This is a genomic window from Streptomyces termitum (assembly GCF_014650175.1).
In the GTDB taxonomy this organism is placed as follows: domain Bacteria; phylum Actinomycetota; class Actinomycetes; order Streptomycetales; family Streptomycetaceae; genus Streptomyces; species Streptomyces termitum.
This window is the reverse complement of sequence record NZ_BMUL01000009.1, coordinates 170390-282528: the sequence shown is the minus strand read 5'-3', so window position 1 is coordinate 282528 and position 112139 is coordinate 170390. Positions and strand designations below refer to the sequence as shown.

General features: G+C 76.2%; 100 protein-coding genes and 1 riboswitch (2 of these 101 running past the window's edge). Of the genes, 56 read left to right on the top strand and 44 right to left on the bottom strand.

Annotation, left to right across the window (positions count from 1 at the left end; all coding sequences use genetic code 11):
- Positions 1–912, bottom strand: the 5' portion of a protein-coding gene (locus IE219_RS19280) for a hypothetical protein (protein WP_189979048.1). The gene continues 228 nt to the left of window position 1, outside the view; the window shows 912 of its 1140 coding nt (coding positions 1–912); its start codon is at positions 910–912; the stop codon falls past the left edge of the window.
- A 232-nt stretch (positions 913–1144) separates the two neighbouring features.
- On the opposite strand from IE219_RS19280, the gene IE219_RS19275 reads away from it, so the two are divergent.
- The 6 genes from IE219_RS19275 (at position 1145) to IE219_RS19250 (ending at position 13802) form a co-directional block, all read left to right on the top strand.
- On the top strand, positions 1145–2005 hold the full coding sequence (locus IE219_RS19275; RefSeq protein ID WP_189979047.1) for a DUF4132 domain-containing protein: 861 nt from the start codon (positions 1145–1147) through the stop codon (positions 2003–2005).
- A complete protein-coding gene (locus IE219_RS19270) occupies positions 2002–6912 on the top strand; it encodes a DNA-binding protein (RefSeq protein ID WP_189979046.1) in 4911 nt (1636 codons plus the stop codon). Before IE219_RS19275 ends, IE219_RS19270 begins: the two co-directional genes overlap by 4 nt.
- Positions 6913–7006: 94 nt before the next feature.
- Positions 7007–8161 (top strand): ATP-binding protein, encoded by a 1155-nt coding sequence (locus IE219_RS19265; protein WP_189979045.1) that lies wholly within the window; start codon positions 7007–7009, stop codon positions 8159–8161.
- The gene (locus tag IE219_RS19260) at positions 8158–11769 is read left to right on the top strand and encodes a vWA domain-containing protein (RefSeq protein ID WP_189979044.1); all 3612 of its coding nucleotides are present in this window, start codon (positions 8158–8160) and stop codon (positions 11767–11769) included. Before IE219_RS19265 ends, IE219_RS19260 begins: the two co-directional genes overlap by 4 nt.
- Positions 11766–13550: an SWIM zinc finger family protein gene (locus IE219_RS19255; protein WP_189979043.1), complete on the top strand. Its 1785-nt coding sequence runs from the start codon at positions 11766–11768 to the stop codon at positions 13548–13550. Before IE219_RS19260 ends, IE219_RS19255 begins: the two co-directional genes overlap by 4 nt.
- 15 nt (positions 13551–13565) lie before the next feature.
- Entirely contained in the window at positions 13566–13802 is a 237-nt protein-coding gene (locus IE219_RS19250) for a hypothetical protein (RefSeq protein ID WP_189979042.1), read from the top strand.
- A 22-nt stretch (positions 13803–13824) separates the two neighbouring features.
- Here IE219_RS19250 and IE219_RS19245 read toward each other — a convergent pair whose 3' ends face one another.
- Positions 13825–15216: an MFS transporter gene (locus IE219_RS19245; RefSeq protein WP_189979040.1), complete on the bottom strand. Its 1392-nt coding sequence runs from the start codon at positions 15214–15216 to the stop codon at positions 13825–13827.
- Positions 15217–15323: 107 nt separating this feature from the next.
- Between IE219_RS19245 and IE219_RS19240 the strand changes: the two genes are divergently transcribed.
- Complete coding sequence (locus IE219_RS19240) at positions 15324–16058, top strand: ArsR/SmtB family transcription factor (RefSeq protein WP_189979038.1); 735 nt, start codon at positions 15324–15326, stop codon at positions 16056–16058.
- On the opposite strand, the gene IE219_RS19235 is transcribed toward IE219_RS19240, so the two are convergent.
- The 3 genes from IE219_RS19235 to IE219_RS19225 are packed head-to-tail and all read right to left on the bottom strand — an operon-like array spanning position 16036 to position 18594.
- On the bottom strand, positions 16036–17247 hold the full coding sequence (locus tag IE219_RS19235) for a MerR family transcriptional regulator (protein ID WP_189979036.1): 1212 nt from the start codon (positions 17245–17247) through the stop codon (positions 16036–16038). The genes IE219_RS19240 and IE219_RS19235 overlap by 23 nt on opposite strands.
- Positions 17248–17300: 53 nt before the next feature.
- Positions 17301–17957, bottom strand: coding sequence for a HEAT repeat domain-containing protein (locus IE219_RS19230; RefSeq protein ID WP_189979034.1), 657 nt, complete (start codon positions 17955–17957; stop codon positions 17301–17303).
- A 49-nt stretch (positions 17958–18006) separates the two neighbouring features.
- On the bottom strand, positions 18007–18594 hold the full coding sequence (locus IE219_RS19225) for a TetR/AcrR family transcriptional regulator (RefSeq protein WP_189979032.1): 588 nt from the start codon (positions 18592–18594) through the stop codon (positions 18007–18009).
- 101 nt (positions 18595–18695) lie between these two features.
- On the opposite strand from IE219_RS19225, the gene IE219_RS19220 reads away from it, so the two are divergent.
- The 5 genes from IE219_RS19220 (at position 18696) to IE219_RS19200 (ending at position 25189) form a co-directional block, all read left to right on the top strand.
- Positions 18696–19541 carry an SDR family oxidoreductase gene (locus tag IE219_RS19220; RefSeq protein WP_189979029.1) on the top strand — a complete coding sequence of 282 codons (846 nt, stop codon included), beginning with the start codon at positions 18696–18698 and terminating at the stop codon, positions 19539–19541.
- A gap of 538 nt (positions 19542–20079) precedes the next feature.
- A complete protein-coding gene (gene lanL / locus IE219_RS19215; protein ID WP_189979027.1) occupies positions 20080–22755 on the top strand; it encodes a class IV lanthionine synthetase LanL in 2676 nt (891 codons plus the stop codon).
- A gap of 46 nt (positions 22756–22801) precedes the next feature.
- On the top strand, positions 22802–22957 hold the full coding sequence (locus tag IE219_RS19210; protein WP_189979025.1) for a VenA family class IV lanthipeptide: 156 nt from the start codon (positions 22802–22804) through the stop codon (positions 22955–22957).
- Positions 22958–23249: 292 nt separating this feature from the next.
- Positions 23250–24308 (top strand): ATP-binding cassette domain-containing protein, encoded by a 1059-nt coding sequence (locus IE219_RS19205; RefSeq protein WP_189979023.1) that lies wholly within the window; start codon positions 23250–23252, stop codon positions 24306–24308.
- Positions 24305–25189, top strand: coding sequence for an ABC transporter permease (locus IE219_RS19200; RefSeq protein ID WP_189979014.1), 885 nt, complete (start codon positions 24305–24307; stop codon positions 25187–25189). The genes IE219_RS19205 and IE219_RS19200 overlap by 4 nt, the downstream gene beginning before the upstream one ends.
- A 27-nt stretch (positions 25190–25216) precedes the next feature.
- Here the strand turns inward: IE219_RS19200 and IE219_RS19195 are convergent, their stop codons facing one another.
- Positions 25217–25861 carry a TetR/AcrR family transcriptional regulator gene (locus tag IE219_RS19195; protein ID WP_189979012.1) on the bottom strand — a complete coding sequence of 215 codons (645 nt, stop codon included), beginning with the start codon at positions 25859–25861 and terminating at the stop codon, positions 25217–25219.
- Positions 25862–26007: 146 nt separating this feature from the next.
- Here IE219_RS19195 and IE219_RS19190 point away from each other — a divergent pair, with 146 nt between their 5' ends.
- The 3 genes from IE219_RS19190 to IE219_RS19180 are packed head-to-tail and all read left to right on the top strand — an operon-like array spanning position 26008 to position 30109.
- Complete coding sequence (locus tag IE219_RS19190) at positions 26008–27393, top strand: flavin-containing monooxygenase (protein ID WP_229849863.1); 1386 nt, start codon at positions 26008–26010, stop codon at positions 27391–27393.
- Positions 27390–28235, top strand: coding sequence for an SDR family NAD(P)-dependent oxidoreductase (locus IE219_RS19185; protein ID WP_189979008.1), 846 nt, complete (start codon positions 27390–27392; stop codon positions 28233–28235). Before IE219_RS19190 ends, IE219_RS19185 begins: the two co-directional genes overlap by 4 nt.
- Positions 28232–30109 (top strand): MFS transporter, encoded by a 1878-nt coding sequence (locus IE219_RS19180; protein WP_229849862.1) that lies wholly within the window; start codon positions 28232–28234, stop codon positions 30107–30109. Before IE219_RS19185 ends, IE219_RS19180 begins: the two co-directional genes overlap by 4 nt.
- A gap of 70 nt (positions 30110–30179) precedes the next feature.
- On the opposite strand, the gene IE219_RS19175 is transcribed toward IE219_RS19180, so the two are convergent.
- Positions 30180–30908 carry a TioE family transcriptional regulator gene (locus tag IE219_RS19175; protein WP_189979006.1) on the bottom strand — a complete coding sequence of 243 codons (729 nt, stop codon included), beginning with the start codon at positions 30906–30908 and terminating at the stop codon, positions 30180–30182.
- Between the two features lie 58 nt (positions 30909–30966).
- On the opposite strand from IE219_RS19175, the gene IE219_RS19170 reads away from it, so the two are divergent.
- Complete coding sequence (locus IE219_RS19170; RefSeq protein WP_189979004.1) at positions 30967–32184, top strand: erythromycin esterase family protein; 1218 nt, start codon at positions 30967–30969, stop codon at positions 32182–32184.
- 13 nt (positions 32185–32197) lie between these two features.
- On the opposite strand, the gene IE219_RS19165 is transcribed toward IE219_RS19170, so the two are convergent.
- On the bottom strand, positions 32198–33658 hold the full coding sequence (locus tag IE219_RS19165; RefSeq protein WP_189979002.1) for a chlorohydrolase family protein: 1461 nt from the start codon (positions 33656–33658) through the stop codon (positions 32198–32200).
- A gap of 58 nt (positions 33659–33716) precedes the next feature.
- Complete coding sequence (locus tag IE219_RS19160; protein WP_189978994.1) at positions 33717–34442, bottom strand: aspartate/glutamate racemase family protein; 726 nt, start codon at positions 34440–34442, stop codon at positions 33717–33719.
- A gap of 313 nt (positions 34443–34755) precedes the next feature.
- Here IE219_RS19160 and IE219_RS19155 point away from each other — a divergent pair, with 313 nt between their 5' ends.
- From IE219_RS19155 to IE219_RS19145, 3 genes are all read left to right on the top strand, one after another.
- The gene (locus IE219_RS19155; protein ID WP_189978992.1) at positions 34756–35298 is read left to right on the top strand and encodes a GlcG/HbpS family heme-binding protein; all 543 of its coding nucleotides are present in this window, start codon (positions 34756–34758) and stop codon (positions 35296–35298) included.
- 176 nt (positions 35299–35474) lie between these two features.
- Positions 35475–36077, top strand: a complete 603-nt coding sequence (locus IE219_RS19150) for an ankyrin repeat domain-containing protein (protein ID WP_189978990.1) — start codon at positions 35475–35477, stop codon at positions 36075–36077.
- Positions 36078–36334: 257 nt separating this feature from the next.
- Positions 36335–36910: an ankyrin repeat domain-containing protein gene (locus tag IE219_RS19145; RefSeq protein ID WP_229849872.1), complete on the top strand. Its 576-nt coding sequence runs from the start codon at positions 36335–36337 to the stop codon at positions 36908–36910.
- A gap of 34 nt (positions 36911–36944) precedes the next feature.
- On the opposite strand, the gene thpR is transcribed toward IE219_RS19145, so the two are convergent.
- Together thpR and IE219_RS19135 are read right to left on the bottom strand one after the other, a co-directional pair.
- The gene (gene thpR, locus IE219_RS19140) at positions 36945–37538 is read right to left on the bottom strand and encodes an RNA 2',3'-cyclic phosphodiesterase (protein WP_189978986.1); all 594 of its coding nucleotides are present in this window, start codon (positions 37536–37538) and stop codon (positions 36945–36947) included.
- Positions 37539–37647: 109 nt separating this feature from the next.
- Positions 37648–38703, bottom strand: coding sequence for a hypothetical protein (locus IE219_RS19135; RefSeq protein ID WP_189978984.1), 1056 nt, complete (start codon positions 38701–38703; stop codon positions 37648–37650).
- Positions 38704–39007: 304 nt separating this feature from the next.
- Here IE219_RS19135 and IE219_RS19130 point away from each other — a divergent pair, with 304 nt between their 5' ends.
- From IE219_RS19130 to IE219_RS19080, 11 genes are all read left to right on the top strand, one after another.
- A complete protein-coding gene (locus IE219_RS19130; protein ID WP_308434030.1) occupies positions 39008–40009 on the top strand; it encodes an endonuclease/exonuclease/phosphatase family protein in 1002 nt (333 codons plus the stop codon).
- Positions 40010–40593: 584 nt separating this feature from the next.
- The gene (locus IE219_RS19125) at positions 40594–42405 is read left to right on the top strand and encodes an AfsR/SARP family transcriptional regulator (RefSeq protein ID WP_189978980.1); all 1812 of its coding nucleotides are present in this window, start codon (positions 40594–40596) and stop codon (positions 42403–42405) included.
- A gap of 140 nt (positions 42406–42545) precedes the next feature.
- Positions 42546–44777 (top strand): TOMM precursor leader peptide-binding protein, encoded by a 2232-nt coding sequence (locus IE219_RS19120; RefSeq protein ID WP_189978978.1) that lies wholly within the window; start codon positions 42546–42548, stop codon positions 44775–44777.
- Positions 44767–46683 (top strand): TOMM precursor leader peptide-binding protein, encoded by a 1917-nt coding sequence (locus IE219_RS19115; protein ID WP_189978976.1) that lies wholly within the window; start codon positions 44767–44769, stop codon positions 46681–46683. Before IE219_RS19120 ends, IE219_RS19115 begins: the two co-directional genes overlap by 11 nt.
- Positions 46684–46728: 45 nt before the next feature.
- Positions 46729–48327, top strand: coding sequence for a nitroreductase family protein (locus IE219_RS19110; RefSeq protein ID WP_189978974.1), 1599 nt, complete (start codon positions 46729–46731; stop codon positions 48325–48327).
- Between the two features lie 9 nt (positions 48328–48336).
- Positions 48337–51108 (top strand): lantibiotic dehydratase, encoded by a 2772-nt coding sequence (locus tag IE219_RS19105; protein ID WP_189978972.1) that lies wholly within the window; start codon positions 48337–48339, stop codon positions 51106–51108.
- Positions 51096–52286, top strand: coding sequence for a lantibiotic dehydratase C-terminal domain-containing protein (locus IE219_RS19100; RefSeq protein ID WP_189978964.1), 1191 nt, complete (start codon positions 51096–51098; stop codon positions 52284–52286). The genes IE219_RS19105 and IE219_RS19100 overlap by 13 nt, the downstream gene beginning before the upstream one ends.
- Positions 52283–53398, top strand: a complete 1116-nt coding sequence (locus tag IE219_RS19095; RefSeq protein WP_189978962.1) for a metalloprotease — start codon at positions 52283–52285, stop codon at positions 53396–53398. Before IE219_RS19100 ends, IE219_RS19095 begins: the two co-directional genes overlap by 4 nt.
- Positions 53399–53449: 51 nt before the next feature.
- Entirely contained in the window at positions 53450–54439 is a 990-nt protein-coding gene (locus IE219_RS19090; protein ID WP_189978960.1) for an ABC transporter ATP-binding protein, read from the top strand.
- Positions 54440–54441: 2 nt separating this feature from the next.
- Positions 54442–55197, top strand: a complete 756-nt coding sequence (locus tag IE219_RS19085) for an ABC transporter permease (RefSeq protein WP_189978957.1) — start codon at positions 54442–54444, stop codon at positions 55195–55197.
- Between the two features lie 29 nt (positions 55198–55226).
- Positions 55227–57143 (top strand): TOMM precursor leader peptide-binding protein, encoded by a 1917-nt coding sequence (locus tag IE219_RS19080; protein ID WP_189979155.1) that lies wholly within the window; start codon positions 55227–55229, stop codon positions 57141–57143.
- 102 nt (positions 57144–57245) lie between these two features.
- Here the strand turns inward: IE219_RS19080 and IE219_RS19075 are convergent, their stop codons facing one another.
- Positions 57246–57416 carry a thiazolylpeptide-type bacteriocin gene (locus IE219_RS19075; protein WP_030757923.1) on the bottom strand — a complete coding sequence of 57 codons (171 nt, stop codon included), beginning with the start codon at positions 57414–57416 and terminating at the stop codon, positions 57246–57248.
- A 203-nt stretch (positions 57417–57619) separates the two neighbouring features.
- Between IE219_RS19075 and IE219_RS19070 the strand changes: the two genes are divergently transcribed.
- Both IE219_RS19070 and argG read left to right on the top strand, forming a co-directional pair.
- Entirely contained in the window at positions 57620–58831 is a 1212-nt protein-coding gene (locus IE219_RS19070) for an amidohydrolase (RefSeq protein ID WP_229849860.1), read from the top strand.
- Positions 58832–58956: 125 nt separating this feature from the next.
- Positions 58957–60405 carry an argininosuccinate synthase gene (gene argG / locus IE219_RS19065; RefSeq protein WP_189978953.1) on the top strand — a complete coding sequence of 483 codons (1449 nt, stop codon included), beginning with the start codon at positions 58957–58959 and terminating at the stop codon, positions 60403–60405.
- A 110-nt stretch (positions 60406–60515) separates the two neighbouring features.
- Here argG and IE219_RS19060 read toward each other — a convergent pair whose 3' ends face one another.
- The 4 genes from IE219_RS19060 to IE219_RS19045 all read right to left on the bottom strand — a co-directional run bounded on the left by IE219_RS19060 (position 60516) and on the right by IE219_RS19045 (position 64120).
- Positions 60516–60695 (bottom strand): DUF7691 family protein, encoded by a 180-nt coding sequence (locus IE219_RS19060; protein ID WP_189978951.1) that lies wholly within the window; start codon positions 60693–60695, stop codon positions 60516–60518.
- Positions 60696–60763: 68 nt separating this feature from the next.
- Entirely contained in the window at positions 60764–61762 is a 999-nt protein-coding gene (gene gap / locus IE219_RS19055; protein WP_189978949.1) for a type I glyceraldehyde-3-phosphate dehydrogenase, read from the bottom strand.
- Between the two features lie 114 nt (positions 61763–61876).
- Positions 61877–62833, bottom strand: a complete 957-nt coding sequence (locus tag IE219_RS19050; protein WP_189978942.1) for a GlxA family transcriptional regulator — start codon at positions 62831–62833, stop codon at positions 61877–61879.
- 186 nt (positions 62834–63019) lie between these two features.
- Positions 63020–64120, bottom strand: coding sequence for a C45 family autoproteolytic acyltransferase/hydrolase (locus IE219_RS19045; RefSeq protein ID WP_189978940.1), 1101 nt, complete (start codon positions 64118–64120; stop codon positions 63020–63022).
- 340 nt (positions 64121–64460) lie between these two features.
- Here IE219_RS19045 and IE219_RS19040 point away from each other — a divergent pair, with 340 nt between their 5' ends.
- Positions 64461–64760 (top strand): DUF6342 family protein, encoded by a 300-nt coding sequence (locus IE219_RS19040; protein ID WP_189978938.1) that lies wholly within the window; start codon positions 64461–64463, stop codon positions 64758–64760.
- A 123-nt stretch (positions 64761–64883) separates the two neighbouring features.
- Here IE219_RS19040 and IE219_RS19035 read toward each other — a convergent pair whose 3' ends face one another.
- A complete protein-coding gene (locus tag IE219_RS19035) occupies positions 64884–65300 on the bottom strand; it encodes a Fur family transcriptional regulator (RefSeq protein WP_189978936.1) in 417 nt (138 codons plus the stop codon).
- A gap of 260 nt (positions 65301–65560) precedes the next feature.
- Here IE219_RS19035 and katG point away from each other — a divergent pair, with 260 nt between their 5' ends.
- A complete protein-coding gene (gene katG, locus IE219_RS19030; RefSeq protein ID WP_189978934.1) occupies positions 65561–67783 on the top strand; it encodes a catalase/peroxidase HPI in 2223 nt (740 codons plus the stop codon).
- A gap of 162 nt (positions 67784–67945) precedes the next feature.
- Here katG and IE219_RS19025 read toward each other — a convergent pair whose 3' ends face one another.
- The 3 genes from IE219_RS19025 to IE219_RS19015 all read right to left on the bottom strand — a co-directional run bounded on the left by IE219_RS19025 (position 67946) and on the right by IE219_RS19015 (position 70672).
- Complete coding sequence (locus IE219_RS19025; RefSeq protein ID WP_189978932.1) at positions 67946–68779, bottom strand: SDR family NAD(P)-dependent oxidoreductase; 834 nt, start codon at positions 68777–68779, stop codon at positions 67946–67948.
- A 79-nt stretch (positions 68780–68858) separates the two neighbouring features.
- Positions 68859–69695, bottom strand: a complete 837-nt coding sequence (locus tag IE219_RS19020) for a class II fructose-bisphosphate aldolase (protein WP_189978930.1) — start codon at positions 69693–69695, stop codon at positions 68859–68861.
- 56 nt (positions 69696–69751) lie between these two features.
- Positions 69752–70672 (bottom strand): SIS domain-containing protein, encoded by a 921-nt coding sequence (locus IE219_RS19015; protein ID WP_189978928.1) that lies wholly within the window; start codon positions 70670–70672, stop codon positions 69752–69754.
- A 148-nt stretch (positions 70673–70820) separates the two neighbouring features.
- Here IE219_RS19015 and IE219_RS19010 point away from each other — a divergent pair, with 148 nt between their 5' ends.
- Both IE219_RS19010 and IE219_RS19005 read left to right on the top strand, forming a co-directional pair.
- On the top strand, positions 70821–71627 hold the full coding sequence (locus tag IE219_RS19010; RefSeq protein ID WP_189978925.1) for a DeoR/GlpR family DNA-binding transcription regulator: 807 nt from the start codon (positions 70821–70823) through the stop codon (positions 71625–71627).
- 153 nt (positions 71628–71780) lie between these two features.
- Entirely contained in the window at positions 71781–73817 is a 2037-nt protein-coding gene (locus IE219_RS19005) for a phosphocholine-specific phospholipase C (RefSeq protein WP_189978923.1), read from the top strand.
- Positions 73818–73850: 33 nt separating this feature from the next.
- Here the strand turns inward: IE219_RS19005 and IE219_RS19000 are convergent, their stop codons facing one another.
- Together IE219_RS19000 and IE219_RS18995 are read right to left on the bottom strand one after the other, a co-directional pair.
- Positions 73851–74684 carry an SDR family oxidoreductase gene (locus tag IE219_RS19000; RefSeq protein ID WP_189978920.1) on the bottom strand — a complete coding sequence of 278 codons (834 nt, stop codon included), beginning with the start codon at positions 74682–74684 and terminating at the stop codon, positions 73851–73853.
- Positions 74685–74773: 89 nt separating this feature from the next.
- Positions 74774–75373, bottom strand: a complete 600-nt coding sequence (locus IE219_RS18995) for a DUF6197 family protein (RefSeq protein ID WP_189978918.1) — start codon at positions 75371–75373, stop codon at positions 74774–74776.
- Positions 75374–75731: 358 nt separating this feature from the next.
- A riboswitch (cyclic di-AMP (ydaO/yuaA leader) is annotated at positions 75732–75889 on the top strand.
- Between the two features lie 4 nt (positions 75890–75893).
- Here IE219_RS18995 and IE219_RS18990 point away from each other — a divergent pair.
- Positions 75894–76820, top strand: coding sequence for a LysM peptidoglycan-binding domain-containing protein (locus IE219_RS18990; RefSeq protein WP_189978916.1), 927 nt, complete (start codon positions 75894–75896; stop codon positions 76818–76820).
- A 7-nt stretch (positions 76821–76827) separates the two neighbouring features.
- On the opposite strand, the gene IE219_RS18985 is transcribed toward IE219_RS18990, so the two are convergent.
- The 3 genes from IE219_RS18985 to IE219_RS18975 all read right to left on the bottom strand — a co-directional run bounded on the left by IE219_RS18985 (position 76828) and on the right by IE219_RS18975 (position 80093).
- A complete protein-coding gene (locus IE219_RS18985) occupies positions 76828–78129 on the bottom strand; it encodes a phosphoribosyltransferase family protein (protein ID WP_189978914.1) in 1302 nt (433 codons plus the stop codon).
- Between the two features lie 123 nt (positions 78130–78252).
- Positions 78253–79182 (bottom strand): universal stress protein, encoded by a 930-nt coding sequence (locus IE219_RS18980; RefSeq protein WP_189978912.1) that lies wholly within the window; start codon positions 79180–79182, stop codon positions 78253–78255.
- 146 nt (positions 79183–79328) lie between these two features.
- Complete coding sequence (locus IE219_RS18975) at positions 79329–80093, bottom strand: alpha/beta fold hydrolase (RefSeq protein WP_189978910.1); 765 nt, start codon at positions 80091–80093, stop codon at positions 79329–79331.
- Positions 80094–80197: 104 nt separating this feature from the next.
- Between IE219_RS18975 and IE219_RS18970 the strand changes: the two genes are divergently transcribed.
- Together IE219_RS18970 and IE219_RS18965 are read left to right on the top strand one after the other, a co-directional pair.
- Complete coding sequence (locus tag IE219_RS18970; RefSeq protein ID WP_189978908.1) at positions 80198–82726, top strand: SpoIIE family protein phosphatase; 2529 nt, start codon at positions 80198–80200, stop codon at positions 82724–82726.
- A 122-nt stretch (positions 82727–82848) separates the two neighbouring features.
- On the top strand, positions 82849–83115 hold the full coding sequence (locus IE219_RS18965; RefSeq protein ID WP_189978906.1) for a type B 50S ribosomal protein L31: 267 nt from the start codon (positions 82849–82851) through the stop codon (positions 83113–83115).
- Between the two features lie 106 nt (positions 83116–83221).
- Here IE219_RS18965 and IE219_RS18960 read toward each other — a convergent pair whose 3' ends face one another.
- From IE219_RS18960 to IE219_RS18940, 5 genes are all read right to left on the bottom strand, one after another.
- A complete protein-coding gene (locus IE219_RS18960; protein ID WP_189978904.1) occupies positions 83222–83719 on the bottom strand; it encodes a peptidylprolyl isomerase in 498 nt (165 codons plus the stop codon).
- 124 nt (positions 83720–83843) lie between these two features.
- A complete protein-coding gene (locus tag IE219_RS18955; protein ID WP_229849859.1) occupies positions 83844–84062 on the bottom strand; it encodes a hypothetical protein in 219 nt (72 codons plus the stop codon).
- 82 nt (positions 84063–84144) lie between these two features.
- Positions 84145–84651 (bottom strand): NUDIX domain-containing protein, encoded by a 507-nt coding sequence (locus IE219_RS18950; RefSeq protein WP_189978902.1) that lies wholly within the window; start codon positions 84649–84651, stop codon positions 84145–84147.
- Between the two features lie 83 nt (positions 84652–84734).
- Positions 84735–85601 carry a YhjD/YihY/BrkB family envelope integrity protein gene (locus IE219_RS18945; protein ID WP_189978900.1) on the bottom strand — a complete coding sequence of 289 codons (867 nt, stop codon included), beginning with the start codon at positions 85599–85601 and terminating at the stop codon, positions 84735–84737.
- 80 nt (positions 85602–85681) lie between these two features.
- Positions 85682–86047: a luciferase domain-containing protein gene (locus IE219_RS18940; protein ID WP_229849858.1), complete on the bottom strand. Its 366-nt coding sequence runs from the start codon at positions 86045–86047 to the stop codon at positions 85682–85684.
- A gap of 188 nt (positions 86048–86235) precedes the next feature.
- Between IE219_RS18940 and IE219_RS18935 the strand changes: the two genes are divergently transcribed.
- Together IE219_RS18935 and IE219_RS18930 are read left to right on the top strand one after the other, a co-directional pair.
- Positions 86236–86448, top strand: a complete 213-nt coding sequence (locus IE219_RS18935) for a helix-hairpin-helix domain-containing protein (RefSeq protein WP_189978898.1) — start codon at positions 86236–86238, stop codon at positions 86446–86448.
- 66 nt (positions 86449–86514) lie between these two features.
- A complete protein-coding gene (locus IE219_RS18930; protein WP_189978896.1) occupies positions 86515–87102 on the top strand; it encodes a nucleosidase in 588 nt (195 codons plus the stop codon).
- A 26-nt stretch (positions 87103–87128) separates the two neighbouring features.
- Here IE219_RS18930 and IE219_RS32455 read toward each other — a convergent pair whose 3' ends face one another.
- Positions 87129–87440 (bottom strand): hypothetical protein, encoded by a 312-nt coding sequence (locus IE219_RS32455; RefSeq protein WP_308434029.1) that lies wholly within the window; start codon positions 87438–87440, stop codon positions 87129–87131.
- A 59-nt stretch (positions 87441–87499) separates the two neighbouring features.
- Here IE219_RS32455 and IE219_RS32450 point away from each other — a divergent pair, with 59 nt between their 5' ends.
- From IE219_RS32450 to IE219_RS18910, 4 genes are all read left to right on the top strand, one after another.
- Positions 87500–87778 (top strand): hypothetical protein, encoded by a 279-nt coding sequence (locus tag IE219_RS32450; RefSeq protein ID WP_308434028.1) that lies wholly within the window; start codon positions 87500–87502, stop codon positions 87776–87778.
- Between the two features lie 1008 nt (positions 87779–88786).
- Entirely contained in the window at positions 88787–89371 is a 585-nt protein-coding gene (locus tag IE219_RS18920; protein ID WP_189978894.1) for a TMEM165/GDT1 family protein, read from the top strand.
- A gap of 184 nt (positions 89372–89555) precedes the next feature.
- Entirely contained in the window at positions 89556–90881 is a 1326-nt protein-coding gene (locus IE219_RS18915) for a M20 metallopeptidase family protein (RefSeq protein WP_189978892.1), read from the top strand.
- Positions 90882–90937: 56 nt separating this feature from the next.
- Positions 90938–91258 carry a cupin domain-containing protein gene (locus IE219_RS18910; protein WP_189978890.1) on the top strand — a complete coding sequence of 107 codons (321 nt, stop codon included), beginning with the start codon at positions 90938–90940 and terminating at the stop codon, positions 91256–91258.
- Positions 91259–91353: 95 nt separating this feature from the next.
- Here IE219_RS18910 and IE219_RS18905 read toward each other — a convergent pair whose 3' ends face one another.
- Positions 91354–91899: a tetratricopeptide repeat protein gene (locus IE219_RS18905; RefSeq protein WP_189978888.1), complete on the bottom strand. Its 546-nt coding sequence runs from the start codon at positions 91897–91899 to the stop codon at positions 91354–91356.
- A 202-nt stretch (positions 91900–92101) separates the two neighbouring features.
- Here IE219_RS18905 and IE219_RS18900 point away from each other — a divergent pair, with 202 nt between their 5' ends.
- Together IE219_RS18900 and IE219_RS18895 are read left to right on the top strand one after the other, a co-directional pair.
- Complete coding sequence (locus IE219_RS18900; RefSeq protein ID WP_229849857.1) at positions 92102–93769, top strand: extracellular catalytic domain type 2 short-chain-length polyhydroxyalkanoate depolymerase; 1668 nt, start codon at positions 92102–92104, stop codon at positions 93767–93769.
- A 47-nt stretch (positions 93770–93816) separates the two neighbouring features.
- On the top strand, positions 93817–95274 hold the full coding sequence (locus tag IE219_RS18895; protein WP_189978886.1) for a threonine/serine exporter family protein: 1458 nt from the start codon (positions 93817–93819) through the stop codon (positions 95272–95274).
- 18 nt (positions 95275–95292) lie between these two features.
- On the opposite strand, the gene IE219_RS18890 is transcribed toward IE219_RS18895, so the two are convergent.
- Complete coding sequence (locus tag IE219_RS18890) at positions 95293–95814, bottom strand: SRPBCC family protein (protein WP_229849856.1); 522 nt, start codon at positions 95812–95814, stop codon at positions 95293–95295.
- Positions 95815–95909: 95 nt separating this feature from the next.
- Here IE219_RS18890 and IE219_RS18885 point away from each other — a divergent pair, with 95 nt between their 5' ends.
- Positions 95910–96509 carry a PadR family transcriptional regulator gene (locus IE219_RS18885; RefSeq protein WP_189978884.1) on the top strand — a complete coding sequence of 200 codons (600 nt, stop codon included), beginning with the start codon at positions 95910–95912 and terminating at the stop codon, positions 96507–96509.
- A gap of 98 nt (positions 96510–96607) precedes the next feature.
- Entirely contained in the window at positions 96608–97066 is a 459-nt protein-coding gene (locus tag IE219_RS18880; RefSeq protein WP_189978882.1) for a peroxiredoxin, read from the top strand.
- Between the two features lie 197 nt (positions 97067–97263).
- Here the strand turns inward: IE219_RS18880 and IE219_RS18875 are convergent, their stop codons facing one another.
- Together IE219_RS18875 and IE219_RS18870 are read right to left on the bottom strand one after the other, a co-directional pair.
- The gene (locus IE219_RS18875) at positions 97264–97638 is read right to left on the bottom strand and encodes an SHOCT domain-containing protein (RefSeq protein WP_189978880.1); all 375 of its coding nucleotides are present in this window, start codon (positions 97636–97638) and stop codon (positions 97264–97266) included.
- Positions 97639–97642: 4 nt separating this feature from the next.
- Entirely contained in the window at positions 97643–98080 is a 438-nt protein-coding gene (locus IE219_RS18870) for a DUF6325 family protein (RefSeq protein WP_189978878.1), read from the bottom strand.
- A 163-nt stretch (positions 98081–98243) separates the two neighbouring features.
- Here IE219_RS18870 and IE219_RS18865 point away from each other — a divergent pair, with 163 nt between their 5' ends.
- The 4 genes from IE219_RS18865 to IE219_RS18850 all read left to right on the top strand — a co-directional run bounded on the left by IE219_RS18865 (position 98244) and on the right by IE219_RS18850 (position 101371).
- Positions 98244–98642, top strand: coding sequence for an SHOCT domain-containing protein (locus IE219_RS18865; protein ID WP_189978876.1), 399 nt, complete (start codon positions 98244–98246; stop codon positions 98640–98642).
- A gap of 99 nt (positions 98643–98741) precedes the next feature.
- The gene (locus tag IE219_RS18860) at positions 98742–99185 is read left to right on the top strand and encodes an RrF2 family transcriptional regulator (RefSeq protein ID WP_189978874.1); all 444 of its coding nucleotides are present in this window, start codon (positions 98742–98744) and stop codon (positions 99183–99185) included.
- An 80-nt stretch (positions 99186–99265) separates the two neighbouring features.
- Positions 99266–100453: a globin domain-containing protein gene (locus IE219_RS18855; RefSeq protein ID WP_189978872.1), complete on the top strand. Its 1188-nt coding sequence runs from the start codon at positions 99266–99268 to the stop codon at positions 100451–100453.
- Between the two features lie 153 nt (positions 100454–100606).
- Entirely contained in the window at positions 100607–101371 is a 765-nt protein-coding gene (locus IE219_RS18850; protein WP_189978870.1) for an acetate and sugar kinases/Hsc70/actin family protein, read from the top strand.
- Positions 101372–102082: 711 nt separating this feature from the next.
- On the opposite strand, the gene IE219_RS18845 is transcribed toward IE219_RS18850, so the two are convergent.
- From IE219_RS18845 to IE219_RS18830, 4 genes are all read right to left on the bottom strand, one after another.
- Positions 102083–102871: a polysaccharide deacetylase family protein gene (locus tag IE219_RS18845; RefSeq protein ID WP_189978868.1), complete on the bottom strand. Its 789-nt coding sequence runs from the start codon at positions 102869–102871 to the stop codon at positions 102083–102085.
- Between the two features lie 205 nt (positions 102872–103076).
- On the bottom strand, positions 103077–103454 hold the full coding sequence (locus tag IE219_RS18840; RefSeq protein ID WP_189978866.1) for a hypothetical protein: 378 nt from the start codon (positions 103452–103454) through the stop codon (positions 103077–103079).
- A gap of 143 nt (positions 103455–103597) precedes the next feature.
- Positions 103598–104686, bottom strand: coding sequence for a DUF6397 family protein (locus tag IE219_RS18835; RefSeq protein ID WP_189978864.1), 1089 nt, complete (start codon positions 104684–104686; stop codon positions 103598–103600).
- A 166-nt stretch (positions 104687–104852) separates the two neighbouring features.
- On the bottom strand, positions 104853–105257 hold the full coding sequence (locus tag IE219_RS18830) for a roadblock/LC7 domain-containing protein (RefSeq protein WP_189978862.1): 405 nt from the start codon (positions 105255–105257) through the stop codon (positions 104853–104855).
- A gap of 158 nt (positions 105258–105415) precedes the next feature.
- On the opposite strand from IE219_RS18830, the gene IE219_RS18825 reads away from it, so the two are divergent.
- Positions 105416–105841 (top strand): PPOX class F420-dependent oxidoreductase, encoded by a 426-nt coding sequence (locus tag IE219_RS18825; RefSeq protein WP_189978860.1) that lies wholly within the window; start codon positions 105416–105418, stop codon positions 105839–105841.
- Between the two features lie 50 nt (positions 105842–105891).
- On the opposite strand, the gene IE219_RS18820 is transcribed toward IE219_RS18825, so the two are convergent.
- From IE219_RS18820 to IE219_RS18800, 5 genes are all read right to left on the bottom strand, one after another.
- Entirely contained in the window at positions 105892–106503 is a 612-nt protein-coding gene (locus IE219_RS18820) for a GTP-binding protein (RefSeq protein ID WP_189978858.1), read from the bottom strand.
- The gene (locus tag IE219_RS18815) at positions 106484–106906 is read right to left on the bottom strand and encodes a DUF742 domain-containing protein (protein WP_189978856.1); all 423 of its coding nucleotides are present in this window, start codon (positions 106904–106906) and stop codon (positions 106484–106486) included. Before IE219_RS18815 ends, IE219_RS18820 begins: the two co-directional genes overlap by 20 nt.
- Positions 106907–106918: 12 nt before the next feature.
- Positions 106919–107368, bottom strand: coding sequence for a roadblock/LC7 domain-containing protein (locus IE219_RS18810; protein WP_189978854.1), 450 nt, complete (start codon positions 107366–107368; stop codon positions 106919–106921).
- Positions 107365–110118, bottom strand: a complete 2754-nt coding sequence (locus IE219_RS18805) for a sensor histidine kinase (protein ID WP_189978853.1) — start codon at positions 110116–110118, stop codon at positions 107365–107367. Before IE219_RS18805 ends, IE219_RS18810 begins: the two co-directional genes overlap by 4 nt.
- 119 nt (positions 110119–110237) lie before the next feature.
- A complete protein-coding gene (locus IE219_RS18800) occupies positions 110238–111074 on the bottom strand; it encodes an MHYT domain-containing protein (RefSeq protein WP_189978850.1) in 837 nt (278 codons plus the stop codon).
- A gap of 151 nt (positions 111075–111225) precedes the next feature.
- Between IE219_RS18800 and IE219_RS18795 the strand changes: the two genes are divergently transcribed.
- Positions 111226–111846 carry a class I SAM-dependent methyltransferase gene (locus IE219_RS18795; protein ID WP_189978849.1) on the top strand — a complete coding sequence of 207 codons (621 nt, stop codon included), beginning with the start codon at positions 111226–111228 and terminating at the stop codon, positions 111844–111846.
- 187 nt (positions 111847–112033) lie between these two features.
- Positions 112034–112139, top strand: partial view of a hypothetical protein gene (locus IE219_RS18790; protein WP_229849855.1) — the beginning only. It continues 182 nt past the right edge of the window; only the first 106 of its 288 coding nucleotides appear in the window; its start codon is at positions 112034–112036; the stop codon falls past the right edge of the window.

Below are 112139 nucleotides of genomic sequence, written 5' to 3'. Positions count from 1 at the left end.
GAACGCGTCGCCCTTCGCGCTCCCGGCCAGCTCCGCGAGGTCGATGGAGACCTCGGACAGCGCGCCGTTCCTGAGCGTGAAGTCGGCCGCGACCTTGCCGTCGGGCGCGTCCTTCAGGTCGCTGCCGTCCGGCAGCGGCATGCCGCCCGAGAACTTCTCCGCCAGCGGGCGGATCCCGTCGAAGAGGCCGGTGACCAGCGTGCGGAAGGGGGCCGTGGCGATGACGTGCTCGGTGCCGCCCCCGCCGCCGGTGGTGGTGAACGCGACCTCGCGGGCGACGACGTCCCGCAGCGTCCCCAGGAGTTCCTTCCGCGTCTTCGGGTCGAGCGACGGCGCGGCCGACGGACCGGCGCCGGGCCCCTCGCCCGCGGCCCGCCCGGCCTCCTCCATCTTCCGGGTGTCGAACGTGATCCACTCGCCGTCCAGCGCCTTGCGGAAGCCCTCCGCCTCCGGCGGGAGTTCGTCGGCGGGCGGCATCGGCATGCCCATCGCCCCGCTCAGCGCCTTCGCGTCGGAGCGGACGTAGGTGCGGTCGCCGACGACCCGGTACTCCACGAGCGCGCCGTCCGGCGTGCCCACCTTCACCGCCATGCCGACGAGGTCCTTCTCCTCCGACTCGGCGATCGGCTTCCGGGACTCCACCGTGAAGTCGACGGTCAGGCCGCCGAGGAGCTCCGCCGCCTCGTCGGGCATCTCCTCGCCGGGCTCCGGGTCCGACGCGGCGTCCAGCCGCTTGAGGGTCTCGGCGTCGGCGTCCAGGTCGAGCACGAAGGACAGCTTCTTCTCCCGGCCCAGCTGCTCGAACGCGCGCTCCAGCTTCTGCCCCGCGGACAGCTGCTCGGCGGTGCCGCAGGCCGCCGAACCCACCAGGACGGCGCCGACGACGGCGGTGGCGGTGAGGGTCTTGCGCATGACGGTGATGACGTCTCCTCGGAAAGAACTCGGAAAGAACCGGAATTCCCTGACTGCTCGCCCCGTCGGACTCCCGGTGCCCCCGGAGGGTTGTACGGCCGCTGTTCCCTTTCCTCTCACCGCCGTTGTCAGTGACCGCGCCTAGTCTCTTCCCCATACCGCGGTCCAGGGGCGACGGGCCCCTTCTGCAGGGCTGCGCGGACACATACGGAACGGCGGAGGGGCGCGGCAGATGACGTGGCTGGATGCGGGTGAGGGGTACGAGATCACCCTCGGCGAGGGCGGGCGCGTGGTGGCGCGGCGCGCCGGCGGGCGGGAGCTGAAGACCGTACCGAAGGCGCTGCGGGACCACCCCGAGGTGGACCGGCTGAAGCAGCTCTCCGAGTGGCTGGACCGGCACGCGGACGCGTGCGTGGCCCAGGTCGACGCCTGGATGGTGTCCTCGCTGCCGGTGCCGGTCGAACTGATCGTCCGGGTCTGGCCGGACGAGGCGTGGCGGGCCGCGCTGCGGGACGTGGCCGTCGTCGGCGACGACCCCGACGAGGTGGGCTTCCTGCGGGACGTGTCGGCGGACGGCGGTCTCAAGGTGGTGGACCTCGACGGCGAGACCGTACGGCTCGCGCCGCGCACCGTGACCCTGCCGCACCCGGTGCTCCTCCCCGACCTGGAGGACGTACGGGAGTTCGCGGCCGAGCTCGGCCTCACCCAGCGCGTGGAGCAGATCCACCGCGCCACCTGGCTCCGCCCGGAGAAGCCGCACGCCGAGACGGCGACCGAGGTGCGGGAGTACGCGGGCGGGAAGTACGCCTCCCGGTTCGGGCTCGCGGCCCGCGCCACCGCCCTGGGCTACCGGGTCTCCGGCGGCTACGCCACGCTCCGGATCCGCGACGGCGGGCGCACCACCGAGGCGTCGGTGTGGATCGGGGAGCCGTACTGGGACGGCGAGTCTGAGACCGGCGCGCTCCAGTGGCACGACGAGGACGGCCGCGCGGTGCGGCTGAACGAGCTGGGACCGGTCGCCTGGTCCGAGGGCATGCGCATGGCCGCCGCGCTGTACGCCGGCCGCACGATCGAAGAGGGTGGGGAAGCATGACCGGTACGGACGTCACCGACGAGAAGGCGCTGCTCGCGGCCGGGGCGGTGCTCCCCGTCGGCACGACGGGGGCCGGGCCCGAGGCGGTCGGGCTGACCGCGCGGACCTACCGCCACCCGGTCTTCGGCGAGGACCGCGTGGTCGTCCGGCTGGCGCCGGGCGAACTCGGCCCCGCCGAGGACCTCGCGGCCGGCTTCCTCGGCCTTGAACCGGCGGCGGAGGCCGCCGTGGTCGGGCTGACCCGGCGCCGGGAGCTCGGCTTCCCCGAGTGGGTGCTCGTGCACCACCCGGAGGACGGCCACCACGCGCTCGCGGTCGTGCCCGAGCTGGACCGGCTCGCCCGGCAGGCGAAGACCAAGCCCAAGGCCGCCCTCGACGCCTGCCACGAACTGGCCGGCCGGCTCGGCGCCTCCGTCCCGCACTTCCTGCCGGTCTTCTACGAGCAGGCCGCACGGGTCTTCCTGGCCGTGGACAACGCCACGTACGCGGGGCAGCTCTTCGGCCGGGCGCGCACCAGCGAGGCCCAGCACGGGCTCGCGGTGGACGAGGACCGGCTCGACGCGGTGTTCCTGGAGTTCGCGCTCGCCGGCGCGCTGCCGGTGAAGGTGCTGGCCGGATACGGCAAGGAGCTGTCGGCGCGGCTGGAGCCGGCGGAGGCGTACGACCGCTTCCGGCGGCTGTGCGTGCGGCGCACGGCGGGCGGTCTCGCGCCGTCCGCGCAGGCCGCCACCGAACTGCGGCGGCTGGCCCGCGCGGCGGGCCTGTCCGCGGCCGAGGCCGAGCAGGACCACCTGGCCGAGCTGCTGCCGCTGCCCGCGACCCTGCGGGCCGCCAGTGGCTGGTGGAAGGCGCAGCGCCCCGCGCTGGTCGCGCTCGCCCGGCGCGTCCCGGCGGTCCGCGGCACCCTGCTCTCGCTGATGCCGTCGTCGGACGACGGCGCGATGAGCGACCTGTGGCTCGACATCCTGACCGGGGCCGGGGCCGACGCCGGGCTCGTCGACGCGGAGCCGTCCGCCGAGGAGCGGTGCGAGGACGGGGCCGCGGGCTGGCTGGAGCGGTTCCACGCCGCCCGGCACCGGGGCTGGGGCGACCGGCCGACCCCGCCGGCGCTGCTGGACCTGGTGGAGCGCGCGGCCGGACGGATCCGCGCCGACCTGGCGGCCCGCCCCGCGGCGGAGGCGGCGGCGCTGCGGATCGGCGTCGAGGACGCCAACCTGCTCGACCTGCTGCTCGCCCTCGGCCTCCCGGTCGCGGACCCGGCGGCGGACGGCCCCCGCCGCCGCAGCGCCCTCGACCTGACGGACTGGGACCGCTCGGAGGAGCGCCGGGACCTGGCCGCGCTCGCCGCCGACCCGCGCTTCGCCACCGCCTTCGACAGCGCGGCCGACGGATACCGCGGAGGCTCCCTCCACGTGGACCTCCTGCGGCGGCTCGCCGCCACGGAGGGCGGCCGGGTGATGCTCGCCCGCTGGACCCGCCGGGTCGCGCGGACGTCGGTCGCGGCCGGTCTGCCCGGCCTGCCGGAAGCCCTCGCGGTGCTCTCCTGGCTGCCCTCCGAGGTGCTGGCACTCGCCCCGGAGGAGGTCGCGGAGGTGGCCGCCACCGACCTCGGCGCGACGCTCGCCCGAAGCCTGCGCGGCGGCCTGTGGGAGGAGTTCCACTGGCCGGCCTGGGAGGAGGCCCTCGCGGAGCTGACGCCGGCCGGCGCCGGTCTCGACGGGCTGACCGTCGCCGAGTCCTGGCCGCACGTCATCGTCGCCAACGGCACCCGGGTGAAGGTCGTCGGCACCGACGCCGTCCTGCTCACCCACGACCTGCGGGTGCCGCCCGCCGCCGACATCCACCGGTACGGCTTCCACTACGTCGACGGCGCGCTCCTGGTCTTCTGGCGCACCTACCGGAGCGACGAGGTCCAGGGCTACTGGCACACCGCGCCCGACCGGGTGCTCACCCTGGAGAGCGACCTCGACCGCTGGTCGCTGCGGTCCGGGCGCGTCAGCCTGCCGCTGCCCGGCGGCGGCCGCACCACCGGGCGCGGCGTCCTGCACGCCGGGGACACCCGGCTGCCCACCGAGGTGCCCCTGCTCTCCGACGGCACCTCCCACTGGATCTGGGAGAACGGCCGGGGCCAGGACGACGAGGGCGGCTGGGTCGAGTACGACCCCGCCGAGGGCGCCTACGGCCGGCGCTCCCTGCCCGGCTTCCTCGCCGACGCGCTGCTCCCGCACGCCCCCGGCGCCCGGCTCGGCGGCTTCGCCTCCTCGCTGCTCCCGGCGCCGGCCGTCGAGGGCTCGGCCCTCGCCGCCCCCGTCGGCGGTCTGCTCGGCTGGCGGGTCGTCCGGCTCGCGGACGGCGGCTGGCACGCCGAGGACACCGCCGGTCACGCGGTGACCCTGCCGGAGGGCTCCGACATGCCGCTCGCGGCCGTCCTCGTCCCCGGCGACCCGCGCCCCCGCGCGCTGACCCGCCGGTGGCGCGTCCTGTCCCTGCACGACCCGGACGGCGTCGTCACCACGACCTGCGAGGGCGACCGCTCCGAGCTGTTCGCCACGGCCGGTTCGGCGCTGCCCCCGCTGTCCTTCCTGTACGCGCTGCGCGCCCGGGACGCGCGGGGCTCGGCCGCGCTGCGCGCCGCCGACGCCGAGACCGCGGGCGCCCTCCTCAAGGCGGCCCGCGCGGCCGAGCGGGTGGAGGAGCTGCCGGGCCTGGTGACGGCCGCCCTGCCGGAGGTCACCGCGCCCGGACTCGTCGCCGGTGTGGTCAGGACGCTCCGCTTCGCCGTACAGCAGCAGAAGACGCTGGACACGGTCGCCGAGCGGCTCCACCCGACCGCCGAGCCCGTCGCGCTCCGCGCCGGGGGGCCGACCGACCAGCTCCTCGCCCAGGCGCTCGACGGCCTGCTGAGCTCCCAGACCCACCGGTGGGCCTCCCACGCGGACGCCACCCACCAGTTCCTGGAGCGGCTGGAGGCGGTGGCCGCCGACACGGCCGCCGAGGCCGTGCCGGGCCGCCTCCACTTCGACCTGCCCGCGCTCCCCTGGTCCGGGCTGCCCGTCGTCGCGTTCGCGGAGCGGCCGGCGGCCGTCGCCCACCGGGCCGTCGCGCCCGGCACCGAGGACCGCCACCGGGCGGCGCTGCTCGCCCTCCTCGGCCGGGTGGACGCGCTCGGTCTCGCCTCCGCCGGCGACCGCTGGCGGCACGTCGTGCTCCACCTGCCCCCGGCGCACCTGACGACGCCCGACGGACAGAGCCGGGACTCCTCGCACCGCAGTGTGGTGCCGCTCGGCGGCGGAGCCGCCCTCGGCATGACCGAGCAGAGCGAAAGCGTGCCGGACGGGCGGGAGTTCGGGGCCCTGCTGCACGATCCGAGCGGGCGCTTCGAGGCCCCCGGCCCGTACGCCCTGCGCCGCACCTCTCCGGTCGGCGACCCCGCCCGGGGCGCCGGCTGGCTGGCCGCCTTCCTCCGGGAGGCGGAGGCCAGGGACTGCGCCGCGCCCTTCTTCCCCGAGGCGGCCGAGGAGTTCGCCCGGCTGACCGGCGTCTCCGGCGCGGTGGCCCGGCTCGTCGTCGTCGGCATGCCCCGCGTCGACAACTGGGAGAACAACTTCCTGCCCGCCGAACTGCGCGCCGTCCTCGGCCTGAAGGTCACCGAGGCCGCGCACGCCCGCGACGAGCTGCGGGCGCTCTCCGAGGACGTGCGGCAGCGGGTGGCGGCGGCGCTGCTGCCCGCCGACCCGGCCCTGCTGTGGACCGAGGGTCCCGACGCGGCGGCCGCCGCCGAGGTGTGGAACGCCGAGGTGGGCCGCCGGGTGCGGGTGCCCGACTGGCTCATCGCCGAGGCCGCCCGCGCGGTGCGCGCCGACTGGGCGCCGCTGCGGGCGCTCCCCGCGCTCCTCGACCCGGCGGGCTCCCCGGAGCTGGGCACCGACGTGGAGTGGCGGATCGAGCGGGACCGGCCGGAGCCGGTGGGCCCGGCGCGGGCCCCGTTCACCGGCGCGGTCCTCGGCGGCGCGGTGGCCCTGGCGTCCTGGCTGGCGTACCGGCTCCCGGCGGGCGATCCGCTGCGGGCGTCGCTGCCCGGGGTACTCACCGCGCTGCGGGAGCGGCTGGCGGCGCCCGGCCTGCTCCTCTCCCTCGGGCGGTACGTGAGCCTGTCGGACTTCCGGAAGACGGCCGGCGCCCCGACGGAGACCGCGCCGGACCACGAGCGGTACGGGGCGGTCCTGATGCCCACCCACGACGGGCAGCCGATGCCCGCGCTGCGGCCCGTGCTGCTCGACTCCACCGGCTCCGACCCGTACCTGGTGGCGCTGCGCGGCGACGACCAGCGGCCGGGCACGGTCGAGACGGCGCTGCGCCGGGTCCACGACCCGGTCTTCGCGCGGCTGCTGGCCGATCCCGGGGCGCCCGCGGCCGGCACGGCGGACGGGGACGGCACCTGGTGGCCGCAGGACCCGTCGCGGTCGGTGCCCGAGCTGGTGGCCCGGGTCGCCGAGGAGCACGGGCTGGGCGCGGACGCGGCGGCGCTGTACCTGATGCTGCTGGCCCTGCCGGACCCGACCGACCGGAACACCGCGCGGTGGACGGGCTGGAAGCCGGCCCGGCTGAAGGCGGCGCGGGCCGAACTGGCCGCCACCGGCCTGGTGGTGTCCGGCACCCGGTCCCGGGCGGGCCGCTCGCTGTTCCTGCCCGGCGGCTGGACCGAGCAGTCCTCGCCCGCGCTCCCGGTCGAGCAGTGGAAGCTGCCGCTGTACGTCCCCGAGGGCGGCGGGCTGCCCCTGTCGGGGGCGCTGGTGCCGGTCGAGCCGGTCGCCGAGCTGTACGCGCGCGCCTGGCGGCGGCTCCTCGACGGCGACCTGCCGCGCTTCGAGGAGCTGAAGGTGAAGCGCACCCGTCGCCGCCGCTGACCGGCGGCCCGCCGGGGAGGCGGGCGCGGCGCGCCGCGCCCGCCTCCCCTTCCAGCCCCCCTTTTTTCTCCGTCCCGTCCCGAAGGAACCCCGCATGACCGTCACCGCACCGTCCTCCCCCGCCCGGCAGGTCCTGCCGGCCGAGGAGCGGCACGCCGCCGAACTCGCCTTCCTCGCCGCCCAGGACCCGGGCCCGCGCCCGCCCGGCTGGGTGCTCACGCCGCGCGCCGTCGTCACCTTCGTCTGCGGCAGCGGCGGCGTCGAGCTGGCCCTGCCGAAGCGGACCGCGGGACTGCCGTCGAAGCTGGCGATCACCCCCAAGTTCGTCGGCGAGCGGGCCCTCGTGGAGCGCTGCGTCGTGACCCTGGCGGGCGAGCGCGGGCTGCTGCTCACCGGCGAGCCGGGCACCGCCAAGTCGATGCTGTCGGAGCTGCTGGCCGCCGCCGTCTGCGGCACCAGCGCCCTGACCGTCCAGGGCACCGCCGGCACCACGGAGGACGCCTTCCGGTACGGCTGGAACTACGCCCTCCTGCTCGCCCAGGGGCCCACCCCCCAGGCCCTGGTGGACTCCCCCGTGCTGTCCGCCATGCGCACCGGGCGGGTGGTCCGGGTGGAGGAGATCACCCGCTGCCTGCCCGAGGTGCAGGACGCCCTGGTGTCCCTGCTGTCCGACCGGCGGATCACCGTGCCCGAACTGACCGCCACCGAGGACGCGGTGGTCGGCGCGGCGCCCGGTTTCACCGTGATCGCCACGGCCAACCTGCGGGACCGGGGCGTCTCCGAGATGTCCGCCGCGCTCAAGCGCCGCTTCAACTTCGAGACGGTGGACCCGATCGCCGACGCCGACGCGGAGGCGGTCCTGATCCGCCGGCAGGCCGTCGCGGCGGTCCAGCGGGCCGGTGCGGACTTCGGCGTCGACGACGCCGTGCTGGACGCGCTGGTCACCGTCTTCCGCGACCTGCGTTCCGGCCGGTCCACCGAGGGCTGGGACGTGGAGCGGCCCGGCACCGTCATGTCCACCGCCGAGGCGGTGCAGGTCGCCGCGTCGCTGGGGCTGTCCGCCGCCTACCTGCCGGGCGGGGACGTCCTGGACCTGCTGCCCGGCCACCTGCTGGGCGTGGTCCGCAAGGACGACCCGGCGGACCACGCCCGGCTGCTCGGCTACTGGGACGGGCCGGTGCGGCGGCGCGCCGAGACCGGCTCGGCGATGTGGCGCCGCCTCTGGGACCTGCGCGGGAGCCTGCGTTGACCACCGCCGATCCCCGGGCGGCCGTGGACGCGCTCGCCGCGTCGCGCGCACCGTACCTCCTGGGCGTACGCCACCACAGCCCGGCGCTCGCGGCGGCCGTGCCCGCGCTCCTCGACGCGGCGGGCGCCGAAGTGGTGTGCGTGGAGCTGCCCGCCGACTTCGCGCCGTGGCTGGAGCACCTGGCCGATCCCGAGACCGTCGCGCCGGTCGCGCTGGCGGGGACGAACGCGGAGGGGCGGCTCGCCTTCTACCCGTTCGCCGACTTCTCGCCGGAGCTGGCGGCGGTCCGCTGGGCGCGGGCCCGGGGGGCCGAGGTCGTCTGCTGCGACCTGCCGCTCTCCGACCCCGGCTGGTCCCCGGTGGCGGACCGGTCGGAATCCGGCGGGGACGCGGAGCCCGGCGGGAGCGAGAAGCCCGGCGGGGACGCGGAGCCCGGCGGGCCGGACGCGTCCGGCGGGGTCCCCGCGGCCACCTTCGCCGGGGCACTCGCGGCGGCCGGGACCGGCCGGGACGGGGACGACCTGTGGGACCGGGCCGTCGAGGTGCTGGCCCCCGGGTCCGCCCCGGAGGCGATCCGCCGGGCGGCGCTCGGGGTGGGGTGGGCGCTGCGCGCCGACGGCCCGGTGCCCGCCGTGGACCTCGCCCGCGAGGCACGGATGCGGCAGGTCGTCGGCCGCGCCGCGGCGGGCGGCCGTCGTGTCGCCGCCGTGATCGGCGCCTTCCACGCCCCGGCCCTCGCCGAGGTCGGGGCCCCGGCCGAGGACGGCCCGGTGACGGAGGGGGGCGGGCCGGACGCGCCCGTCACCTCGTTCGTGCCGTACTCCTTCGATCTGCTCGACTCCCGTTCCGGCTATCCGGCGGGGATCCGGGATCCGCGCTGGCAGCAGGCCGTGTTCGAGGCCGGCGGCGATCCGGTGCGGCTGCGGGAGGCGGCGTCCGCCGCGCTGACCGGGGTGTGCCGGGAGCTGCGCCGGGCGGGGCACACGGCGGGCACCGGGGAGGCGGCCGAGACGCTGCGGCTCGCCTGCGACCTGGCGGCGCTGCGCGGCCTGCCGGCGCCCGGCCGGGGGGAGTTGCTGGAGGCGGTCACCACCGTCCTCGGGCAGGGCGAGCCGCTCGGGCGGGGCCGGGCGCTGGCCCGTGCCCTGGAGGCCGTGTTCGTGGGCACCGCCCGGGGCCGGACGGCGCCGCGCGCGCCCCGGTCCGGGCTCGGGCCCTCTGTGGAGGAGGAGCTGACCCGGCTGCGGCTGCCCCGCCCGGAGGAGCCGGAGGCGCGGGAGGTGCGCCTCGATCCGCTGCGATCGCCGCTGGACGGGCGCCGCGAGGTGCTGCTCCAGCGGCTGCTGGTCGTCGGCGCCTCGTACGGGGAGCCGGTCGCCGTCGCCGCGACCGGGGACGGCACCGCGCTGGGCACCCGGTGGCGGCTGGCATGGACGCCCTCGGTGCCCGCGCGGCTCGACCTGGCCGGGGTGCGCGGGGTCACCGCCGCGCAGGCCGCCGCCGGGACGCTGGCCGAGACGGCGCGGCGGGAGGCCGCCGAGGGCGGTCCCACGGCGGCGCAGGTGCTCGCCGGGCTGACCGCCGCCGCCCGCTGCGACCTGCCCGAGCTGGTCGGCGCGCGGCTGCGGGAGGCGGCCGACGTGCTGCCGGGCGGCGCGGACCTGCCCGAGCTGCTGGCCGGGGTGGACCTGCTCGAAGGCATCCGGCGCGGCCACTACCCCGGGACGGCGGACGGGGCCCGTACCGCCGCCGGGGAACTCGTCGGCGACCTGCTCGACGCGGCCGTCCGCGCGCTGCCCGGCCTGGCCGGGAGCGAGGCGCCCGCCGACGCGGGGGCGCTGGTGGCGCTGGCGGACCGGGCGGCGGCCCGGCAGCTGGGGCTGCGGATGGACCGGGCGCTCGCGGACCTCGCCGCCGGGGGTTCCCCGCTGGTGCAGGGGGCGGCCCTCGCGGTCCGCGTGCTGCTCGACCTTGATCCGGCCGCCGGGCTCGGCGAGCGGGCGGCCGGCTGGATCGACGGCGCCGTCGGACCGGACGCCCGGCGGGCCCTGGCGCAGCGGCTCGCGGGCGTGCTGACCGCCGCCGGGCCGCTGCTCCAGGCGTCCCCGGACGTCCTGGGGCCGCTGCTCGACCGGATCGACACGCTGGCCGACCGGGAGTTCCTGGACCGGCTCCCGGCGCTCCGGGGCGGGTTCGACGCCCTGTCCCCGGCCGCCCGCGAGCGGTTGCTGACGACCGTCACCGAGCGGCTGGGCGACCGGCTGGACCTCGCGCTCGACGCGCCGCCGGAGCTGCTGGCGCTGTGGGCGGCGGCGGACGCGGCCGGGACGGCGGCCCTGAAGGCCCTGGCCCTGCCCGGCCCGGCCGACGTTCCCGTACGCGCGCCGGCACCGCCCCCGGCACCGGCGACCACCGGCCCGGTCGCGGAAGACGCGGGTGCGGCAGACCTGAGTCCGGCAGAGCCGGGTGCGGTCGCTGCCGGGGAGGCGGACCGGCGGCTGGGCGCGGCCGACCGGTGGCGGTTGCTCCTCGGGCGGGAGAAGGAGCGGATGGGTTCCCGGGCGCTCCGGTACGCCCACGCCCTGGACGAGCTGTACGGCCACGGGCGCGGCGAGGGCTCCGACGACCTCCGGGCGGAGACGGGCGCGGGGCAGGACCCGTCCTTCCCCACCGCCCGCGAGTGGGCGGAGGAGCTGGAGGCGCTGTTCGGCGCCGACGTCCGCGAGGAGGTGCTCGCCGACGCCGCCGGAACGGGCCGTCCCGACGTGCTCGCCGAGCTGGACCCGGCCTCCGTCCGGCCGTCGGTGGACCTGCTGCGGTCGGTGCTGTCCCTGGCCGGCGGCATGCCCGAGGCCCGGCTCGCCCGGCTGCGGCCCCTGGTGAAGCGGCTCGTCGACGAACTGTCCCGGGAGCTGGCCACCCGGATGCGCCCCGCGCTCTCCGGTCTGGCCACGCCGAGGCCGACCCGGCGCCCCGGCGGCCGGCTCGACCTGGCCCGCACGCTGCGCGCCAACCTGGCGCACACCCGGCGCACGGACGACGGCCGGCTGGTGGTCGTGCCGGAGCGCCCGGTCTTCACCACCCGCGCGGGCAAGGAGTCGGACTGGCGGCTGGTGCTGGTGGTGGACGTCTCCGGCTCGATGGAGGCGTCCGTCATCTGGTCCGCGCTGACCGCCGCCGTCCTGGGCGGCGTGCCGACGCTCTCCACGCACTTCCTGACCTTCTCCACCCAGGTGGTGGACCTGACCGACCACGTCCGGGATCCGCTCTCGCTGCTCCTGGAGGTGAAGGTCGGCGGCGGCACGCACATCGCGGCGGGCCTCGCGCACGCCCGGTCGCTGATCACCGTGCCGAGCCGCACGCTCGTCGTGGTGGTCAGCGACTTCGAGGAGGGCGGGCCGATCGGCGGCCTGCTCGGCGAGGTCCGCGCGCTGGCCTCGTCCGGGGCGCACCTGCTGGGCTGCGCGGCCCTCGACGACGCCGGGGCGCCCCGCTACTCGGTGCCGGTGGCGCGCCGGCTCGTCGCCGCCGGGATGCCGGTGGCCGCCCTCAGTCCGCTCGCCCTCGCCCGCTGGGTCGGCGACCGCCTCCGTGGAGAAGCCCGTTGAGCACCGAACTCCTGCCGCCCGTCGCCCCCGAGGTCCTGGCCGAGGCCGTCGAGCAGTTGACCGCCCGGCTCCGCAAGAAGCTCGACGCCGCCGTGGCGGAGTGCGGCGAGCGCGCCGAGGCGGGTCCGGACGGGTCCGTGGTGGTCCGTTTCGGCGAGGACACCCTGGTGACGCTGCGGCCCGGACCGGCGGGCGCGGTGACCGCGCCCGGGCAGGCCGTCTGCTCCTGCCTGCTGGCCCCGCGCTGCCTGCACCGGGCGGCCGTGCTCGGCGCGGCCCCCCTGGCGGACCCGGCCGCCGCGGCCCCGGAGCCCGCCTCCGACGCCGTACCCGCCCCCGCCGCGTCCGAGGCGACCGGCCCGGCGGAGGACTCCGCCGCGCCCCTCACCCCCGCCCGGACCGGGGCGGCGGACGCGCTGTGGCGGGCCGCCGCCGAGGCGCTGTCGGCCGGGGTCGGCGCGGGCGGGACGGTCGTCCAGGCCGAGCTGCTGCGCGCCGCGCACACCGCCCGGGTGGCCGGGCTGCCCCGTGCCGAGGCCGCCGCCCTCAGGGTCGTACGAGGACTGCGGGCGGCCCGGGAGCAGGCGCGGGGGCAGCGGCTGGGCGATCTCACGGCGGCCTTCCGCGACCTGCTCGCCGCGGCGGCGCTGCTCGCCTCCGGGGCGGCCGGTCCCGAACTCACCGGGTCCGGCCGGCGGGCCTACGCGCAGGGCGGCAGCCTGCGGGTGCACGGCCTGTGCCGGGAGCCGGTGCTGTCCGCCACCGGGTACGGCGGGGTGACGACGCACCTGCTCGGCCCGGGGGGCGCCTTCCACACCCTGTCGGACGTGCGGCCCGGCGGGCTCGCCCGGGCCAAGGGGGCGGGGACGGCGTCCGTGGCGCTCGGCGGGGCCGTCCTGGACCACGCCGGGCTGGCGCGCGGCGGGCTGCTGATCGCCGGGGCGACGGTGTCGGCCGACGGGCGGCTCGGGGCGGGCCGGGACGTGCGCGCGACCCCGGTGCGCGGGGCGGACTGGTCGGAGGAGCCCGTCGCGGCCCTGTTCGCCCGGCCGGTGCGCGAGGCGGTGGCCGAGGCGTTCGACGCGGGGCCGGAGGCGGCGGCGGTGCTGCTCGGGTGCGACGTGGAGGTGCTGGGGGCGGCCGGGGAGCACCTGCTGGTCCGGGTCCTCGACGGCGGGCCGCTGGTGCGGCTGGCCCCGGCCCATCCGCATCCGGAGCTGCCGCACACGGCCAATCTGCGGCGGATCGGCGCACACCCCGGGCTCGTCCTGCGGGTGCTGGGCCGGCCCGATCCGGACCGGACCGCGACCCTCCGTCCGCTGGCGGTCGGCCCGGTGCCGGGGGCGGCGGGCACGCTGCGGCTGCCCGAGGAGTGGCGCGGCCACGCCGACCTGGGGTACGACCGGCTCCAGGGCGACCACTTCCCGCGCGGTGCCGCGGCGCCCGTCCCGGTGCCGGAGGCGCCGGATCCGCTGGCGGACGCGCCGCTGTGGCGGGTCCGGCGGCTGCTGGAGAGCGGGGTGGCGGGCGGACGGCGGGCCGTCGCGGAGGCGGCCCGCGCGGCGGACCGGGCGGCGCTGTCCGTGCCGCTGCGCCGGGCCGGGCTGACCAGTGCGGCGGAGCTCGCCGAGGCCCTGGCGGCGGAGGCGGACCGCCGCCCCCGCGACTCCTTCGGGCGGCTCGTCGACCCGTCGCCGGACGCCTACGCCCGCGCGTGGCTGGCCTCCGCCGTCCATCTGGCCGCGGCCGAGCGCGCGCTGGTGACCGCGTCGTGGTCCTGACGGACCGGGGCAGGGGTGCCCGCGTACCGGGCCGGACGCGGCGCCCCGCACCCCGTGGTCGTCGCGGTCCGGCGGCGGGGGCGCGGCCTGGCGTGCGCCGTGATGGTGACGGGCCCGGCGGCGAACGCGTACGCGGTGTACGACCTCCGGGACGCCGGGCTCGCGGCCGAACCGGGTCTCCAGCGGCTGGTCCTCTGCGGCGTGCTGGTCCTGGGCTCGGCGCCGTTCCTGCGGCGGCACCCGGCGGCGTGAAGCGAAGGCCGGGGCCGGGGCGTCACGTCCGGGCGGCCGGCTCCTTCGGGCGTGCCCCGGTGGCCGCCGGGGGCGTTCCCGGTGCGGTCCTGTCGGTCATCCAGCGGGCGGCGAGGAGTCCCGAGAGGGCGGTGAGGACGGCCGCCGCGAGGACGGTGGACTCCAGGCCGAGGGCGTCGGCGAGGATTCCGGCGACGAGGGCGCCGGTCGCGTAGCCGATGTCGCGCCAGAAGCGGTAGGTGCCGAGCGCGTGGGCGCGCCAGGCGGGGTGGGCGTGGTCGGAGACGGAGGCGATGAGCGCCGGGTAGACCAGGGCGGTGCCCAGGCCGAGGGCGACGGCGGAGAGGATTCCGGCGAGCAGCGGCCGGTCGAGCAGGACGAGGGCGAGGAGGAGGCCCCCGGCCTGGACGAGCATGCCGGTGACGACGAGGGGTTTGCGGCCGAGGCGGTCGGCGAGGTGGCCGGTGGGGATCTGGCCGAGGCCCCAGAGGATCGGGTAGAGGCCCTTGATGAGGCCGACGGCGGCGAGGCCGAGGCCGTGTTCGGTGAAGAGGAGCGGGAAGACGCCCCAGGTCAGGCCGTCGTTGAGGTTGTTGACCAGGCCGGCCTGGCTGGCGCCGCGCAGGGAGCGGTCGCGCCAGGAGGTGCGGGCGAAGACGGCCTTGAGGCCGGTGTCCTCGCCGGTGGGCAGCGGCGGGGCGTGCCGGGCGAGTTCGAGGGCGACGTGGGCGGCGGTGTCCCGGACAGCGAGGGAGAGGGCGAGCCCCGTGACGAGGAAGACGGCGCCGATCAGCTCGGGGACGGGCCGCAGGCCGTAGGCGGTGGCGAGGTAGCCGGTGAGGAGCGCGGTGACGCCGACGGCGGTGTATCCGGCGGCCTCGTTCAGGCCGGTGGCGAGCCCGCGCCGGGCCGGGCCGACCAGGTCGATCTTCATGTTGACCGCCATCGACCAGGTCAGGCCCTGGTTCAGGCCGAGCAGGACGTTGGCGGCGACGATCCAGCCCCACGAGGGCGCCCAGGCGAGCGCGAAGGGGACGGGGACACCGATCAGCCAGCCGGTGAGGAGGAGGCTCCGGCGGGTGAAGCGGGCGGTGAGGGCTCCGGCGGCGAGGTTGGTCAGGGCCTTGGTCAGCCCGAAGGCGATGATGAACGAGAAGACGGCCAGGTCGCTGGTGAGGCCGAAGGTCTCGGAGCCGATGAGCGGCACGGTGGTGCGCTCCAGGCCCACCAGGCCGCCGACCGCCAGGGTGGCGAGGACCAGCAGGGTGAACTGGAGCCGGTTCTCGCGCAGGCCGAGGCGGACGGGGCGGGCGCCGCCGCCCGGGGTGCCGCCGTCCTGAGCGGGGCCGTTCGGGGCGTGACCGTTCGGGGCGCGGCGGGCCGCTGGTATCGGGGAGTCGTCGGGGAGGCCCATCGTGCTGTCCTTCGGAGGAAACGGGGGGGAAGCGTCGGAGGGGCGGCGCTCGGAGGCGTACCCGTCCCGCATCCACTACAGTAATCCATGGATATATGGAGGATGCTATGCGCGACGCATTCGCGGACGACCCGGCGAGCGGCACGGGAAGCGGGGGGAAGAACGGCGCCAAGGCCGCCCTGTACGACGCCTTCGCGGCCGGCGGCAAGGCCCTGGCCAGCGGAAAGCGGCTGGAACTGCTGGACCTGCTCGCCCAGGGGGAGCGGACCGTGGACGCCCTGGCGAAGACCGCCGGGCTCAACCTGACGACCGCCTCCGCCCATCTCCAGACCCTCAAGCAGGCCGGTTTCGTCGCCACCCGCCGCGACGGCGTGCGCATCCACTACCGGCTCGCCGGGGACGACGTGGCGCGCCTGCTCGGCCTGCTGCGGCAGGTCGCCGAGCGGCACCAGGCGACCGTACCGGCGGCCCGGGACGCCTACCTGGGCGCGGCCGACACCGACGAGCTCAGCCGGGAGGAGCTGCTGGCCCGGATGGCGGCCGGCGACGTGGTCGTGCTCGACGTGCGCCCCCCGGAGGAGTACCGGGCCGGGCACGTCCCCGGCGCGCTCTGCGTCCCCGTCGCCGAACTGGCGCGGCGCATCGGCGAACTGCCCGAGGAGGCCGAGGTCGTCGTCTACTGCCGGGGCGCGTACTGCGCCCTCGCCCATGACGCGGTACGGCTCCTCACCGCCCACGGCCGGCGGGCAGTCCGGCTCCACGACGGGATGCCGGAGTGGCGCCTGTCCGGCCTGCCCGTCGAGACCGGCGGAACCGGCGTCAGCGGGCCGCTCGGAGCGTGAGGAGGTACGTCGCCGTCAGCGCGACGGCCCGGTCCTCGTCCCGGGTCAGTTCCCGCAGCGCGCGGGAGGCCAGGGGGCCGGGGACGTCCGCCAGCGCCTGCGTCAGCCGGCCCCGGGCGGGGGCGTCGGCCGCCGCGTCGGCGAGCCGCGCCACGATCCAGGCCGCGACCCGGTCCCCCGGCACACCGCCGTCCGCCCCTTCCGGCGCAGAGGCGGAACCGTCCGGCCTGTTCCGTGCGGGAACGGGACCGGTCGGTGCCTCGCACGCGGGAACGGCACCGTCCGCCCGCTCCCCCTCAGGAGCGGGACCGGTCTGCGTCTCGCGCGCGGGGGCGGGGGCGGTAGTCCCTTCCGTCCCGGGGGCGGGCCCGGCCGGGTCCTCCTGCCGGGCCAGGGCGCCGAGGACGTCCGCCGCGTCCGTGTCGTTGCGGCCCGCCACGATCATGTCGAGGAGGATCGGGACCACGACCGGCACCGCCCCGGCCGCGCCGCGCGCGCCGAGGGCCAGGGCCGCGCGGCCCCGGACCGCCGCGTCGGGGTCCGCGAGGGCGTCCCGCAGCCGGGCTCCGGCCTCGGGGCCGGGCAGTTCGGCCAGGGCCCGCACGGCCCGTTCCCGTACCGCCGCGACCGGCGAGGCGAGGCCCTTCGCCAGCAGGGCCGGGACGTCGTCGCCCGAGCGGGCCAGCGCCCAGCGCAGGGCCCCGGCGACGTTGGGCTCCGGTTCGTCGAGCACCGCCTCGACCAGGGCCTCCGCCGGGACCGGCACCGCCTCCGCCGCCGCGAGGGCCGCGCGCTGGCGGGCACCGGTGCTCTTCGAGCCCAGCGCCTGGAGGAGCGCGACGACCCGGAGGGCCTCCTCCCAGCGGGCGGGCCCGGCCGCCTGGAGGCGGCTGAGCCGGGTCAGCAGCTCGGTCTCGGCGGCGATCCGCTCCCGCGTCCGGCGGACGAGTTCGTCGACGAGGCCGGCGGGCGTGAAGGCCGGGTCGTCGAGCGCGCGCCCGATCTCGCGCAGTGACAGCCCCAGCGAGCGCAGGCTCTCCACGTGGAGGATGCGCCGGATGTCCTCGTCGCCGTACTCCCGGTAGCCGGAGCCGGTACGGCCCGAGGGGCGCACCAGGCCCAGCGACTCGTAGTGCCGGAGCATGCGGGCGCTGACTCCGGACCGCCGCGCCACCTCACCGATCAACACGCCTCATCGTCCCCCACCCGGGCCCCTCCGGGCACCTCCGCCCCCGTGGCCTCTCAGGCCCCGCCGAGGGCCACGACGCGCTTGGCCTCCTCGATCACGGCCTCGAACCCGGCGTCCGGGTCGCGCAGCAGCGTCTCCGTGGCGAGCGCGTGCGCGCGCACCTCCGGGTCGGGGTGCTCCGCCGCCGCGCGCAGCACCGGCACGATCGCCTCGCCGAGGTCGACCAGCGCCCGGCTGAGGCTGCGCCGGGTCTCCCGGCCGCCGTGTCCGAGCCGGGCCGCCAGCCGTGCGGCGAGGGCGGGCTCCCCGCCCTCGGGCACGAGGGCGACGGCGGCGCGCCACGCGGTGCGCGCGACCTCGTCGTCCGGGTCGTGCAGGTGCGCCTCCGTGATGGCCGGCCAGGCCCGGGGGTCGCCGACCTTGGACAGGGTGTGCAGGGCCTGACCGCGCGCCTGGTTCCGCTCCGAGGCGACCTCGCGGAGCAGTTCGGGGAGCGTCAGCTCCACGGGGTGCCGGGTGAGTGCCCAGGTCAGCATGTCGCGGACGAAGAACTCGGGCTCGACGGCGCTCCGCTCGACGAGCGGGACGACGAAGCGCGGGTCGGGCTCCGTGCCGACCGCGAGCGCGGCCCGCAGGCGCACGGACGCGTCGTCGTCCGCGAGGGCCCGCAGCGCGCGGGCGACGTCCGGCTCGGGTGGGTTCGGGGTCATCGGGACCACCTCCTGGTCCCGCAGTCAAAACCTTGTCACCGTGTCAAGGTCAAGCCCGGAGGGAGTCGAGCCAGGCCAGGAGGCGGTTTCCCTCGCGGGTCATGACGTCGGGGTCGCGCAGGGCGTTGGCCATGAGGGACATGCCCTGGTAGCCGGAGACGAGGGTGAGGGCGAGGCCGTCCGGGTCGGGCAGGCCGAGGGCGCGGAACTGGTCGCCGGCCCAGTCGAGGAGGCCGCGCAGGACCGCGCCCGCCTCGGCGTCGAGGGTGCCGTCGGCGCGCTTGTCGAGTTCGACGGCGAGGGTGCCGGTGGGGCAGCCGCGGCGGGCGGCGAGGTCGCGGCCGTCGATCCAGCCCCGGACGAGGGTCTTGAGGCGTTCGCGCGGGTCGTCCAGGCCGGCCAGCCGGGCGGTGAGCTCGTCCAGGTGCGCGGCGTGCGCGGAGAGGGCCGCCCGGACCAGTTCGTCCTTGGTCTTGAAGTAGTAGTAGACGTTCCCGACGGGGACGCCGGCCTCGCGGGCGATGTCGGCGAGGGTGGTGCGTTCGACTCCCTGCTCGTGCAGGACCCGGGCCGCGGCTGCGGTCAGGCGCTGCCGCTTCTGCGAGGCGCGGTCCCGTCGATTCACTGAGTCGGTCACCCGACTGACTATAGACAGGCCGGGGCGGCGGCATGCTACGGTCCTCCTAAGTCAGCTGACTAACTAACTCGGTCGGCCTCACCGCACCCAGGGGGAACCGCATGATCACCGTGACCGGAGCGACCGGGAACATCGGCAGGACGCTGCTGGAACTGCTGGCCGGAGCGGGCGAGGAGGTCCGGGCCGTCTCCCGGCGGGACCGGCCCGAAGGAGCGCCGGACGGACTCGGCTGGGCCCGCACCGACCTCGGCACCGCCGCCGGGCTGCGGCCCGCCCTGGAGGGGACCCGCGCCCTCTTCCTGCTCCTCGGCGGCGAGCTCAACAGCCACGGGGAGGACCCGGCCGTCCTCCTCCGCGCGGTGGCGGACGCCGGGGTCGAGCGGGTCGTCCTGGTCTCCTCCCAGGTCGCCGCCACCCGGCCCGACGCCGCCTCGCACGCCCGGCTGCGGGATTTCGAGGCGGCCGTGCGCGCGGCCGGACCCGACTTCACCGTCCTGCGCCCCGGCGGGTTCGCCTCGAACGCCTTCGCCTGGGCCGAGTCGGTACGGACCCGGCATACGGTCCTCGCCCCGTTCGGGGACGTGGCGCTGCCGGTCGTCGACCCGGCGGACATCGCCGGGGTCGCCGCGCGGGCCCTCCTGGAGGACGGGCACGCGGGGCGCACGTACGAACTGACCGGCCCCGAGACGATCAGCCCGCGCCGGCAGACGGAGGTCCTGGCCCGCGCCCTCGGCGAGGAGGTCTCCTTCGTGGAGCTGTCCCGCGAGCAGGCCCACGCGCACCTGGCGCGCTTCATGCCGGAGGAGGTGATCGGCGGGACGCTCGACGTCCTCGGCGTCCCGCTCCCGGAGGAGCTGCGGATCAGCCCGGACGTGGAGGCGGTCCTCGGCCGCCCGGCCGCCCCCTTCGCGGCATGGGTGGAGCGCAACCTCCCCGCGTTCCGCTGACGCGGCCTCCCCACTCCGTTCCGCCGGGGCGACCTCCTCGCCCCGGCCCGTTCCACCGGGGCGACTCGCCACGTCCCGGCGGGGCGGCCCGCCTTGCCCCGTTCCGCCGGCGCGCCCCCTCCGCGTACCGGCGCCGAAGCGGCCTCCCCCGCGTCGGCGCCGGTGCCGTCCTCCGGCGTCCCGGCCGCCCCGGTCGTCCCTCCTGCCCCACCCCCCGCTTCCGCCCCGGCCTCCTCCCCCGTCACGTTCCGCGTTTCGGAGACGAAGTCCGGGGCAGGCGCGACCCCGGTTCCGGGGAGGCTCCGACCCGGGAGAGCCCTTGCCCCGTAAGGGTGATGACACGAACGGGCGGCGCATTCGGGAAGGCGTCCGCCGGGAGTGAGCCCCCGTGCGCCTTTCAGCGCCCGGCGCGCCTCCCGGTGGAACCCCAGAGCCGTGCGCTCGGCGATTCCGGTGAATCCGGCGTCCCGTGTGTTCGTCGGAAAATCCCGTCGGGCACCGTTCCCGTCAGCGGTCCTCACCGTTGAGAGGGATGGGCATGACGAGCCAGGCCACCGAAACCGAACTGGAAGACTTCCTGCGCCGAGCGCTGCGCGCCACGGGCACGGCCGACCTCTGGGCGACCGAGTCGGACGAGATGTGGTGCCGCGTCGCGCCCCGGCCCGCCCGCCCCGGGCCCGCCCAGGGATGGAAGCTGCACGTGTCGGCGACGGCCGCCTCCGCGCCGGTCGTCCTCGCCAAGTCCCTGGAGGTCCTGCTGCGGGACGGGACGGGCTTCAAGTTCGCCCGGTCCCTGGAGCAGGTGAGCGCGCTCAACTCCCGTGCCACCCCGCGCGGCAGCTCGGGGAAGTTCCTCACCGTCTACCCGCGCTCCGACGCCGACGCGGCCCGCCTCGCCCTCGACCTGCACCGGGCCACGGCCGGGCTCACCGGACCGCGCATCCTGTCCGACCAGCCGTACGCCGCGAACAGCCTGGTCCACTACCGGTACGGCGCCTTCGTCGGCCGGCGGCGGGTCTCGGACGACGGGCTGCTGGTCTGGTACATCGAGGACCCCGACGGCAATCCGGTCGAGGACAAGCGCACCGGCCAGTACGCCCCGCCCTCCTGGGCCGTCAGCCCCTTCCCCGCCTCGGTGCCGGTGGCGCCGCGCGCGGCGGAGGCGGCGAAGCGCCCGGTGGTGCTCGGCGGCCGGTTCTCGGTGCGGGAGGCGATCCGGCACACCAACAAGGGCGGGGTCTACCGGGGCAGCGACGTGCGGACCGGCGCGCCGGTCATCATCAAGGAGACCCGGCCGCACGTGGAGGCCGACGCCTCCGGCGCCGACGTCCGCGACTGGCTGCGCGCCGAGGCCCGCACCCTGGAGCGGCTGCGGGGCACCGGCCTCGCCCCCGAACCCCTCGCCGTCTTCGAGCACGCCGGGCACCTGTTCCTGGCCCAGGAGGAGGTGCCGGGCATCCCGCTGCGCACCTGGGTCGCCGAGCGGTTCCGCGACACCGGCGGCGAGGCGTACCACGCCGAGGCGCTGGAGCAGGCCGGGCGGCTGGTGGAGCTGGTGGCCGCCTCCCACGCGCACGGCTGCGTGCTGCGGGACTTCACCCCGGGCAACGTGATGGTCAGACCCGACGGCGGGCTCCGCCTCATCGACCTGGAGCTGGCCGTCCCGGACGACGACACCGCACTTCCGACCCGGGTGGGGACCCCCGGCTTCAGCGCCCCCGAACGGCTGGTGGACGCCCCCGTCTCCCCCACCGCCGACTACTACAGTCTCGGCGCCACCCTGTGCTTCGTCCTCACCGGCAAGGTCCCCAACCTGCTGCCCGAGGAGCCCGAGGAACGGGCCCCGCAGGACCGGCTCGCCGCGTGGCTGGACGCCTGCGCCACGGTCCTCCCCCTCCCGGAGGCGCTCCGCGAGACGATCCTCGGGCTGATGCGGGACGAGCCCGCCGAGCGCTGGGACCCGGCGCGGGCCCGCGAGGCCCTGCGCGCCCCCGGCGCCGCGCGCCCAACCGCCGCCGGACGGGCGTCCGGGACCGGGCCGCAGGACCCGGACGGGGCGGTGGACCTCACCATCGCCGGGATCGTGGACCACCTGGTGGACTCCATGGACCCGGCGGGCGACCGGCTGTGGCCCGTCTCCACCAAGGCGGGGGAGACCGACGCCTGCACCGTGCAGCAGGGCGCGGCCGGTGTCCTGGCCGTGCTGACGCGGTACTTCGAGGCCACCGGCGACCCCCGGCTGCCGGACGTGCTCACCACCGCCGGACGGTGGATCGCGGAGCGCACCGACACCCGCTCCACCCGGCCGGGTCTGCACTTCGGCGGCCGGGGGACGGCCTGGGCGCTGTACGACGCGGGGCGCGCCGTCGGCGACCGCGCGCTCACCTCCCACGCGCTGGCCCTGGCGCTGGCGCCGCAGGAGGCGACGCCCAGCCACGACGTCACGCACGGCACGGCGGGCAGCGGCCTCGCCGCCGTCCACCTGTGGCAGCGCACCGGGGACCCGCGCCTCGCCGAGCTGGTGGCCGACGCCGCCGACCGGCTGGCCGCCGCCGCGCACCGCGAACCGGACGGCGTGAGCTGGCCGGTGCCCGCGGAGGCGGTCGCGGAGGAGGCCGGCAAGCGCTACCTCGGCTTCGCCCACGGCCTGTCCGGCATCGGCTGCTTCCTCCTCGCCGCCTCCGCCGTCACGAACCGCCCCGAGCACCGGGAGCTGGCCGTGGCCGCCGGGGAGCTGCTGGTGGCGCAGACCGCCGTGGTGGGCGGCGCCGCCCAGTGGCCGGCCCAGGCCGGGGACGTACCGACCGCGCCGTACTGGTGCCATGGTTCGGCCGGCATCGGGTCCTTCCTGGTGCGGCTGTGGCGGGCGACCGGCGACGACCGGTACGGCGACCCCGCCCGGCGCGCCTCCCGCGCCGTCGTCGAACGCGCCTCGCGCGCCGCCCTCACCCAGTGCCACGGCCTGGCGGGCAACGGCGACTTCCTCCTCGACCTGGCCGAGGCCACCGGCGACCCCGCCCACCGGGCGGCGGCCGGACACCTGGCCCGCCTCATCGTCTCCGAGCGGTCCCACCGCGGCCGGCACGTCGTCTTCCCCACCGAGTACGGGGACGTCTCGACGAGCTGGAGCGACGGGTCCGCGGGAATCCTGGCGTTCCTCCTGAGGACGCGCCACACCGAGCCCCGGCACTGGATGGTCCAGCAGCCGGTCTGAGCGGCGGGAAACCCCGCCGTCACGTCACACGGAGAAGGAGATTGTCATGGAGAACCAGGACCTCGAGCTGCTGGCCCACCTGCACGCCCTTCCGGAGACCGACCCGGTCGGCGTCGACGGAGCGCAGTTCTCCGGCACGTGCGAGTGCGTCGGCCTGCTGACGCTTCTCAACACCGTCTGTATCGGCATCAGCTGCGCGTAACACCTGCCGCGGTCTCCGGTCGGCGGCTGTCCCGGGGCAGCCACCGGCCGGAGCGAACCGGCGGACCGCCGTGTGCGGCCGCCCCGTCCGGTGCGCCGGGCGGGGCGGTCCGCGCGGCGCACCGCGCACACCCGCCCCGCCACGGGCACTCCGCCCGGGCCCACCTGTCCAGCCGCGTGGGCCCGGGCGGGCGCGACTCCCCTTCCGCACGTCCGGGAGGGGAGTCTCGTCCGTCCCGCCCCGCGCGCCCGGGCGGTCCCCGATCGCACCCCCGTAGACGAGGACCCGACCCATGCAGCTTCACGCCGGCGACGACGATCTCGCCACGACGGCACCGCCCGCCCCCGCCGCCGGGCCGGACCCGGCGGACCGGCCCCGCGCGGAGGACTGCGCCGTCTTCACCCGGGGCCTGGTGAAGACCTATCCGGGGCCGGGCGGCACCGGCACGGACGCGGTGAGCGGCCTGGACCTGGACGTGCTGCGGGGCGAGACCTTCGCCTTCCTCGGGCCCAACGGCGCCGGGAAGTCGACCACGATCTCCCTGCTGTGCGCCCTCGCCCGCCCCACCTCGGGCCGGGCCGTCGTGGCCGGTGCCGACGTGCTCGCCCGGCCCGACCTGGTGCGGCGGCGGGTCGGCATGCTCTTCCAGCACAGCGCCCTCGACCCGGACCTGACGGTCGAGCAGAACCTGCGCGTCCACGCCCGGCTGTACGGGCTGCGCCGCCGCGAGGTCCGGGAGCGGACCGCGGAGGTGCTCGCCCTGGCCGAGCTGTCGGACCGGCGGCGCTCCCCGGTGCGGACCCTGTCGGGCGGGATGCGGCGGCGCCTGGAGATCGCCCGGCAGCTGCTGCACTCCCCCAGCGTGCTCTTCCTCGACGAGCCGACCACCGGTCTCGACCCGCACGCCCGCGCCCACATCTGGGAGCACCTGCGGGTGCTGAGCGACCGGGACGGCAGCACCCTCTTCGTCACCACGCACTACCTGGACGAGGCGGAGCACTGCGACCGCATCGCGATCATCGACCACGGCCGGCTGGTGGCCCAGGGGACCCCGCACGGCCTCAAGGCGGAGATCGGGGACGACCGGGTGGTGCTGCGGACCGGGGACGACGCGCGGGCCGCCGGCATCGTGCGGAAGGCGGCGCCGCCGGGCCGGACGGTCACCGCGGACGCCGACGGGGTGTGGCTGCGGGTGCCGGACGGCAGCGGCTGGATCCCCCGGCTGTGCGCGGTGCTGGGGGAGCACGGCGTGGCCGTGCACGCGGCGTCGGCGACCCCGCCCAGCCTGGACGACGTCTTCTTCCACCACACCGGCCGCAGCATCGACGCCGCCCCGGGAGGCACCCGATGACCTCGCTCCCCCTGCGGACCCCCGAACCGGCCGCCGCCCCCGCCCCCGGGGTGCGGGACGGCGGCGGCGAGCGGCTGCCGCGCCTGCGGCACGAGCTGCGGGCGGTGCACGCGCTGGTCCACCGGGACCTGCTGCGGCTGGCCTGCCAGCGGGCGCACACGGCGCTGATGCTGCTCCAGCCCGTGCTGTACCTGTTCATCCTCGGCGGCGGGCTCGCCGCGCTGATCCCGCACTCCTCGCTGGGCGTGGGCTATCAGACGTACCTCTTCCCCGGCATGCTGATGATGACGGTGCAGGCCCCGGCGATCATGGTGGGGGTGCGGCTGATCACGGACCGGCAGAGCGGCTATCTGCGCGAGCTGCTGATGGCGCCGGTCAGCCGCACCACCCTCCTGCTGGGGAGCTGCGCCGGCGGGACCCTGGTGGCGACGGTGCAGGGGGCGGTGCTGCTGTCGCTCGCCGGGACGGTGGGCCTGCCCTACGATCCGCTGCTGCTGGCGCTGCTGCTGGTGGGGATGGTGCTGGCCTCCTTCGTCATCACCGCGCTGTCGCTGGCCCTGGCGGTGGGGCTGCGGCGGCCCGAGATGTTCCACACGCTGCTGGGGCTGGTGATGATGCCGCTGCTGTTCCTGTCGGGCGGCTTCTTCCCGCTGGACTCGCTGCCGGACTGGGCCCGCGCCCTGTCGGCGCTGAATCCGCTGGCGTACGGGGTGGACCTGCTGCGGCGTTCGATCGGGCTGCGGGTGCCGGGCGGGGAGGCGGGCGGCGGCGTGGAGTGGGCCGGTGCGCAGCCGCCGCTGCTCCTGGAGGCGGGCGTCCTGGTGGCCTGCGGCGCGCTGGCGCTGGTGTGGGCGGCCCGGCGCTTCGGCCGCCCGGAGTAGGGGCGCGGCCGGCGGTCCCCGGGGCGCTCAGGGGGCCGGCCGGTCCAGGACTCCCGTCACCACGGCGTACAGGTGGCGGCGGAAGCGGTCGAGGACGGGCAGGTCGCGGGTGCCGAGCCGGCGTCCGGCGGCGTCGATGACGCCGGCCTGGGCGAAGGAGTGGGCGGTCCACACGATGGTGAAGACGAGCATCTCGATGTCGGCGCCGGCGCCGAGGCCGGCGCGGTCGAGGACCGCGCGGACCGAGGCGGCGACCTCGGCGACGAGGGGGCCCGCGAAGTCGGTCTCGATCTCGGCCAGTTCGGTGCCCTCGGCGAGCCAGCGGCGCATCCACAGGGCGGGGACCTCGGGGTGGGCGAGGCAGAAGGACAGGTAGGCGTCGACGAAGCCGAGGAGGGCGGCGCGGGTCTCCGCCGGGGCGGGGTCGCAGGCGGCCAGGTCGGCGAGGGCGGCGGTGACGGCCTCGCGCTGGGCGCGGTGGGCGCGGCGCATGACGGCGCGGTAGAGCTCGGGTTTGGCGCCGACGTGGTAGGCGACGGTCGCGATGTTGAGTCCGACGGCTTCGCCGATCGCGCGGGTGCTGGTGGCGTCGTACCCCCGCTCGGCGAACAGCCGGGTGGCGGCCGCCAGGATGCGTTCGCGGCTGGGACCGTCGTCGGTCTGGCTGCTCATGCGGCTGAGGCTACCGGACGCACCCGTCTCGTTCCAATCAGTTGCTGGAGAGGATATCCGCAGGTCAGAAACGATTGCACGACTCTCCATCATTCGATTGAATGAGCGCCTTCGGACGAGCGGTCCGAAGGAAGGGAGGGACCCGCGTGGGTACGACGAGGGTGGCGGTGATCGGTGCCGGGGCGGCGGGGCTCGCCGCGGCCAAGGCACTGCTCGACGAGGGCCTGGACGTCACCGTCCTGGAGCGGGGCACCCGGCCCGGCGGCCTGTGGGCCGGGGACGGGGCCGGCGGGGAGTCGCCCGCCTACGGCAGCCTGCACCTCAACACCAGCAAGGGGCGGACCCAGTTCGCCGACTTCCCGATGCCGGAGCGGTGGCCCGACTTCCCGTCGGCCGCGCTGGTCGCCGGCTACCTCGCCGAGTACGCGGAGGCGTTCGGGATCTCCGAGCGGGTGCGGTACGGCCGCGAGGTCACCGCCGTGCGCCGCGGCGGCGCGGGCTGGGAGGTGGTGTCGAAGGCCGCCGGGGAGGACGCGGAGCGCACCGGGGCGTACGACGCCGTGGTCGTCGCCAACGGCCACAACCGCGACCCGAAGTGGCCCTCCCCCGCCTACCCCGGCTCCTTCGACGGCCTCCAGATGCACGCCCACGACCACTCCGGCCCCGAGGTCTTCGCCGGGCGGCGGGTCCTCGTCGTCGGAATGGGCAACTCCGCCATGGACATCGCGGTCGACGCCTCGTACGTCTCCCGGGGGCCCGTGCTGCTGTCGGCCCGGCACGGCACGCACATCGTGCCGAAGTACCTCTTCGGCCGCCCGGCCGACGCGACCGGCGGGGCCCTCGCGGTGCTGCCGTGGCGGCTGCGCCAGACGGTGGCGCAGACCGTGCTGCGGCTCGCGGTGGGCACCCCGGAGCGGTACGGGCTGCCGCGCCCGGCCGGCGGCCTCTTCCAGAACCATCCGACGATCAGCGACACCGTCCTGCACCGGCTCACCCACGGCGAGGTCGTCGCCCGCCCCGGCGTCGAGCGGCTCGACGGCGGCCGGGTGGTCTTCGCCGGCGGGACCGTCGAGGACGTCGACGTGATCGTGTGGGCGACCGGCTACCGGGTCTCCGTCCCCTTCCTCGGCTCCGAGTGGACCGGCGGCGACCCCGAGGCGATGCCGCTCTACCAGCGGGTCTTCCACCTCGACGACCCGACGCTGTCCTTCGTCGGCCTGATGCAGTCCACCGGCGCGGCGCTGCCGGTGGTGGAGGCGCAGGGCCGGCTGGTCGCCGCCCACCTCGGCGGCCGGTACGCGCTGCCCTCCGGCGCCGACCAGCGGGCGTCCGTCGCCCGCGCCCACGCCGCCGCCGTGCGCCGGTGGGGCGACAAGCGGCCGATGATGCGCGTCGACTTCGACCGGTACGTCGCCGCGCTCCCCCGCGAGATCCGGGCGGGCGTCCGCCGGGCCGCGCGCGGCGCCGCCGTGCACGCCCCCGGCCGGTCCCCGCGGGCCACCCCGAACCCGAAGGCGCAGGCATCCGCATGACGTTCCCCTTCTCCGCCCGGCTGCTCGACCCGCGCGGCCGACGCGTCCTGATCACCGGCGCCTCCGGCACCATCGGCCGGGCGCTGGGCGAGCGGCTGACGCGGGCCGGCGCGCACGTGGTCGGCCTCGACCTGCGGCCCACCGGTGACGAGCCGTTCACCGTGCTGGCCTGCGACGTCACCGACGACGACTCGGTGGCGTCCGGCACCGCCGCCGCGCTCGCGCTCCTCGGCGGCCTCGACGTCCTGGTGAACAACGCCGGGACCGGCGGCCCCGCGCCCGCCGAGTACGCCCCCGGCGCCGAGGTCCGCCGCCAGTTGGAGATCAACCTGCTGGGCACCTGGCGGGTGACGGCCGCCTGCGTGGAGGCACTGGTCGCCGCGCGCGGGCGGGTGGTGATGGTGGCGTCCCGGATGGCGGTGATGCAGCTGCCGCTGGCCGCCGCGTACGGCGCGTCGAAGCGGGCGATGGTGGCGTACGCCGACGCGCTGCGCCTGGAGCTGGGCACCCACGTGGCGGTGAGCTGCGTCTACCCGTCCGCCGTGCGCAGTCCGATCCACGACTCGACGAAGGCGGCGGGCCTGTCCCTGGAGGGGATGAGCGTGTACGAGCCGCTGGAGGGCGTGGTCGACGCGCTCGCCGGGGCGGCGCTGGCGGTCCGGCCGCGGCGGGACGTGCCGACGACCCGCAAGGGCGCGGTGGAGTTCTTCCTGGCCCGGCACCTGCCGGGGTTCACCGACCGGATCGTGGCCCGGACCCTGGCGGCGCGGGCGGCGGCCGGTGCCTTCGACGGCGCGGCGCTCGCCGCCGGCGTGGTGGCGCGGAACGGCGGGCGGCCGTGACGGCCCCCGCGCCGGACCGGCCCGCGGCCCCGGCGGACGGGGCGCGGGCGGGGCGCGGGACGCTCGCGCTGTACGCCTCCGGCTCGGTGGGCATGGGCGTGTGGGTGACGGTGCCCGGCCTGCTGCTGCTCTACTTCCTCACCGACGTGCTCGGGGTCCCCGCCTTCCTGGCAGGTCTGACGCTGCTGCTGCCGAAGGCGATCGACGTCGTCGTGCATCCGCTGCTGGGCTCGCGGTCGGACCGGGAGGCCCGCCGGTCGGGCCACCGCCGCCGGATGATGCGGGCCGGGGTGCTGCTGGGGGCGGCGATGGCGGCGGTGTTCGCCGTGCCGCCGTCGCTGACCGGCGCGCCGGCCGCGCTGTGGGTGGGCGGCTGGTTCGTGGTGGGCAATCTGCTGTTCGCCTGCTTCCAGGTGCCGTACCTGACGACCCCGTCGGACCTGCGGGTCGGCTACCACGAGCGGACCCGGGTCTTCATGTTCCGGATGGTGCTGCTGACGGTGGGGCTGCTGGGCGCGGGGATCGCCGCGCCGGCGCTGTCCTCGGGCGGCGGCCGGGGCGACTACGCGCGGATGGCGCTGGTCCTGGCCGTGGTGATGGCGGTCTCGGCGGTGGTGGCGCTGCGGGGCGTGCGGCGGCTGACGGAGGAGTGCGGTTTCCGCGCGCCCGACGCGCGGGCCGGGCACTCGACCCCGGCGGACCTGCGGGTGGCGTGGCGGGACCGGGACTACCGGGCGCTGGTGCTGTCGTACCTGTTCACCGGCACGACGACGCACCTGTTCCTGGCGGCGCTGCCGTACGTGACCGCGTACCTCTTCGACGACACCCGGCTGACGGCGCTGTTCATGGGCCTGTTCCTGGGTCCGGCGCTGTTCGCGGGCCCGCTGTGGACGGCCTGGTCGCGGCGGATCGGGAAGCAGCGCGGGCTGCTGCTGTCGCAGGCGGTGTTCGCGGCGGGGTCGCTGGCGCTGCTGCCGGGCGCCTCGCTGGACGGGACGCCGGGGGTGGCCGTGACGGCGGCGGTGGTGATGGTGATGGGCGTGGCCTTCGCGGGGCTCCAGCTGTTCGCGTTCTCGATGGTGCCGGACGCGGTGGCGGCGGCGGAGGCGGCGGGTTCGTCGAAGGCGGGGGCGTACACCGGGGTGTGGACCGCGGCGGAGGCGACGGGCACGGCGGTCGGCCCGTACGTGTACGCGGCGGTGCTGGCGCTGGGCGGGTTCGCGCAGGCGTCGACCGGGATGGGGTTCTCCCTGGTGGCGGCGCCGGCGCTGATCGTGGTGCTGGGGCCGGGGCGGGGCGTGCCGGCGGTGCTGCTGCTGGCGGTGCTCGCCTCGCTGCTGCCGCTCTCCCGGGACTGGCGGCACGCGCGGCCCCGGGACGCCGGGCGGCTGCTGCTGCCGGCCCTGCTGGGCGCCCCCGTGGCGGCCTGGCTGCTGGCGTCGGTGGACGCCCGGCCGGCGGCGGTCGCCGCCGGGTGCGGGGTGCTCGCCGGGGTGGTGCTGCTGGCCCGGGGGGCGGGTTCGTCGTTCCTGCGGCGGCCCCGGGGGGCCTGGCTGGCGGGCCTGGGCAGTGCCGGGCTGAACGTCATCGGCGGGGTCGGGGGGCCGCCGATCGGCCTGTACGCGGCGAACGCCGGGTGGCCCGCGCGGGAGACCCGGGCCACGCTGCACGCCTTCTTCCTGGTGCAGAACGTGGCGACGATCGCGCTCCTGGGGTTCGTGCCGCCGCCGTGGCCGTCGGTGGCCGCGCTGGTCGCCGGGGCGGCCGGGGGCATGGCGCTGGCGCCCCGGCTCTCCCCCGCCGCCACCCGCACCGGCGTCCTCGCCGTCTCCTCGGCGGGCGCCCTGGTGCTGATCGGCACGGCGGTGCTCTGAGCGGTTCCCTCCCCCGGCCCGCTCCGCGCGGGGCCGGTTCCGCGCGGGGTTCTGTACCGAACGGGTCCGGTCAGGGGCGGGCGCGGAGGTAGGCGTCGAGGGCGGCGGCGCCGGCGAGCATCGCCCGGCCCCGGGCGGCGAGCCGGGCGTGCCAGTCGCGCAGGGCGGCCTCCAGGGGCGCGGTGCCGCCGGCCGCGCGGACCTGTTCGACGAGCGGGGCGATCTGCTCCAGGAGGTGGCCGCCCCGCCGGAGCTGGTGGGTGAGCCGGGCGTCGCGGACGGCCTCGGCGTCGTAGACGCGGTAGCCGGTGGCCGGGTCGCGGCGGGGCCGGACCAGACCGGCCCGCTCCCAGGTGCGCAGGGTGGCGGGGCGCAGGCCGAGGGAGTGCGCGAGGGGGCCGATGAGGAGGGGCCCGCCGAGCGTGTCGGGGGTGTCCGCCGGGAGCGGGCCGAGGTCGCGCAGGGCCCGTTCGACGGCGTCGAGGGTGCGGCGGTCCTCCAGGAGCTGGACGTGGCTCCCGTCGATGAGCCGGAACGCCTCCTCGGGGACGTCCTCGTTCACCGCCCGCAGGACCGCCGTCGCGGTGCGGTGGCCGTGCGCCGGGACGAGGGCGAGGAAGGCGCGCAGGGCGGTGGCGTGCAGCGGGGTGTAGGCGCGGTAGCCGTGGGGGCTGCGGGCGGCGGGCGGGAGGACGCCCGCCTCCTCGTAGTTGCGGACCGCCTGGGTGGACAGCCCGTGCTCGCGCGCCAGGTCGACGGGCCGCAGCCGTCTCTCCTCTGTTTGAAGCTTCTTTCCCAATTCCCCGGCCTTCGTCCGCGAAAGTCTCCACCGAAGCTTCAACGATAGCGTGGAAGGCATGACCACTGACATCGGGAAAGCCGTCCGTCCCGTCGACGCCGGGGCCCTGGTGGGGCTCCTGCCGCGCCTGCCCCGGGTGCTGGCCCTGGGCGAGCCGACGCACGGCGAGGAGCATCTGCTGGAGCTGCGCAACGGACTCTTCCGGCACCTCGTCGAGGAGTACGGCTACCGGACGATCGCCCTGGAGACCGACTGCCTGGCCGGGCTGGCCGTGGACGCCCACGTGACCGACGGCACCGGCGTCCTCGACGAGGTGGTGGAGCGCGGTCTCAGCCACGGCTGGGGCGCCTCGGCCGCCAACCGGGAGCTGGTGCGCTGGATGCGGGCGCACAACGAGGGCCGGCCCGCCGCCGAGCGGGTCCGGTTCGCCGGTTTCGACGGGCCGCTGGAGATCACCGCCGCCCAGAGCCCGCGCGCGGCGCTCACCGCGCTGCACGGCCTGCTCGCGGACCGGATCGGCACCGGTCCGCTGCCCCGCACGGCGGCGGAGCTCGACCGGCTGCTCGGCGACGACGGCCGGTGGACGGAGCCGGCCGCGATGCGGGACCCGTCCCGGTCCGCGGGCCGCTCCCCGGAGGCCGTCGGGCTGCGGGTGGTCGCCGACGAGCTGTCCGAGCTCGTCGAGGAGCGGGCCCCGCTGCTGGCGGCCGGGGGCGGGCCCGGGGAGCTGGAGCGGGCCCGGTTGTACGCGCGCACGGCGCTCGGGCTGCTGCGCTACCACCACGCGATGGCCGACGGCTCGCCCGCCCGGATGGAGCGGATCATCGCCGTGCGGGCCCGGATGATGGCCGCCAACCTGACGGCGGCGGCCGAGCGGGGGCCGGTGCTGGCGTACGCCCACAACGCGCACCTCCAGCGGGGTCCGAGCGGGATGGTGATGGGCGGGGCGCCGCTGGCGTGGTGGAGCGCCGGGGCGCTGGTGGACGGCGTGCTCGGGGAGGAGTACGCGTGCGTGGCGACCGCGCTCGGCACGCTGCCGCACCAGGGCGTGGACGCCCCGCCGCCGGACACCCTCGAAGGGGTCCTGTACGCCCTGCCGGACGCCGCCGGGCTCGTGGACGCGCGCGCCCTGGCGGCCGTCCTGGGCGATCCGCCGCCCGCGCCCCGGACGTCCCCGTGGTTCGGCTACGCCCCGCTGGACCCGGCCCGGCTGGACGCGTGCGAGGCCGTGCTGTTCGTCCGGGACTGCCTGCGGACCCCGCCCGCCGGAGCGTGACGGGCGGCGGGGGTCAGGGGGCGGCGGGGAAGGAGGGCGGGAAGAGCTCCGAGGTGGGGCGGCGCAGGTGGTCGCGCCCGCTGTAGGCGGCCTTCATGCGGTCGAAGAGGGCCTGGGCGCGGTCGCTCCGGGCCCTTTCGTCGAGGCCGGGGAGGATGCCGGAGCGCAGGACGGTGCGGCCGTTGATCACGACGGTGTCGACGTCGGCGCCCGAGGTGTTCATCAGGAGGGTGCGGATCGGGTCGTCGACGGGGCCGGTGCGGGGGGCGTCGAGGCGGACGACGACGAGGTCGGCGAGGGCGCCGGGGGCGAGCCGGCCGAGGTCGTCGCGGCCCAGGGCGCGGGCGCCGCCGAGGGTGGCGGCGCGGTAGTAGTCGGCGGCGGAGCCCGCGTCGGGGCGGCGGGTGGTCAGCTTGGACAGGTTGGTGCCGTAGTCCATGTTCCGGATCATGTCCGGCGGGAAGGAGTCGGTGCCCATCGCCATGGTCACGCCGGCCGCGCGGTAGCGGTCGAAGTCCTCCAGCGCGGCGCCGTAGCGGACCATGGTGTGGGGGCAGTGCACGATCCCGGCGAGGGTGGCGAGGGCGTCGAGTTCGCCCGCGTACGGGGTGTCGACCTCGCTGTGGCCGCCGATGTAGATGCCGTGCGGGACGAGGAGGCGGGGGCCGAGCAGGCCGGTCTCGGCGAGCAGGGCGAGGGGGGTGGTGCCGCGCGCGGCGAGGCGGCGCAGTTCGCCGGTGCCCTGGAGGCAGTGGAGCCGTACCAGGCAGTCGAGTTCCCCGGCGGCGCGGGCGGTGGCCCGCATCAGCTCGGGGGTGAGGGTCTCGATGCGGCAGGGCAGCAGGGCGCCGCGGACCAGGCCGTCGTGGGCGCCGTCGAAGTCCCGTACGAAGCGGATCGCGTCGGCGAGGCCCTCCTCGCCCTTCTCGGGCCGGTGGTGGAGGGCGGGGGTGCCGTCGGCGGTGACGACGGGGACGGCGGAGCGGTAGCTGGGGCCGAGGTAGACGCGCAGGCCGAGGCGGGCGGCGGCGTCGGCGGCGCGGGCCATGTCGTCGTACGTCTCCGCCCAGTCGGAGTGGGTCTCGGCGGCGATGGGCATGGCGGTGGTGATGCCGTTGCGGATCAGCTGGCCCAGCGCGTAGGAGCGGACGAACTCCCGCTCCTCGGCGTCGAAGACGGCCCGCGGGCCGCGGAGCGCGTACTCCTCGGACCATTGCAGGCCCCGGTCGTCGGCGTGCCAGGTGTCGAGGAGGGCGTGGTCGATGTCGGCGAGGGCGTCCAGGTCGATGAAGCCGGGGCCGACGAGCGCCCGCCCCGCGTCGACGACCCGGTCGCAGGCGGCGGGGTCGTAGCCGTGGCCGACGTGGACGATCCGGGTGTCCTCGTAGACGACCTGGCCGTCCCGGATCAGGACGTGGTCGTCGGCCCGGGGGTCGTAGCCGACCACATGGCTCGCGGTGATCAGGGTGCGCATGCGGAACTCCCGTGGGGGTGGCGGTGGAGGGGCGGGGCCGGGGGTGGTGGCCCGGGGATCAGCGGTCCCGGTGCGGGGTGGTGCGGCGGGGGCCGTCCGGCGTCCGGTGGACGGGGCGGCCGAGGAGGCGGGCGGCTTCGCGGCAGGCGGCGGGGACGGGGCCGACGACGGGGACGGCGAAGCGGTCGCGGAGCGCCTCGGCGGCGGCGCCGAGCGGGCCGCCGCCGATGACGACGGCCTCGGCGCCGTCCTCCTCGACGCAGGCCCGGACGGCTTCGGCGAGCCGTTCCGTCAGCTCCCCGGGGGCGGCGGTCAGCCGCCGGGGGTCGCCGGGGGTGACGCGGACGCCGGTGTGCTGCGCGGCCCAGCCGAGCCGGGCGGCGCGGGCGGTGATCGCGGCGGCGAGGCCGGGGGTGGTGGTGGCGGTGCCGAACCTGCGGCCGCCCGCCCCGGCCTCGCGCAGCGCGGCCTCGGCGAGGCCGATGACGGGGAGGCCGGTACGGGCCCGGAGCTCCTCGACGCCGGGGTCGCCGAAGGCGCCGACGACGAGGGCGCCGACGCGGTCGCCGCCGGGTCCGGCGAGGAGCCGGCCGGCCGCGTCGAGGACGGGGCGGACCGAGGCCCGCAGCGCCTCCTCGTCGGTGAGCATCGGCGGCCCCTCGGCGACGGTGACGCCGAGGACCTCGTGGCCGTCCTCCGGCCGCAGGACGCGGCGGGCGAGGGCGGTCATCAGGGCGGTGGTGGCCTCGGAGGTGTTGGGGTTGATCACCGCGACGGCACGCACGCTCCGGTCTCCCTTCCCGGGGGTGGCGGGTCCGGCGGCGGCCGGACCGGCGCTCCGGGCGCACCGGAGCGGGTTCACCATACGAAAGGCTTCTTCCGGCCCCCGGAAGGGGGTGGGGCGCGGCGGCGGGGCCCCGGACCCGGCGGGCGTATCCACCGATCGGTTGACCCCGGGGTCGGCCGTCCGCGCGCGTCCGGTAGCCGCCGGGCCGACCGGGCGGCCCCGGAGCCGGGCCCAGGATGGAGGCAGAACGAAGGAACCGCCCCCCTCCGCCGGACCGAACGGGTCCGCCTCGATCCCCCCGGGAGTCGTCATGAAGAAGAAGCTCGTCCTCGGTGCCACCGTCGCGGCCGTCCTGACCGCCGGCACCTTCGGCGCCGTCTCCGCCTCCGCCTCCGCCCCGGCCGCCGCTCCGGCCGCCGCGGTGAAGGCCGACGCGAAGAACAAGAACACCTTCGACTCCACCCACCTGACGATCGAGGCGGCGACGAAGGCCGCTCAGGCGACCCTGGACGCGGCGAAGAAGGAGAACCAGCGCGTCTCCGTGGCCGTCGTGGACCGCAACGGCAACACCATCCTCACGATGCGCGGCGACGGCGCGGGCCCGCAGTCCTACGAGGCCGCCGAGAAGAAGGCGTTCACCGCCGTCTCCTGGAACGCCCCCACCTCCGAGCTGGCCAAGCGCCTGACCAACGCCCCCACCCTCAAGGACATCCCCGGCACCCTCTTCCTCGGCGGCGGCGCCCCCGTCACCGCCAAGGGCGCCCCGATCGCGGGCATCGGCGTCGCGGGCGCCCCCTCCGGCGACCTCGACGAGAAGTTCGCCCAGGCCGGCGTCGCCTCCCTCGCCAAGTAACACCGGCGAGCGGCACCCCGATGACCCCGCCGCGTCCGGCGCCCCGTGCCGCACGGCCCCCGCTCCTCGACCCCGCCCGGCTCCGCGCCGGTGTCCGGGCCGGGGTCGCGGTGGCCGTGCGCACCGGTCTCCGGTCCGCCCTGCACCGCACACCCTTCCTCCCGAGGAGGCCCCCCATGTCCCCCGCCGACCAGACCCTTCTCCACGCCGTGCGCGCCGACGACGCCGACGGGGTGCGCGCGGCGCTCGCCGACGGCGCCCGGACCGAGGCCCGCGACCGGCACGAGCGCACCCCCCTGCTGGTGGCCGCCCTGGAGGACCGCGTGGCCGCCGCCCGGGCCCTCGTCGCCGCGGGCGCCGACGTCAACGCGCGGGACGACCGCGAGGACACCCCCTGGCTGGCCACCGGAGTGACCGGCAGCGTCGCCATGATGCGCGTCCTGCTCGCCGCCGACCCCGGCCCCGACCTGACGCTCACCAACCGCTTCGGCGGCACCAGTCTCATCCCCGCCGCCGAGCGCGGCCACGTCGACTACGTGCGGGAGGTGCTCCGCGCGACCGACGTGGACGTCGACCACGTCAACCGGCTGGGCTGGACCGCCCTCCTGGAGGCCGTCGTCCTCGGCGACGGCGGCCCCGCCCACCAGGAGATCGTAAAACTCCTGATCAGCGCCGGTGCGGCCCCGCACCTGCCCGACCACGACGGCGTCACCCCGCTGCGGCACGCCGAGCGCCGCGGCTTCGAGGAGATCGCCGGGCTGCTGCGCGCCGTCCGCTGACCCGCCGGCCCTTTCCGTCGCCCCCGTACGGCCGCCGGCTCCGTTCCCTCCCCGCCGAAAGAGGAACCCCCATGGTCCCGTCCCGCCGCTCCGTCCTCCTGCTCGCCGCGACCGCCGGGCTCGCCGTCCTCGCGACCGCCTGCGGCGCGTCCGCCGGCCCCGCCCCCGCCGCGACGGGCACCCCCCGGGCCACCGGCGGGGCGTCCGCCACGACCGCGCCCGCCCGACCCGGCACCGACCCGGCGGCGAGCCGGGACCTGCTGGCGGCGGCCCGGTCCGGGGACGCGGCGGCGGTCCGGGACGCCGTGCGGCGCGGCGCCGACCTGGAGACCCGTGACGAGCAGCGCCGCACCCCCCTGCTCCTCGCCGCCACCGGCGACCACGTCGAGGCCGCCGAGGCGCTGGTGGCGGCCGGGGCGGACCCGGACGCGCTGGACCAGCGGCACGACACGCCCTGGCTGGTGACCGGGGTGACGGGCAGCGCTGCCATGGCCCGCGTCCTGGCGAAGGCCGGCCCCGACTACACGATCGTCAACCGGTACGGCGGCACCAGTCTCATCCCGGCCGGCGAGCACGGCCACGCCGACTACGTCCGGGAGGTCACCACCAACCCGGCCGTCCGCGTCGACGTGGACCACGTCAACGACCTCGGCTGGACCGCCCTCCTGGAGGCCGTCGTCCTCGGCGACGGCGGCCCGGAGCACCAGGAGACGGTACGGCTGCTGCTGGCGGCGGGCGCCGACCGGTCGATCGCGGACACGTCCGGCACGACCCCGCTGGAGCACGCCGTGGAGAAGGGCCAGACCGAGGTCGCCCGGCTGCTGCGCGGCTGACCGCCGCGGGCCGGCCGGAGTTCCCGGACAGGGACTAGGCGTCGGTGCGGGTGCCGGTGAAGGGCCAGGAGGCGAGGTCGCGGTAGCGGACGGGGGCGGGGCCGCGGGCGTCGCCGCTGCCGACGAGGTGGAGGCGGGCGGCGGGCCAGGTGCGGCCGGTGAAGCCGGCGAGGGCGCGGGCGGCGTCGGGCACGCTCGTGAGGTCGCCGCGCCGGGCGCGGGCCAGGGTGAGGTGGGGGCGCAGCGGCCGACCCTCGTACGGGACTCCGGTCTCCTTGACCAGGGCGCGCACCTCGTCGGCGAGGCGGTGGAGGCCGGGGAGGTCCCCGGCGACGCCGCTCCACAGGACGCGGTCGTCGAAGGTGCCGCCGCCCCGGAGGGAGAGCGCGAGCGGGGGCCGGGCGGCGGCCAGCGCGGCGAGGGGCGCGTGGAGGCCGGGCACGGTGGCGGTGGGGAGTTCGCCGAGGAAGGCGAGGGTGACGTGCCAGTCCTCGACGCGGTTGCGGCGCAGGTCGGGGTGGGCCGCGTAGGCGGGGGCGAGGGCCCGCGCGAGTTCGTCCTTGGCGTCGTCGGGCGGGGCGAGGGCGATGAAGACGCGGATGGTCGCGGGCGGGGGCGTGTCGTTCACAGATGCTTTCGTACCGTGCCGGGGACCGGGCCGTGCGGGCGGGTCCCCGGCACGGGGGCGGGTACGGGGGCGGGCGCCGCCCCCGTACCGGCGGACCGGTCCGGACGGTTCACCAGTCGCCGTCGGCGATCGGCGCTCCCGGCGGGGGCGACGGCGGGCCGAGGTGCTTGGTCTGGTGCGGGGCGGGCGGGGTCCAGGGGTCGAGGTCGTCGCCGAGCCACTCCCCGACGGGCTTGACGCCGGCGAGGGTGTCGGAGGGGGCGAGGTCGGTGCCGTCCGGGTCGTCGTAGTCGTACCAGGGCAGGCCCGCGCGGGTGTAGGCGGCGCGGTCGGCCGGGGACGGCGGGGGTTCCTCGCCGGTGATGCGGCGCCATTCGGGCGGGGTGACCAGGTGGACGAAGACGCGCGCCTCGGGCGTCGCGGACCAGTCTCCGGCGGGCCGGTCGTCCCGGTAGACCTCCTGGCGCATGGTGCCGCCGGCCCCGACGCCCATCGCGGCGCCCGCCGCGGGGGGCCCTCCGGCGGGGGCGGCCATCGCCATCGGGGCGCCGTACCCCATGGGGGCCGGGGCGAAGGGCGGCGGGTTCGTGGTGAGGAAGCGGGCCCGCTCCTCGGCGAGCCGCCGCTGTTCCTCGCGCCAGGCGGCGCGCGGCCCGGGGGCGAGGGGGAACGCCTGGAGCTGGAGGCCGCCGACGGTCTCCTCGCCGGTGACCTGGCCCTCGACGGTGGCGCCCATGCCGAGCGGGACGGCGACGAACTGGCGGACGGTGCCCTCGCCGGAGTTGATGCCGTCGAGCCAGGGCTGGCGGGGCAGCACCACGTAGTTCTGCGGGCGGCGGTCGAGGCGGCCGGTCCACTTCTTCCCGGAGATCGCGCAGACCTTGCCGACGCCGACCTGGAGCGCGGTGGGTTCGGCGCTGCCGCCGAAGCTCAGCCACATGGCCTCGCGGAGGTAGACCGGCATCATCACGCCGCCCTTGGCCCGCCACCGCTCGGGCACGGTGTCGGCGTGGTCCTCGACGCGGCGGAGCGGGAAGGTGCCGAGTCCCGGGGGCAGTCCGTGGGTGCCCTTCTCGGGCAGCCGGAGGGTGCGCATGAACCGCACCCGCACCCCGTCGCCCAGCAGCAGGGTGTCCCCTTCGATCCTCGCCTCGTTGACCGCCACCGCGTCTCCTCCCGTTCCGGCTTCTCCGTCCCCCGTTACACGATCGGCCGGGGTGTCCGGTTCCCGTCCCCCGGACCCCGCGGCCGTACGGGTCAGGCGTACGGGTCGAAGTCGACGCACGGGGGCCGGTGGAGGCCGGGCTACGGCGGACGGCGGCCGGTGGAGGCCGGGCCGCGACGGGCCCGCGACAGGCGGGCGGACGGCGGCGGGAATCGCTCGGCTGAAACGGTTCGGCAACCGCCGGGGGCTTCTGGACGTCCTCCCAGCGGAGGACGGGGACGGACCGGAGAGGGGACACGAGGGCGTGGCGCGGCGCGAGCGGAGGCCGGACGGCGGCGGGTGGCGGGCCTGGCGGCGGCGGCCGGGAGCGGGACCGAGGGGGCGGCTGATCGCCCTCCTCGCGGTGCTGACGGCCGCGGTGACGGCCCTGCACCGGTTCGTGCCGAACGCCGGGCCGCGCCTGGGCAGCCTCGTCGAGAACTTCCTGCCCTGGACCGGGGCGCTCGTCCTGGTCCTGGCCCTGTGCGCGCTGGCCCGCCGGGCCCGGGTCGCGCTGGTCGTCCTGCTGCTGCCCGCGGTGGTCTGGGCGGTCCTCTTCGGGCCGCTGCTGCTGCCCGACCCCCCGGTGGAGAAGCGCACGCTGCGCGTCGCGCAGCACAACGTGGCCGACGACAACCCCGACCCGGCCGGCACCGCCCGGACGCTGCTGGCCGCCGACGCCGACCTGATCGCCCTGGAGGAGCTGGTCGAACCGGCGCTCGGCGTCTACCGGAAGGAGCTGGCGGCCCGCTATCCGTACCGGGCCGTGCACGGCACGGTCGGCCTCTGGTCCCGCTACCCGATCACCGCGCACCGGTCGCTGGACATCCGGCCCCGGGGCGTCGACGCCTCCTGGCAGCGGGCGCTGCGGGCCGTGGTGCGCACCCCCGAGGGGGAGACCGCGGTGTACGTGGCCCACCTGCCGTCCGTACGGATCGGGGCCGGCGGGCTGGCCTCGGCACGGCGCGACGAGAGCGCGGCCCGGCTGGGCGCGCTCCTCTCCGCCGAGGAGCTGCGGCGGGTCGTGGTGGCCGGCGACCTCAACGCGACGGTGGACGACCGGGGGATCGCGCCGCTCACCTCCCGGCTGGCCGTGCCGGACCGGGGCTTCGCGCTCAGCTTCCCGGAGCCGTTCCCGGTGGCGCGGATCGACCAGGTCCTCGCGGGCGGCGGCAGCGTCCCCCGCGTCAGCACCCTCCCCTCCACCGGCAGCGACCACCGGCCGCTGCTGGCCCTGATCACCTGGGACGCGCCCGACCGGCGGTAACCCCGGCGCCCCGTGCCGCGAAGGCCGGTGACGGGGGATCGGAAAGGCGCCATTGTTACCCGCCGGACATGCCCGGCAGGTCCGTACCGGCGAGGTCGACGCGCGTAGCGCGGGTGCGTCCGGATGCCGGAAACCTTGGGCCATGGCCTCACTCTTCGAGACGGCGAGGAGCTTCCGCTTCCGTTCACCAGCACAAGCGGAGACGGACCGTCAACCACCTTCCGGAGCTTGGCCGGAAGCGCACTCCCCCTGGTCCGCGCCCCGCGCGCCCCCTGTACCTTCCAGCTGACCCCGCCGCCGACCGGGGCCGTTCCCCCACCCCCCACCCGCGTCCCCGCCGGCCCTTCCCGGCCACGACCGCCCAGCGCATCGCCCCGCCCCTCCGCTCCCCCGGTGGTTCCGCCATGCCCGCACCCCCCGCTCGGCCCCCGACCCCACGCCCCCGGCGGCACGCGCCCCTCCGGCCGTAACCGCCCGCACCCCCGGACGACCCCGTCGCCATCACCCGACGGCCGGTCGCCCCACCGCACCACCGGCGCGTCGACCACCGCCGGGCACGGAACTCGGGGAAGACGGAGAACCACGTGCGATTCCAACTGCTGGGGCCGCTGAGCATCACCGACGGACGGGACCTCGCCGTCCTCCCGCCCTCCAAGCCGACGGCACTGCTCGCCGCGCTGCTCGTCCGGCCGGGCTCCATCGTCTCCACGGAGCGGCTGCGCGGCGCCGTCTGGGGCGAGGAGCAGCCCGCGACCGCCAAGGCCGCGCTCCAGAGCTGCGTGCTGCGGCTGCGGCGCCTCTTCGCGAAGTACGGCATCGAGGACCAGGCCGTGGTGGCGGTGGCCGGCGGCTACCGCATCGACGCCGACGCCGACACCCTCGACCTGCTCCACTTCCGCCGGCTCGTCGAGCGGGCCGCCGACGGCGGCCCCGACTCCGAACTGTCCGGACTGCGCGGCGCGCTCGCCCTCTGGCAGGGCCCGCTGCTCGCCAACGTCCCCTCCGAACTGCTCCACCGGGACGAGGTGCCGCGCCTCGCCGAGGAGCGGCTGCGGGTCCTGGAGCGGGTCGTGGACCTGGAACTGGAACACGGCCGGTGCCGCGAATCCCTCGTCGACCTGTGGGAGGTTACGCGCGTATACCCGGCGCACGAACGGTTCGCCGAACAGTTGGTGACGGCTCTCTACCGGCTCGGCCGGCAGACCGAGGCGCTCGCCGAGTACCGGCGCGTCAAGGAGCACCTGCGCGACCGGCTCGGCGTGGACCCCCGCGCCGAACTCCAGCGGCTCGAACTCGCCATCCTGCGCGGCGAGGACCTCGGTCCTGCCGCCGCCGCGCCGGGTCCGGCCGCCGCCGCGCGGCCCGCCGAGGCGCCCCCCGTGCCGCTCGCGCCCGCCGCCCCGCTGCCCTCGATCCCCGGCTTCACCGGCCGCGCGCCCGAGGTCGCCGCCCTCGCCGGGCTGTTCGGCGGGGACGGGGCCGGCGGGGGCGGCCGGGCCCCGGTCGCGGTGGTCTCCGGCGCCCCCGGCATCGGCAAGACCGCCCTCGCCCTGCACGTCGCCCACCGGGTCGCCGGCCGCCACCCCGGCGGCTGCGCCCTGATCCGGCTGACCGCCCCCGACGGCACCCCGCGCACCGCCGAGGAGGCCGCCGCCGAACTGCGCCGGGCGCTGCCCGAGGGCCCCGGCGCCGGTCCCGCGCTGCTCGTCCTCGACGACGTGGTCCACCCCGACCAGGTCCGGCCGCTGCTCACCGCCCGCCCGGACGCCGCCGCCCTGGTGACCAGCCGGGCCGGGCTCGCCGCGCTGGTCGCCACCCACGGCGGGGCCGTCCTGCGGCTCGGCGCGCTCGCCCCCGAGGAGTCCGAGGCCCTGCTCACCACCGCCCTCGGCCCGGTGCGGACCGCCGCCGAACCCGCCGCCGCGCGGCGGCTCGCCGATGCCTGCGGCCACCATCCGCTGGCCCTGCGGATCGCCGCCGCCCGGCTGCTGACCCGCCCCCGGCTGCGGCTCGCCGACTACACCGACTGGCTCGGGCAGGACCCGGCCGGGCGGCTCAGCCTCGCCGACGACCCCCAGACCTCCGTGCCCCAGCGGCTCGACGAGGCGCTGGGGCGGCTCTCGCCCGCGCTGGCCGAGGCCCACCTGCGCCTTGCGGCCTCCCCGTACGAGCCGCTCACCGGCGAGCGCGCCGCCGAGGTCCTCGGTGTGCCGCCCGAGACGGCGGAGCTGGTCCTCGAACGGCTCCTGGACGCCGGGTTCCTGGAGGAGGGGCTGCCCGGGGCCTTCCGGCCGCACCCGCTGCTGCGCGCGCACGCCCGCCGCCGGACGGCCGCCCCCGCCGGTCCCCCGCAGACCCCGCTCCGGCCGCCCCGGTCCGCCGCCGCCCTGCGCTGACGGCCGCCCGCTCCCCCGCGCGGCGCCCCGGCCCCGCGCGACCCCACCGGCCCCACCCGTACCTCCCGCACCATCCCACCCCGCACGGCGGCCCGGTGACCCCGGGCCGCCGCCCCCGCAACGAGAGGTGTGACGCACGCATGACCTCACCGTCGTACACGGAAGTCGCCGGAACCCGGCCGCGAGTCCGCCGCGATGTCCTGTACACCCGGACGCCGGACGGCGTGATCTTCCACAACGCCGACGGCGGCTTCCGGCTGACCGGCGCCTCCGGCTACCGCTTCGCCACCCTGCTCCTGCCGCACCTGGACGGCGGCCGGACCGTCGACGAGATCTGCGCGGGCTTCGGCGACCGGCAGAAGGCCATGGTGGGCGAGCTGGTGAAGGCCCTGTACGCGCGCGGCTTCGCCCGGCCCGTCCCGGCGCCCGCCGAGCGGCCGGACGCCCCGGCGGTCGAGGCGGCGGCCGCCGCCCGCTTCGCCCCGCAGATCGCCTACGTCGACCACTACGCCGACGAGCCCGAGGCGCGCTTCGCCCGCTTCCGGGGGACCCGGGTCGCGGTGCTCGGCGACGGACCGGCCGCCCGCTGGTGCGTCCTGTCCCTGATCCGCAACGGCTGCGCGGCGGTCGGCGTCGAGGCCGCGCTCGCCGAGGGCACCGGCGCGGACGGCGCCGGGGAGTTCGCCGCCGTCCGCCGGGAGGCCGCCGGACTCGCCGCCGAGGGCTGCCCGGTGGAGCTCTCGGTGCTGCCCGGCGGCACCGGCTGGGCCGCCCACGAGGGGTACGACGTGGTGGTGGCCGCCCTGGGCAGCGGAGGGCCGGGCACCGTGCTCGGGCTGCTGCGCGAGGGCGTCCCCGAGGGCCGGACGCTGCTGCCCGCCTGGCTCTTCGGCGACCGGGCCGTGGTCGGGCCGGTCGCGAACGACTCCGCCACCGCCTGCTGGGCCTGCGCCGCGCTGCGGATGGGCGCGGCCGGGGACGGAGCCGACGCGGCCGCCCTGTGGAGCGGGCTCGCGCTCGGCACCGGGCCGGCGGGGACCGCGCCGGTCGGGCCGCTCGCCGCGATGCTCGGCAACCTCCTCGGCTACGAGGTCTTCCGGCTGGTCACCGGCGCGCTGCCGGCCGAGACCGCCGACCGCGTCCTGGTGCAGCACACCGCCACCCTCGACGTCGCCTCGGAGCCGCTGCGGGTCCACCCGCGCTGCCCCTTCCACCCCGTCCCGGCCGCCCCGCCGGAGCCGGTGGACCTGGCCCTCGCCCCGGCCCGCCCGGTCTTCCTGCCGACGGTGGCCAGCGCGCCCGACGACGACGCGGCGCAGGGGCCGCTGGCCGAGCTGGAGCGGCGGTCCGCGCTGGTCGGGCCGCACGTCGGAGTGTTCACCGGCTACGCGGACGAGACGCTGACGCAGACCCCGCTGAAGGTGGGTTCGGTCACCCTGGGCCTGGGCCCCGGCACCACCCGGACGATCACCGCCTTCGACGTGCACCACACCGCCGGGGCGCGGCTGCGGGCCCTGGACGCGGCGGCGGCCGTCTACGCCGAGCACGTGGTGCCGGGCGTGCCCGCCGGGGCGGCGGACGGGCTCGCGGAGGTGGCCCCGGAGAGCCTGACCGTCTCCTCGGGGACCGGCGGCGCGGGCGCCGTCCGCTGGACGGCGGCGACCTCGCTGCTCACCAAGGAGCCGGTGCGGGTGCCGGCGGGCGCGGTGCGGCCCTTCGGCCCGGACAACGCCGGGCGGCGGTTCGAGCCGACCCGGGCCGGGGCCGGGGCGGGCGGCGACCTGCCGGAGGCGGCGGCGGCCGGGCTGCTCTCGGCGCTGGCCCACGACGCCCTGTGCCGGGCGGTCGCCGGGACCGGCGGGGTGGCCGCGCTGGCGCCGGAGGCGTTCGGCGAGGACCCGGAGCTGACCTTCCTGCTGCGCTCGGCGGCCCTGCTCGGCCTCGGCGTGGAGCTGCTGGACCTGGGCGAGCGGGCCAGGACCGGCGTCTCGGTGGTGCTCGCCCGGACCGCCGGGACCGGCGGCGCGCCGGGCCGGTGGGCGGTGGGCGCGGCGCCGGACCTGGCGGGCGCCGCCTCGGACGCGGTGCGGGACCTGCTCGGCGGCGCCCAGCTCGCCCTGGAGGAGCCCGCGGCGGCGGCCGACGCCGGGGACCCGCTGCTGCGGGACCTGGACCCGGCGCTGATCGCGGTGACCGGCGCGGAGCCGGCCGCCGGGCCGGACGGCGCGGTGGAGTGGACGCGGGTCCTGGAGCGGCTGGCCGAGGCCGGGCGGGACGCCTTCGTGGTGCCCACGCACGCCGCCGACCTGCCGTCGGCGGGCATCCGCACGGTGCGCGTGCTGCTGACCCGGGCGGCCGCCGATGCCTCCTGAGACCGTGGCGCCCCCGGCGGCGCCGGACGGGGCGGTCGGGGCGGCGGCCGCGGCGGCCTTCGCCGGGGCGCTCGCCGCCGCGCTCGCCGAGCTGTCCCCGGCGCCGGTGCAGGTGGCGGTGGCCCCGCTCGGGGTGCGCGACGCGTACGCGGCCGGGGCCGTGGTGGAGCGTCCGGACGGGCGGCTGCCGGTGCGGCTGTACGGGCGGCAGGTCCTGGTGGGCCCGTGGCCGTCGGCCGACGGGGCGCCCGGCTGCGCGACCTGTCTGGAGCGGCGCTGGCAGGGCGTCCGCTCGGTGCCGCTGCGCGAGGGGCTCGAACTGGGCGGCGGGACCCGGGCGGCGGGCGCCTGGCCGTACGGGATCGGCTTCGCGGCGACGGCGGCGGCCGCGCTGGTGGCCGGGCTCGCCGGGCGGGAGCGGGAGCCGGGGCCGTACCCCCGGGTGCGGCTGCTCGACCTGGACGCGCTGACCGTGCGGAGCCATCCGCTGGTGCCGGACCCGGAGTGCCCGGCCTGCGGGCGGCCCGGGGAGGACACCGCCGAAGGGGCGGAGCTGGTGCTGCGGCCGGCGCCGAAGCACCGGCCGGGGGCGTTCCGCACGCGGCGGATCGAGGAGTACGCGCTGCCGGTGGACGCCTTCGCCAATCCGCACTGGGGGGCGGTCGGCCCGTCGGTCGTCTTCGACGTGGCGTCCGCCACGACCTCGGCCACGGTCGGCTGCTTCTCGACCCGTTCGGGCGACTACCTGCGGGAGACGTTCTGGGGCGGGCACGCCGACACGTACGACCGCAGCCGGTCCATCGGGGTGCTTGAGGGGCTGGAGCGGTACGCGGGGATGCGGGCGCGGTCCCGTCCGGCGCGGCTGACGGCCTCCCTGGACGCGCTGGGCCCGGACGCCGTCGATCCGCGGGAGACGGGCCTGTACGCGGCGGCGTTCTACACGGAGAACCCCCGGGTGACGCCCTTCTCGGCGGACCGGCCGATCCCGTGGGTGTGGGGCTGGTCGCTGCGGGACGCCCGGCCCCGGCCGGTGCCGGAGGTGCTGGCGTACTACCACGCGCCCGGTCTGGAGCACCGGTTCGTGCAGGAGAGCTCCAACGGCTGCGCCTCCGGCGGCAGTCTGGAGGAGGCCGTGTACTTCGGCCTGATGGAGGTGGTGGAGCGGGACGCGTTCCTGCTCGCCTGGTACGGGCAGGTGCCGCTGCGCGAGATCGACCCGGCGACCAGCGCCCGCCGCTCCACCCGGCACATGGTGGACCGGCTGGCGATGTACGGCTACCGGGCGCGGTTCTTCGACACCCGGATCGGTTTCCCGGTGCCGGTGGTGACCGCGTGCGCGGAGCGGTTCGACGGCGGCACGGGCCGGATGTGCTTCGGCGCGGGCGCCGGGCTCGATCCGGAGTCGGCGCTCGACTCGGCGCTGTGCGAGATCGCCACCGACGCGGTCAACCTGGTCGGCAGGACCCGGCGCGACGAGCCCCGGCTGCGGGCGATGGCCGCCGACTTCGACCGGGTGACGAGCCTGCACGACCATCCGATCCTGTACGGCGTCCCGGAGATGGGCCGGTACGCCGACTTCCTGCTGCGGCCCGCTCGGCCGCGCCCGCCGCTGGCCGTCGCGGACCTGGCGTGGCCTGACGCGGACGGGGCGGTCTCCTCCCCCGACCTGCGCGCGGACCTGCTGCGCGCGGTGGGGGCGGTGACGGCGGCCGGTTTCGACGTGGTGGTCGTCGACCAGACCCTGCCCGAGCAGCGGGCGCTCGGCCTGCACACGGTGAAGGTGCTGGTGCCCGGTCTGCTGCCGATCGACTTCGGCTGGGCGCGGCAGCGCGCCCGCCACCTGCCCCGGATGCGGACGGTGCTCGGTCCCGCCGGGCTCAATCCCGCTCCCCACCCGTTCCCGTGAGCCGGCCCGTCCGTCCCGCACGCCATCCGAAAGGGGGCCGACCCCATGGGGTACGCCCATGAGTACGCCGACGCCGTGCTGCACCGCGGCCGCGTCCCGATGGATCCCGCCGACTTCGTCCCCGACTGGGCGGACGCCCCGCGCCGGGGGAAGTTCTATCCCGGTACGGAGGCGTACGCGCTGCCCGCCGGCGAGGGGGCCGCGCCGGTGGCGCCCGGTCTGCTGCCCGGTGCGCCCGCCGCCCCGGCCGGCGGGGGTTTCACGCTGCCGCTGCTGGCCGCGATGCTGAAGGACTCGTACGGTCTGACCGGGCGGCGGCTCGGCGTCCAGGCCAACAGCGACCTGCCCGGTCTGCCGCTGTACCCGCACGCCAACTGGTCGCGGGGCACGGCGGGCGGCGGCGGGCTCTACCCGGTGGCCGTGCACTGGGCCTCGGGCCCGTCCGGTCCGCTCGTCCCCGGCGTCCACCACTACGACGTGCACCACCACGCCGTGCGGCGGGTGCTGACCGGGGACGTGACGGCCCGGGTGCGGGAGGCGCTGGGTCCGGACGCCCCGGCGTGGGCGCGGGAGACCGACCAGTACCTGCTGCTCGGGGTGAAGTACTGGCAGAACACGTTCAAGTACAACAGCTTCGGTTTCCACGTGGTCTGCACCGACGTGGGCACGCTCGTGCAGAGCTGGCGGGTGTGGGCGGCGGCGCACGGCCTGGAGGCGGCGCCGGTGTTCTGGTTCGACGAGCCCCGGCTGAACGGGCTGCTCGGCACCGACGGCGAGGAGGAGTCCGTCTTCGCGGTGGTGCCGCTGCGCTGGGCGGGTGCCGGGCGGCCGTCCGGCGCGGCCCCGGCGGGGCCCGATCCGGCCGTCCGCCACCGGGACCTGGAGCGGTCCCGCGTCCTGATCGGCTTCCCGACCGTGCGGGCGATGCACGCGGCGACGGCGGCCGGGGCGGACGTCCGGCCCGCGCCGGGCGCGCTCGCGGCGGCGGCCGTCGGTCCGCTGCCGGCCGGCGGGGAGCGGACGGTCCTGCCCGCGCCGGTCCTGCCGGAGGTGCCGGTGCGGCGGGTGCTGCGGGAGCGGCGGTCCAGCTTCGGGCGGTTCGACGCGGCCCGGCCGGTGACGCCCGCCGAGCTGTCGGCGGTCCTCGCGGCCTGCGCGGCGGCCTCGCTCGGCGGCGAGGGCGCGGCCCCCGAGGGGGCGGCGCTGACCCGGCTGTACGTCTTCGTCAACCACGTGGCGGGGATCGCTCCGGGGGCGTACGGCTACGAGCCCGCGACGGGCGAGCTGGTGCTCCTGGTGCCCGGCGCGCAGGGCGACTTCCTCCAGGAGAACTACTTCCTCGCCAACTACAACCTGGAGCGGGCGGGCGCCGTGGTGGTGCCGACGGTCCGCACCGCGGCGGTCCTGGACGCGGTCGGCGACCGCGGCTACCGGATCGCGGTCGGCACCGCCGGGGCGGTGGCCCAGGGCTTCTACCTGGCGGCGTCGGCGCTGGGGGTGGGGGCGGGCGTGGCCCTCGGCTTCGACAACGTCTCCTTCGTCGAGCGGCTCGGCCTGGGCGGCGGCGACGAGGCGCCGCTGCTGATCATGCCGCTGGGGCACGAGCGGCCCTGGCCCGCCGACTTCCGTCACGAGATCGCCTGAGGGGGCGCGATGACCCAGCGGACAGCGGGGACAGAGGCGGTGGCTCCGGCCGCCGCGTGGGAGGTCGGCCGGCGGTTCCTGCTGCGGGCCGGCGGGCTCCCGGTGGAGACCGTGCGGGGGCTGCGCGCCCCGGGCGCGCTGGCCTGGGCCGACGAGGTGCTGGCCCACGAGGGGCGGCTGGCCGGTGAGGGGGCGGCGCTGAGCGAGGTGCTGCACGCGCTGGTCGAGGCGGCCGACGCGGCCGGGGACGGGCCCCGGCGGGCCCTGCTGGCGCTGCGCCGGCAGGTGTTCAACAACCGGCTGCCGGGCGATCCGGGCGCCGCCGAGGCGCTGGTGGCCGGGCTCGATCCGGCGGCCGGGGCCCGGCTGGGCGCCTGGCTGAAGGACCGGGTGCGGTACGGGGAGCTGCTGGCCGAGGGGCCGGGGCTGCTCGCCGGGGAGGTGCGGGAGGCCCGGGGCGCGCTGCGGGCCGCGCTCGCCGACGACCGGCTGCGGGCCGGGCTGCTGCTGGCCTCGCCGGTGCTGGAGTCGCGGCTCGACGCCTATCTGGCGGACCGGGCGGAGGTGCCGGGGAAGCGGCTGCGGAAGGTCGAGCGGTCGGCGCTGACGTACCTGTACCGGACGGCGTGCAAGACGAGTCCGTTCAGCACGCTGACGCCGGTGGCGTCCGGGGTGTTCGCGGCGGGCGCGGATCCGGGCGGGCGGCTCGCGCTCGCCCCGGAGTGGACGGGGCACGTGCGCCTCAGCGTGGTGGCGCTGGCGCGGATCGCGGAGCTGATCCTGGCCGATCCGGTGCTGCGGCGGGACCTGACGGTGGTGGTGTCGCCGGGCTGGGACCGGGACGAGGACCGGGTCCGGTACGTCCGGCAGTGGGTGACGGCCGGGGACGACGGCGCGGCCGTCACCTTCGACGCCGTCCGCGACCGGCTGTTCTACCTGCGCGGCAGCGGGGTCCTGGACCGGCTGCTCGACGTGCTGGGCACTCGGGAGGGGCTGCGGCTGCGGGACCTGGTGGAGTGGCTGCGCCGGGAGCACGGGGCGGAGCGGGCGGAGTGCGAGCGGTACGCGGCGGCCCTGCTCCAGCTGGGCATGGTGCAGGTGCCGGCGCTGCGGACCGACGTGCACAGCCCGGATCCGCTGCGCTCCTTCCAGGAGGCGCTGCGGGGGATCGGCGCGGCGTGGGCGGACGCGGTCGCGGACGGGCTGGACGGTCCGGCCGCGTGCCTGGCCGCCTATCCGGGGGCGGACCCCGCCGAGCGGCGGGCGCTGGCGCGGGCGCTGCGGGAGGCGCTGCTCGACGTGCAGCGGGGGCTGGGCGCGGAGGATCCGGCGCTGCCGAGGACGCTGCTGTACGAGGACGTGAGCGCGGGCGGCGCGGTGGCGGCGGCGCCGGAGCTGCTGGGCGGGGAGACGGGCCGGGCGCTGCGGCGGGTCGAGGGGGTGCTGCCGCTGTTCGACCTGACGCTGCCGCACCGGATCACCCTGCGCGGCTTCTTCCTGGCCCGGTACGGGCGGGGCGGGCGCTGCGACGACCTGCTGGGCCTGGTGCACGACTTCCACGAGGACCTGTTCGACCAGTACCTGTCGTTCACCGCGCGGCGGACGCCGTTCGCGGCGGACGGCTCGTACGTACCGGAGGAGAACTGGCTGGGGCAGCCCGCGCTGCGCTCCCTGGACGCGGCGCGGCGGCGGTTCGCGGCCGGGATGCGGGAGGCGTGGGAGCGGGACGGCGCGGCGGAGGAGCTGCGGGTCCCGGCGGAGCTGCTGGCCGGGGTGGCGGAGGAACTGGGCGCGCGGGACGCGGAGTTCGTACCGCGGAGCCATCATGTGCAGGTCGATCTGGGCGGGGGGTCGCCGCGGGTGGTCCTGAACCGCTCGTACGGCGGCCTCGCGTTCCCCTTCAGCCGGTTCACCCACGTGTACGACGGGGAGGACGGGTCCGGCGGCTTCTCGGCGGCGCTGCGCGAGGAGCTGCGGGCCCGGCAGCCCGAGGGGGCGGTCTTCGCGGAGCTGACCGGCGGCCCGGTGACCAGCAACCTCAATCTGCACGGGCGGCTGACGGACCACCAGATCGTGTGTCCGGGCGAGACTTCCACGGTGCCGGAGGAGGCGCGGATCGGGCTGGACGACCTGTATCTGGTCCACGAGGAGGAGACGGACCGGCTGGTGCTGCGCTCGCGCCGGCTGGGGGTCCGGGTGATCCCGGTCTACCTGGGCTATCTGGTGCCGGTGGCGCTGCCGGAGATCCCGCGCACCCTGCTGCTGCTGTCGCCGAGCACGATGACGCCGGCGGACGTGTGGGGCGGGGTGCCGGAGGGTCCGGCGGACGGCGGGGTGACCCGCAGGCCCCGGGTGGTGCACGACGGGGTGGTGCTGGCGCGCCGGGAGTGGACGGCGGGCACGGAGGTGCTGCCGGCGCGGGTGCCGGGCGGCGAGGAGTCGGCGTGGTGGCTGGAGTGGCGGCGCTGGCAGCGCGCGCACGGGCTGCCGGACCGGGTCTTCGCGACGCCGCTGCGGGACGGGCGGCGGGTGCCGGGCGCCAAGCCGCTGTTCGTGGACTTCGCGAGTCCGCTGTCGCTGACCGCCTTCGACGCGCTCCTGGAGCGGGAGCCGGGGGCGGCGGTGGCGCTGCGGGAGATGCTGCCGTCCGAGGACGGGCTGCACGTGGTGTCCGGCGGGGGGCACCACGTGGCCGAGCTGGCCGTCGAGACCTTCACCTCCGCCTCCCCCGCTCCCTTCGCCCCCACGGCCTTTGAGGACGGTCCGTCATGTCCGAACTGATCACCACGCCCGCCGCCCCCGGTCCGGACTCCGCCGGGGAGCCCGGCCCGTGGCTGGCGCTGCACGTCTTCTATGCGGCGAGTCCGCGCCCGATGCTGGTGGACTGCGTGCGCCCGCTGGTGGCGCGGCTGTCCGAGGAGGGGCTGCTCGCCGGGTACTTCTTCATCAACTACTGGCTGGAGGGGCCGCACGTGCGGCTGCGGCTGCGGCCGTCGAGCCCGGCGGCCGCCGAGGAGGTGCGGCGGCGGGCCGAGCAGGCGCTGTCCGGCTTCCTGAGGACCCGGCCGGCGCTGTACGAGGTCGACTCGGGCTTCCTGAAGGACTTCTACAACTCGCTGTTCGACATCGAGTTCCCCGGCGAGGACCGGACCCGGTTCATGGGCGAGGACGGCCGGATGCGGCTGCGGCCCAACAACTCCTTCCGCGAGGAGCCGTACGCCCCCGAGTACGCCAAGTACGGCGGTCCGGCCGGGGTGGAGCTGGCGGAGTGGCACTTCCGGCACTCCAGCGACCTGGTGGTGGACGCGTTCCGGACGATGAACCTGCACCTGCGGACGGTGCTGCTGGGGACCTCGGCGCAGCTGATGATGGTGATGGCGAGCTGCTTCCTGCCGGAGGAGGAGCGGCTCGGCGACTACCTGGACGGCTACTACCGCTTCTGGCACCGGGCGTTCCCGGACACGGGCTTCATCGGCTCGGAGGAGTACGAGCGCGGCTACGCGGAGCTGGCGCCCCCGCTGGGCCGCCGGTTCGCGGCGGTCCGGGCGGCGGTGGCGGCGCGGGAGCTGAAGCGGCTGCCGTCCTTCCTGCGCGGCTGGGCGGAGCACTGCCTGGAGCTGCGGTCCCGGGTGGAGGAGCTGACGGCCCGGGGCGAGCTGTGCTTCCCGGTGTGGGAGGGGCCGGCCCGGGAGGACACCGGGCAGGAGCGGACGGAGCCGGCGGACGCGCCGCCGCTCGTGCCGCTGACGGACGTGTCGGCGGTGCTGCCCCGGCTGCTCTCCCCGTACATGCACATGACCAACAACCGGCTGCACGTGACGATCAGGGACGAGGCGTACCTCTCCTTCGTCCTGGGCAGGGTGCTGCGGGAGGGCGTGCCGGGGACCGGTCCGGACGCCGGGGCGCGGGACGTGCCGGGCGCCGGGGCGGGCGGCCCGGGGAGAGGGGCGGGTGCGTGACGGCCGCCTCCCCGTCCCCGTCCGCCGCCGTCCGGGCCTACCGGCCGGCGCTGCGGGAGGGCGTGCGCTTCAGCCCGGCGCTGCTGCGCGGTCCGCGCACCGTGCGGCTGATCCGGCACCCCGTCACCGGGTCCGCCTTCGAGGTCGGCGAGAAGGAGCACTTCCTCATCTCCCGGCTCGACGGCACCCGGAACCTCGACGACCTGGCGCCCGTGTACGCGGAGCGGTTCGGGCGGCGGCTCGGCGAGGAGCACTGGACCCGGCTGCTCGGTCTGCTGGGCACCCGGGGGCTGTTGGAAGGGGCGCCCGATCCGGCGCCGCCCGTGCCGGAGCCCGCGCCGCCGAACACCTTCTGGCGGGGCAGCCGGCCGATGGTGCGGGACGCCGGGGCGACGACGGCCCGGCTGCACCGGGCGCTGCGGCCGCTGCTGCGCCCGGTGGTCCAACTGCCCCTGTGCGCCGCCGTACTGGCCCTGCTGGTGCTGCTGGCGGCGGAGGCGGGGCCGCTGATCGGGGCGGCGGGCGAGCTGACCGGGCAGCCGGCCGCGGTCGCCGGGATCGCCCTCTTCCTGTGGTTCAGCATCACCGCGCACGAGCTGGCGCACGGGGTCGCGGCCCGGCACCACGGCGGGCACGTCACCGAGATCGGCCTCAAGTGGCGGCTGCCGGGCGCGCTGCTCTACTGCACGGTGGAGGACTACCTGTTCCTGCCGGGGCTGCGGGCCAAGCTGGTCGTCGCGGGGGCGGGGGCGTATCTGAACCTGCTGCTCCTGGTGCCGTTCGGGGTGGTGTGGACGCTGCTGCCCGAGGGGGCGGCGGAGCGGCCGTTCGTCGCCGGGCTGCTGCTGCTCGGCGCGATCCAGGGGCTGGGCAATCTGGTGCCGCTGCCGCCGCTCGACGGCTACCGGATGCTCGGCCAGCTCCTCGGCACCGCCCGGCTCGCCCCGGAGACCCGGGCCTATCTGGCGCTGCGGCGCGGCGGGCGGGCGGCGGTGGCCGCCTATCCGGCGCGGGCCCGCCGGCTCTATCCGGCGTACGCGGCCGCGGCCGTGCTCCTGGTGCTGCTGGCGGCGGGCGGCACCGCCGTCCTCCTCTTCCTGCTGCTCCGCTGAACCCCGACCGCTCCTCTTCTCCTCCCTGATCCGAAGGACACCACGCACCACATGAGTGAGGTACAGGCCATGTCATCCGCATCCGCCACCACGGGCGGTCCGCCGCCCGCCGTCCGGGTCGAGGGGGTCTCCAAGCGGTACGGGGACCGGCTCGCGGTGGACGGCGTCCGTCTGGAGATCCGTCCGGGCGAGTTCTTCGGCCTGCTGGGGCCGAACGGCGCGGGCAAGTCCACCCTGATCGAGATCATGGAGGGGCTGCGCCGGGCCGACAGCGGCACGGTGGCCCTCTTCGGCCGTCCGCCGTGGCCCCGCGACACCTCCCTGCTGCCCCGGATCGGGGTGCAGACGCAGTCCTCGGCGTTCTTCGTGCGGCAGACGGCGCACGAGCACCTGCGCACCGTCGCCGCCCTGTACGGCGCCCCGCGCGGGGCCGTCGACCGGACCCTGGAGGCGGTCGGGCTGACCGGGCAGCGAAAGGTCCGGGTGGAGGCGCTCTCCGGCGGGCAGCGGCAGCGGCTGGCCATCGCCTCGGCGCTGGTCCACGGCCCCGAGCTGATCTTCCTGGACGAGCCGACGGCCGCGCTCGACCCGCAGGCCCGGCGGGACCTGTGGGAGGTGCTGCGCGGGCTGAAGGCGGAGGGCCGCACGATCGTCTACACCACCCACCACCTGGACGAGGCGGAGGCGCTCTGCGACCGCATCGCCATCCTCGTGGACGGCCGGATCGCGGTCACCGACTCGCCGCACAACCTGGTGACGGCCTCGCGCGCGCCGAGCCGGGTGCTGCTGCCGCTGGGCCTGCTCGACGCGGAGCGGGCGGCGGCGGTCGAGGGCGTGGAGCGGGTGGACGTGCAGGGCGGTTCGCTGGTCCTGGAGACCCACACCGTGGGGCAGGTGCTCTCCGCCGTCGACCGGATCTCCGGCCTGGACGGGGTGCAGACCCGCACCGCGAGCCTGGAGGACGTCTACCTGGACCTGACCTCCCGCCTCTCCGGGACCGCCGCGGCGGCCCCGGCCCCCGCCGAGACCACGGAGCCGTGACCATGAGCGCCTACGCCGCACTGACCGGGGCCGGGTACCGCGCCCAGGTCCGCGACAAGACCACCCTCTTCTTCACCTTCGCCTTCCCGCTGCTGTTCCTCGTCGTCTTCGGCCTGATCTTCAAGGGGCAGGCGGTGGAGGAGAGCGGGCTCTCCTACCTGTCGTACACGGCGGCCGGGGTGCTGTCCTGGGGCGTGGCCAACGCGGCCGTGTTCGGGATCGCGTTCACGCTGATGCAGTGGCGGTCGGACGACATCCTGCGGCTGATCCGGATGTCCCCGGCGCCGCTGTCGGCGGTGATCGGCTCCCGGTACGTCATCGCGCTGGTGGTCGGCGCCGTGCAGTCGCTCCTCTTCGTCGGGGTGGCGATGCTGCCGGTCTTCGGCCTGGAACCGGCCTCCGGCTGGCCGCTGCTGGTCCCGGTGCTGGCGCTGGGGGTGACGACCTTCCTGCTGCTCGGGGTGATCATCGGCTCCTTCGCGAACACCCCGGAGTCGGTGGCCGCGGTCGCCAACTTCCTGATGCTGCCGATGGCCTTCCTGTCCGGCTCGTTCTTCCCGCTGGACTCGATGCCGGGGTGGCTCCAGAAGGTGTCCCTGGTGATGCCGCTGCGCTATCTCAACGACGCCGTCTCGCACGCGCTGGCCGGCCGGGGCGACGCCTCGGACGTGTGGACGGGCTGCGCGGGGCTGCTGGTGTTCGCGGTGGTCTTCGGCGCGGTCGCGGTGAAGACCTTCCGCTGGACGAGGTCCTCGTGAGCGCCCCGGCGGCGGCGCCCGCCCTGCCGATGGACCCGGCGCGGGCCGCGCTGCGGGCGGCCCTCGGCGCACGGCTCGGTACGGACCTGCCGGTGGTGCCGGTCGGCGCCACCGACGCCGGCGCGCCGCTCGGCGGGCCGGGCGCCCCCGACCCGTGGGCGGCCGAGCGGGCCGGGGCGCTGGTGCACCTCACCGCCTCCGCCGTGCTCGTCGGCCCGTGGGGCGGCGACGGCACCGCGCCCGCCTGCGGGCGGTGCCTGGCGCTGCGCTGGCAGCGGCTGCGCAGCCGCAGCGAGCGGGACGCCCTGGAGACCGGCGGCCCCGAGGGGCCGCGTCCGGCCGGGAGCTGGCCGGTGGTCACCGACCACGCGCACGACGCGGTCGCGGCGGTCTGCCAGGCGGTCCTGGACGGTCCCGGGCCCGCCTCCCCGGCGGCCTCGGCGGCGGACCGGGCGCTGCCCCGGGTGACCCGGATCGACCTGGCGACGCTCGCGGTGCGGACGTATCCGCTGCTCGCCGATCCGCTCTGCCCGGACTGCGCGCCCGCCCCGGCGGATCCGGCGCCGCGCCCGGTGGAGCTGGTGGAGCGGCGCAAGCCGGACCCGGGCCGCTACCGGCTGCGGCCGGCCGCCTCGTACCCGCTGCCGGAGGAGGCGCTGGCCAATCCGGTGTGCGGGGCGCTGGGCGGCGGGACCTGGCTGAGCGTCACCTCGCCGACGACCGCGCCGGTCGCGGGCAGCGTCTTCGTGCGCGGCTACGCGGGCCTGAACGACGTGACGTGGAGCGGGCAGGAGAACGCCTTCTCGACCAGCCGGACGCTGGCCTTCCTGGAGGGGCTCGAACGGTACGCGGGCACCCACCGGCGCGGCCCGCGCTCCCCGGTCACCGGGTCCTGGCGGGAGCTGCGGGACCGGGCGGTCGATCCGGCCGCGTGCGGCTTCTACGAGGAGCGGACCTACCGGGAGGACCCGCTGGTCGAGCCCTTCGACCCGGACCGGGCGATCCCCTGGGAGTGGGGCTGGTCGCTGCGCGACGAGCGGCCGGTCCTGGTGCCGTCCCGGCTGGTCTACTACAGCGCGGGGCTCCAGGCCGACAACTTCGTCTTCGAGTGCTCCAACGGCTGCGCGATCGGCGGCAGCCTGGAGGAGGCGGTGCTCGGCGGGCTCCTCGAACTGATCGAGCGGGACGCCTTCCTGAACGCCTGGTACGGGGCGGCCCGGCTGCCCTCGGTGGACCTGGCGACGGTCGGCGGGGCGTCGGCGGCGATGGCGGAGCGGGCCGCGCTCCAGGGCTACGACGTGCGGGTGCTGGACGGCCGGATCGACCTGCCGGTGCCGGTGGGGATCGCGGTGGCGGTGCGGCGGGACGGCGGCGAGGGGCTGCTGTCCTTCGCGGCGGCGTCCTCGCTCGACCCCCGTTCCGCGGTGGAGGGCGCCCTGTCGGAGGTCCTCACCTACATCCCGCACCTGTCCCGGCAGACCCGGGAGCGGCGGGCCGAGCTGGAGGCGATGGCCGACGACTTCGACCGGGTGCGCCACCTGAAGGACCACGCGCAGCTGTACGGGCTGCCGCGGATGGCGGAGCACGCGCGGGCCTTCCTGGAGCCGCTCGGGGAGCGCTCCTTCGGGGAGACGTACCGGGAGTGGGAGGAGACGGGCCGGCCCCGGACGCTGGACCTGCGCGACGACCTGCGGGTGGTGGTCGGCGCGCTGGCGGGCGCCGGGCACGACGTGGTCGTGGTGGACCAGACGACGCCGGAGCAGGAGCGGATGGGGCTGCGGACGGTGAGCACGCTGGTGCCGGGGCTGCTGCCGATCGACTTCGGCTGGAACCGGCAGCGGGCGCCGCTGCTGCCCCGGCTGCGGACGGCGCTGCGGCGCGGCGGGCACCGGGCGGCGGACCTGACGGACGCCGAGATCCACCGGGTGCCGCACCCCTTCCCGTAACCGCGCGGTCCCGCGCGGTCCGCCGGCCGCGCGGGAACACGGGTGCGCCCGGTGTCCTCGGGAAGGAGACACCGGGCGCGCGCGTCGGCCCCTGGGAAGGGGTCAGGCGGAGCAGGAGGTGGTGCTGGTGGTGGAGGAGCAGGTCGAGGTGGAGCTGGTGCTGGTGGAACCGGCCAGCACGACCTCGCTGGCGTCCGAGTAGTCGGAGATCTCGAAGGTCTCGGCCTCCAGCTCCAGGATCTCGTCGGCGAGGGTGCTCAGGTCCTTGTTCATGACGCCTCCGGAAGGTCCGCGTCCCCGGTGAGGGGGCCGCCGTGTGGGTGACTCCTCCATTGGAGCGCCCGCCGCTCACCGTTCGGCCCGCCGTCCGCTCGCACATCGCTGGCGCGCGGCGCGTGCGATCGGTCAGTGCCGGCGCCCGCGCCCCCTCACGCGTACAAGCCCGCGCCCCCCTCATGCGTACAAGAAGGAGAACCGTGTCCCCGTCCCCGCTGCTCGCCCTGGCCGGTGAGGTGCTCCGGCCGGCCCTGACGCTCTACCTGGACGTCCACTCCGCGCCGGAGCTGTCCGGCGCGGAGGAGCGGACGGCCGGGGTGTTCGGCGACCGGCTCGCCGCGCTGGGCCTGGAGGTGGCCCGGGGCGTCGGCGGCCACGGCGTGGTCGGGGTGCTGCGCAACGGCCCCGGGCCCCGGGTCCTGCTCCGGGCCGAGCTGGACGCGCTGCCGCTGGAGGAGCGGACGGGGCTGCCGTACGCGAGCGGGAACGGCGCCGCGCACGCCTGCGGGCACGACCTGCACCTGGCGGCGGCGGCCGGGGCGGCGGAGCTGCTGGTCCGGACGGCCCCTCGGTGGCGGGGCACGCTGGTGGTGCTCGGGCAGCCCGCCGAGGAGACCCTGACCGGGGCGCGGGCGGTGCTGGACGACGGGCTGTACGAGCGGTTCGGGGTGCCGGACGCGGTGCTGGCGCAGCACGCGGCGCCGCTGCCGGCCGGAATGGTCGCGCACGGCACCCCGCGCGCGCCGGTGACGGCGGCGAGCACCGCCCTGGAGGTGGTGGTGCACGGGCGGGGCGGGCACGCGGGCACCCCGCAGCTGACGGTGGACCCGGTGGTGACGGCGGCGGCGATCGTGCTGCGGCTCCAGTCGGTGGTGGCCCGGGAGACCGCGCCGGGCGAGCACGTGACGGTCACGGTCGGCACGGTGCGGGCGGGCACGGCGGTGAACGTGGTGCCGGACACGGCCGTCCTCGGCATCGGGGTGCGGGCGCTGACGGACGCGGCGCTGGACCGGGCGGTGGCGGCGGTGGAGCGGATCGTCCGGGGCGAGTGCGCGGTGTCGGGCTGTCCGCGCGAGCCGGAGGTGCGGGTGGTGTCGCGGGCCCCGGCGCTGTGGGGCGATCCGGCGGCGACGGCGGCGGTCCGCGCCGCGCACACCGGGCTGTTCGGCGCGGAGCGGGTGGCGGACTGGCCGCCGTCACTGGCCTCGGAGGACTGCGCGCTGCTCGGGGCCGGGGGCGCGGTGCCGGTGGTGTACTGGATGACGGGGGTGGCGGGGCCGCGCCAGTGGGCGGCGACGGGCGGCCGGGTCCCGCCCAACCACTCCCCCGCCTTCGCCCCGGACGTCCGTACGGCCCTGTCCCCGGCGATCGCGGCCCTGACGGCGGCGGCCCTCGACCGGCTGGCGGCCTGACGGCGGGGCGGCGGACCGGGCGGGCGGGGCGGGCAGACGGGCAGGCGGGCCCCCGATCCGTCGGACGCGGGACGGGAAGATCACCCCACGTTGCATAGCCATGCGGATTCATGCATACTATTGCCATGTCCAAGGTTCTCACCTCCCTTCCCGTCGGCGAGCGCGTCGGCATCGCCTTCTCCGGTGGTCTCGACACCTCCGTCGCGGTCGCGTGGATGCGTGACAAGGGCGCGGTCCCCTGCACGTACACCGCCGACATCGGCCAGTACGACGAGCCCGACATCGCCTCGGTGCCCGGGCGCGCCCAGACCTACGGCGCCGAGGTGGCCCGTCTGGTCGACTGCCGCGCCGCGCTGGTCGAGGAGGGGCTGGCCGCGCTCACCTGCGGCGCCTTCCACATCCGCTCCGGCGGCCGGGCCTACTTCAACACCACCCCGCTGGGCCGCGCCGTCACCGGCACCCTCCTGGTGCGGGCGATGATGGAGGACGACGTCCAGATCTGGGGCGACGGCTCGACCTTCAAGGGCAACGACATCGAGCGGTTCTACCGCTACGGCCTGCTGGCCAACCCGCACCTGCGGATCTACAAGCCGTGGCTGGACGCCGACTTCGTCACCGAGCTCGGCGGCCGCAAGGAGATGTCGGAGTGGCTCGTCGCCCACGACCTCCCCTACCGGGACTCCACCGAGAAGGCGTACTCCACCGACGCCAACATCTGGGGCGCCACCCACGAGGCGAAGACCCTGGAGCACCTGGACACCGGCGTCGAGACCGTCGACCCGATCATGGGCGTCCGCTTCTGGGACCCGTCGGTCGAGATCGCCCCCGAGGACGTCACGATCGGCTTCGAGCAGGGCCGCCCGGTGACCATCAACGGCAAGGAGTTCGGCTCCGCCGTCGACCTGGTCATGGAGGCCAACGCCATCGGCGGCCGGCACGGCCTGGGCATGTCCGACCAGATCGAGAACCGGATCATCGAGGCCAAGAGCCGCGGCATCTACGAGGCGCCCGGCATGGCGCTGCTGCACGCCGCCTACGAGCGCCTCGTCAACGCCATCCACAACGAGGACACCCTCGCCCAGTACCACAACGAGGGCCGCCGGCTCGGCCGCCTCATGTACGAGGGCCGCTGGCTGGACCCGCAGGCGCTGATGATCCGCGAGTCGCTCCAGCGCTGGGTCGGCGCGGCCGTGACCGGCGAGGTCACCCTGCGGCTGCGGCGCGGCGAGGACTACTCGATCCTCGACACCACGGGCCCGGCCTTCAGCTACCACCCGGACAAGCTCTCCATGGAGCGCACCGAGGACTCCGCCTTCGGCCCGCTGGACCGGATCGGCCAGCTGACCATGCGGAACCTCGACATCGCCGACTCCCGCGCCAAGCTGGAGCAGTACGCGGGCATCGGCCTGATCGGCACCGGCAGCCCGGCCATCGGCGCCGCGCAGGCCGCCGCCACCGGTCTGATCGGCTCGCTCACCGAGGGCGGCGCCGAGGTCATCGCCTCGCGCGGCGAGACCCCCGACAGCGAGGAGACGGCGCTCGACCGCGCCGCCATGGAGACCGGCACCGACTAGCCCCCTCCCCCCTGTCCCCCGCCCGTGGGCCGACCCGGAACTCCGGGCCGGCCCACGGCCGTTCGGACGCGGAACCGCTCGGCCGCCGTGCCATTCGGCCGTAGGCCCGTTCAGCTGTAGGCCCGTTCGGCCGCCGTGCCGTTCGGCCGTCGGTCGAGCAGAAGATCGGGCCGGGAGTGGACGCCCAGGTCCATGAGGTCGGAGCCGCAGTGGTCGATGACGTGCTGGAGCGCCCGCGCGTACGCCTTCCCGGTGCACTCCCCCTCGGCGTCGGCGCCCCTCCACATCATGCCGGACGGCACCGACGACGCCCCCTCGGCCGGGGGCCGAGGGGGCGTCGCGGGGAGGTGACGGGAGGTCAGCTCGCGGCGAGCATCTCCAGCGTGTCGATGACGCGGTTGGAGAAGCCCCACTCGTTGTCGTACCAGGCGACGACCTTGACGTGGCGGCCGTCGACGCGGGTCAGGGCGGCGTCGAAGATCGAGGAGTGCGGGTTGCCGGTGATGTCGGAGGAGACCAGCTCGTCCTCCGAGTACTCCAGGACACCGGCGAGCTTGCCCTCGGCGGCCGTGCGGTAGGCGTCGAGGATCTGCTCGCGGGTGACCTCGCGGGCGACGGTCGTGTTGAGCTCGACGATCGAGCCGACCGGCACGGGCACGCGGATCGAGTCGCCGGACAGCTTGCCGTCCAGCTGCGGCAGGACCAGGCCGATGGCCTTGGCGGCACCGGTGCTGGTGGGCACGATGTTGACGGCGGCGTTGCGGGCGCGGCGGGCGTCGCGGTGCGGGCCGTCCTGGAGGTTCTGCTCCTGGGTGTAGGCGTGCACGGTCGTCATGAAGCCGTGCTCGATGCCAGCCAGCTCGTCGAGGACGGCGGCCAGCGGGGCGAGCGCGTTGGTGGTGCAGGAGGCGTTCGAGACGATCGTGTGCAGCTCGGCGTCGTACGTGTCGCTGTTCACGCCGTACGCGAGGGTGACGTCCGCACCGTCGGAGGGGGCGCTGACCAGGACGCGCTTGGCGCCGGCGTCGAGGTGCAGGCGGGCGTCCTTGGCGCTGGTGAAGCGGCCGGTGGCCTCCAGGACGATGTCGACGCCCAGCTCGGCCCAGGGGAGCTTGGCCGGCTCGCGCTCGGCGAGGACCTTGATGCGGCGGCCGTCGACGACGAGGACGTCGCCCTCGACGGAGACCGGGCGGCCCAGGCGGCCCGAGGTCGAGTCGAAGGCGAGGAGACGGGCGAGCGCCTTCGGCTCGGTGAGGTCGTTGACGGCGACGACCTCCAGCGTGGTGTCGCGCTCCAGCAGGGCGCGGAGCACGTTGCGGCCGATGCGACCGAAACCGTTGATGGCGATGCGAGTCATGAGCGGTGTCCCTTCCGGTGTTCTCGTGATCCAGCCTCGCGCGCCGCGCCGCCCGGCGGCAGGGGCGAGATCGCCATGGTCCGCAAGGATCGTGCCAAGGTCGGGCGGGGCGGGTCAGGCGCCCCGGGTGAAGGTGCGCCGGTACTCGCTCGGGGTGGTGCCGAGGATGCGCTGGAAGTGCATGCGCAGGTTGGCGCCGGTGCCGAGGCCGGTGTCGGCGGCGATCTGCTCGACGCCGAGCTCGGAGCGTTCGAGGAGTTCGCGGGCGCGGTCGACGCGGGCGCGCAGCAGCCACTGCATGGGGGTGTAGCCGGTCTCCTCGACGAAGCGGCGGGAGAAGGTGCGGGGCGAGACGGCGGCGTGCCGGGCGAGGACGTCGAGGGTGAGGGGTTCGCCGAGGTGGTGCAGGACCCATTCGCGGGTGGCGGCGAAGCGTTCGCCGTGCGGTTCGGGGACGCTGCGGGGGACGTACTGGGCCTGGCCGCCGCTGCGGTAGGGGGCGGCGACGAGGCGGCGGGCGGCGTGGTTGGCGGCGCCGACGCCGAGGTCGCCGCGGAGGATGTGGAGGCACAGGTCGATGCCGGAGGCGGCGCCGGCGGAGGTGAGGACGCTGCCCTCGTCGACGAAGAGGACGTTCTCGTCGACCCGGACGAGGGGGCGCTTCTCGGCGAGGGCGCGGGCGTAGTGCCAGTGGGTGGTGGCCCGGCGGCCGTCGAGGAGTCCGGTGGCGGCGAGGGCGAAGGCGCCGGTGGAGATGGCGGCGAGCCGGGCGCCGCGCGCGTGGGCGGTGATCAGGGCCTCGACGACGGCGGGCGGCGGGTCCTCGCGGTCGGGGAAGCGGTAGCCGGGGACGAAGACGATGTCGGCCCAGGCGAGGGCGTCGAGGCCGTGGGCGACGTTGTAGGACAGACCGTCGCCGCCGGTCACCAGACCGGGGGTGGCGCCGCAGACCCGCACCTCGTAGGGCATGCTCGCGCGGGTCGTGAAGACCTGGGCGGGGATGCCGACGTCGAGCGGTTTGGCCCCTTCGAGAACGAGGACGGCGACGCGGTGGAGACGGGAGGCTGACACGGCACGAGCCTACGCGGCGAGCCCCGGCCCCCGGCCGGCCGGAGGGACCGGGGCGTACGGCCCGAGGGGACGGGGTCGGTCGCGCGGGAGGACCCGGCCGGGTCCGTGCGGCGGGGCGCGGGGGCGGCCGTACCCGGAGCCGTACGGAGGGGCACGGGACCGGCCGGGGCGCGCGGCGGCGGGCGGTCAGGCGCGGAGCTCGTACCAGGGGCGGTCGGCGTGCTCGGCGGGGGTGCCGTCGAGGACGCGGGCGGTGCGGGCGGCCGGGTCGAGGAGGACGGTCGCGAGGCTCGCCCAGCGCCGGCCGAGCGGGGCCTCGGGGTCGGGCACGCAGGTCACGGGCGGTTCGCCGGGGCCGGTGACCAGGAGGCGGAGCAGGGCGTCGTGGTCGGCGGCGGGGGTGCGGGCGAGGCGGTCGCGGAGGAAGGCGTAGCGCTCGCCGGAGTCGGGCTGGTAGAGCCAGGTCTTCTCGTGGCGGGCGGGGGCGGGGGTGAGGAAGTGGTTGGTGCGCAGGCGGGTCGCGTCGTCCACGGCCGGGGCCTCGAAGACGCCGTCGGGGCTGAGGTCGAGCAGGACGGCGCGCCGCTCGTCGAAGAGGAGGAAGGAGCCGGAGGAGGTGAGCGGGGCGGAGCGGATCAGGTCGACGGCCTCGTCGGCGTCGGCGGCCTCTTCGAGGACGAGGGCGGCCAGGACGTGCACGGGGATGCCGCCGACGCGGTCGTCGCGGTGGCCGAGGATGTTGAAGTGGAGGGCGAGGCCGGCGCTGTTGACGCCGATCTTGGCGAGGATGCCGTGCTCGGTGAGGCCGACGTAGCGGTGGGTGCCGCCGGCGGCGTCGACGGTGTGCCAGGAGGAGCCGAGTTCGACGTGCCAGTCCCAGGTCTGGATGCCGAGGTGGGTGGTGCCGCCGCCGGGGGCGGGGACCCGGCGGACGACGGTGGAGCACTCGCCGGGCGGGACGGCGCGGCTCCGGGCGAGGATCTCGGTGCGGGCGTTGAGGGCGGCGACCCGCCAGAGGTCGGCGCCGGCGCCGTCCGCGAGGCCCTCGATCTGGGCGCGCAGGGCGGGCCGGAAGGCGTCGACGGCGTCCAGGGCCCGGTGGGCGTCGTCCCGGACGGTCGTCCGGGGTATCTCCGCGAGGGCGAACAGCCGGTCGTAGACGTCGAGGGCGTCGTGCAGTCCGCCGGTGAGGAGCGCGCCCCGCTGCCGTCCCCGCTCGCGCGGGTCGGCGGCGTCGGCGGCCACGTGGAGGCGGTGCGCGGGGCGGGGGAAGGAGGCGAGGGGCATGGGGGCTTCCTGGAGGGGCGGCGGGGTACATCGTGCGAGCTTTATTGGTCGTACGGCCAATAAGTTGCGCCCATCCAACCCCCCGGACACCGGACCGTCAAGCCCGCGCCACCGGCAGGCCACACCTCCGGGCACACACCGGCCCCGGCAAGGCTTTTTCGGGTCTTCTTCACCCTGCGGTCATATCTACGAATTTGCGCCTGACCCGGTCGAAATTCGGTCACACCTCGGACACCCACTGTCACCATGTGAACGAGCTGAGTAGCTTCTGGAGCGGTTCGGGAGGGCCCGTGAAGACCCGGACCCGAAACCCTCATCAGTGGAAGCGGGAAGGAAGCACATGGCAGACATCGATCTGGGCGTGGCGTCGGACTGGGACGAGGGCGACACGCACGGTCGCGTCAAGCTGCGGGAGAACCAGGTCTACCCGGGCTCCCCGAAGAAGGACGTGCTCATCAGCTCCCCGGTGAGCATCGAGCTGTCCGTGAACACGAACTTCTCCTCCTCCCAGGAGGCGGACAAGATCTACTTCACGACCCACCACGGCTCGACGAAGAAGATCATCGCCGTGCTCGACTCGGACGGGAACCTGCACATCGCCGGTCGGCTGATCACCGACCAGAAGGACCTCCGGTACTAGAAGGCTTCCCCCGGGCCGCCCGGACACCGACCGGCCGCCGCCCGCACGCACGACGGACAGGGCCCTCCACGAGAGGGCCCTGTCCGGCTTTTCCGGGCCCGGCCGGACCCTCCGCCGCCCGCGTCAGGCGGTCGCGCAGTCCGGGCAGAGGCCGCGGTAGGTCACGTCCGCCTTGGAGACGGCGAAGCCGTAGCGCTCGGCGTCGGGAAGGGCGGCGAGCGGGTCGCCGGTCGGCCGGACGTCGCGGATCGCGCCGCACCCCGTACAGACCAGATGCTGGTGGGAGCGGTGCGCGTTGGGGTCATAGCGCTTCGCCCGCCCGTCGGTGGACAGCTCCACCACCTCGCCGAGGGCCACCAGCTCGCCCAGCGTGTTGTAGACGGTCGCCCGCGCGATCTCCGGGAGCCGCTCCGCCGCGCGCGCGTGCACCTCGTCGGCGGTGAGGTGGACGTGCTCGCCGGTGAGGACCTCCGCGACGACGCGGCGCTGCGACGTCATGCGCCAGCCCCGGGCCCGCAGCCGTTCCAGCAGGTCGCCCATGAGGCCCCTCCCGTTCCCTGCCGGCCGGACCGGGGGGCGCGGTGCGCCGCACCCCTGTTCCCGCTCCAGCACTTTGGCATTGTTCTTGACTTGGACTTCGTCCATTGTAGGATCAGTTTCGTTGATGGCCAAGGGACAGGAAACGTCCGGCACGGCGGCAGACGAGGAACGTGACGCACCCCCGGGGACCCCGGAGCGGTGCCGCTTCGTCGGGTCTCCGCGCCCAGGACCTTCCCGCGCGTGTCCGGAAGGAAAACCCCATGTCTGAGAACCTCGATGCACACGGCGGCGACGCGAAGGCCGAGGGCGGCTGCCCCGTCGCCCACGGGCGCGCCGCGCACCCCACCCAGGGCGGCGGCAACAGCCAGTGGTGGCCGAACCGGCTCAACCTGAAGATCCTGGCGACGAACCCCGCCGTGGGGAACCCGCTGGGCGAGGAGTTCGACTACGCCGCGGCCTTCGAGGCGCTCGACCTCGCCGCCGTGAAGCGGGACATCGCCGAGGTCCTCACCACCTCGCAGGACTGGTGGCCGGCCGACTTCGGCCACTACGGCCCCTTCATGGTCCGCATGGCCTGGCACAGCGCGGGCACGTACCGCATCAGCGACGGCCGCGGCGGCGCCGGCGCCGGCCAGCAGCGCTTCGCCCCGCTCAACAGCTGGCCGGACAACGGCAACCTGGACAAGGCCCGCCGTCTGCTGTGGCCGGTGAAGAAGAAGTACGGCCAGGCCATCTCCTGGGCCGACCTGATGATCCTCACCGGCAACGTGGCCCTGGAGAGCATGGGCTTCAAGACCTTCGGCTTCGCCGGCGGCCGCGAGGACGTGTGGCAGGCCGACGAGGACGTCTACTGGGGCCCCGAGACCACCTGGCTCGACGACCAGCGCTACAGCGGCGACCGCGAGCTGGAGGACCCGCTCGGCGCCGTCCAGATGGGCCTCATCTACGTCAACCCCGAGGGCCCCAACGGCAACCCGGACCCGATCGCCGCGGCCCGCGACATCCGCGAGACCTTCCGCCGGATGGCGATGAACGACGAGGAGACCGTCGCCCTCATCGCCGGCGGCCACACCTTCGGCAAGACCCACGGCGCCGGCCCGGCCGACCACGTCGGCGAGGCCCCCGAGGGCGCCTCCATCGAGGAGCAGGGCCTCGGCTGGAAGAACACGTTCGGCACCGGCAAGGGCGCCGACACGATCACCTCCGGCCTGGAGATCACCTGGACCTCCACGCCCACCAAGTGGAGCACCAACTTCTTCTGGAACCTCTTCGGCTACGAGTGGGAGCTCACCGAGAGCCCGGCCGGCGCCAAGCAGTGGAAGCCGAAGCACGGCGCGGGCGAGGGCTCGGTGCCGCACGCCCACGACGCCGCCAAGCGGATCGCCCCCGGCATGCTCACCACCGACCTGGCGCTCCGCTTCGACCCGGTCTACGAGCAGATCTCCCGCCGCTTCTACGAGAACCCCGACGAGTTCGCGGACGCCTTCGCCCGCGCCTGGTACAAGCTGACCCACCGTGACATGGGCCCGGCCGTCCGCTACCTGGGCGCCGAGGTCCCGGCGGAGGAGCTGCTCTGGCAGGACCCGCTGCCGGCCCGCGACCACGAGGTGGTCGACGCGGCCGACGTCGCCGCCCTCAAGGAGCAGATCCTCGGCTCCGACCTGACCGTCGCGCAGCTGGTCGGCGCGGCCTGGGCCGCCGCCTCCTCCTTCCGCGGCAGCGATAAGCGCGGCGGTGCCAACGGCGGCCGCGTCCGCCTGGAGCCGCAGCGCGGCTGGGCCGTCAACAACCCGGACGACCTCGCCCAGGTGATCCGCGTCCTGGAGGGCGTCCAGGAGTCCTTCAACGCCGACCGGACCGACGGCAAGCGGGTCTCCTTCGCCGACCTCGTGGTCCTCGCGGGCTCCGCGGCCGTCGAGAAGGCCGCCGCCGACGCCGGCCACGCCGTCGAGGTGCCCTTCACCCCGGGCCGCGTGGACGCCACCCAGGAGCAGACGGACGTCGAGTCCTTCGCCGCCCTGGAGCCGCAGGCCGACGGCTTCCGCAACCACCTCGGCAAGGGCGTCCGCCTCCCCGCCGAGTACCTGCTGATCGACCGCGCCAACCTGCTCACGGTCAGCGCCCCCGAGCTCACCGTCCTCGTCGGCGGCCTCCGCGTCCTGGGCGTCACCCAGCCGCAGACCGCCCTCGGCGTCCTCACCGAGCACCCCGGCACGCTGACGAACGACTTCTTCGTCAACCTGCTCGACCTGGGCACCACCTGGTCGGCCGCCTCCGGCGACGCGAACACCTTCGAGGCCCGTGACGCGGCCGGCGAGGTCAAGTGGACCGGCACCCGCGCCGACCTGGTCTTCGGCTCGAACTCGGAGCTGCGCGCCCTCGCCGAGGTGTACGCGAGCGACGACGCGAAGGAGAAGTTCGTGGCGGACTTCGTCGCCGCGTGGACCAAGGTCATGGACCTGGACCGCTTCGACCTGCGCTGATCCCCGCCGGGGTCCGCCGCCGAGCACCGGCGGGCCCCGCACCGCGCCCCCGCGACCCGTACCGGTCGCGGGGGCGTCCGCGTTCCCTCACGTCCGCGTTCCCTCACGTCCGCGTCCCCCCTCCGCGTCCCCCCTCGCGTCCGCGTCCCCCGCGCGGGCGCGTCAGGCGGTGACCGTCCCGACCAGCCGGTCCGTCAGCTCCATGAGCCGCCGCCGGGCCTCCGGGTCGTACGCCCACGGGTGGGCGCGGGCCTCGTCGAAGCGGTCGAAGTAGCGGCCGGTGACACCGGCCAGGGCCGGATCGGTGACGAGCCGCACGGTCGGGCGGACGCCCTCCTCGACGCCGACCCGGGGGACGAGCCCGTAGGCCCGCACCCCCTCGGTGTCCATGAGGTGGGCGGGGTGCAGGGAGGTGACGGTGACGCCGGTGCCGGCCAGCTCCTCGGCCAGCGCGAAGGCCGCCGTGATCAGGGCGAGTTTGCTGCGGCAGTACGCGCGCAGCCCCTCGTAGTCCCGTTCGAGCTGGGGGTCGTCGAGGTCGACGGGCTCCTGCCCGATCGAGGCGACGGCGACGACCCGGGCCGGCGCGGAGGCGGTGAGCAGCGGCAGCAGGCCCCGGGTGAGGGCGTACGGGGCGAGGTGGTTGACGGCGAGGCGCAGTTCGTGGCCCTGGGCGGAGACCTCGCGGACCAGGGGGCGCGCGCCGCCGCCCGCCACCGCGTTGTGGACGAGGGCGTCGAGACGGGGCTCGGTCTCCCGGATCCGCGCGGCGAGGGCGGCGACCTGGTCGAGGTCGGCGAGGTCCGCGAGGTGGGTGCGGACCCCGCCGGCGCCGAGCGCGCGGGCCTCGGCGGCGACGGCCGCGAGGCGCCCGGGGTCGCGGCCGTGCAGCAGGACGGTGCCGCCCCGGGCGGCCAGGTCGAGGGCGATCCCCCGGCCCATGCCCTGGGTGGCGCCGGTGACGAGGGTGGTGTGGTGGTGCGGGAGACGGGTCATGCCGTCGATCGTGGCCGACCTCCGGCGGGCGCGGGAGGGCGTGGCGGACCTGGTGTCGCCACCACCGGGCTGGGGCCGGTCAGCGGGGGTCGAGGAGGCCCAGGAGGTGGGTGACCTCGGCGGCGACGGCGGTACGGGCCGGGGTGAGGTAGCGGCGCGGGTCGACGTCGTCGGGGTGGGCGGCGAGGTGGTCGCGGACGGCGCGGGTGAACGCCTTGTTGAGGTGGGTGGAGACGTTCACCTTGGTCATGCCGGCGGCGACGGCCCGGGTGAGGAGCGCGTCGGGGACGCCGGAGGAGCCGTGCAGGACCAGGGGGACGGCGGCGGCGTCCCGGAGCCGGGTGATCAGGCCGAGGTCGAGGACCGCGTCCCGGGTGACCATCTGGTGGACGCTGCCGACGGCGACGGCGAGGGCGTCGACGCCGGTGGCGGCGACGAAGGCGCGCGCCTCGCCGGGGTCGGTGCGGACGCCCGGGTCGTGGGCGCCGCCCTTGCCGCCGACCTCGCCCAGCTCGCCCTCGACGGCGACGCCGTGCCGGTGGCAGTGGTCGACGACCGCGCGGGTCGCCGCCACGTTCTCCTCGTACGGGAGCTTCGAGGCGTCGAACATGACGGAGCCGAGGCCCAGTGCGACGGCCTCGTGGACGAGGCCGGGGTTCTCGGCGTGGTCGAGGTGGACGGCGACGGGCACCTTGGCGGCGCGGGCGAGCGCGAGGCAGGCGACGGCGACGGGTTCGAGGGCGCCGTGGTAGCGGACGGTGTTCTCGCTGATCTGGAGGACGACGGGCCGGTCGGCCCGTTCGGCACCGGCCACGATGGCCTGCGCGTGCTCCAGCTGGAGCACGTTGAAGGCGCCGGTGCCGGTGCCGGCGGCGCGGGCCCGCCGGACGAGGTCGAGGGTCGGGGTCAGAGGCATGGTCCTGCTCCGGGAACGGGAACGGGGTGGAGTCGGGGGCGGGAGGGGCCGGCGCCTCAGGCGCCGTCGGCGAGGACGACCGAGCGGGTGAGGTTGCGGGGCCGGTCGGGGTCGAGGCCGCGGGCCTCGGCGACCGCGACCGCGAGCCGCTGCGCCAGGACCAGTTCGGCGAGCGGGTCGAGGCCGGGGGCGACGAGGATGCCGCCGACGGCGCGGACCTCCTCGGCGAGTCCGTCCGGCAGCGGGCCGAAGCTCCAGGCGACCCGGCCGGGGCCGGTGATGCTGATGGGGCCGTGGCGGTACTCCATCGCCGGGTACGCCTCCGTCCACGCGCCGGCCGCCTCGCGCATCTTGAGCCCGGCCTCCAGGGCCAGCCCGTGGGTCCAGCCGGTGCCGAGGAAGGTGACCTGCCCGGCGCCGAGGACCTCGGTCTCCAGCGGCCGGGCGAGGGCGAGTTCGGCGTCGTCGGCGGCGCGGGAGACCGGCGCGACGCCCTCGGGGAGGGCGTCCTCGGCCTCCAGGTGGGCGCGGAGGAGGGCGAGGGCGGTGGTGGCGAAGCGGGTCTGGACGACCGACTCCTCGTCGGCGAAGTCGAGGACGGCGACGGCGTCCGCGAGGTCCATGACGGGGGTGGCCGGGTCGGCGGTGATCGCGCCGGTGGGGACGGTGCCGGAGAGGGCCCGCAGGACGGCGAGGACCTCGCTGGTGGTGCCGGAGCGGGTGAGGGCGAGGACCCGGTCGTAGCGGCGGCCGAAGGGGAAGCGGGAGGCGGCGAAGGCGTCGGTCTCGCCGTGCCCGCCGGCCTCGCGCAGGTCGGCGTAGGCCTGGGCCATGAACCACGAGGTGCCGCAGCCGATCACGGCGACGCGCTCGCCACGCCGGGGCAGGGCGGCGGTGTGGGCGGGCAGGGTGCGCAGGGCTTCGCGCCAGGCGGCGGGCTGGGTGGCGATCTCGGCGGCGGTACGGGAGGGGGACACACGGACTCCTTGCACGGAAGAAACAGGGACAGTGCGTGAAGTTGCTCGAAACGAGCGTTATTCAAGCAGATTCACGCAGTCATGTGCCAGGGTGCGTGCACGGGGCGGCGTAGGATCGAGGCCGCGCACCCGGGAGGAAAAGGTCGGCATGTCCAAGCACGAGCGGTGGAACGCGCTCCTGGAACTCCTGGCGTCGGCGGGGAAGGTGGAGGTCGAGGAGGCCGCGACCGCCCTCGGCGTCTCCGCGGCGACCATCCGCCGCGACCTCGACGAGCTGGCCGAACAGCGGCTCCTCGTCCGCACCCGGGGCGGGGCCGTCGCGCACGGCGTCTCGTACGAGCTCCCGCTGCGCTACAAGTCGGGGCGGTACGCCGCCGAGAAGGCCCGGATCGCCGCGGCGGCGGCCGAGCTGATCGCCCCGGGCGAGGTCGTCGGACTGAACGGGGGGACGACGACGACCGAGGTCGCGCGGGCGCTGGCCCTGCGCTTCGCGGGCGAGCACGCCGAGCCAGCCCGCCCGGCCGCCCCCGCCGGGCCGGCGCTGACCGTGGTCACCAACGCCCTCAACATCGCCACCGAGCTGGCCGTACGCCCCCAGATCAAGATCGTGGCGACCGGTGGGGTGGCCCGCCCGCAGACCTACGAGCTGGTCGGCCCGCTCGCCGCCGGGGTCCTCGGCGAGGTGGTCCTCGACACGGTGGTGCTCGGGGTCGACGGGGTGGATCCGGCGCTCGGGGTGATGGCCCACCAGGAGGAGGAGGCGGGCATCAGCCGCCTCTTCGCCCAGCGGGCGAGCCGGGTCGTGGTGGTGACCGACTCCTCGAAGCTGGGGCGGCGGGCCTTCGCCCGGATCTGCGGGCTGGAACGGATCGGCCTGCTGGTGACGGACACTGGCATCGCCCCGGAGACGGCCGCCCGGCTCACCGAGGCGGGAGTCCGCGTCCACACCGTCTGACCGTCCCTCACCGAGGGAACGGCCCCCTCCGCCCCGGCCGTCCCCCGGGTGTTCACCCCTCCCTCACCGCACGGGTGTACCCCTGCGCGCGCCGCTCCCCCATCATGTCTGCCGGTGCGCCGCCGGGGCACGCCGCGACAGGAGGGGCGGGACATGCTTCCCATCAGCCGCAGGGGATTCGTCGGGATCGGCGCCGGGATCGGCGCGGGGCTCGTCACGGGGGCGGCGCTCCCGCCGACGGCGGCCTCGGCCGCCGCGCGGACCGCGACCGGCACCCTCACCGACGTCCGCCACGTGGTCGTCCTCATGCAGGAGAACCGGAGCTTCGACCACTACTTCGGCACGCTGCGGGGCGTGCGCGGCTTCGGCGACCGGGCGGCGGGGAACATCCCCGGCGGCTGGGGCACCTTCCAGCAGCCGAACTGGGGCGGCCGGCGGTTCCCGTGGAAGCTGAGCGACACACCCCCGGCGGGCGGCGCCGACGGCGAGACGCTCGCCCAGTGCAACGGCGACCTGCCGCACAGCTGGACCTCGCAGCACGCGGCCTGGAACAAGGGGCGGCTCGACAACTGGGTGACCGGGGTGGGCAACACCCGCACCCTCGGCCACCTCGACCGGGAGGACATCCCCTTCCACCACGCGCTCGCCGACCACTACACGATCTGCGACGCCTACTTCTCCTCCGCGCTCAGCGCCACCGGCCCCAACCGCACCTTCCTGTGGAGCGGGAAGGTGGACGGCGGCAGCAAGGACGGCGGCGACGAGTCCGGGCTGACCTGGGAGACGTACGCCGAGGCGCTCCAGCGGGCCGGGGTGAGCTGGAAGGTCTACCAGAACGCCCAGGACAACTACGGCGACAACGGCCTCGCCTACTTCAAGAGGTTCACCGACGCCCGCCCCGGCGACCCGCTGTACGACCGGGGCATGGCCTCGGTCCCGAAGGCCACCGGCTCCACCCCCGACGACATCGCCGCCGCGATCCGCGCCGACGCGCTGGCGGGCACGCTGCCGCAGGTGTCGTGGGTGGTGGCGAACGAGGCGTTCTCGGAGCACCCGTACGCCCCGCCGGGCGACGGCGCGCACTTCGTCGACCTGGTCTACCGGGCGCTCGCGGCGAACCCGGAGGTCTTCGACTCGACGGTGCTGTTCCTCAACTACGACGAGAACGACGGCTTCTTCGACCACGTGCCGCCCCCGGTGGCCCCGCCCGGCACTCCCGGCGAATACCTCGACGGCGTGCCGATCGGCCTCGGCTTCCGCGTCCCGATGCTGGTCATGTCCCCGTGGACGCGCGGCGGCTGGGTCAGCTCGGAGGTCTTCGACCACACCTCGGTGCTGCGCTTCCTGGAGACCTGGACCGCCGCCCTCGGCACCCCCGCGACCTGCCCGAACATCAGTGCCTGGCGGCGGAGGGTGACCGGCGACCTGACCGGCGTCTTCGACTTCGCCCACCCGGTGTACGGGGTCCCGGCCGGGCTGCCGTCGACGGCGAAGGTCATCGGCCAGGCCACCTGCGCCCCGCTGCCCAACCCGGCGCCGCAGAACAACGCGCTGCCCGCCCAGGAGCCCGGCACCCGGCCCGCCCGCGCCCTCCCCCACCAGCCCACCGGCGACCTCGACCGCTTCGAGTTCGGCGCCGCCGGGAAGATCCTCGCCTGGTTCTCCATGGCCAACCAGGGCCCGGAGGCGCGCCGCGCCGCCCACTTCTCGATCCACCCGCACCAGCACCGGGACACCGCCGCCTGGCAGTACACGGTGGACCCGGGCACCACCGCGACCGACTACTTCAACATCGGCCTGGGCTCGGGCTCGGGGAAGTACGACATCTCGATGATGGGCCCCAACCGCTTCCTGCGCCGCTTCATCGGGGACGCCTCGAAGGCGGGCAAGGACGTCGAGGTGGCGGCGCGGTACGCGGTCGAGCCGGGCACCGGGAAGACGGCGGTCTGGTTCCGGATGACGAACTCCTCCGGCGGCCCGGTCACCTTCACCATCCGGTCCGACGCCTACCGGACGGACGGGCCGTGGACGTACACCGTCCCGGCGGGCTCCTCCCGGGAGGACTGGTTCAACGCGGTGGCGTACCAGAACGGCTGGTACGACTTCACGGTCCTGGCCGACCTCGACGGCACCTGGTCGCGCCGCTACACCGGCCACATCGAGACGGGCGCGCCGAGCGTCACCGGCTGACGCGCCCCTCCGTCCGCACCCGGCCGGTCCGGGTCAGCGGAAGGCGTCGGCGTTCTCCTCGGCCCACCGTCCGAACGGCCGGGCCGGGACGCCGGTGACCCGGCCGACCGTGTCGTGGACCTCCAGGAGCCCGTCGCGGAGGTCCCCGCCGGTGACGTCGAGCACCGCGTCCGCGCCCTCGGCCCCGAAGACCCCGGCCATCCGCGCGCGGGCCTCCGCGCGGCCGGTCTCGACGAAGGGGATCCGGCGCCCCAGGGCCGCCCCGATCGCCTCGACCTGTCGGCGGGGCGTCACCAACGCGGGCCCGGTGAGGGTGTGGGCGCGGCCGTGGTGGCCGGGCCCGGTGAGCGCCGCCCGGGCCACGGCCGCGATGTCGCCGGGGTGGACGGTGGGCAGGCCGACGTCGGCGTACGGGGCGCGGACGGCCTCGCGCGCGCGGATGGCGGGCGCCCACATCAGGGTGTTCGAGGCGAACTGCGTCGGCCGCAGCACCGTCCACTCCAGGCCGCTCGCCCGGACCCGCTCCTCCACCTCCGCGTGCTGCCGGGCGGGGGCGAGGTGGGGGTGGGTCAGGACCGTGATCGACGAGACCAGGACGACGCGCTCCACGCCCGCCCGCCGGGCGGCGGCGAGGAGTTCGGGGGCCGGGCCGAGGTGCGGCACGAGGAAGAGGGCGCGGACGCCGTCCCACGCGCGCTCCACCGAGGCCGGGTCCGACAGGTCGCCCCGCACGGCCTCGACCCCCTCGGGGAAGGCGGCCCGGCCGGGGTCGCGGGTGAGGGCCCTGACCGGTCCCGCGCCGTGCGCGCGCAGGTCCTCCAGCAGGGCCCTGCCGATGTTTCCGGTGGCTCCGGTCACCAGGATCATGGACGTGTCCTCCCGTCGTCGGGTGAGCGAACGGGCGACACGCTAGGACCTCAAGTCTCCTTGAGGTCAAGGGCCGTGGACGCGGGGGCTCAGCGGCCGGCGAGGGCCGCGCGCCGGATCGTGGCGTCGAGGAGCCCGAGGGCGTCCTCGGCGGTCCGGCCGGGGGCGCGGTTCCAGGGGCCGATGAGGCCGTGCCAGCCCCGGGACCGCAGTTCGGTCATGATCCAGGCCCCGGCCTCGTTCATGGTCGCCGCGCTGCCGTGGCCGAGCCGGTGGGCGGCGAGCAGGGCGCCGCAGACGCACCGGGCGCCCCGCGCGTCGCGCAGCTTGTACGGGGTGTTCTGCCAGCCCCATTCGACCAGGACCCGGCGGGCGTGGCCGAGGTGGGCGGAGGGGAGCAGGTCGGGGCGGCCGACGCGGCGCCAGGCGTGCAGCCGGTCGGGGAGCAGGGCCCCGATCCGGCCGGGCAGCGGGCGCTCGGCGGGCGGGGCCGGGGGCAGCGCGTCGAGCGCCTGGGCGACGAGCCGGTCCACGGGCACGGAGAGCAGCCCCCGCCACGCCTCGGGCGCGGGAGCGGGGGCCGGGGCGGGAGCCGGGGCGGGTGCGGCCTCCCGGGCCGCCCTCTCGTAGAGCAGGGCCGCCTCGCGGTCGAGGGCGTCGGGATCGCACAGCACGGTGGAGTGTGACATTCCGACATCATTAAAGATGAATGCCCGTTTTGCCGGTTAAGCCCTTCCGGGCGCGCCCGCCGCCGTCACCCTGACGGGCCCATTACGCCGCACTATTCCCGAAAACCAAACGAGCCCCGCCATTCGGACATTACGCACTCCGTGACGCGACTCACTTCGCCGCCCCCTCCCCCGCCCTCCCCTTCCGCACGCGCCTTGCGCCACAAGGGATCGCGGACGCCTTCCGGAACGGGCCGATCTTGAATGCGGGGCGGTCGATCTTTGCCTTTCCTTTTTCCGTGCATGAGCGTCTTGTTCCCCGCCGCATTCCTCGCCTACGGTCTCCTCCATTCGAGCGGATCGCCGAATCCTGCCACCGCTCGAAAGACCTCCCATTTCACCCGACGGCAGGAGCGGGGGACCCACCACACCGCCGGTCCGGCCTTCCGGAGCGGCTCGGGGTGAAGCCGCGTGCGCGCGGCCGGACACCTCCCGTCCGAACCCGACAGCTCACCTCGCAGGCGCCGGAGAGGAATCCGTCATGGCCGCTCACGGCAAGCACCGCCGCCCCCGCCGACGCCCCGTCCCCCGGGGCGTCGCCCTCGCCGGAACCGGCGGGATCGCCCTGGCCCTGCCCCTGGTCGTGCCCGCCGCGGCCGGCGCCGCACCCGTCTCGGCGCCCGCCGCCGCACAGGGCGCGGCGGTCGCGGACGCCGCCGTACGGCTCCCCGCCGCCCCGCTTCCCGGCGCGCGGACCGCCGCTCCCGCCGCCACTCGCGCGTACACCGTCGTGAAGGGCGACTCGCTTTCCCTGATCGCCCACCGAAAGGGAATTCAGGGCGGCTGGCAGTCGCTTTACGCGGCGAACCGGGAAGCCATCGGTGACAATCCGTCACTCATTCACCCGGGACTGGAACTGACGACGGGTCGGCATTCCGCGAAGGCGGCTCCGGAGGCCCGGAAGACGGTCCGCGAAACGGCCTCCAAAACGGTCCGCGAGAGCGCCCGGAAGTCCGCCGCGACCGGCTCCGCCGAACGGGCGAGCCGTTCCGCCGCCCGGGTCGCGGTCCCCGCCGTGGCGAGCGCCGCCGCCCCGGCCTCCACCGGCGCGGTCCGGGCCGTTCCCGTCGCCGCCACCACCGGGTACGCCGACAACCTCGACGGCTGGATCCGCGAATCGCTCGACGTCATGGCCCGCTACGGCATCCCCGGCTCGTACGACGGCATCCTGCGCAACGTCCTGCGCGAGTCCTCCGGCAACCCCCGCGCCGTCAACCTCTGGGACTCCAACGCCGCGAAGGGCACCCCGTCCAAGGGCCTGCTCCAGGTCATCGACCCGACCTTCGCCGCCTACCACGTGCCGGGCACCGCGGCCGACCCGTACGACCCGGTCGCGAACATCACCGCGGCCTGCAACTACGCGGCCGACCGGTACGGCTCCATCGACAACGTGAACGGCGCGTACTGACCCGCCCTCACCCGCCGTCCCCGCCCCGGGGGACGAGGTGCGCGGTGAACCAGCCGGTCGCCAGCTCCGCCACCTCCTCCAGCGCCCCGGGCTCCTCGAAGAGGTGGCCGGCGCCGGGCACGACCTCCAGCCGGTTCGGACAGCGCAGCCGCGCGCGGGCCCGCCGGTTCAGGTCGAGGACGAGGTCGTCGCGGCCGCCGACCACCAGCAGCGTCGGGGCCCGCACCCGGGCCAGCCGGTCCCCCGCCAGGTCGGGCCGGCCGCCCCGCGAGACGACGGCGGCGGCCCCGTCGCCCGGCGCGGCCGCGGCCCACAGGGCGGCGGCCGCTCCCGTGCTCGCCCCGAAGTAGCCCCGGACCAGCCCCGAGGTGCCGGGCTCCCGGCCCGCCCAGGCGGCGGCCCGGCCCAGCCGGCCGGCGAGGAGCGGGGTGTCGAAGACCCTGGCCCGGTCCGCCTCCTCCGCCTCGGTGAGCAGGTCGAAGAGGAGGGTGCCCAGCCCGGCCCGGTTCAGCGCGGCGGCCACCGCCCGGTTGCGGGGGCTGTGCCGTCCGCTGCCGCTGCCGTGGGCGAAGAGGACCAGGCCGGTGGCCCCGTCGGGCACCGCGAGGTCCCCCGGCAGCACCGGCCCGCCGGCCGGTATCCGTACGGCGGCGTGCCGGACGGCCGGACCGCGCGCCGCCCTGCTCCGGTCGAGCAGGGCCACCACCTCGGCGTCCCCGGTCTGCCCGAAGTCCCGGTAGAACAGGCCGACGGCCGAGAAGCCGTCCGGGGCGTGCACGGCGACGGTCTCGTCGGCCTCGCCGCCGAGCCGGGCGGTCCAGCCGTGCGGCGCCACCGGGACGGCGAGCACGATCCGGGCCGCGCCCCGGGCCCGTACCGCCCGGCAGGCGGCCAGGGCCGTCGCGCCGGTGGCGAGCCCGTCGTCGACGACGACCGCGGTCCGGCCCTCCAGCGGGACGGGCCGGTGGCCGCTCCGGTAGGCGCGGGACCGGGCGGCGAGGACCTCCCGCTCGCGCTCCTCGACCGCCGCGAGCCCCGCGGCGGTCACCCCCGCGTCCCGCACGATCCCCTCGTTGAGGACCCGGACGCCGCCCTCCCCGATCGCCCCCATGGCCAGCTCGGGCCGGCTCGGCACGCCCAGTTTCCGGACGAGGCAGACGTCCAGCGGGGCGCCGAGGGCGTCGGCGACCTCGGCCGCGACCGGCACCCCGCCGCGCGGCAGGCCGAGGACGACGAGGTCGCGGCCCGCGAGGTGGCCGAGGCGGGCGGCGAGCCGCCGTCCGGCGTCGGTGCGGTCGGCGAAGTACATGGCGCGCCGCCTTCCCGGTGGGCGATGCGGGCCCGGAAGGAGCCGTACGGCCCGGCCCCCGGCCCGCACCTCCAGCATCCCACCCGCCCCCGGCCCCACCGGTCGGCGCACGGCCCCGCCGGCTCAGCCCGAGCTGTTCCGGACGATCGCGACGGGGCAGTGGGCGTGGTGCAGGAGCGCCTGGCTGACGGAGCCGAGGAGCAGGCCGGTGAAGCCGCCGCGTCCGCGCGCGCCCATGACGAGCAGCTGGGCCCCCGCGCTCTCCTCCAGCAGCACCTGCCGGGGTTTGCCGAGCAGCAGCCGGGCCTCGGCCTCGAAGCCGGGGTGCCGGTCGGCGGCCCGCGCCAGGGTCCCGTCGAGGACCTCCCGCGCCTCCGCCCGCACCTGTTCGGGGTTGAAGAAGTGCGGGGTCATGTCGCCGAAGCCGACGCGCGGGGCCCAGGCGTGGACGGCGACGAGGCCGGTCTCCCGGGCCCGCGCCTCCACGAAGGCGAGGTCGACGGCCGCGTCGGAGTCCGGGGAGCCGTCGACGGCGAGGAGCACCGGACCGGACGGTTCGTCCCGGCCCCGGACGACGAGGACGGGGCAGTGCGCGTGGGCGGCGAGGTGGACGGCGACCGAGCCGAGCACCAGCCCGCCGAAGCCGCCGGTGCCCCGGCTGCCGACGACGACCAGCGTGGCGCCCTCGGAGCGGGTGGCGAGGACGGCGAGCGGTTCGCCCGTGATCAGTTCGCCGGAGACGGCGGTGCCGGGGGCGACCGCGCGGGCCCGGGCCACGGCCGTGTCGAGGACGATCCCCGCCTGCCGCCGCAGCCCGCTCTCGGTGGGCCCGTACACGGAGGGCTCCAGGTCGACCCGGAAGAGGGGCCAGATGAAGGCGTGGACGACGACGAGCCGGACGCCGTGCCGGGCGGCCTCCAGGGCGGCGGTCTCGACGGCCCCGAGCGCGGACGGCGAGCCGTCCGTCCCGACGAGGACGAACGGGCCCGGGGCCGCGGGCCCCCCGTCGGCCGTGGTCTGCGCTGCGGTGCCCCGGTCCTCGCTGCTCGTCATCGCTGGTCTTCCCTCCGGTGGTGCCCGCCGGTCGCGGGTGCTCGTGGTCGAGTACACCCGTCGACTGCCCGCCGGTCCGGGCGCCACGCGGGCCGAAGGTCCCGCGCGCGCCCGCGAAGGGCCCGGGCCGGCCGGCCCGGGGACGGTCAGCCGGTGAGGAAGTCCCCGACCAGGCGGGCCAGCTCCGCCGGGGCCTCCTCCGGCGGGTAGTGGCCCGCGTCCGCCAGCACCTCCAGGCGCGCGTTCGGGTACCAGCGCAGCCAGGTGGCCTCCATCGCGGCCGCGCCGAGCGCCGGGTCGTGGGCGCCGACGACCAGCAGGACGGGGGTCGGATTGCCCCGGACCCGCTCGTGGAAGTCGGGTCCTGACCACGACGCGAGGTAGGACCGGAAGGCGGCGGTCGTGGAGCGTTTCACCGAGCGGTCGACGAGGACGTCGAGCCATGCCTCGTCGTGGCGGCCGCCGGTGGTGTGGTCGATGATGGCCCGGCGCAGCGCCGGTTCCTCGACGGCCCCGGTGAAGAGGGCCCGGTTGCCCTCGTCGAGGGGGAAGCCCGCGGCGGAGACCGGCGAGACGCCGACGAGCGACCTGACCCGCTCGGGGGCGGCGAGCAGCATCAGCTGGGCGGCCTTGCCGCCCATGGAGTGGCCGACGACGGAGAAGGAGTCCCAGCCGAGGTCGTCGGCGACGGCCAGCGCGTCCGCCGCGACCTCCTCCATGGTGTAGTCGCCGTCGGCGTCGAGGGCCTCCCCGTAGCCCCGGCAGTCGAGGAAGGCGTAGCGCGCGGCGGCGCCGTCGAGGTGGGCGCGCAGGGGCGCGAAGCTCTCCCGGTCGCCGAACCAGTTGTGCAGGACGAGGGCCCGGGCGGGCCCGTCCCCGTGGACGTCGTACGGAAGTACCCGGCCGCTCATGCTGTCCTCCGCGCGTGGTGGTGCCCGTGGTCCGCCCGGTGCGGGCGGACGACTACCGAGTGTCATGGCTCGGCGCCGGTGGGTCAACGGGGCGGTGGACCGGGATGCGGCGGGATTCCCGCCGGGCGCATGCTGGCTGTGTGACCCCGCTCGGCCCGTCGCCCTCAGGTCCCGCCGTCGACGCCCCGCCGCAAGCGCTGACGCAGGCGCTGGCGGAGGCGGTGACGGACGCCGTCGAGGCGCTCCGCGGCCAGGCCGGCGGGGTGTACCTGCGCTCCGGCACGGCGGGGCTGCTGCGTCTGTCGGTGCTGGCGGGGCTGCCGGGCGAGCTGTTCCGCCCGTGGGCGCGGATGCACACCAACCGGCCCTTCCCGGTGGCGGAGGCGCACCGCTCCGGGCAGGCGGTGCACCTGGCGGACATCGAGGAGTCGATGCGGCGGTTCCCGCAACTGGTGGCGAGCCTGCCGTTCCCGTTCTCCTCGCTGTACGCGCCCGTGGCCACCGCCCGGGAGCGGTTCGGGGTGCTGGTGGTGCTGCGGCCGCCGACGCCGGGCGTGCCGGTCACGGCGCGGGACCGACAGCGGATGGCGCGGGCGGCGCTGCGGCTCGGGGAGGTGCTGGGGGCGCTCGCGGCGGGCGGGACGGACGTGGTGTGGCCGGGCGACCCGGTGTGCGTGCAGCTTCCGTCGGGGGCGGTGCCGGCGGTGCGGTTCGGCTCCTTCGACTGGGACCTGGCGGCGGGCACGGTGCGGATGGACGACGGGCTGCGGGCGATCCTGGGCGTGCCGGACCCGTCGCCGCTGCCGATCGAGGCGCTGACCTCGCGGCTGGAGCCGGAGGACGGGTACGCGCTGTGGGCGGCGGCCCGCCGCACGGGCGCGGCGGACGGCGGGGCGGTGCGGCGGCTGCGGCTGAAGGGGCCGGACGGCGGGCTGCACCTGCTGGAGGTGTCGGCGCGCTCCCGGTTCGTGGGGACGGACGGCCACGGGCACCTGGCGGGCGCCCTGGTGGACATGGGCACGGGGCCGGTGGGCTCGGACGCCACGGACCGGCTGCCCCGGGCGGTGCTGGCCGTCGACCGGCTGGGCCGGATCACCTACGCCAACGAGGGGACCGAACGGCTGCTGGGGCTCCCGCGCGGGGTGCTGGCGGGGCGGCCGCTGTGGGAGGCGCTGCCGTGGTTCGCCCATCCGTTCCACGAGGAGCAGCTGCGGGGCGCGCTGCTGTCGGCCGAGCCGGTGCGGTTCACGGCCCGGCCCGGGGAGGGCGGGCCGCTGTCGGTGTCGCTGTATCCGGGCCGGGACGGCGTGACGCTGGTCCTCGCGCCGGACGGGGGGACGGACCCGCCGGAGCCCTCGCTCCCGGCGCCGGTGCCCGTCTCCGCCCCGGCCGGGGACGGACCGGGGCCGGGGGGCGCGCGGGCGGCGGCGCTCTACCGGCCGGTGGCGCTGGCGATCGCGCTGACGGAGGCGGTGACCGCCCGGCAGGTGTCGGCGGTGGTCACGGAGGAGCTGCTGCCGGCCTTCGGCGGGCGCCAGTTGGCGATCTACCTGCTGAGCGACCGGCGGCTCTACCTGGCCTGGGAGACGGGTTTCCCGCCCGGTTTCCTGGACCGCTTCGACGGGGTGGAGCTGGACGCCGGGGTGCCGGGCGTGGAGGTGCTGACGACCGGCCGGCCGCAGTTCTTCGAGTCGATGGAGAAGCTGGGCCGGACCTATCCGGACCTGCCGCTGGACGCGGAGACGGGGGCGCGGGCCTTCCTGCCGCTGATCGCCTCGGGCCGGCCGGTGGGCTCGTGCATCCTCGGCTTCGACCGGCCGCGGACCTTCGCCGCGGAGGAGCGGTCGGTGCTCACCGCGCTGGCCGGACTGATCGCGCAGGCGCTCGAACGGGCCCAGCGGTACGACTCTGAGGCCGCGGTGGCGCGGGGGCTCCAGGACGCGCTGCTGCCGCACCGGCTGCCGGTGTGGGAGGGCGTGGAGACGGTGGCCCGCTACCTGCCGGGGACACAGGGCATGGACGTGGGCGGCGACTGGTACGACGTGGTGGAGACGGGCCGGGGCGAGCTGGCGCTGGTGATCGGGGACGTCCAGGGGCACGGGGTCGCGGCGGCGGCGACGATGGGGCAGCTGCGGAGCGCGGTGCGGGCGTTCGCGCTGAGCGGGCTGCCGCCGCAGGAGGTGATGCGGGGCACCAACCGGCTCCTGATCGATCTGGACCCGGGGCAGTTCGCGAGCTGCTGCTACCTGGTGCTGGACTCCCGGACGGGGGACGTGCGGGCGGTGCGGGCGGGGCATCCGCAGCCCCTGCTGCGGCGGGCGGACGGCACGGCGGAGCCGCTGGACCTGCGGGGCGGGGTGGTGCTGGGGGTGGACGGCCGGGCGGCGTATCCGGTGACCCGGCTGCGGCTCGCCCCGGGGGCGGCGCTCGCGCTGTTCACGGACGGGCTGGTGGAGCGGCCGGGCGCGGACATCGACGAGGGGGTGGAGCGGCTGCGGCGGGCGCTGGCCGCGACGGGTTCGCTGCCGCTGGCGGAGGCGGCGGACCGGCTGATCCACGAGGCGGTCCGGGCGACGGACCGGCCCGACGACATCGCGCTGCTGCTGGCGGCCCGGTGGCCCCGGTCCGGGTGAGGCTCACCCGGTCGGCGCAGCGGCGCTGGTCGGCGGGGGCGGGCCCGGGGAGGCTGGGAGGGTCCGGGCCGATCGGGCCGGACGAGGCGGGGCGGTCGCGGACCGCCCGAGGAGGAGGTCCCGTGCAGCAGGACAAGCAGCCCGACTACCGGCCGGTGGTCTTCCGCGACCGTTCGGCGGGGTACGCCTTCCTGACCCGGTCGACGGCGACGAGCGAGCAGACCATCGAGTGGGACGACGGCCGGACCTATCCGGTGGTGGACGTCGAGATCTCCTCGGAGAGCCATCCCTTCTACACGGGGAAGGCGCGGACCGTGGACACGGAGGGCCGGATCGCGCGGTTCGAGCGCCGGTACGGCGAGGGCGGCGCGGACGCCGGGAGCGCCTGAGGCGCGCGGCGCGGGGGCGGCGCGGGGTGACACGGGCCGGGGCGGTGGGAGGAGGCGTCCGCGGACGTCCTTCCACCGCCCCGCCGTGCGGGGTGGCCGGGTCGGCTCAGCCCTCGACGACGCCGGACTTGCCGATCTTGATGACGGCGCTGGTGGAGCCGGAGCGGGAGCCCAGGGACTCGACCTTCTTGACGACGTCCTGGCCCTCGACGACCTCGCCGAAGACGACGTGCTTGCCGTCGAGCCAGTCCGTCACGACGGTGGTGATGAAGAACTGCGAGCCGTTGGTGTTGCGGCCCGCGTTCGCCATCGAGAGCAGGTACGGGCGGTCGTGCTTGAGGTCGAAGTTCTCGTCCGCGAACTTCTCGCCGTAGATGCTCTTGCCGCCGGTGCCGTTGCCCCGGGTGAAGTCACCGCCCTGGAGCATGAAGGCGGGGATGACGCGGTGGAAGGGGGAGCCCTCGTAGCCGAAGCCGTGCTGGCCGGTGGCCAGCTCGCGGAAGTTCTGCGCCGTCTTCGGGACGACGTCGTCGAACAGCTTGAAGACGATCCGGCCGGCGGGCTCGTCGTTGATGGTGATGTCGAAGAAAACGTTGTTGCTCATGGGGACATCCTGTCATTACCCGCGCACCGCGCGCGCACGGGCCGCCTTCCGGCGGGTCACGGCGTGCCGGTGCCCCGCGCCGGACGGGGCGCGGGGCACCGGTGGGGAAGCGGGGGCCGGAGGGTCAGCGGAGGCCCTGGCCGGAGCCGTCGGCGACGGTGTGCTGCACGTTCGTGACGGTCTCGTGGAGGACGGTGGAGGCGCCGTCCTCCTGAAGGAGGCCGGTGGCCCCGCCCAGGCCCAGCGGCGTCTCCGCGGCGCTGGCCTGCGGCGGCGGGGTGATGAGGGCGGTGACGACGCCTGCGGCGAGGGAGGCGATGGCGAGCATGCTGCGCTTCTTCATGCCCTGGTCAACTGCTGGGACGGGAAAGGGTTACGGGTGTCCGGCCCGCCGCTCCCCCGGCGGTGCGGCGGCCGGGGCCCGCTCACGCCTCCGCCGGGCCGTTCTCCAGGTAGACGGGGCCGCCCGTCCGGCGGGCCCGGTCGATCGCGGCGAGGCGCGCGAAGTCGCCGGGGGCCATCTCCCGGCGCCACTGGTCGAGGGTGCGCAGCGCGTAGGAGGTGTGCTCCTCCGGGGCGAGGACGACGGCGGCGATCTGCTCGTCCGTCAACTCGCCTCCGTCGAAGATGAAGCCGATGTGGTTGGCGGGCCAGTGCCGGGTGCCCCGGTCGCGGACGAAGTGGGTGCCGAGGAGGCGGGGTTCCCCGGTGAAGACCAGCCCGGTCTCCTCCCGGCATTCGCGGACCGCCGTCTCCCAGGGGGTCTCCCCCGGGTCCATGTTCCCGCCGGGCCACTGCCAGACGTCCTCGCCCCGGGTGGTGCGGAGCTGGAGGGCGCGGCCGGCGGTGTCGGTGAAGTAGAGGCAGGCGTACGCGGTCGCGCGGGGCAGCGTCTCGACGTACTCGGCGGGCGGCAGCCAGGTGTTCGCCATGGGCGGTTCTCTCTCGACGGAAGGGGCGGGGCGCCTCCCATCCAAGCGGTCCGGCGGGGCGGGCCGGCCCGCTCCGCCGCCGATCACCGGATCGTGTGAGCCTCCCTGGTGAGGCGGCGGCGGAGGCGGAGTTCGTGGACGAGGCGGCCGGCGAGGGCGCCGCCGTAGACGACGAAGCCGACGCCGACCAGCCAGGACTGGAGGACGAGGACGGTGCCGAACTGGCCGTAGGTGACGGCGTTGGAGGCGATGAGGGGGGAGAAGACGAGCTGGGAGAAGATCCGCAGGCCGAGGAGGCCGAGGGCGGTGAGGACGGCGCCGGGGAGGAGGGCGCGCCAGCGGATGCGGCCGCACAGGAGGAAGCGCTGGGACCACCAGAAGAAGAGGAAGGTGCCGGCGAGGTCGCCGAGGGCGACGGCGGCCGTGACGGCGGCGGGGGCGTGTTCGGGGGCGGGGAAGGCGACGAAGAGGAGGAGGGCGGCGATGAGGACGCCGAGCCAGACGACGTGCCGCCACATGGTGTGCCAGCGGGCGGTGGGCAGGTCCCAGGCCCGCTCGTAGCCGGTCTGGACGGCGGAGCCGAAGGTGACGCCGAAGGCGGCGAGGGCGGCGAGGCCGAAGGCGGTGGTGCGCTGGAGGGCCTGGCCTGGCTGGCCGAAGAGGCGTTCGACCTCTTCCTGGGAGACCTCGGTGACGCCGAGGCCCTGGACGAGCCAGCGGGCGAAGCCCTGGCCCCGGGAGAGGTCGGCGGCGGCCACGACGATGAGGAGGGGGACGAGGGTGAGGAGGCTGAGGGCGGCGAAGCCCATGGCCCGGTGCATGAGCTCCATGGCGCGGCCCCGGTTCCAGGCGAGCCCTGCGGGTGAGGCGAGCAGGCGGGCGTGCCAGCGCTGGAGCCGGGGGCCGTGGTCGGGCGGCGGATCGCTCGGCGTACCGGGTGTGGAGGGCATGACTGGTCCGCTACCCGCCGGAGGCCCGGGTGTCGCGCCGGTGCGGCCGAACGGGTGCGGAGGGGGCGGGGCGGGGCCGGTCAGCGCTGGGCGAGGACCGGGCTGGCGCGGGTGCAGCGGTCCGGGGCCGCGTCGGGGGCGGAGGTGGCCTGGAGCGCCGCGCTGACCAGGGTGGCGAGCAGGTCGATGTCGGAGCCGGCGTCGAGCCGGACCGTCACCCACCCGGAGCCGGCCCGGAGCCGTACGGCGGTGGAGTTCTGGAGGGCGGGCCGCAGCCTGGCGACCATCGCCCGGGTGAGATGGACGTCGGCCTCGTGCTCGCCGTGGAAGTGGACGATCTCCTCCGTCGCCGTCCCGAGGCCGATCTCGGCACCGCAGTGCGCGTGGCCGCGGGTCAGCGAGGGCCAGCTCATCAGACGTTCACTGGCATGCCTGGCCGTGTTCATACGAGGAGCGTGCCGGGCCGCGGGGCGCCGCACAAGCGTCCCGGCGAAAGATTCCCGTCCAGGCCGGAAACCGACCCCCGGAAAGGGAGATGTGACGGTATGTCACCACTGTGGGTGGACCGGGGGAAGCGCTCCGTCACCGCGCCGCACCGGCGGCGGGGCGCCCGTCCGCGTGGCACGATCTCCGCATGGCCACGAACGGATCCGACCGCCCCGCGACCGACTTCCCGCGCGGTGTGGGCGCGCCCGCGACCCGCGCCCTCGCCGCCGCCGGCTACACCCGGCTCGACCAGCTCGCGGGCGTGCCCGCCGCCGAGCTCGCCGCCCTGCACGGGGTGGGTCCGAAGGCGCTGCGGGTGCTGGGCGAGGCGCTCGCCGAGCGGGGCCGCTCCCTCGGCTGAGCCCGGCCCCGCCCGCCGTCCGGTCCCGGCTGTACGGCCGCCGGGCGGGCGAATTAGCGTGGGGGCATGGAACTCCTGGGAGACATCGCCCCCGACCGCCCGCTGCTCGTCCTCGCCGTCAAGGAGGAGGCGCAGTTCCTCGACACGGACCTGCCCGTGCTCCTCACCGGCATGGGCAAGGTGAACGCGGCGACCGCGCTCGCCACGGCGCTGGCCCGGGGGCCGCACCCTTCGGAGATCGTCAACCTGGGCACCGCGGGCGCCCTGCGCGCCGGCTGGACCGGGACGCACGTGATCGGCACGGTCGTCCAGCACGACTTCGACGGCCGGCTGCTGGCGACGCTGACCGGGGAGTCCTACGGGGCGCCCCTCGCGCTCCCCGCCGACGGGGACGTGGTCCTCGCCACCGGGGACACCTTCATCTCGGACGAGGCCGCCCGCGCCCGGCTGGCGGAGCGGGCCCCGCTGGTCGACATGGAGGGGTACGCCCTCGCCCACGCGGCCGCGCTCGCCGGGGTGCCGCTGCGGCTCGTGAAGCACGTGAGCGACGAGGCGGGCGACGGCGCCGACCGCACCTGGCGCGAGTCGGTCGCCGCCTGCTCCCGGGAGCTGGCCGCCTGGGCGGCGGCGCACGTCCCGGCGTACCGCGCCTGAGCCGTGCGCCCGCCCCGTGCGGCGGGTCAGGGGTTCTGGAAGTGGACCTCCGGGGCGGTCGGGGACGGGCCCGCGAGGATCCCGTCGGGGGCCCCGCGCAGGTGGCGGTCGAAGAAGGCCGCCAGGTAGGCGCGGGTGAGCGTGACGGCCCGGTCGGCCGGGAGCTCGTCCCCGGGCAGGCCGAAGTGCCGCTGCATCAGCGGAAAGTCGGTGAAGGTGGGGTGGGTGGACCCGGCCACCGTCAGCCAGCGCTTCCAGCCGTCGAGTCCCGGCCAGGTCCGGTCCCAGGAGGTGTCCAGGCCGCCGGGCAGGTGGGTCGCGTCGTGGGTGCCGAGCATGAGGAAGGGCCGCCCGCCCAGCCCCCCCGGCGGGGAGGTCCCCCCAGAACGCCCCGTCCATGTTGGCGCCCGCGTCGACCCGGCGGTCGGCGGCCATCGTGGTGGCGGCGCTCGCGCCGCCGATGGAGTGCCCGGCCATGCCGATCCGGCGGGCGTCGATGGTCCGGGCGTGGCGCCAGGCGGGCCGGGGGCCGGTGAGCCGGTCGAGGACGAACCGCATGTCGGCGGCCCGGGTGGTCGTCACCACGTCCGCGGGGACGCCGTGCTCGTCGAGGTCGGCGCAGGCGACGCAGTCCAGCGTCTCGCCGCCCGGCAGGCTGATGCCGTACGACTCGTAGGCGTGGTCGACGGAGGCGACGACGTAGCCGCGCGAGGCGAGGTCCTCGGCGAGGTGGGTGAGGGTCCAGCGGGAGACCGAGAACCCCGGGGAGAGCAGGATCAGCGGGCGGCGGCCGGGGGCGGGGCGGACGTCGGTCCTGCTGTGGGTGCGGGTGGCGGCCAGGACGTCCGCCGGGATCGCGCCGGTGAGGCCGAGGCCGTCGATCATCCGGCGCGCCTCCTCGCGGGTCGCGTACGGGGCGGGCCGTCCGCCGCCGGACCGCGCGGCCGGGTAGTGGAGGGTGACCATCAGCCGGCGCCCGTCGGCCGTGGGCACCCAGGGGTCGGTGCGGGAGCGGTCGGTGAGCGGCAGGACGGTGCTGCCCACCGGGTACGGCCCGGTCGGCGCGGGCAGCGTGAGCGGCACGCCGACGGGGGCGGTGGCGGTGGCCGCGAGAGGGCGGGCGGGGTCGGGGGCGGCGGTGGCGACGCCGGCGGTTAAGGCGAGGGAGCAGGCCAGGAGGGCGGTCGAGGCCGCCCGGACGATGCGTGTCATGCGGGTCACGGTAGGAGCATCCCCTCGGACCGCGCGTCCCTCCGGGGGCGTACACGGGGGTATACCTCGGGCCGATGCCGGGCGGGACGCCGGGAGCGGACCGCGCCGTGCCGCTCCATGTCGCGCCGCGCCGTGTCGTGTCGTACCGGAAAAGCATCACCCTGAAGTGGAGGGTGAGGGTCCGCTCCTCCTCCCGGCGTTCGGCGGACCGGTGATCACGTCGTACACGCGGTCGGTTAGACTGGGCGGAGCGAAGGGGAGTAGCCCTGCGAACCGGTCGTCGACACACTGGAACCCCCGGGTTCCCGGTGACCGGGTCCGCGCACGACGCGGACGGGCGAGACCTTCGGCCAGGCATCACCGCGTCCGCATCTCCGTGGGCGTGGTCCTTCATGCCGGGCCGAGTGGTCCTCCCGTCGCCTCCGAGGCGCTGTGCTGGCCGGTCGGTCCGGACCGAGCAGAGAGCGCCGGTATGCACCTCGACCCCGTGGCGATCGTCACCGCCTTCGGGCTGATCTTCCTCGCCGAGCTTCCCGACAAGACGATGTTCGCGTCGCTCGCCATGGGCACGCGGATGCGTCCCCTCTACGTGTGGATCGGCACCTCCACCGCCTTCGCGGTGCACGTCGCCATCGCCGTCGGCGCCGGCAGCCTCCTCGGGCTGCTCCCCGGCTGGATCGTCAAACTCGTCTCCGCGCTCCTCTTCGGCTTCGGCGCCTTCATGCTGCTGCGCGGCGGGGGCGACGACGACGGGGAGGAGGGCGGCGGCAAGACCGTCACCGGTTTCCTGCCGGTCTTCTCGACCGCCTTCATGGCCGTCTTCATCAGCGAGTGGGGCGACCTGACCCAGATCACCACCGCCAACCTCGCGGCCACCAACGGCACCGCGTCGACCGCGATCGGCTCCTTCCTGGCGCTCACCACGGTCTCCGCGCTGGCCCTGGTAGCGGGCCGCTTCATCGCCAAGCGGGTCCCGCTCAAGACCGTGCAGCGGATCGGCGGCGTCTGCATGGCGGGCCTGGCGATCTGGTCGCTCGTCGAGGTCTTCACCGGCTGACGCCCGTCCGCCGCGCCCCTCCGGGGCCGTGTCCCGCACCGGCGGGGCGCGGCCCCGGAGCCGTTCCCGGGCACGCGCCCTTCCGTTCTCCGCCGCCGGACGGCGAGCCTGCTCCCCGGGGCGGTCGCGGTGCGGCACCGTCCGGGGAACAGACACAGCAGACACAGTGACGGAAGGACGGCCCGTGAACAGCGGTCTCCCGCAGCACGACCCCCGGAACGACGACCCGGTCCACGCCGAGCTGGACCGGCGGGCGCGGGAGGTGGCCGACCAGGTGATCGCCTGGCGCCGGCACCTCCACCGGCATCCCGAGCTGTCCAACCGGGAGGAGGGGACGGCCCGGCTGGTCGCCGAGCACCTGCGGGGTCTCGGCCTCGACGAGGTCCGCACCGGCATCGCCGGGCACGGGGTGGTCGGCGTGCTGCGCGGCACGGCCGGCGGGGACGGCGGGCGGGTGGTGGCGCTGCGCGCGGACACCGACGCGCTGCCCGTGAAGGACCTGTGCGGGGCGGACTTCGCCTCCGAGACGGTGGACGCGGAGTACCCCGGCGGCCCGTTCCCCGTCTCGCACGCCTGCGGCCACGACTGCCACACGGCGATGCTGATGGGCGCGGCGACCGTGCTCGCCGGGGTCCGCGACCGGCTGCCGGGCACCGTCGTGTTCGTCTTCCAGCCCGCCGAGGAGGGCCCGCCGGTGACCGAGACGGGCGGGGCGCTGGCGATGGTCGAGGAGGGCGCGTTCGCCGATCCGGTGCCGACGATGGCGTTCGGGATGCACGTGACGCCGTATCCGAAGGGGTACGTGGGCTACCGGGTGGGCAACCAGTACGGGGCGTCCGTCCTGGTCCGGATCACCGTCGACGGCAAGCAGGTGCACGGCTCCACGCCGTGGCAGGGCGTCGACCCGATGCCGGCGGTGGGGGCGGTCCTCACCGGGATCGGGCAGCTCTACCGGCAGGTGTCGGCCTTCGACCCGGTCACGGTCACCATCGGGCACGTCGAGGACGTCGGCCGGTTCAACATCATCGGGCAGACGGTGACCCTCTGGGGCACCGTCCGGTGCGCGGTGGAGTCCGACATGGCCGAGGTCAGGGACCGGCTGCGGCGGCTCGCCGAGCACTCGGCGGCGGCGTACGGGGCGACCGCCGAGGTGGAGTACCTCCAGCCGGTGCCGCCGGTGCACAACAGCGGGCCGTGGGTGGCGGCGGGGCTGCCGACGCTCCGGCGGGTGGCGGGCCAGGAGCGCGTCACCGAGACGGGGGCCACCCTGGGCTACGACGACGTGTCCGAGCTGATCGCCCGCTTCGGCGGCCTGTACGTGATGCTCGGCGTCCAGGACGCGGTGCTGGACGAGGCGGGGGTCCCGGTGCCGGCCAAGGGCGGGCGGGGCCTGGTCACCAACCACAATCCGCACTTCTACGCCGACGACGACACCCTGGTCACCGGGGTGCGGCTGCACGCGCACGTGGCCTACGACCACCTGCGGGGCGCCCTGGTGCCGGAGGGGTGACCCCGTGCGGCGGCGGCCCGAGTTGCGTCCCCGCGCGCAGCCGGGAGGCTGGGAGCATGAACCTGGACCTCACCGCCCTCGCCGACGAGCACCTGACCGCCGCCCGGAGCGCGCCGCACGGGCGCAGCGCCCATCTGGTGCTGCACGACGGCGTGCTGCGGCAGACCGTGATCGCGCTGATCGCCGGGACCGCCCTGGACGAGCACAACGCTCCCCCGGCGGCCAGTCTCCAGGTGCTGCGCGGCCGGGTGCGGCTGACCACCCCGGGGTGGGAGGCCGAGCTGGCGGAGGGCGCGCTGCGGATGATCCCCAAGGAGCGGCACGGGCTGGCCGCGGTAAACGACTCCGTGGTGCTCCTGACCGCCGTCAACGACTGACGGCCGTCCCGCCCACCCGTACCGCCGTCAACGGCTGACGGCGGTCTCGCCCGGCCGTGCGCGCCGTCGGACGGCCGTCCCGCCCGGCCGTTCCGTCACCCGGCGCCCTCGATCGCGTCGAGGTCCTGGGCGTAGTGCTCGATCGCCGCCCGGTAGGCGCGTACCGACGGGTCCTCGCTGGTGGCGGCGAGGAGGGTGAGCAGCAGCCGGGTGGCGGCGTGGTGGCGGCCGGTGTTGTACAGGGCCATGGCCAGGAACGCGCGCAGGGCGCCGTCCTCGGGGAACTCCTCGACGGCGGCGCCGAGGAGCGCGGCGGCGTCCTCGTGGCGGCCGAGCGTGCGGTAGGTGCTGCCGAGGCCGAGGAGGGCGCCGCGCCGGTCCTCCTCGCCGAGCCCGGTGCCCGTACCCGTGTCGGCGAGGGCCCGTTCGTAGTACGGGACGGCTTCGGCCTCACGGCCGAGGACGTCGTGCGCCCAGGCGGTCTGGTAGGCGACCTCGGCGTCGGCGGGGAGGCGGTCGGCGAGGGCGACGAGGCGGACGCGGGCCTCCTCCTTGGCGGTCTCGTCGGGCCGGGAGCGCAGGGCGACCGCTTCGCCGAGCAGCCGGTCGCGTTCCTCGGGGGAGGGTTCGGGGTGGTTCATCCGGCCATGATCGCAAGCGGGATGCCGGGGCGCCCGCCGGGGGGTCGGGGCGTACGGGGAGGGCCGGGGGCGTCGTGCCAGGTGACGGGCCGCCATAGGGGCCGGGCGGCTTTGTGGCGGCCCGCCCCATGGAGGAAGGCGGCGGCGCGGCCATAGCCTCCCGGCCGATCCCCCGTCAGGAACGAGCCACCGGGAGTCCCCCATGCGTTCCCCCCGCGCGCCCCTGTCCCGCCGTCCTCTCCCTTCTCTTCGCTCCCTCCGCGCGCCGCGCTCCCCGCGCCGCCGGTTCGGGGCGTTCGCCGTCGCGCTGGCCTGCGCGGCGGCGTCCCTGCTGCCTGCGGCCGGTCCGGCGGCGGCCGCCGCTCCCCCGCCGGTGGCCGGCGCGCTCTCCGCGTACGACATCGGCGCCGTGTACACGGCGGGCGTCTCCTCCGGCGGCTACATGGCGACCCAGCTGCACGTGGCGTACTCGGGCGCCGTCGCGGGGTCGGCGGTCTTCGCCTCGGGGCCGTACGACTGCGCGCGGGGCTCGCTGCCGACGGCGCTCAACGCCTGCATGGACACGGTCCAGGGGCTCTCCGTCGCCGCGCTGGAGCAGGCCACCCGGGACCGGGCGGCGCAGGGCCAGGTGGATCCGGTGGAGAACCTGGCGGGCGATCCGGTGTACGTGTTCGGCGGGTCGAACGACACCACGGTGAAGCGGCCGGTGGTGGACGCGCTCGCGGACTACTACGGCCGGTTCGGCGCCCGGGTCCGCTACGACCGCTCGACCGCCGCCGGGCACTCCTGGGTGACCCCGCTGGGCCCCAACTCCTGCGCGGTGACGGCCTCCCCGTACCTCAACGACTGCGGCACCGACGCCGAGGGCGCGCTCCTCGGGCACCTGCTGGGCGCGGTCGCGCCGCCCGGGTCCGGCACCGGCGGCACGCTGGTCCGCTTCGACCAGGACGCCTACGCGCCGGGCGGCAGCGCCGCCGCGCTGTCGATGGGCCGGGAGGGCTTCGCGTACGTGCCCGCGTCCTGCGCGGCGGGCGCGCGGTGCTCGCTCCTGGTGGCGCTGCACGGCTGCAAGCAGGGGTACGCGTACCAGGGCTTCGGGACGCGCTTCGTGGAGAACGCGTACCTCAACGAGTACGCCGACACCAACGGGCTGGTCGTGCTCTACCCGCAGGCGGCGCCGACCTCGACACTGGAGAACCCCAACGGCTGCTGGAACTGGTGGGGCTACCTCGGGGACACCGCCTACGCGCGGCACGGCGGGAAGCAGATCGAGGCCGTGATGGGGATGGTGCGGGCGCTCGGCGGGGGCGGCGGGACCGGCACGCCGCCGTCGGACGGGCGGACGGTGCTGGCCGCGACGGACGCGGAGACCGGGTACGTGAAGGCGGCGGCGGACGGCTCCGGCGCGGCCGTCGGCACCCTGAAGGGGCTGTACGGGCTGGCGCTCGGGCGGGGCGCCGACGGCCGGACCAACCGGACCGTGGTCTCCTTCGACACCTCGCGGATCCCGGCCGGGAAGGAGGTCACCCGCGCCTGGCTGACCGTCACCCGGTCGTCCGGCTCGGGCGACCCGTGGTCCTCGCCGGCCGGGAACCGGCTCCTCGCCGACGTGCGGACGGGCTGCTTCGGCGGGTGCGCGGTGGAGGCGGCGGACTTCTCGGCGGCGCCGACGGTGGCGGGCGGCGCGGAGATCGGCGCGTTCGCGTCGGGGAGCGCGGTCTCCACGGACCTGTCGCCCGCCGCGCTCGCGGCACTGAACCGGGGCGGGACGACGCAGTTCCGGCTCGGTTTCGCGCAGGCCCAGGCCGGGACGGCGTACCTCTTCGTGAACCAGGGCGCGCCGGTGACGCTGACGGTGGAGTACCGCTGACGGCCGGGGGCGGCCTGCTGCCGGGCCGCCCCTGTTAACGTTCATGAATGCGGCTTTCGTCCCGATTCGATGTGCGTGGTCTCGCCCGCCGGGCGGCGGCCCTGCGGCCCCGGCGGACCGACGCCACCGTCACCCTCCCGGAGGACGACCGCGCCGACCGGGAACGGCTCCGGGACCTCGCCGCGCTCCTGTGCGAGCTGGGCTCCGACCTGCTGCGGGCGGCGGAGCGCAGCTCCGAGGTCGAGCGGACGCTGCACGACGTCGCCGCCCGCTACGGCACCCGGGCCCGCTGCTTCGTCGTCCCCACCGGCCTCTTCGTCCGGGTCGGCGGCGGGCCCGACGGCCGGGGCGGCGAACTCGACTTCTCCCCGGTCGATGGCCCCGACCTGCGGCTCGACCAGGTGGAGGCGCTCCAGGCGCTGGTCACCCGGATGCGCGCCGAGGAGGTCCCCTTCGCCGAGGTGCGGCGGGCGCTGCGGGAGAACCGGGAGCGGCCCGAGCGGTTCAGCCCGGCGGCCACCGTCTTCGGCTACGTGCTGCTGACGGTCGGTCTGGGCACCATGCGGCACGCGACCCTGCCCGCCGTGGCCGGATACGCGGCGCTCGGCGCCGGGGTCGGCCTGCTCCGCCTCTTCGGCGACCGACTGCCCGTCGCCCGCACCGCCCTGCCGGTGGTCGCCGCCATCCTCGTCACCGCCGCCTCACTGCGCTGGGCCGGTCCCCTCCTCCACGAGAACCCGGCCGTCCTCTCCATCCCGCCGCTCATCGCCTTCCTGCCCGGCGCGGCGCTCACGCTCGGCGCCATCGAACTCGCCACCGGAGCCGCGCTCTCCGGGATGTCCCGGCTGGCCGGGGCGGTCAGCGTCCTGCTGCTGCTCTCGCTCGGCATCCTGGTCGGCTCCGAACTGCTGCGGCCCCGCCCCCCGGACGGGCCCGCCGCCGCGCCGCTGGGCGCGTGGGCGCCCTGGGCCGGCGTGCTGCTCCTGGGCTTCGGCTTCCTGCTGTACTTCTCCGCCCCGCCCCGGGTCACCGGCTGGCTGCTCGGCGCGCTCCTCACCGAACGGCTGGTGCAGACGGTCGCCTCCGGGATCGCCGGGGCGACCTTCGGCGCCTTCGCGGCCGGGGCGCTGCTGCCGCCGATGGCGAGCTGGATCGAGAAGCGCTCCCGCACCCCCGACCAGGTCGTCTTCCTGCCCTGCTTCTGGCTGCTGGTGCCCGGCGCGGTCGGCCTCACCAGCGTCTCGGAGATCATCGTGCGGAAGGACACCGACGGCGGGCTGGCCAGTCTGGTCGGCACCGTCATCACGGTCGCGGCCATCGCCCTCGGCGTCCTGGTGGGCGCCGGTCTCCAGCGCCGGCCCCGGCTGCTGCTGGGCGAACCGGCGCCGAGCACCCCGGACGCCGACACCTCGACGTCCGCCGCCGGGCCGTCCCCCACCGGGCCGTCCGCCGCCGGGCCGTCCCCGACCGGGCCGTCCGCCGCACCGCCGGAGAAGGCGGCGTAGCCGCGCGGGGCGAGGTCCTCAGCGGGGCGGCTCGGGGAGCTCCTCGCCGGTCTCCAGGAGCGACTTGAGACTGGAGACGATGGCGGGCCAGCCCTCGCCGACGAGGCCCCGCAGCAGCCCGTCCGGCACCAGGCCGCCGTGGCGGACGGTCAGCCGCACCGTGTCCCCGGAGGGTTCGACCTCGAAGGCGACGGTGGACCGGGGCTCGCGGGAGAGGCGCGCGTACACCTCCTCGTCGAGGCGGACCGCCCGCGCCCAGGCGGGGGTGAAGGTGTGCCAGGTGTACGCGAGGCAGCGGCCCGGCACCGCCTCGACGACGACCTGTCCGGGGTCGGCGGTGCGGCGGCCGCCCTCCTCCCAGACCATCGGCGACCCCGGGGTCCACTCCGTCTCGAAGGCCACGCCCCAGTAGCGCCGGGTCAGCTCCGGCTCGGTGAGCGCCTTCCAGAGTTCGCCGGGGGTGGTCCTGATGTAACTGGTGTAGACGTACGTCGAGGTGTCCATGGCACAAGCTAGGCAGGCGGCGGGGTCCGCTGCCATGCGGGAGGGTCCGTTCCGGGCCCCACGGACCGTGGATCGTCCGCCCGTTGAATAGGTGCGGAGGAAACTATTCAACGGACTGCTAGCGTGTCCGGATGTCCCTCAAGCACGCCGTCCTCGCCGCTCTCCTGGAGGGCGAGGCATCCGGATACGACCTCGCGAAGATCTTCGACGTGTCCGTCGCCAATTTCTGGGCCGCCACCCCCCAGCAGCTCTACCGCGAGCTCGACCGCCTCTCGGAGGCCGGTCTCATCACGGCCCGGATGGTCGAGCAGGAACGCCGCCCGAACAAGCGGATGTTCAGCCTCACCCCGGAGGGACGCCGGGACCTCGACTCCTTCACCTCCGTCGCGCCCCGGCCGACCGCGGTGCGCGACGAGCTGATGGTGCAGGTGCAGGCGTGCGACGGCGGCGACACCGAGGCGGTACGGGGGTTCGTGGCCCGGCGGATGGACGCCTCGCGGGACCGGCTCGCGCGCTACGAGCGGCTGCGCGAGTGGCTGTTGGGCGGCCGGGACGAGGAGGCGTACCTGCGCGAGGCCGAGCGCGTCGGCCCGTACCTGACACTGATGCGCGGCCGGTCCCTGGAGGAGGAGAACCTCCGCTGGGGGGAGCGGGTGCTCGCGGTCCTGGAGGCCCGGATCGCCGCCGGGCGGGACGGCACCGGGGTGACGGCGGCTCCTACCCTGCGGTAGAACTCTCGGGTACTCGGGTACCGCGCCGGGCCGGCCGGCGGACCGGGCAGAGGCGCACACCGGCGCGGCCGGGGGCGCGCGGAGAGAGGGCGGACCCCATGGATGTCGGCGACCTCGTCGAAAACTTCACCCTTCCGGATGAAACCGGGACCCCCCGCACCCTCACCGGGCTGCTGGCCGAGGGGCCGGTCGTCCTCTTCTTCTACCCGGCGGCGCTCACCCCGGGCTGCACCGCCGAGGCGTGCCACTTCAGGGACCTGGCCGCCGAGTTCCGGGCGGCGGGCGCGCTGCCGGTCGGGGTGAGCGGGGACGCGGTGGAGCGGCAGCGGGAGTTCAGCGAGCGGCACTCGTTCGGCTATCCGCTCCTGGCCGACCCGGAGGGCACCGTGCGCGAACGGTTCGGCGTCCGGCGCGGCTTCTCGCTGGCGCCGACGAAGCGGGTCACGTTCGTCATCGGGCAGGACCGCCGGGTGAAGGAGGTCGTCCGCAGCGAACTCCGCATGAGCGCCCACGCGGACCGCGCCCTCGCCGCGCTGGCGGCCCTGCGCGCCTCCTGAACCGCTTCCGGTTCGGTCCGGCCCAGCCTGGTCCGGCCCGATTCGGTTCGGTCCGGCCAAGTCCGGTTCGGTCCGGCCAAGTCCGGTCCGGTCCGACCAAGTCCGGTCCGGTCCGACCAAGTCCGGTTCGGTTCGGTCCGGTTCGGTCCGGTTCGGTTCGAAGGCGCGTCGGGGGCGGGCGGGTTCGGCGCCGGTCCTCAGGTGCCGAGGAGGCGGGCCTTGGCCGCGGCGAACTCCTCCGGGGTGAGCAGGCCCTGCTGCGCCAGTTCGCCGAGACGGGCGAGCTGTTCGGTGAGACCGGCCGGGCCCTGCCCGGTGGGGGCGGGCGTCGCCTGCTGGGGCTGCGGCGGTGCCTGCTGGGGTTGTCGGGGTTGCTGTGCCTGTCGAGACTGCTGCGTCTGCTGCGTCTGGAGGTCGGCGATGGCCTCTTCCTGGTCCTGCTCGCGGCGGGCGGCCCGCGCCTGGCTGCGGCCCGCGGCGTACGCGGCTCCGCCGACGAGCGCGCCGCGCAACAGCGGGGCGCCGGCCGGCCGGACCACCGGGCGGGCGAGGGGGCGTCGTCGCATGAACATCGGATCAGCTCCTTCCGGCGGCCTCGGCGACCGCCCGGCGATAGGCGTCCCTGGCCTCGTCCACGTACGCGTCCGGGATCCGCACGCTGGCGGCGACCCGGCCGCCGGCCTCGCGGATCGCCTCCGCCGCGTCGGCCGCCCAGATGTGCTCGACCAGCAACATCAGCGCACAGGAACCGGGTTCGAGGGCCGCCGCCGCCTCGGCCGCGTCCTCGGGGCCGAGCAGGTTCGCCTCGGGGCCGATCTCCTCGGTGGCGTCGTCGTACTCGTCGTACTCGACCAGTTCGGAGCTGGAGACCTCTCCCGCCTCGGACTTGACGACCACGAGCGAGTCGATCAGCCGCACCTGCCCCGCCCTGCGCAGATCGGCGACGGCCGTGACCGCCGCCACCTTCAGCCGCTCGCCCGGAAAGGCGAGCACGACGCATTCCACCGGTCCCATGGCACTCCGCTCCCTGGTCGCTCCGCCCCATCCGACCACGCCCGGATGCGGGCCGCACCCGGAGTACGGACGGGCCTTCCCGAGGTGCGGGGCCGGGGCGGGCGGGTGACACTCGCACCGACGCCCGGTCCTCCCGGCCGGCGCGGGAACGGAGTGCGCGGCCATGGACGACTACCCCCTCCTGAACGTCTTCTGGACGATGCTGTGGTTCTTCCTCTGGATCATGTGGCTCTTCCTGCTGTTCAAGGTGATCACGGACATCTTCCGCGACCACGAGCTGAGCGGCTGGGGCAAGGCCGGCTGGCTGATCTTCTGCATCGTGCTGCCGTACCTCGGCGTGCTGGTCTACGTGATCGCCCGGGGCAAGGGCATGGGGCTGCGCGACGCCAAGCAGGCGAAGGAGGCGGAGTCCCGCTTCCAGGAGTACATCCGGCAGACGGCGGGCACCCAGGGCGGGGGCGGGAGCGCCACGGACGAGCTGGCGCGGCTCGCGGAGCTGAAGGAGAAGGGCGCGATCACGCCCGAGGAGTTCGAGAAGGCGAAGGCGAAGGTGCTCGCCTGACCCCCGCCGTCCCGCCGCCCCGAGGGCGGTTCCCCACCCGGTGTCCCGGACCCGCCCCCCTAAGGCGAGTCCGGGATACCTCTTTGATACGGTCTTTGCGTGAGGTTGACCAAGTTCACCGACCTGGCCCTGCGTGCCGTGATGCGCCTGGCAGTCGCCGACGACGAGGAACCGCTCACCACCCGCAGGGTGGCGGAGGAGGTGGCCGTGCCGCACGCCCACATGGCGAAGGTGGTCACACGACTCCAGCACCTCGGCGTGGTGGAGGCCCGGCGGGGTCGCGGCGGCGGGCTCGCGCTCACCGACTTCGGGCGGCGCTCCTCGGTCGGCTGGCTGGCCAGGACCCTGGAGGGCGACGAGGAGGTCGTCGGCTGCGAGGCCGATCCGCCGTGCCCGCTGCGGTCGGCCTGCCGACTGCGCGGTGCCCTGCGGGAGGCGCAGGACGCCTTCTACCGGGCGCTCGACCCGCTGACCGTCGCCGACCTGGTGCGCTCCCCGACCGGCCCGGTGCTGCTCTCCCTCACCCCCCGCCCCCCGTCCTGATCCACCCCCCGGGCGGCTCCGGCCGCACGGGGTTCGCTAGAGTTTTAAATGCGTAGATCATCTACCAGTTTGGAGTTCCCATGCTGTCCGAGCAGGCCGTCCCCGTCGTCCGTGCCACGCTGCCCGCCGTCGGCGGGGCGCTCGACCAGATCACCGAGCGCTTCTACGGCCGCCTCTTCGCCGCCCACCCCGAGCTGCTGCGCGACCTCTTCAACCGGGGCAACCAGGCCAACGGCGAGCAGCGCAAGGCGCTCGCGGGTTCCATAGCCACCTTCGCCGTCGCGCTCCTGGAGCACCCGGACACCCGGCCGGACGCCCTGCTCTCCCGCATCGCGCACAAGCACGCCTCGCTGGGCGTCACGGCGGACCAGTACAAGATCGTGCACGAGCACCTCTTCGCCGCGATCGTGGAGGTGCTCGGCGAGGCCGTCACCCCCGAGGTCGCCCAGGCGTGGGACGAGGTCTACTGGCTGATGGCGAACGCCCTCATCGCCATCGAGAGCCGCCTCTACCAGGAGGCCGGCGTCGCGGACGGCGAGGTGTGGCGCCCGGTGCGGATCTCCGAGCGGCGCGACGAGACGGCGGACACCGCGTCCTTCGTGCTCACCGACACCGACGGCGCCCCGCTGCCGGCCTTCAGGCCCGGCCAGTACGTGAGCGTGCGGGTGGCGCTGCCGGACGGCGCCCACCAGATCCGCCAGTACAGCCTCTCCTCCGCGCCCGGCCGCGACTCCTGGCGGATCACCGTCAAGCGCGTCGACGGCGACCCGGCCGGCGAGGTCTCCACCTGGCTGCACGGCAACGCGCGGACCGGCGACGTCCTGGAGGTCTCGGCCCCCTTCGGCGACCTGGTGCTGCCCGAGGGCGACGCCCCGCTGCTGCTCGCCTCCGCCGGCATCGGCAGCACCCCCATGCTCGCCATGCTCGACCACCTGGCCGCCACCGGCGACCGCCGCCCGGTCGTCGTCGTGCACGCCGACCGCTCCCCCGAGGCCCACGCCCACGTGGCCGAGCTGCGCGAACTGGTCGGCGCGCTGCCCGAGGGCAGCCTGCACCTCTGGTACGAGGAGCCGGGCGCGTCCGGCGCCCGCGCGGGCCTCGCGGACGTGACCGCGCTGGAGCTGCCGGCCGGCACGAGCGCCTACCTGTGCGGCCCGCTGCCCTTCCTCCGGGCGGTCCGCGGCGACCTCGTCGCCTCCGGCGTCGCCGCGGCCGATGTCCACTACGAGGTCTTCGGCCCCGACCTCTGGCTGGGCTCGGAAGCCTGATCCCCCACGCTGTCCCCTCACGGCCGGGCCCCGACGGGTCCGGCCGTGATCCTTCGATCCCCAAGCACCATGGCGTTCCCGCTACGGATCCTGCATAGTTTGAGCGCGTATCGACCAAGTAATCAGCGGGTCGACAGGGAATGGACGGAAGCGATGGGATCGTACGGAGCGGGCGCCGCCCACCGGGACGCGCAGCGGCCGGTGCGGGGGATCGCCCTCGACATCGGCAGTTCACGGACCCGGGCCTGGGCCCCCGGAGCGGGCGTCTTCGCCAATGTGCCGAGCGCGGCGTTCGGGCGCGGCCGGGATGCGGACCACTCCTCCCGGCTGTCGCTCCTGAAGCGGGTGACCGCCGCCGTGCCGGGGGCCGGGGAGCACGACACGGTCGTGATGCTGACCCATCCGGTGCTCGCCGACCCGGCGGAGCGCGAGGCGGCCCGCCGGGTCGTCGCCGGTCTCGGACCGGTGCGGGTCATCGCCGTCGACAGCGCGCGGGCGACCGCCGCCTACGCGGCGCCGGACGGCGTCGGCCCGCTGCTCGTGGTGGACCTCGGGGCCCGGCTGACCGAGGTCACGCTCGTCGTGGACGGACAGGTGCAGGACGCCCGGCTCGCCGAGATCGGCGTGGACGACCCGCCGACGCACGGCGACGTCCCCGAGACGGTCGCGGGCACGGCCGCCGACATGGTGAGCGACCTGTGGCGCGGGGACCGCACGGGCGCCGTGCGCGGGGCGCTGCGCCACGGGGTCCTGGTGACCGGCGGCGGGGCCCTCCGGCTCGACGTCACCGCCCGCCTGGCGCACGTGCTGCGCGCCCGGGTGCGCCTGGCGAACGACCCCTCGACCAGCGTCGTCCGCGGCGCAGGGCTGATGCTGGCCTCCGCCCTGCGCGGGACCGAGGACCGGCACAGCGCCTGAGCCGGCGCCCCCGGTCCGGGGCGCGGGGCTCGGCCGTGCGTCTCGCGGCCCGGTCGGCGAGGCAGTCGTCCCCGCGCCCGGCCGCCCCGGCGAGGACGTCCCGGACACCGGGCCCGTCCGCTCCCGCGGGGGAGGCGGGCCCGCCGGAGCGGGCGGGGGCGCAGCCGGCGAGCAGGGTCAGCGCGGCGGCGGCCAGCAGGGTACGGCGGGTGAGCGGTGGCGCGGCAGACTGCATGGGTCCCCCTCGGCGCGGTGGCGTTTCGGCTGGTCGGAGGGCCGGAGGATGGTCGTCGGACGGCCCGTCGAATGACTGCCCGAGCAACCGTCCAGTATGCGAGACCTCACTCGAACGGGCCGAACGCGCCGTAGTGAGCGCCTTCCGAGCGCCCCGAGCGCCTCGCGGCCCCCGACCGGCGCACGGCCCCGGTCCGCCCCTCGGCACGCAGAGGGCGGGCCGTGACATGGCGGAGCCCCGGCTGGACGGGGGATTCCAACCGGGGCTGCTCACCGTGACGGACGAAGGGCGGTCACCTCTGGGGGGGACCTTGGGGACCGGGCCCCTCCGTCGTCACATAAGGAAGAACGGGGGATGCCTGCCGAATGTTCCGGAGCGTCCGGAGTAGCCCCTGTGAGTCGGATCACCCTTTTTGGGGCGACTGCCGGGACACCCGGGCACCCGTACCGGCCGCCCCTCCTCGCCAGCCCTCCTCGTCAGTCCTTCTTGTCGGGCCGGTAGACGGCACCGGCGCGGGCGGTGCCGGGGGCGAGGAGTTCGGGAACGGTGACGAAGGTGTAGCCGCGCTTGCCCAGTTCGTCGATGATGCCGGGGACGGCGGGGACGGTGCCGTCGTAGATGTCGTGGAGCAGGATGATGCCGTCGCGGTCGGCCTGGTCGAGGACGCGCTGGCGTATGAGGTCGGAGTCGGTGGTGGAGTAGTCCTTGGCGGTGACGCTCCACAGCACCTGCGCGAGGCCGAGCTCCTCGCTGACCTTCTCGACGGTGTCGTCGGTACGGCCCTGGGGCGGGCGCATGAGGACGGGCTTGCGGCCGGTGATCTTCGCTATGGCGTCCTGGGTGCGGGACAGCTCCTCGCGGACGGTGGCCTCGTCGAGGTCGGTGAGGATGCGGTGGGACCAGGTGTGGTTGGCCACCTCATGGCCTTCGTCCGCGATGCGCCGGACGACGTCCGGGTAGCGGTCGACGTGCTTGTGACCGAGGAGGAAGAAGGTGGCGGGGACCCGCTTCTCCTTGAGGATGTCGAGGAGCCGGGGGGTGTCCTTGCCGGGGCCGGCGTCGAAGGTGAGCGCTATGCACTTCACCTCGGAGCAGTCGACGCGACGCGCCGCCGCACCGGCCTTCCCGTCGTCCTCCGCCTCCGCCCGTGCGTCCTGCGGCGTGACGACGCTCATGCCGCAGCCGCCGAGGGTGAGCATCAGCGTGGTGGCGGCGAGCAGGGCCGCGGTCCTCCCACCGCGACGACTCGGCCTGGATCGGAACATGGTGGTACCCGCTTTCCCCGGTTTCGTGGTCGATCGGGCCACGGGCGCGCCGGGTCAGGGCGGGCCGTGTCGTGGCCACGCCGAACTCTACATTCGGTGTATACCGAGGTCGGAGCGGGGGTCCCCCTCACGGAACGGAAGGCTCCACCCCGGACGGGACCCGTCCGTCCCGCCCGGGGAGACTCGCCCGCCGCCGGGTCCGGGGTCAGCGGGAGGCGAGCAGCAGGCGCGCCTCCGTCTCCTGGTCGCCCGAGACCGACTGGAGGGACTCGATGCCGAAGCCGGCGGCGAGCACCTTCTCGACCTCGTCGACGGCGTGGTAGCCACCGGTCAGCAGGGCGCCGACCGTACCGGCGAGCGGCGCGGGCCGCACCTCCTCGCGCGGCCCTCCGGAGGTGTCGAAGGTGGCCATCCACACGGTGGTGGCCGCCCCCGGCCCCTCCTCCGCACTCGGGGTCTCCGCGTCCTCCAGCCGGTAGACGTGCTCCAGGAGCTCGAACACGGCCCGCGCGTCCTCCCGGCGGCAGGCGTCGAGCTGAACGGTGACGTCGGTGTCGATGTGCAGGTCGTACACGTCACTCATCTCCTCGCGGCAGAACCGCCTCCCCTCCAGCTTCCTCCTCCCACCCCCCTTGCGGGAAACCCACAGCGCCCCTCCCTCAACCTCCCAAGCACGATCCCGCCCCCTCCCCACCCCCTCCCCTCGCCGCGGCTGCCCGCACGGTCTCAGGTCCAGTCGTGCCGTCGTCCTCCCGCGCCTCTGAACAGGCCCCCGCGAGCGGGCTCGCGCCTCCGTCCGTGTCCGGCGGGGGCTCGGGGCGGAAGGGTTCGGCGGAGTCTGGCCAGCAGGCGTGCTCGGCGGGTCCGCGCCGACCGCTCCAGCGGGCGTACGACTCCTGCCCTCGGCCACTCCCCCGTGTGCGGCGTCCTGCCCGCAGGCTCCGGCGCCGGGCTTGGGCACGGTGCGGCGGGTTCCGGGATCGTCGGTCGCGCCGGACGGTCCGGGCTCGCCCCCGGGGTCGGCGCGGAGGCGCCGAGGCGGGCCTCGGCCAGGGTGAGGCCGAGGCTGGTGCGGTACCAGGCGATCTCGTCGAGGGCGTCGGCGCGGACGAGCCGTTCGGCGGTCTCGCGGGCCGTGCCCGTGGAGGGGAAGCCCGGGGGCGCGGCGGGGCGCAGCCGGTCCAGCAGGGCCCGTTCGGCGGGGTCCGGGACGAGCTCGGCGACCTGGGCCGGGGAGAGCAGGGAGGCGATCGCCGCCGCGCGGGCCCACGGGTCGGGGGTGCCGCGCAGCAGCAGTGCCAGGTACCGGGACCGCCAGTTCCTCGCCCGCAGGTCCTCCCCGCTGTCGGCCCGTGCCCGCAGGTCGGCCGGGAGCCGGCCCCGGAGCAGGTCGGCATGGGCTTCGCCGAAGGCGGTGATCTCGGCGGCCACATACAGCCAGATCACCGTGCGGTAGCGGTTCAGGTAGAAGCGCACCGGGCTCAGGTGGCCGGTGCGGACCAGGCGGTTGAAGCGGGCGGGGGTGACGGAGAGCAGGGCGGCGGCCTCCCCGGCCCCCACGGTCCGGACGCGCTCGCGCAGTCCGCCGGGGAAGTCGGGGGCCGCTTTGAGCCGGTCGAGCTCCGCGCGCTCGACCGGGCGCCGCTCGGGCGCCCGGTCCCGGCCGCCGCCCCGGTCCCTGGCCGCTCCCTCCGGGGCCGGGACCGTCCTGACCAGTCCCATCCGGACCGCGAACCGGAACTCGTCGCGCTTCAGTTCCAGCTCTTCCGCGGCCCTGGCCGGGGTCACCGTCCGCGTCGCCTCGTCCACCGTCATGGCGTCCGCCGCCTCTCCCGCTCGTCGTGCCCGTCGTCCCGGCGCACCGGCCGGGGCCGGGTTCCGGTGAACCCGACCCCACGAACGTAACGGAGAGTGATGATTGGCGCACGACCTGTGGACAACCGCCTGTGGACAACCCGGGGAACGGGGCGCCCGCCCGTGGTCAGAAGGCGGGTTCGCCCGGCTGTCGCGCCGAGACTCCCAGGTGTTCGCCGACCCGGTTGACCAGGAGCGTCATCTCGTACGCCACCTGGCCGACGTCGGCCTCCGCGTCGCTCAGCACGCACAGGCAACTGCCCTCGCCCGCGGCCGTCACAAACAGCAGCGCCTCGTCGAACTCGACCATCGTCTGCCGGGCGCGGCCCGCCCGGAAGTGGCGGCCGGAGCCGCGGGCGAGGCTGTGCAGTCCGGAGGAGACGGCCGCGAGGTGCTCCGCGTCCTCCCGCGCGAGTTCGCTGCTCGCGCCGGTCACCAGTCCGTCGTTCGACAGCACCAGTGCGTGTCGTATGGGCCCGACCCGCCGGGTCAGATCGTCCAGAAGCCAGTCGAGCCCCTTGTCCAGCGCCATGCGGTGTCCTTCCCCCTCGTGAGTGCGGTTCCGCCGACCGGGCCCCGTGCCCGCGCGTGCCGGTACGGACCGCGTGTCGCGGCAAGCCTTACGCACTGTCGTGGACAGGGCAAGCATCCCTTCCGGCCCGGGTGCGCCGCGTGCCGCAGGATGGAGGCATGACGAGGATGACCGAGGAACAGTGGCGGGCCTTCGTGTCCGCGGGGACCCGTACCGGCAAGCTCGCGACCGTGCGCGCGGACGGCGCGCCGCACGTCGTGCCCGTGTGGTTCGTGCTCGACGGCGACGCCTTCGTGTTCACCACCGGGAAGGACACGGTGAAGGGGCGCAACCTCGCCCGGGACGGGCGGGTCTCGCTCTGCGTGGACGACGAGGCGCCGCCGTTCTCGTTCGTCACCCTGAGCGGCCGGGCCGAGCTGAGCGAGGACCCGGCGGAGCTGCTCCACTGGGCGACCCTGATCGGCGGCCGGTACATGGGCGAGGAGCGGGCCGGGGAGTTCGGCGCCCGCAACGCCGTCCCGGGCGAACTGCTGGTCAGAGTACGGATCGAGAAGGTGGTCCCGGCCGCCGGGGTCTCCGACTGACCTGCCCGCGCCCCGGCTCCCGCCCCCCGGTCCCCGGCCCGCGCGCGGTCTCAGCCGACGGTATCGAGGTGCCGGGCGGTGTGCATCCGTCCGGCGTATTCGACGACCCGTACGAGTACTTCTTTTCCGGAGTCCCGGTCCCGCGCGTCGCAGAGGACGACCGGCGTGCCCTGGTCCAGGTCGAGGGCGCGGGACACCTCCTGCTCCCGGTAGGAGCGGGCGCCCTCGAAGCAGTTGACGGCCACCACGAACGGGATCTTCCGGTGCTCGAAGTAGTCGACCGCCGGGAAGCAGTCCTCCAGGCGGCGGGTGTCGGCGAGGACGACCGCCCCCAGGGCACCCTGCGACAGCTCGTCCCACAGGAACCAGAAACGGTCCTGTCCCGGGGTGCCGAAGAGGTACAGGGAGAGGCCCGCGCGGATGGTGATCCGGCCGAAATCCATCGCCACGGTGGTGGTCGTCTTGCGGTCGACGCCCCCGGTGTCGTCGACGAGTTCACCGGCCCGGCTGAGCGTCTCCTCGGTGCGCAGCGGCCGGATCTCGCTCACCGAGCCGACCAGGGTGGTCTTTCCGACGCCGAAGCCGCCGGCAACGAGGATCTTGAGGGCGAGCGCGTCGGCGCCGTCGTCCGCGCCGGTGCGGTCAGAGGGCTCGTAGGCCATCGATCACTTCTCTCAGGATGCGTGCGTCGGGGAGCTGCGCGGGCGGTACGGGCCGGCTGACCCGGAGGAAGCCCGATTCGAGGAGGTCGCCGAGGAGGACCCGGACGACACCCACGGGGAGGTCGGCGTCGGCGGAGAGTTCGGCCACCGACCGGGTCTCGGCGCGGCACAGCGCGAGCAGGTCCCGGTGCTCGGGGCCGAGGACCGCCTCCTCGTCCGGGTTCGGCGGGTCGTCGTCGGCGACGACGAGGGCGATGAGGTCGAACCTCTCGCCGCCGGGTCCGGGCCGGGTGCGGCCGCCGGTCATCGCGTACGGCCGGACGAGCGGGCCCGCCTCGGCGTCGTACCACCGGCTGTCCGGTGCGGGCGGGCCGCCGGGGCCGTCCCCGTGGGTGTCGTTCATGGGGTGCTCCGGTCAGCCGGCGGCCGGCGGGGTCACCGTGAGCCGGGGCGGGGTGTGGAGGTGTTCTCCGACGCGCTTGACGAGGCGGGCCATCTCGTAGGCGATGAGGCCGATGTCGGCGGCGGCGGAGCTGAGGACGGCCAGACAGGAGCCGTCGCCCGCGGCGGCGACGAAGAGGAAGCCGTCGTCCATCTCGACCATGGTCTGGCGGACGCCGCCGGTGTGGAACTGGCGTCCGGCGCCCTTGGCGAGGCTGTGGAAGCCGGAGGCGATGGCCGCCAGGTGCTCGGCGTCCTCGCGGCTGAGCCCGGTGGAGGCGCCGACCGGGAGGCCGTCGCTGGAGAGCACCACCGTGTGCCGGACCTCGCGGACCCGGGTGGCCAGGTCGTCGAGGAGCCAGCCGAGTTCGCCGGAGCGGTGTCCGCCGGGACGGTGGAGGGAGGTCCTCCCGTGCTCGATCATGCGTCGTCTCCTTCGGTGCGGGGAGGCTGGTACGGGGTGGGGCGGGGGCCGAAGCGGGGGCCGTGGTCGGTACGCGCGCGTGCGTCCGTACGCGGGTCGTACGGCGCGGGGCGCGCGTGCGGGTCCCGGTGGGCGGGCGCCGTGCGGGGTACGGCCGGGTGGTGGGCGCCGGGCGGGGCCGGTTCTCCGGAGGCGGGGGCGCCGCCGCGCCGCCAGCCGTCGCGGTAGGCGGCCATCCGGTCGCGGACCTGCTCGGGCGTCCGCTCCGGGGCGCCCGGCGGCTCGGGGGCAGGGTCCGGGGCGGGGGCCTCGCGCAGCTGCGGGACGAGGCTCGCCTGCCGGACGCGGCGCGGCAGTCCGCCGTCGCCCTCCGCGTCCCCGTGTCCGGCCGGGGCCGGGACGCGGGGGCGGAGCGCGGTGACGCCGGCCGGTACGGGGGCGGGCGCGGGGTCCGGGACGGCGGTCGGGCGGAGCGGCGCGGGCGCGCGGACGGGGCCGCCGGGGGCGGTCCGCCGCGTGTCGCCGGGGGTACGGGGAGCGGCCGGGGGACCGGCGAAGCGGCGGGCCTCGGCGCGGCGGGCTTCCGCGTGTTCGCGGGCGGTGCGCTCCTCGCTCGTACCGGCGTCCTGGCCCGGCGCGGGCGCGGTGCCGGTGCCGCCGACGGGCTCCGGGGCGCCCTGGAGGAGTTCGGTGGGCAGGAGGACGACGGCGGTGGTGCCGCCGTACGGGGAGGGCCGCAGGCGGACCTTGACGGCGTGCCGGGCGGAGAGGCGGCTGACGACGAAGAGACCGAGGCGGTCGCTGTCGAACAGGTCGAGCGCCTCGGAGTGCTCGATGCGGGCGTTGGCCTCGGCGAGGGTCTCGCGGCCCATGCCGAGACCCCGGTCCTCGATCTCCAGGGCGTAGCCGTTGCCGACGGGTTCGCCGCTGACCCGCACCTTGGTGTGGGGCGGGGAGAACTGGGCGGCGTTCTCGACGAGTTCGGCGATGAGGTGGGTGAGGTCGGCGACGGCGCCGCCCGCGACGGCGGTCTCGGGGAGCCGGCGCACCTCCACGCGCGCGTAGTCCTCGATCTCGGAGACGGCGGCCCGGACGACGTCGGTGAGCGGGACGGGCATGCGCCAGGCGCGGCCGGGAGCGGCGCCCGACAGGATGATGAGGCTCTCGGCGTGCCGCCGCATGCGGGTGGTGAGGTGGTCGAGGCGGAAGAGGTCGTCGAGTTCGCCGGGGTCGTCGGCGCGCCGTTCCATGCTGTCGAGCAGGTTGAGCTGGCGGTGGACCAGGACCTGGCTGCGGCGGGCCAGGTTGACGAAGACGCCGGAGATGCCGCCGGCCAGCTCGGCGCGTTCGACGGCGGCCTCCAGGGCGGCCCGGTGGACGGTGGTGAGTGCTTCGCCGACCTGGCCGATCTCGTCCCGGGGCGCCGGTCCCCGCGGGGCCTCGGCCCGGATGTCGATCGCCTCGCCCGCGCGCAGCCGGCCCATGGCGGCGGGAAGTTCGCGGCGGGCGATGCCGAGGGCGCTGTTGCGCAGGCCGATGAGTTCGACGACGAGGCCGCGGCCGATGCGGACGGAGATGACGAGGGAGGCGGCGACGGCGGCGAGGCCGAGGGCGACGGCGGCGCCCTCGGGGGTGAGGAAGCCCCGCGCGAGGGGGTCGGCGACGGTGCGGGCACCGGCCCCGACGCCCGCGAGTCCGGTGCGGACGGCGGCCAGGGCCGGGTCCCATTCGGCGGCGGGCGCGGCCTGGGCGGCGGGGCGGCCGTCGGCGGCGGCGGAGACGCGGTCCTCGGCGCGGACGAGCCGGAGGTGGTCGGGGCCCGCGGCGATCCGCTCCCAGGCGGCCCGGTCCGCCGGGGGCAGGTCGGCGGCGGCCGCCGCGAGGAGGGTGCGCCGGGTCTCGGCGGCGCCGGTGAAGGTCCGCTGGCGGGCGGCGGTCAGCCGGCCGCTGAGGTGGGCGGAGCCGAGGAGGGCGTCCTCGCGGGCGAGCATCTCGTCGGCGCGGGCGAGTTCGAGGAGCACGCGCGCGGGGGCGCCCTCCTGGGTGTCCTGGAGGCCGGCGAGGGCGCCCCCGACGGCGAGCCCGGCCGAGACGGCGGCCGTGTACTCCCGGTAGGCGCGGTCCCAGTCCGCGGTTCCGGCGACGGCGGCGGTGCGGAGCCGGGCGAGGCCCCGGACCTCGCCGACGAAGGCGCCGACGCGTTCGGCGACCTCGGCGGGCAGGTCGCCAAAGTCGCCGACGGTGTGTCCGTCGCCGAGCCCGAGCCGGGCGACGGCGGCGTCGGTGCGGCGGATGCGGTCCTTCAGCTCGTCGGCGCGCGGGGCGCCCGGTGCGGCGAGCTGCCGGACGGCGGCCCCGCGCTCCTCCTGGAGGGCGGTGAGTGTCGCGGAGACGGGCTGCCGGATGTCGGCGTCGACGCGCTGGAGCTGGCGGAGCCGGGCCATGTCCTGGGCAGTGGAGACGGTGGCGAGGCCCCACAGGACGAGCAGGGAGACGACCGGGACCATGAGCAGCGAGACGATCTTGGCCCGTACGGTACGGGGCCGCAGGCCGCGTCCGGGAGGCGCGGGGCGCGGACCACCGGGCCCGTCGCCGCCGTCCGTGCCCTCGGGGCCGCCCTCGGTCACGGGAGCGGGGGCCGGGCGCGGTTCGGGTTCGTCGGCGGGCGGCCCGGCGTGCGCGCGCCGCCCGCGCGCGGTCGCCTGCGGCGCGGGCGCGGCGGCGTCCTGGTTGCTGCGGGTGGTGCGCATGGGCTCCTCGTTCGGGCGGGCGGGGCGGACGGCGGGGACGGGGTGGGGCGTGGGGAGCGGGCGGACCGGGCCGGGGCCGGGGGTCGGTGCGGGGTGCCGGTCCGCGTACTCCGGGCGGGTCAGGGCGTCGGTGTGCGGAGGGGGTCGCGGGCGGCGCGGAAGCCGGGCGGGGCGACGTCCACGGCGCGCTCGTCCGGCTCGGTGAGCCGTTCGGCCGAGGCGTAGGCGGCCCGTTCCCGTGCCGTGGGCGAGAGGGCGACGAAGGCGGAGGTGATGAAGAGGTACGAGCCGAGGCCGACGGCGAGCGGGAAGACGAACTGCATGACCGTGGCCCCGGGCAGGGTGGCGGCGGAGGGTTCGACCTCGACGCTCACCGCGAGCATGCCCGTGTAGTGCATGCTGCTGACGGCCGCGCCCATGACGAGGGAGGCGAGCGCGACCGCGGCGGGGGCGTGGATGTGGAGGGCGGCCCAGAGCGCGGCGGTGGCGGCGGCGACCGCGATGGCCACCGAGAGGGCGACGAGCAGCGGGTCGTAGCGGACCATGCCGTGGAGGCGGAGGGCGGCCATGCCCATGTAGTGCATGCTGGCGACGCCGACCCCGGTGGTCAGGCCGCCGATCAGGAGCGATCGCCGCCGGTCGCGTCCGTGTCCGACGGCGAAGACGCCGACGCCCACGACGCCCATCGCGATGACGAGGCTGAGGAGGGTGAGCGGCACGTCGTAGCGGATGTCGGTGCCGGTGACGCCGAAGCCGAGCATGGCCACGAAGTGCATGGTCCAGATGCCGGTGCCGATCGCGGAGGCGGCGGTGAGCAGCCAGTTCCGCCGTGATCGGCCGGTCGCTTCGAGCGCGCGTACGGTGCAGCGCAGCCCGAGGGCGGCGCCGGTGCAGGCCATCGCGTACGACAGCACGGGTGTCAGCCAGCCGAAGGCGGCGTGGTCCAGGTGTCCCATGGCCTCGGGACGCTAGTGCGCACGAGGGGGCGCACTCGGGGCGCATTTCGAAAGCTGTTGGAATATGACAGAGAGATGTTTCCGTTCGATCGCACCGCGCTCGAACATGGACGAAGGCGATTCACCCTTACCGGTGGGCGATCATGAGCGCATGAGCGATGACCCCACAGATGTCCGAGCGTTCTTCGCCGTCCGCGCGGCCGACTGGGACAGCCGGTTCCCGGACGACGGTCCCGCCTACGCCGCCGCCGTCGAGGAGCTGGACCTGCGGCCCGGCGACGCCGTGCTCGACGCGGGGTGCGGCACCGGTCGCGCGCTGCCCGCCCTCCGTGCGGCCGTCGGCCCTTCGGGGACCGTGCTCGGCGCCGACCTCACCCCGGAAATGCTCGAACAGGCCGTACGGGCCGGGCGGCGCGGTCCCGGGGGCGCGGGAACCCTGCTCCTCGCCGACGTCGGCCGACTGCCGCTGCGGGACGGCGGGCTCGACGCGGTCTTCGGCGCGGGCCTCGTCTCCCACCTGGCCGAACCCGTCGCCGGTCTGCGGGAACTCGCCCGTGTGGTGCGGCCCGGCGGCCGGCTCGCCCTCTTCCACCCCCTCGGCCGCGCCGCCCTCGCCGCCCGGCACGGCCGCCGCGTCACCCCGGACGACCTCCGCGCCGAACCCCGGCTGCGCCCGGTGCTCGCGGAGGCGGGCTGGCGGCTCGTCTCGTACGTGGACGAGGACACCCGCTACCTCGTCCTCGCGGTCCGGGAGGCCGGACCCGGTCACTGATCCAGGATCCAGGATCTTGGATCCAGGATCTTGGACACCAGATCTTGGATACCGGATCTTGGATCCAAGATGCCCGCCCCACGCCCCCACGCCCCCTTCTGCCGCGGCGGTTCCCTGTCTACCGTGGAAGGTGCCGGGCAGCGGTGCCCGGGGAGAGGCGGCAGCCGTGGCACGGATGGCGGAACGCATGCGCAGGCTCCTTCCCTCCGCCCGGCGCGGTGCCGGCGGCGAGGCCGCGGCGGCGGGCTCCGGCAGGGCGGGGCGCAATCTCTTCGAGGCCGCGGCGGTCTACG

Bases quoted from the DNA above. Each gene is read 5' to 3' on its own strand.
- IE219_RS18995 (WP_189978918.1), bottom strand. From the start codon at position 75,373: ATGTCACACTCCACCGTGCTGTGCGATCCCGACGCCCTCGACCGCGAG.
- IE219_RS18905 (WP_189978888.1), bottom strand. From the start codon at position 91,899: ATGAACCACCCCGAACCCTCCCCCGAGGAACGCGACCGGCTGCTCGGC.
- IE219_RS19220 (WP_189979029.1), top strand. From the start codon at position 18,696: ATGATCACCGTGACCGGAGCGACCGGGAACATCGGCAGGACGCTGCTG.
- IE219_RS19085 (WP_189978957.1), top strand. From the start codon at position 54,442: ATGAGCGCCTACGCCGCACTGACCGGGGCCGGGTACCGCGCCCAGGTC.
- IE219_RS18850 (WP_189978870.1), top strand. From the start codon at position 100,607: ATGGGATCGTACGGAGCGGGCGCCGCCCACCGGGACGCGCAGCGGCCG.
- IE219_RS19275 (WP_189979047.1), top strand. From the start codon at position 1,145: ATGACGTGGCTGGATGCGGGTGAGGGGTACGAGATCACCCTCGGCGAG.
- IE219_RS18910 (WP_189978890.1), top strand. From the start codon at position 90,938: ATGAACCTGGACCTCACCGCCCTCGCCGACGAGCACCTGACCGCCGCC.
- IE219_RS19195 (WP_189979012.1), bottom strand. From the start codon at position 25,861: ATGAGCAGCCAGACCGACGACGGTCCCAGCCGCGAACGCATCCTGGCG.
- IE219_RS19100 (WP_189978964.1), top strand. From the start codon at position 51,096: ATGTCCGAACTGATCACCACGCCCGCCGCCCCCGGTCCGGACTCCGCC.
- IE219_RS18855 (WP_189978872.1), top strand. From the start codon at position 99,266: ATGCTGTCCGAGCAGGCCGTCCCCGTCGTCCGTGCCACGCTGCCCGCC.
- IE219_RS19205 (WP_189979023.1), top strand. From the start codon at position 23,250: ATGCAGCTTCACGCCGGCGACGACGATCTCGCCACGACGGCACCGCCC.
- IE219_RS18825 (WP_189978860.1), top strand. From the start codon at position 105,416: ATGACGAGGATGACCGAGGAACAGTGGCGGGCCTTCGTGTCCGCGGGG.
- IE219_RS19155 (WP_189978992.1), top strand. From the start codon at position 34,756: ATGAAGAAGAAGCTCGTCCTCGGTGCCACCGTCGCGGCCGTCCTGACC.
- IE219_RS32455 (WP_308434029.1), bottom strand. From the start codon at position 87,440: ATGCTCGGCACCCACGACGCGACCCACCTGCCCGGCGGCCTGGACACC.
- IE219_RS19060 (WP_189978951.1), bottom strand. From the start codon at position 60,695: ATGATGTGGAGGGGCGCCGACGCCGAGGGGGAGTGCACCGGGAAGGCG.
- IE219_RS18835 (WP_189978864.1), bottom strand. From the start codon at position 104,686: ATGACGGTGGACGAGGCGACGCGGACGGTGACCCCGGCCAGGGCCGCG.
- IE219_RS19105 (WP_189978972.1), top strand. From the start codon at position 48,337: ATGACCCAGCGGACAGCGGGGACAGAGGCGGTGGCTCCGGCCGCCGCG.
- IE219_RS19270 (WP_189979046.1), top strand. From the start codon at position 2,002: ATGACCGGTACGGACGTCACCGACGAGAAGGCGCTGCTCGCGGCCGGG.
- IE219_RS18815 (WP_189978856.1), bottom strand. From the start codon at position 106,906: ATGAACGACACCCACGGGGACGGCCCCGGCGGCCCGCCCGCACCGGAC.
- IE219_RS18845 (WP_189978868.1), bottom strand. From the start codon at position 102,871: ATGTTCCGATCCAGGCCGAGTCGTCGCGGTGGGAGGACCGCGGCCCTG.
- IE219_RS18840 (WP_189978866.1), bottom strand. From the start codon at position 103,454: ATGAGTGACGTGTACGACCTGCACATCGACACCGACGTCACCGTTCAG.
- IE219_RS19170 (WP_189979004.1), top strand. From the start codon at position 30,967: ATGACCACTGACATCGGGAAAGCCGTCCGTCCCGTCGACGCCGGGGCC.
- IE219_RS18895 (WP_189978886.1), top strand. From the start codon at position 93,817: ATGCGGCTTTCGTCCCGATTCGATGTGCGTGGTCTCGCCCGCCGGGCG.
- IE219_RS19010 (WP_189978925.1), top strand. From the start codon at position 70,821: ATGTCCAAGCACGAGCGGTGGAACGCGCTCCTGGAACTCCTGGCGTCG.
- IE219_RS18875 (WP_189978880.1), bottom strand. From the start codon at position 97,638: ATGTTCATGCGACGACGCCCCCTCGCCCGCCCGGTGGTCCGGCCGGCC.
- IE219_RS19090 (WP_189978960.1), top strand. From the start codon at position 53,450: ATGAGTGAGGTACAGGCCATGTCATCCGCATCCGCCACCACGGGCGGT.
- IE219_RS18870 (WP_189978878.1), bottom strand. From the start codon at position 98,080: ATGGGACCGGTGGAATGCGTCGTGCTCGCCTTTCCGGGCGAGCGGCTG.
- IE219_RS19210 (WP_189979025.1), top strand. From the start codon at position 22,802: ATGGAGAACCAGGACCTCGAGCTGCTGGCCCACCTGCACGCCCTTCCG.
- IE219_RS18810 (WP_189978854.1), bottom strand. From the start codon at position 107,368: ATGATCGAGCACGGGAGGACCTCCCTCCACCGTCCCGGCGGACACCGC.
- IE219_RS19115 (WP_189978976.1), top strand. From the start codon at position 44,767: ATGCCTCCTGAGACCGTGGCGCCCCCGGCGGCGCCGGACGGGGCGGTC.
- IE219_RS18935 (WP_189978898.1), top strand. From the start codon at position 86,236: ATGGCCACGAACGGATCCGACCGCCCCGCGACCGACTTCCCGCGCGGT.
- IE219_RS18900 (WP_229849857.1), top strand. From the start codon at position 92,102: ATGCGTTCCCCCCGCGCGCCCCTGTCCCGCCGTCCTCTCCCTTCTCTT.
- IE219_RS19000 (WP_189978920.1), bottom strand. From the start codon at position 74,684: ATGATCCTGGTGACCGGAGCCACCGGAAACATCGGCAGGGCCCTGCTG.
- IE219_RS18920 (WP_189978894.1), top strand. From the start codon at position 88,787: ATGCACCTCGACCCCGTGGCGATCGTCACCGCCTTCGGGCTGATCTTC.
- IE219_RS18950 (WP_189978902.1), bottom strand. From the start codon at position 84,651: ATGGCGAACACCTGGCTGCCGCCCGCCGAGTACGTCGAGACGCTGCCC.
- IE219_RS18960 (WP_189978904.1), bottom strand. From the start codon at position 83,719: ATGAGCAACAACGTTTTCTTCGACATCACCATCAACGACGAGCCCGCC.
- gap (WP_189978949.1), bottom strand. From the start codon at position 61,762: ATGACTCGCATCGCCATCAACGGTTTCGGTCGCATCGGCCGCAACGTG.
- IE219_RS19025 (WP_189978932.1), bottom strand. From the start codon at position 68,779: ATGACCCGTCTCCCGCACCACCACACCACCCTCGTCACCGGCGCCACC.
- IE219_RS19075 (WP_030757923.1), bottom strand. From the start codon at position 57,416: ATGAACAAGGACCTGAGCACCCTCGCCGACGAGATCCTGGAGCTGGAG.
- IE219_RS18890 (WP_229849856.1), bottom strand. From the start codon at position 95,814: ATGGCAGCGGACCCCGCCGCCTGCCTAGCTTGTGCCATGGACACCTCG.
- IE219_RS18885 (WP_189978884.1), top strand. From the start codon at position 95,910: ATGTCCCTCAAGCACGCCGTCCTCGCCGCTCTCCTGGAGGGCGAGGCA.
- IE219_RS19265 (WP_189979045.1), top strand. From the start codon at position 7,007: ATGACCGTCACCGCACCGTCCTCCCCCGCCCGGCAGGTCCTGCCGGCC.
- IE219_RS19200 (WP_189979014.1), top strand. From the start codon at position 24,305: ATGACCTCGCTCCCCCTGCGGACCCCCGAACCGGCCGCCGCCCCCGCC.
- IE219_RS18865 (WP_189978876.1), top strand. From the start codon at position 98,244: ATGGACGACTACCCCCTCCTGAACGTCTTCTGGACGATGCTGTGGTTC.
- IE219_RS19230 (WP_189979034.1), bottom strand. From the start codon at position 17,957: ATGACCCCGAACCCACCCGAGCCGGACGTCGCCCGCGCGCTGCGGGCC.
- IE219_RS18940 (WP_229849858.1), bottom strand. From the start codon at position 86,047: ATGAACACGGCCAGGCATGCCAGTGAACGTCTGATGAGCTGGCCCTCG.
- IE219_RS18945 (WP_189978900.1), bottom strand. From the start codon at position 85,601: ATGCCCTCCACACCCGGTACGCCGAGCGATCCGCCGCCCGACCACGGC.
- IE219_RS19005 (WP_189978923.1), top strand. From the start codon at position 71,781: ATGCTTCCCATCAGCCGCAGGGGATTCGTCGGGATCGGCGCCGGGATC.
- IE219_RS19245 (WP_189979040.1), bottom strand. From the start codon at position 15,216: ATGGGCCTCCCCGACGACTCCCCGATACCAGCGGCCCGCCGCGCCCCG.
- IE219_RS18980 (WP_189978912.1), bottom strand. From the start codon at position 79,182: ATGACGAGCAGCGAGGACCGGGGCACCGCAGCGCAGACCACGGCCGAC.
- IE219_RS18805 (WP_189978853.1), bottom strand. From the start codon at position 110,118: ATGCGCACCACCCGCAGCAACCAGGACGCCGCCGCGCCCGCGCCGCAG.
- IE219_RS18955 (WP_229849859.1), bottom strand. From the start codon at position 84,062: ATGAAGAAGCGCAGCATGCTCGCCATCGCCTCCCTCGCCGCAGGCGTC.
- IE219_RS18800 (WP_189978850.1), bottom strand. From the start codon at position 111,074: ATGGGACACCTGGACCACGCCGCCTTCGGCTGGCTGACACCCGTGCTG.
- lanL (WP_189979027.1), top strand. From the start codon at position 20,080: ATGACGAGCCAGGCCACCGAAACCGAACTGGAAGACTTCCTGCGCCGA.
- IE219_RS19080 (WP_189979155.1), top strand. From the start codon at position 55,227: ATGGACCCGGCGCGGGCCGCGCTGCGGGCGGCCCTCGGCGCACGGCTC.
- IE219_RS18985 (WP_189978914.1), bottom strand. From the start codon at position 78,129: ATGTACTTCGCCGACCGCACCGACGCCGGACGGCGGCTCGCCGCCCGC.
- IE219_RS19150 (WP_189978990.1), top strand. From the start codon at position 35,475: ATGTCCCCCGCCGACCAGACCCTTCTCCACGCCGTGCGCGCCGACGAC.
- IE219_RS19110 (WP_189978974.1), top strand. From the start codon at position 46,729: ATGGGGTACGCCCATGAGTACGCCGACGCCGTGCTGCACCGCGGCCGC.
- IE219_RS19045 (WP_189978940.1), bottom strand. From the start codon at position 64,120: ATGCCCCTCGCCTCCTTCCCCCGCCCCGCGCACCGCCTCCACGTGGCC.
- argG (WP_189978953.1), top strand. From the start codon at position 58,957: ATGTCCAAGGTTCTCACCTCCCTTCCCGTCGGCGAGCGCGTCGGCATC.
- IE219_RS19240 (WP_189979038.1), top strand. From the start codon at position 15,324: ATGCGCGACGCATTCGCGGACGACCCGGCGAGCGGCACGGGAAGCGGG.
- IE219_RS18830 (WP_189978862.1), bottom strand. From the start codon at position 105,257: ATGGCGCTGGACAAGGGGCTCGACTGGCTTCTGGACGATCTGACCCGG.
- IE219_RS32450 (WP_308434028.1), top strand. From the start codon at position 87,500: ATGTTGGCGCCCGCGTCGACCCGGCGGTCGGCGGCCATCGTGGTGGCG.
- IE219_RS18970 (WP_189978908.1), top strand. From the start codon at position 80,198: ATGCGGCGGGATTCCCGCCGGGCGCATGCTGGCTGTGTGACCCCGCTC.
- IE219_RS18930 (WP_189978896.1), top strand. From the start codon at position 86,515: ATGGAACTCCTGGGAGACATCGCCCCCGACCGCCCGCTGCTCGTCCTC.
- IE219_RS18990 (WP_189978916.1), top strand. From the start codon at position 75,894: ATGGCCGCTCACGGCAAGCACCGCCGCCCCCGCCGACGCCCCGTCCCC.
- IE219_RS19120 (WP_189978978.1), top strand. From the start codon at position 42,546: ATGACCTCACCGTCGTACACGGAAGTCGCCGGAACCCGGCCGCGAGTC.
- IE219_RS19185 (WP_189979008.1), top strand. From the start codon at position 27,390: ATGACGTTCCCCTTCTCCGCCCGGCTGCTCGACCCGCGCGGCCGACGC.
- IE219_RS18880 (WP_189978882.1), top strand. From the start codon at position 96,608: ATGGATGTCGGCGACCTCGTCGAAAACTTCACCCTTCCGGATGAAACC.
- IE219_RS19040 (WP_189978938.1), top strand. From the start codon at position 64,461: ATGGCAGACATCGATCTGGGCGTGGCGTCGGACTGGGACGAGGGCGAC.
- IE219_RS18975 (WP_189978910.1), bottom strand. From the start codon at position 80,093: ATGAGCGGCCGGGTACTTCCGTACGACGTCCACGGGGACGGGCCCGCC.
- IE219_RS19035 (WP_189978936.1), bottom strand. From the start codon at position 65,300: ATGGGCGACCTGCTGGAACGGCTGCGGGCCCGGGGCTGGCGCATGACG.
- IE219_RS19165 (WP_189979002.1), bottom strand. From the start codon at position 33,658: ATGCGCACCCTGATCACCGCGAGCCATGTGGTCGGCTACGACCCCCGG.
- IE219_RS18820 (WP_189978858.1), bottom strand. From the start codon at position 106,503: ATGGCCTACGAGCCCTCTGACCGCACCGGCGCGGACGACGGCGCCGAC.
- katG (WP_189978934.1), top strand. From the start codon at position 65,561: ATGTCTGAGAACCTCGATGCACACGGCGGCGACGCGAAGGCCGAGGGC.
- IE219_RS18795 (WP_189978849.1), top strand. From the start codon at position 111,226: ATGAGCGATGACCCCACAGATGTCCGAGCGTTCTTCGCCGTCCGCGCG.
- IE219_RS19020 (WP_189978930.1), bottom strand. From the start codon at position 69,695: ATGCCTCTGACCCCGACCCTCGACCTCGTCCGGCGGGCCCGCGCCGCC.